Annotated in this window: 91 protein-coding genes and 2 rRNA genes (2 of these 93 only partly in view); 29 read left to right on the top strand and 64 right to left on the bottom strand. The window is 45.5% G+C overall.

Going from position 1 to position 115,343, the window contains the following annotated elements; genetic code table 11:
- Both ACZ45G_RS09905 and ACZ45G_RS09900 read right to left on the bottom strand, forming a co-directional pair.
- Positions 1–539: the 5' portion of a response regulator gene (locus ACZ45G_RS09905; RefSeq protein WP_464177562.1), read on the bottom strand. The gene continues 229 nt to the left of window position 1, outside the view; only the first 539 of its 768 coding nucleotides appear in the window; it begins with the start codon at positions 537–539; its stop codon lies off the left edge, out of view.
- Positions 540–1,067: 528 nt separating this feature from the next.
- Positions 1,068–1,919: a pyruvate, water dikinase regulatory protein gene (locus tag ACZ45G_RS09900; RefSeq protein ID WP_464177560.1), complete on the bottom strand. Its 852-nt coding sequence runs from the start codon at positions 1,917–1,919 to the stop codon at positions 1,068–1,070.
- An 82-nt stretch (positions 1,920–2,001) separates the two neighbouring features.
- On the opposite strand from ACZ45G_RS09900, the gene ACZ45G_RS09895 reads away from it, so the two are divergent.
- Positions 2,002–2,433 carry a hypothetical protein gene (locus ACZ45G_RS09895; protein ID WP_464177558.1) on the top strand — a complete coding sequence of 144 codons (432 nt, stop codon included), beginning with the start codon at positions 2,002–2,004 and terminating at the stop codon, positions 2,431–2,433.
- On the opposite strand, the gene ACZ45G_RS09890 is transcribed toward ACZ45G_RS09895, so the two are convergent.
- Positions 2,405–2,803, bottom strand: coding sequence for a peptide chain release factor family protein (locus tag ACZ45G_RS09890; protein WP_464177556.1), 399 nt, complete (start codon positions 2,801–2,803; stop codon positions 2,405–2,407). The genes ACZ45G_RS09895 and ACZ45G_RS09890 overlap by 29 nt on opposite strands.
- 141 nt (positions 2,804–2,944) lie before the next feature.
- Between ACZ45G_RS09890 and ACZ45G_RS09885 the strand changes: the two genes are divergently transcribed.
- Entirely contained in the window at positions 2,945–4,159 is a 1,215-nt protein-coding gene (locus tag ACZ45G_RS09885; RefSeq protein WP_464177554.1) for an MFS transporter, read from the top strand.
- A gap of 69 nt (positions 4,160–4,228) precedes the next feature.
- Here the strand turns inward: ACZ45G_RS09885 and ACZ45G_RS09880 are convergent, their stop codons facing one another.
- From ACZ45G_RS09880 to ACZ45G_RS09845, 8 genes are all read right to left on the bottom strand, one after another.
- Complete coding sequence (locus tag ACZ45G_RS09880) at positions 4,229–4,891, bottom strand: CAAX prenyl protease-related protein (RefSeq protein ID WP_464177552.1); 663 nt, start codon at positions 4,889–4,891, stop codon at positions 4,229–4,231.
- A 131-nt stretch (positions 4,892–5,022) separates the two neighbouring features.
- Positions 5,023–5,364 carry a hypothetical protein gene (locus ACZ45G_RS09875; protein WP_464177550.1) on the bottom strand — a complete coding sequence of 114 codons (342 nt, stop codon included), beginning with the start codon at positions 5,362–5,364 and terminating at the stop codon, positions 5,023–5,025.
- A gap of 166 nt (positions 5,365–5,530) precedes the next feature.
- Positions 5,531–6,127 carry a hypothetical protein gene (locus ACZ45G_RS09870; protein ID WP_464177548.1) on the bottom strand — a complete coding sequence of 199 codons (597 nt, stop codon included), beginning with the start codon at positions 6,125–6,127 and terminating at the stop codon, positions 5,531–5,533.
- The gene (locus ACZ45G_RS09865) at positions 6,117–11,156 is read right to left on the bottom strand and encodes a PilC/PilY family type IV pilus protein (RefSeq protein ID WP_464177546.1); all 5,040 of its coding nucleotides are present in this window, start codon (positions 11,154–11,156) and stop codon (positions 6,117–6,119) included. The genes ACZ45G_RS09870 and ACZ45G_RS09865 overlap by 11 nt, the downstream gene beginning before the upstream one ends.
- A gap of 35 nt (positions 11,157–11,191) precedes the next feature.
- Complete coding sequence (locus ACZ45G_RS09860; RefSeq protein WP_464177544.1) at positions 11,192–11,701, bottom strand: pilus assembly PilX family protein; 510 nt, start codon at positions 11,699–11,701, stop codon at positions 11,192–11,194.
- 57 nt (positions 11,702–11,758) lie between these two features.
- The gene (locus tag ACZ45G_RS09855; RefSeq protein WP_464177542.1) at positions 11,759–12,169 is read right to left on the bottom strand and encodes a type IV pilus modification PilV family protein; all 411 of its coding nucleotides are present in this window, start codon (positions 12,167–12,169) and stop codon (positions 11,759–11,761) included.
- Positions 12,170–12,790, bottom strand: coding sequence for a PilW family protein (locus tag ACZ45G_RS09850; RefSeq protein ID WP_464177539.1), 621 nt, complete (start codon positions 12,788–12,790; stop codon positions 12,170–12,172).
- Positions 12,787–13,347 (bottom strand): pilus assembly FimT family protein, encoded by a 561-nt coding sequence (locus ACZ45G_RS09845; RefSeq protein ID WP_464177537.1) that lies wholly within the window; start codon positions 13,345–13,347, stop codon positions 12,787–12,789. Before ACZ45G_RS09845 ends, ACZ45G_RS09850 begins: the two co-directional genes overlap by 4 nt.
- A gap of 453 nt (positions 13,348–13,800) precedes the next feature.
- Here ACZ45G_RS09845 and ACZ45G_RS09840 point away from each other — a divergent pair, with 453 nt between their 5' ends.
- Positions 13,801–14,283 carry a DUF3124 domain-containing protein gene (locus tag ACZ45G_RS09840; RefSeq protein ID WP_464177534.1) on the top strand — a complete coding sequence of 161 codons (483 nt, stop codon included), beginning with the start codon at positions 13,801–13,803 and terminating at the stop codon, positions 14,281–14,283.
- A 73-nt stretch (positions 14,284–14,356) separates the two neighbouring features.
- Here ACZ45G_RS09840 and ACZ45G_RS09835 read toward each other — a convergent pair whose 3' ends face one another.
- From ACZ45G_RS09835 to ACZ45G_RS09735, 21 genes are all read right to left on the bottom strand, one after another.
- Positions 14,357–15,289: a DUF2156 domain-containing protein gene (locus ACZ45G_RS09835; protein ID WP_464177532.1), complete on the bottom strand. Its 933-nt coding sequence runs from the start codon at positions 15,287–15,289 to the stop codon at positions 14,357–14,359.
- Positions 15,286–15,729, bottom strand: a complete 444-nt coding sequence (locus ACZ45G_RS09830) for a GNAT family N-acetyltransferase (protein ID WP_464177530.1) — start codon at positions 15,727–15,729, stop codon at positions 15,286–15,288. The genes ACZ45G_RS09835 and ACZ45G_RS09830 overlap by 4 nt, the downstream gene beginning before the upstream one ends.
- A 45-nt stretch (positions 15,730–15,774) precedes the next feature.
- A complete protein-coding gene (speD, locus tag ACZ45G_RS09825; protein ID WP_464177528.1) occupies positions 15,775–16,626 on the bottom strand; it encodes an adenosylmethionine decarboxylase in 852 nt (283 codons plus the stop codon).
- 133 nt (positions 16,627–16,759) lie between these two features.
- Entirely contained in the window at positions 16,760–17,473 is a 714-nt protein-coding gene (locus tag ACZ45G_RS09820) for an MBL fold metallo-hydrolase (RefSeq protein ID WP_464177526.1), read from the bottom strand.
- A 3-nt stretch (positions 17,474–17,476) separates the two neighbouring features.
- Positions 17,477–17,833, bottom strand: a complete 357-nt coding sequence (gene divK / locus ACZ45G_RS09815; protein ID WP_464177524.1) for a DVU0259 family response regulator domain-containing protein — start codon at positions 17,831–17,833, stop codon at positions 17,477–17,479.
- Positions 17,834–17,839: 6 nt separating this feature from the next.
- Positions 17,840–18,241, bottom strand: a complete 402-nt coding sequence (gene tmcA, locus ACZ45G_RS09810) for an acidic tetraheme cytochrome c3 TmcA (RefSeq protein ID WP_464177522.1) — start codon at positions 18,239–18,241, stop codon at positions 17,840–17,842.
- 1 nt (position 18,242) lies between these two features.
- Positions 18,243–19,583, bottom strand: coding sequence for an electron transfer complex ferredoxin TmcB (gene tmcB, locus ACZ45G_RS09805; RefSeq protein WP_464177520.1), 1,341 nt, complete (start codon positions 19,581–19,583; stop codon positions 18,243–18,245).
- A 19-nt stretch (positions 19,584–19,602) separates the two neighbouring features.
- Positions 19,603–20,262 carry a TmcC family electron transfer complex membrane anchor subunit gene (tmcC, locus tag ACZ45G_RS09800; protein WP_464177518.1) on the bottom strand — a complete coding sequence of 220 codons (660 nt, stop codon included), beginning with the start codon at positions 20,260–20,262 and terminating at the stop codon, positions 19,603–19,605.
- Positions 20,263–20,301: 39 nt separating this feature from the next.
- Entirely contained in the window at positions 20,302–21,567 is a 1,266-nt protein-coding gene (gene tmcD / locus ACZ45G_RS09795; RefSeq protein ID WP_464177515.1) for an electron transfer complex subunit TmcD, read from the bottom strand.
- 359 nt (positions 21,568–21,926) lie between these two features.
- A complete protein-coding gene (locus tag ACZ45G_RS09790) occupies positions 21,927–23,075 on the bottom strand; it encodes a sensor histidine kinase (RefSeq protein ID WP_464177513.1) in 1,149 nt (382 codons plus the stop codon).
- Between the two features lie 11 nt (positions 23,076–23,086).
- Positions 23,087–25,405: a PAS domain S-box protein gene (locus tag ACZ45G_RS09785; RefSeq protein ID WP_464177511.1), complete on the bottom strand. Its 2,319-nt coding sequence runs from the start codon at positions 25,403–25,405 to the stop codon at positions 23,087–23,089.
- A complete protein-coding gene (locus ACZ45G_RS09780; RefSeq protein WP_464177508.1) occupies positions 25,402–26,268 on the bottom strand; it encodes a CoB--CoM heterodisulfide reductase iron-sulfur subunit B family protein in 867 nt (288 codons plus the stop codon). The genes ACZ45G_RS09785 and ACZ45G_RS09780 overlap by 4 nt, the downstream gene beginning before the upstream one ends.
- A gap of 1 nt (position 26,269) precedes the next feature.
- On the bottom strand, positions 26,270–26,821 hold the full coding sequence (locus ACZ45G_RS09775; RefSeq protein ID WP_464177506.1) for a 4Fe-4S dicluster domain-containing protein: 552 nt from the start codon (positions 26,819–26,821) through the stop codon (positions 26,270–26,272).
- A gap of 46 nt (positions 26,822–26,867) precedes the next feature.
- On the bottom strand, positions 26,868–30,410 hold the full coding sequence (locus ACZ45G_RS09770; protein ID WP_464177504.1) for a response regulator: 3,543 nt from the start codon (positions 30,408–30,410) through the stop codon (positions 26,868–26,870).
- A 63-nt stretch (positions 30,411–30,473) separates the two neighbouring features.
- Positions 30,474–31,658 carry a 4Fe-4S dicluster domain-containing protein gene (locus tag ACZ45G_RS09765; protein WP_464177502.1) on the bottom strand — a complete coding sequence of 395 codons (1,185 nt, stop codon included), beginning with the start codon at positions 31,656–31,658 and terminating at the stop codon, positions 30,474–30,476.
- Between the two features lie 14 nt (positions 31,659–31,672).
- Positions 31,673–32,095: a hydrogenase iron-sulfur subunit gene (locus tag ACZ45G_RS09760; RefSeq protein WP_464177499.1), complete on the bottom strand. Its 423-nt coding sequence runs from the start codon at positions 32,093–32,095 to the stop codon at positions 31,673–31,675.
- A 10-nt stretch (positions 32,096–32,105) separates the two neighbouring features.
- Positions 32,106–35,546 (bottom strand): FAD-dependent oxidoreductase, encoded by a 3,441-nt coding sequence (locus tag ACZ45G_RS09755; protein ID WP_464177497.1) that lies wholly within the window; start codon positions 35,544–35,546, stop codon positions 32,106–32,108.
- 47 nt (positions 35,547–35,593) lie between these two features.
- Positions 35,594–37,198 (bottom strand): ATP-binding response regulator, encoded by a 1,605-nt coding sequence (locus ACZ45G_RS09750; RefSeq protein WP_464177495.1) that lies wholly within the window; start codon positions 37,196–37,198, stop codon positions 35,594–35,596.
- Positions 37,199–37,373: 175 nt separating this feature from the next.
- On the bottom strand, positions 37,374–37,913 hold the full coding sequence (locus ACZ45G_RS09745) for a NifB/NifX family molybdenum-iron cluster-binding protein (RefSeq protein ID WP_464177492.1): 540 nt from the start codon (positions 37,911–37,913) through the stop codon (positions 37,374–37,376).
- A 338-nt stretch (positions 37,914–38,251) separates the two neighbouring features.
- Complete coding sequence (locus tag ACZ45G_RS09740; RefSeq protein WP_464177490.1) at positions 38,252–38,635, bottom strand: iron-sulfur cluster assembly scaffold protein; 384 nt, start codon at positions 38,633–38,635, stop codon at positions 38,252–38,254.
- An 83-nt stretch (positions 38,636–38,718) separates the two neighbouring features.
- Positions 38,719–39,366: a YiaD family glycine zipper/OmpA-like lipoprotein gene (locus tag ACZ45G_RS09735; protein ID WP_464177486.1), complete on the bottom strand. Its 648-nt coding sequence runs from the start codon at positions 39,364–39,366 to the stop codon at positions 38,719–38,721.
- A 552-nt stretch (positions 39,367–39,918) separates the two neighbouring features.
- Here ACZ45G_RS09735 and ACZ45G_RS09730 point away from each other — a divergent pair.
- Positions 39,919–40,284: a cupin domain-containing protein gene (locus ACZ45G_RS09730; RefSeq protein ID WP_464177484.1), complete on the top strand. Its 366-nt coding sequence runs from the start codon at positions 39,919–39,921 to the stop codon at positions 40,282–40,284.
- A gap of 55 nt (positions 40,285–40,339) precedes the next feature.
- On the opposite strand, the gene ACZ45G_RS09725 is transcribed toward ACZ45G_RS09730, so the two are convergent.
- The 17 genes from ACZ45G_RS09725 to ACZ45G_RS09645 all read right to left on the bottom strand — a co-directional run bounded on the left by ACZ45G_RS09725 (position 40,340) and on the right by ACZ45G_RS09645 (position 61,335).
- Positions 40,340–41,872, bottom strand: coding sequence for a response regulator (locus tag ACZ45G_RS09725; protein WP_464177482.1), 1,533 nt, complete (start codon positions 41,870–41,872; stop codon positions 40,340–40,342).
- A 71-nt stretch (positions 41,873–41,943) separates the two neighbouring features.
- Entirely contained in the window at positions 41,944–43,461 is a 1,518-nt protein-coding gene (locus ACZ45G_RS09720) for a PAS domain-containing sensor histidine kinase (RefSeq protein WP_464177480.1), read from the bottom strand.
- The gene (locus tag ACZ45G_RS09715) at positions 43,458–44,522 is read right to left on the bottom strand and encodes a hypothetical protein (protein ID WP_464177477.1); all 1,065 of its coding nucleotides are present in this window, start codon (positions 44,520–44,522) and stop codon (positions 43,458–43,460) included. The genes ACZ45G_RS09720 and ACZ45G_RS09715 overlap by 4 nt, the downstream gene beginning before the upstream one ends.
- A gap of 98 nt (positions 44,523–44,620) precedes the next feature.
- Positions 44,621–45,007 carry a response regulator transcription factor gene (locus ACZ45G_RS09710; protein ID WP_464177475.1) on the bottom strand — a complete coding sequence of 129 codons (387 nt, stop codon included), beginning with the start codon at positions 45,005–45,007 and terminating at the stop codon, positions 44,621–44,623.
- Positions 45,008–45,100: 93 nt separating this feature from the next.
- A complete protein-coding gene (locus tag ACZ45G_RS09705; protein WP_464177473.1) occupies positions 45,101–46,024 on the bottom strand; it encodes a methylenetetrahydrofolate reductase in 924 nt (307 codons plus the stop codon).
- Positions 46,021–46,689 (bottom strand): methylenetetrahydrofolate reductase C-terminal domain-containing protein, encoded by a 669-nt coding sequence (locus ACZ45G_RS09700; RefSeq protein WP_464177471.1) that lies wholly within the window; start codon positions 46,687–46,689, stop codon positions 46,021–46,023. Before ACZ45G_RS09700 ends, ACZ45G_RS09705 begins: the two co-directional genes overlap by 4 nt.
- A 24-nt stretch (positions 46,690–46,713) precedes the next feature.
- A complete protein-coding gene (locus tag ACZ45G_RS09695) occupies positions 46,714–47,151 on the bottom strand; it encodes a hydrogenase iron-sulfur subunit (RefSeq protein ID WP_464177469.1) in 438 nt (145 codons plus the stop codon).
- Positions 47,151–50,201 (bottom strand): FAD-dependent oxidoreductase, encoded by a 3,051-nt coding sequence (locus ACZ45G_RS09690; protein WP_464177467.1) that lies wholly within the window; start codon positions 50,199–50,201, stop codon positions 47,151–47,153. Before ACZ45G_RS09690 ends, ACZ45G_RS09695 begins: the two co-directional genes overlap by 1 nt.
- 87 nt (positions 50,202–50,288) lie before the next feature.
- Positions 50,289–51,161, bottom strand: coding sequence for a methylenetetrahydrofolate reductase (locus tag ACZ45G_RS09685; protein WP_464177465.1), 873 nt, complete (start codon positions 51,159–51,161; stop codon positions 50,289–50,291).
- A 322-nt stretch (positions 51,162–51,483) separates the two neighbouring features.
- Positions 51,484–51,843, bottom strand: coding sequence for a hypothetical protein (locus ACZ45G_RS09680; protein ID WP_464177463.1), 360 nt, complete (start codon positions 51,841–51,843; stop codon positions 51,484–51,486).
- 81 nt (positions 51,844–51,924) lie between these two features.
- A complete protein-coding gene (locus tag ACZ45G_RS09675) occupies positions 51,925–52,578 on the bottom strand; it encodes a LexA family transcriptional regulator (protein ID WP_464177461.1) in 654 nt (217 codons plus the stop codon).
- Positions 52,579–52,686: 108 nt separating this feature from the next.
- The gene (locus ACZ45G_RS09670) at positions 52,687–53,217 is read right to left on the bottom strand and encodes a hydrogenase-4 component G (RefSeq protein ID WP_464177459.1); all 531 of its coding nucleotides are present in this window, start codon (positions 53,215–53,217) and stop codon (positions 52,687–52,689) included.
- 327 nt (positions 53,218–53,544) lie between these two features.
- Positions 53,545–54,033, bottom strand: a complete 489-nt coding sequence (locus ACZ45G_RS09665; protein WP_464177457.1) for a hypothetical protein — start codon at positions 54,031–54,033, stop codon at positions 53,545–53,547.
- Positions 54,034–54,248: 215 nt separating this feature from the next.
- The gene (locus ACZ45G_RS09660) at positions 54,249–58,418 is read right to left on the bottom strand and encodes a hypothetical protein (RefSeq protein WP_464177455.1); all 4,170 of its coding nucleotides are present in this window, start codon (positions 58,416–58,418) and stop codon (positions 54,249–54,251) included.
- Between the two features lie 214 nt (positions 58,419–58,632).
- The gene (locus tag ACZ45G_RS09655; protein WP_464177452.1) at positions 58,633–58,812 is read right to left on the bottom strand and encodes a hypothetical protein; all 180 of its coding nucleotides are present in this window, start codon (positions 58,810–58,812) and stop codon (positions 58,633–58,635) included.
- Positions 58,813–59,074: 262 nt separating this feature from the next.
- Positions 59,075–59,509 carry an IS200/IS605 family transposase gene (gene tnpA / locus ACZ45G_RS09650; protein ID WP_464177064.1) on the bottom strand — a complete coding sequence of 145 codons (435 nt, stop codon included), beginning with the start codon at positions 59,507–59,509 and terminating at the stop codon, positions 59,075–59,077.
- Between the two features lie 419 nt (positions 59,510–59,928).
- Complete coding sequence (locus ACZ45G_RS09645; protein WP_464177450.1) at positions 59,929–61,335, bottom strand: PAS domain-containing protein; 1,407 nt, start codon at positions 61,333–61,335, stop codon at positions 59,929–59,931.
- A 901-nt stretch (positions 61,336–62,236) separates the two neighbouring features.
- Between ACZ45G_RS09645 and fdnG the strand changes: the two genes are divergently transcribed.
- The 8 genes from fdnG to ACZ45G_RS09605 all read left to right on the top strand — a co-directional run bounded on the left by fdnG (position 62,237) and on the right by ACZ45G_RS09605 (position 71,487).
- Positions 62,237–65,329, top strand: coding sequence for a formate dehydrogenase-N subunit alpha (gene fdnG / locus ACZ45G_RS09640; RefSeq protein ID WP_464177448.1), 3,093 nt, complete (start codon positions 62,237–62,239; stop codon positions 65,327–65,329).
- A gap of 15 nt (positions 65,330–65,344) precedes the next feature.
- Positions 65,345–66,058 carry a 4Fe-4S dicluster domain-containing protein gene (locus ACZ45G_RS09635; protein ID WP_464177446.1) on the top strand — a complete coding sequence of 238 codons (714 nt, stop codon included), beginning with the start codon at positions 65,345–65,347 and terminating at the stop codon, positions 66,056–66,058.
- Positions 66,059–66,135: 77 nt separating this feature from the next.
- Positions 66,136–67,017 (top strand): formate dehydrogenase accessory protein FdhE, encoded by an 882-nt coding sequence (locus tag ACZ45G_RS09630; protein WP_464177444.1) that lies wholly within the window; start codon positions 66,136–66,138, stop codon positions 67,015–67,017.
- 31 nt (positions 67,018–67,048) lie between these two features.
- Positions 67,049–67,606 (top strand): peroxiredoxin family protein, encoded by a 558-nt coding sequence (locus ACZ45G_RS09625; RefSeq protein WP_464177442.1) that lies wholly within the window; start codon positions 67,049–67,051, stop codon positions 67,604–67,606.
- Between the two features lie 40 nt (positions 67,607–67,646).
- Entirely contained in the window at positions 67,647–68,237 is a 591-nt protein-coding gene (locus tag ACZ45G_RS09620) for a peroxiredoxin (RefSeq protein WP_464177440.1), read from the top strand.
- A gap of 136 nt (positions 68,238–68,373) precedes the next feature.
- Entirely contained in the window at positions 68,374–69,510 is a 1,137-nt protein-coding gene (locus ACZ45G_RS09615) for a sensor histidine kinase (protein ID WP_464177438.1), read from the top strand.
- A 124-nt stretch (positions 69,511–69,634) separates the two neighbouring features.
- Positions 69,635–70,162: a TRAP transporter small permease subunit gene (locus ACZ45G_RS09610; protein WP_464177436.1), complete on the top strand. Its 528-nt coding sequence runs from the start codon at positions 69,635–69,637 to the stop codon at positions 70,160–70,162.
- A complete protein-coding gene (locus tag ACZ45G_RS09605; protein WP_464177434.1) occupies positions 70,162–71,487 on the top strand; it encodes a TRAP transporter large permease in 1,326 nt (441 codons plus the stop codon). Before ACZ45G_RS09610 ends, ACZ45G_RS09605 begins: the two co-directional genes overlap by 1 nt.
- Before the next feature lie 88 nt (positions 71,488–71,575).
- Here the strand turns inward: ACZ45G_RS09605 and ACZ45G_RS09600 are convergent, their stop codons facing one another.
- From ACZ45G_RS09600 to ACZ45G_RS09560, 9 genes are all read right to left on the bottom strand, one after another.
- A complete protein-coding gene (locus ACZ45G_RS09600) occupies positions 71,576–72,679 on the bottom strand; it encodes a TRAP transporter substrate-binding protein (protein WP_464177431.1) in 1,104 nt (367 codons plus the stop codon).
- A 191-nt stretch (positions 72,680–72,870) separates the two neighbouring features.
- Entirely contained in the window at positions 72,871–73,770 is a 900-nt protein-coding gene (locus ACZ45G_RS09595) for a DMT family transporter (protein WP_464177428.1), read from the bottom strand.
- A gap of 2 nt (positions 73,771–73,772) precedes the next feature.
- Positions 73,773–74,615 (bottom strand): menaquinone biosynthetic enzyme MqnA/MqnD family protein, encoded by an 843-nt coding sequence (locus ACZ45G_RS09590; protein WP_464177426.1) that lies wholly within the window; start codon positions 74,613–74,615, stop codon positions 73,773–73,775.
- The gene (locus ACZ45G_RS09585; protein ID WP_464177423.1) at positions 74,605–75,843 is read right to left on the bottom strand and encodes an amidohydrolase family protein; all 1,239 of its coding nucleotides are present in this window, start codon (positions 75,841–75,843) and stop codon (positions 74,605–74,607) included. Before ACZ45G_RS09585 ends, ACZ45G_RS09590 begins: the two co-directional genes overlap by 11 nt.
- Positions 75,840–76,892, bottom strand: coding sequence for a cyclic dehypoxanthinyl futalosine synthase (gene mqnC / locus ACZ45G_RS09580; RefSeq protein WP_464177421.1), 1,053 nt, complete (start codon positions 76,890–76,892; stop codon positions 75,840–75,842). Before mqnC ends, ACZ45G_RS09585 begins: the two co-directional genes overlap by 4 nt.
- A gap of 25 nt (positions 76,893–76,917) precedes the next feature.
- Positions 76,918–78,009: an aminofutalosine synthase MqnE gene (gene mqnE, locus ACZ45G_RS09575; protein ID WP_464177418.1), complete on the bottom strand. Its 1,092-nt coding sequence runs from the start codon at positions 78,007–78,009 to the stop codon at positions 76,918–76,920.
- Positions 78,009–79,475, bottom strand: coding sequence for a DNA topoisomerase I (locus ACZ45G_RS09570; protein ID WP_464177416.1), 1,467 nt, complete (start codon positions 79,473–79,475; stop codon positions 78,009–78,011). The genes mqnE and ACZ45G_RS09570 overlap by 1 nt, the downstream gene beginning before the upstream one ends.
- Complete coding sequence (locus tag ACZ45G_RS09565) at positions 79,475–79,900, bottom strand: hypothetical protein (RefSeq protein ID WP_464177414.1); 426 nt, start codon at positions 79,898–79,900, stop codon at positions 79,475–79,477. The genes ACZ45G_RS09570 and ACZ45G_RS09565 overlap by 1 nt, the downstream gene beginning before the upstream one ends.
- 8 nt (positions 79,901–79,908) lie before the next feature.
- Positions 79,909–80,685, bottom strand: coding sequence for a ParA family protein (locus ACZ45G_RS09560; protein WP_464177412.1), 777 nt, complete (start codon positions 80,683–80,685; stop codon positions 79,909–79,911).
- A 184-nt stretch (positions 80,686–80,869) separates the two neighbouring features.
- Here ACZ45G_RS09560 and ACZ45G_RS09555 point away from each other — a divergent pair, with 184 nt between their 5' ends.
- The 11 genes from ACZ45G_RS09555 to ACZ45G_RS09505 all read left to right on the top strand — a co-directional run bounded on the left by ACZ45G_RS09555 (position 80,870) and on the right by ACZ45G_RS09505 (position 99,501).
- On the top strand, positions 80,870–83,008 hold the full coding sequence (locus ACZ45G_RS09555; RefSeq protein ID WP_464177410.1) for a formylglycine-generating enzyme family protein: 2,139 nt from the start codon (positions 80,870–80,872) through the stop codon (positions 83,006–83,008).
- A complete protein-coding gene (gene xerD / locus ACZ45G_RS09550) occupies positions 83,005–83,919 on the top strand; it encodes a site-specific tyrosine recombinase XerD (RefSeq protein ID WP_464177408.1) in 915 nt (304 codons plus the stop codon). The genes ACZ45G_RS09555 and xerD overlap by 4 nt, the downstream gene beginning before the upstream one ends.
- A 283-nt stretch (positions 83,920–84,202) precedes the next feature.
- Positions 84,203–85,795 (top strand): PfaD family polyunsaturated fatty acid/polyketide biosynthesis protein, encoded by a 1,593-nt coding sequence (locus tag ACZ45G_RS09545; protein WP_464177406.1) that lies wholly within the window; start codon positions 84,203–84,205, stop codon positions 85,793–85,795.
- 114 nt (positions 85,796–85,909) lie between these two features.
- Positions 85,910–93,637, top strand: coding sequence for an SDR family NAD(P)-dependent oxidoreductase (locus ACZ45G_RS09540; RefSeq protein ID WP_464177404.1), 7,728 nt, complete (start codon positions 85,910–85,912; stop codon positions 93,635–93,637).
- 200 nt (positions 93,638–93,837) lie between these two features.
- Complete coding sequence (gene rpsF, locus ACZ45G_RS09535) at positions 93,838–94,359, top strand: 30S ribosomal protein S6 (RefSeq protein WP_464177402.1); 522 nt, start codon at positions 93,838–93,840, stop codon at positions 94,357–94,359.
- A 16-nt stretch (positions 94,360–94,375) separates the two neighbouring features.
- Positions 94,376–94,651 (top strand): 30S ribosomal protein S18, encoded by a 276-nt coding sequence (gene rpsR, locus ACZ45G_RS09530; protein WP_464177399.1) that lies wholly within the window; start codon positions 94,376–94,378, stop codon positions 94,649–94,651.
- 28 nt (positions 94,652–94,679) lie between these two features.
- Complete coding sequence (locus ACZ45G_RS09525) at positions 94,680–95,609, top strand: DUF2232 domain-containing protein (RefSeq protein ID WP_464177397.1); 930 nt, start codon at positions 94,680–94,682, stop codon at positions 95,607–95,609.
- A gap of 62 nt (positions 95,610–95,671) precedes the next feature.
- Entirely contained in the window at positions 95,672–96,127 is a 456-nt protein-coding gene (gene rplI, locus ACZ45G_RS09520) for a 50S ribosomal protein L9 (protein WP_464177395.1), read from the top strand.
- 78 nt (positions 96,128–96,205) lie between these two features.
- Positions 96,206–97,585, top strand: a complete 1,380-nt coding sequence (gene dnaB, locus ACZ45G_RS09515) for a replicative DNA helicase (protein WP_464177393.1) — start codon at positions 96,206–96,208, stop codon at positions 97,583–97,585.
- Positions 97,582–99,204, top strand: a complete 1,623-nt coding sequence (gene hflX / locus ACZ45G_RS09510) for a GTPase HflX (RefSeq protein WP_464177390.1) — start codon at positions 97,582–97,584, stop codon at positions 99,202–99,204. Before dnaB ends, hflX begins: the two co-directional genes overlap by 4 nt.
- A 75-nt stretch (positions 99,205–99,279) precedes the next feature.
- Positions 99,280–99,501: a hypothetical protein gene (locus ACZ45G_RS09505; protein ID WP_464177388.1), complete on the top strand. Its 222-nt coding sequence runs from the start codon at positions 99,280–99,282 to the stop codon at positions 99,499–99,501.
- A 50-nt stretch (positions 99,502–99,551) separates the two neighbouring features.
- On the opposite strand, the gene ACZ45G_RS09500 is transcribed toward ACZ45G_RS09505, so the two are convergent.
- Together ACZ45G_RS09500 and dnaA are read right to left on the bottom strand one after the other, a co-directional pair.
- Positions 99,552–100,931: an FAD-binding oxidoreductase gene (locus tag ACZ45G_RS09500; protein ID WP_464177385.1), complete on the bottom strand. Its 1,380-nt coding sequence runs from the start codon at positions 100,929–100,931 to the stop codon at positions 99,552–99,554.
- Positions 100,932–102,383 (bottom strand): chromosomal replication initiator protein DnaA, encoded by a 1,452-nt coding sequence (gene dnaA, locus ACZ45G_RS09495; protein WP_464177383.1) that lies wholly within the window; start codon positions 102,381–102,383, stop codon positions 100,932–100,934.
- 510 nt (positions 102,384–102,893) lie between these two features.
- Here dnaA and pdxA point away from each other — a divergent pair.
- Positions 102,894–103,958, top strand: coding sequence for a 4-hydroxythreonine-4-phosphate dehydrogenase PdxA (gene pdxA, locus ACZ45G_RS09490; RefSeq protein WP_464177381.1), 1,065 nt, complete (start codon positions 102,894–102,896; stop codon positions 103,956–103,958).
- Position 103,959: 1 nt separating this feature from the next.
- Positions 103,960–106,806, top strand: a complete 2,847-nt coding sequence (uvrA, locus tag ACZ45G_RS09485; protein WP_464177379.1) for an excinuclease ABC subunit UvrA — start codon at positions 103,960–103,962, stop codon at positions 106,804–106,806.
- Between the two features lie 33 nt (positions 106,807–106,839).
- On the opposite strand, the gene ACZ45G_RS09480 is transcribed toward uvrA, so the two are convergent.
- Entirely contained in the window at positions 106,840–107,406 is a 567-nt protein-coding gene (locus tag ACZ45G_RS09480; RefSeq protein WP_464177377.1) for a type I restriction enzyme HsdR N-terminal domain-containing protein, read from the bottom strand.
- A gap of 177 nt (positions 107,407–107,583) precedes the next feature.
- Positions 107,584–107,739, bottom strand: a complete 156-nt coding sequence (locus ACZ45G_RS09475; protein ID WP_464177375.1) for a hypothetical protein — start codon at positions 107,737–107,739, stop codon at positions 107,584–107,586.
- 755 nt (positions 107,740–108,494) lie between these two features.
- Here ACZ45G_RS09475 and ACZ45G_RS09470 point away from each other — a divergent pair.
- The 4 genes from ACZ45G_RS09470 (at position 108,495) to ACZ45G_RS09455 (ending at position 114,755) form a co-directional block, all read left to right on the top strand.
- Complete coding sequence (locus ACZ45G_RS09470) at positions 108,495–112,220, top strand: autotransporter domain-containing protein (protein ID WP_464177373.1); 3,726 nt, start codon at positions 108,495–108,497, stop codon at positions 112,218–112,220.
- An 86-nt stretch (positions 112,221–112,306) separates the two neighbouring features.
- The gene (locus tag ACZ45G_RS09465) at positions 112,307–113,074 is read left to right on the top strand and encodes an alpha/beta fold hydrolase (protein WP_464177371.1); all 768 of its coding nucleotides are present in this window, start codon (positions 112,307–112,309) and stop codon (positions 113,072–113,074) included.
- Positions 113,071–114,519 (top strand): TIGR03032 family protein, encoded by a 1,449-nt coding sequence (locus ACZ45G_RS09460; RefSeq protein ID WP_464177369.1) that lies wholly within the window; start codon positions 113,071–113,073, stop codon positions 114,517–114,519. Before ACZ45G_RS09465 ends, ACZ45G_RS09460 begins: the two co-directional genes overlap by 4 nt.
- A gap of 32 nt (positions 114,520–114,551) precedes the next feature.
- On the top strand, positions 114,552–114,755 hold the full coding sequence (locus tag ACZ45G_RS09455) for a hypothetical protein (protein WP_464177367.1): 204 nt from the start codon (positions 114,552–114,554) through the stop codon (positions 114,753–114,755).
- Positions 114,756–115,083: 328 nt separating this feature from the next.
- Here ACZ45G_RS09455 and rrf read toward each other — a convergent pair.
- Together rrf and ACZ45G_RS09445 are read right to left on the bottom strand one after the other, a co-directional pair.
- A 5S ribosomal RNA gene (gene rrf / locus ACZ45G_RS09450) occupies positions 115,084–115,200 on the bottom strand.
- 130 nt (positions 115,201–115,330) lie between these two features.
- A 23S ribosomal RNA gene (locus ACZ45G_RS09445) occupies positions 115,331–115,343 on the bottom strand (it continues 2,990 nt past the right edge of the window).

The following is a 115,343-nucleotide window of genomic DNA, read 5'->3' as shown; positions in this document are numbered from 1 at the left end:
ATTTTAAATTTTTCAGGTTGTATCCTGAAGGTCTTGAGTGCCTCGGCACCATTTTGAAAAACCATTGCCCTATATCCCATATTGCGGATCACCGTTGAGATCAGTTGGCTTCTTTTCCCATTGGCATCAATGACCAGGATATAGGTGTTTCCTTCCAAAGCTGCAACATCACTGGTGGGGATGTCCGATATCCAGCGTTTACCATTAACAGGATGGATATTGGTGACATCTATCTCATAGGCTTTAGAAGAGATAAAGAGATCATTTTCCGTCTCCGGGACCTTGGTGATTAATTCTTTATTGGCCGCGATATACTGTCTAAGCCATTTGCGGTATTCAAGATTATCACCCGTAAGAATCAGCAGCTTGGGGCCGGCCTGGGAATTGACCTGAATGGAATGGTAGATAAGCGGCTCATTGGAATATGCTTTTGTGGTTTCCTTATAATTCTCTTCAACAAATTCAACCATAAAATCCCTTGCATGGCAGAGAGAAGAAAGGAGTAAACTTGTTAAAATAAACAAAACTATTTTTTTCATGGATCTCCAGCTTATACATCAAGTTTAAAGTTATCATAAAACAAATTATGGTAAAGGTATCGACAATTCCTTGTAAATCCTTGATCCTTATATACGCGTCACATATGTAAAGAAGAGGACAAGATACAAAAACCCAAGAAGAATTAAATGTTTTTTATAATCTGTTTGCCTCCTGGCCCGAAAACGACTCAATCCAAGCCCGAGAATACTGACAATCGATCCAAGGATGATGCTATATACAAGGTATTGAACAAAGGCCATATCCCAGCTGGTTCTGAGATCCAAACGATAAAATCTATCAAAAAAAGTTTCAAATTCCGGCTGGGCCCGGTGAAACACCAGAAGTGACACAAAAAGGACCCCCCAAGCACACAAACTGATCAAAATAAAAAGATATGTCCAGAAGTCTCTGTGTTTTCGTCTTTCAAAGGGCGTCCCTGTTCGTTTAATAACGATACTCCCTGTCTCGTTTTGTTTACATTTCTCTGGATACTATATTATTTTTTTTCAATGAATTCCATTAAAACTTCAGGTGTCCAGATGCGCATTTGCCATAAATCGCCGGGTAATCATTTCAATGATTTCCTCAGCACTGGTTTCAATGGGTTTATTGCTCACGTTAATCATTGAGAATCCCCGTGTAATATAATATTTCTGGGCATTTTGTATTTCATCTTCAATATCTTGTTTTGAAACATATGAATAGATATCAGCAGTTCCCAGGCTTTCTTGTCTCATCTTCCGGTGGGAGGAAAGCTGCTCCACGTTAATATTCAAAGCAATCACCCGTCTTCTGTCCACTGCATCAAGGATTCTTGGCATGGGAACCCCCGGAACATACGGAATATTAGCCACCTTCCATCCCATGACCGCCATGTACATGGACAAGGGTGTTTTCCCGGCACGGGACAATCCAAGAAGGACAATTTCTGAACCCATCAATGTGTCTGGATTTAATCCGTCATCATGGGCAAGGGCAAAATCAATGGCAGATACCTGTTTTAGATCTATATGGTGAATTTCCCTGTAAAGACCCGGTTTTTCAAGGGGATCCTTGTTTAAAAATGCCTGAATCTCAGACAGGATGGGTCCCATTAAATCAATGGTGACAATATGATGTTCAATCCCTTTCCGGGTCAGGTATTGTCGAAGCTTAAAATTTACCATGGTATGAACGATAAGGCTTTCAATATCTTTTACCTTGTCAATGAGTTCATCCACCTGACTTTCGGAACGGATATGCCCCACTTTTACAACAGAAATCTCACTGTCGGGAAACTGAACCAGGGTGGATTCAACGAGGTTAAAGGCATTAATGCCCTCCCCGCAGGAGGCAATGTAAATCATTTGAAAATCATTGGAGGCAATTTTATCTATCATAAAAATTATATCCTTTTCCCTTCATTTAGGTTATAAAAGGAGTCTATCGTAACCCTTACGCAGAGTCAAACAGGAAGGCACCATGGCACATACGGACAGAGGACATTACGCAAATAAACACCGGGAGGAAATGATCGATGAAGCCATTTCCAAAAAAATCCATTCCCTGGCAAAAAATGGCAGTGTACCCTGTGCGACTGCACACAGAATTGCCAAAGATTTTGGGGTTTTACCCTTGGAAATCGGGGTCCAGATAGATCTTTTGGAATATCGGATTTCCCAGTGTCAGAATGGACTTTTTGGATATACTCCTAAAACAAAAAAAATCAATCCGGATATTGAGGTGTCAAAGGAACTAAAGGATGCATTGGATGAGGCAAATACGGATAACCGGATTTCCTGCGCTGGGTGCTGGAAAATTGCCGCCACCTTGAAAATCAAAAAAGTTGCGGTAGCGTCTGCCTGTGAAAAAATGGACATCAAGATTAAACCTTGTCAACTTGGCGCCTTTTAAGGTTCATCTGGTTCCTTTTTTTCCGTTTTTGTTTCTGTTTTCGAATTTTCTCAACTTGTTGTGTTTCCAGATCATTTTTACCCGTCATTTTGGCTTCAATTTTTTCAACAAGACTTCTTAAGGCAAGAAATCGGTTTAAATGCTGGGACCTGTGTTTACCAGACTTTACACTAAGCCCTGTTTTTTCATGGCTGACAAAAACGGCAGACGAGGTTTTATTTACTTTTTGTCCCCCCCTGCCCGAGGCTTTGATAAATTTTTCTTTGATGTCTTCCCGGTGAATCCCTAATTCTTTCATCTTTGCTTCCAGGGCCTCAATCTTTTTTTTATCCGGTCCCATTATCTCCTCTGGCATAGGTTCTTTTTCCATTGAATCTATCTTTTCCCCATATGCTACATATATACAAGGCGCCATAAAAATTATCCAGTGACAAACTCAAATAAACCCTTTAAAAAGAAGATTCATTTACAATAACCTTAAACCCACAACTAGCCGGAGATATTTTTCCATATGAACACCAATTGCCTTCCCAATGGATCCCACCATGTGGAAAATGGTAACCGGTCTTCTTCAGGTATTCTCTTTTTACTTTCCGTCTCCGTCGGAGTGGCAATGATCGGCCTGGGAATCATTTGGCCTATTATACCGGTATATGCCGTGGAGCTTGGGGCCGGCGGCTTTTTAGTCGGGCTCATTATTGCCTCTTTTAATATTTCCAGAACCCTGTTCAATCCCCTGGCCGGGCGCCTTTCCGACAAATTGGGACGCAAAAACTTTATTGCGACAGGACTTTTGCTCTATGCCCTTATTTCAGTATTCTATGTATTGCCGACCCGGGCCGAAGCCCTGATACTGATTCGATTTTTCCATGGCATGACCTCTGTACTTGTTGTTCCCATTGCCATGGCCCTTGCCGCTGATATTGCGCCCAAACAAAAATTAGGCCTGTATATGGGCACCTTGAACATGTCTGTGATGCTGGGCCTTGGCATAGGACCTGTGCTTGGTGGGATGATTCGTGATCATTTCGGGATGAATGCTGCCTTTTATGCGATGGGAGGGTTGGCCCTGTTAACGAGTGTATTGGTAATGATCTTTATACCCCCTGAAAAAAAAGGTCATTCCGGGCAAAATTCTGGAAGGGTTTCCTTCAGGAAAATGCTGCAGCACCGGGTTGTTCTGGGCATTTTCTTAACACGGTTTTTCACGGCCTCGGGTCAGGGGGCGGTGTATACCTTTTTACCAATTCTTGCACTTGAACTCAACCTGACAAGTTCCCAAGTGGGCATCATTTTAGGAGCCAACATATTTCTCATTGCATTTCTTCAGCGTTTCATGGGAACGCTTGCAGATCGGATTAATCCCAAATATTTTATAATTTCGGGCACCTTTGCCTCGGGGCTGATCGTGTTGTGGATGCCATTTGTCGAAGGTTTCACCATGATCCTTTTCCTGAATATTCTCATGGGCATGGCCAACGGCCTGGCCCTGCCCGGAGGCCTTGTCATCACAGGCCAACTGGGCCGCACCATGGGCATGGCAGCACTTATGGGCATCACCGATGCTGCCTGGAGCCTGGGCATGATTGTCTCCCCCATTCTTTCGGGGATTATCCTGGATCTTTTTGGCCTTTCCCAGGTGTTCATCACTGGAAGCTGTTTAATATTAACGGGAAGTGTGGCCGTTACTTTTTTCCTCAAGGATTATCAGCCTGACAAGGCATAATTATTTAGTAGACATTCTGCGCAAATAATTTCCCCTTGGCCAAGGACCCAAACAATTGATCTATGAGGGTTACCAGAATCCCCATTCATTGTTTACAATGACATAAACACCCAAAAGACCGTTGAAAACCCCATGGGCAAGAATGGGGGAAAACAAATTTTTTTTCTGATAGAGAAGCAGGGCATAGATGAGACCGGAAAATATTCCCGGCAGCCACCTATGGTGTTCCAGCCCAAAGGCAATGGAAACAAAAACATATGAAAACCAGGTAAATGTACCAAGGGCGTATCGTGTAAAATTGATATTAATGAGAAATCGCAGGGCAAAAGATCGCCAGAACAATTCCTCCACCACAGGGACTACCAAAACAGCACCAAAGAGATGGCTTGCCAAGAGGATATATACATAGGGCCCCTGGGCCAACTCAAAGGGGTTAAAACCAGATTCAAATCCGATTTTAGGATAATAATTTTCAAGCCCCATCCAGAAAATAAAAACGGCAATACCTGCCATCACTGCATTTAAATCAAGGCAAACCTTAATTTCATGTTTGATCCTGGGCCAATAAAAAAATAACAATGCTGTCACCGACAACGTTTTGGCAGGGAATACCAAGGCTTTGGAGAGGCTGAATACCGGTCCAAGATAGGTAAAACCGACAAAAACAAAAAAAGGCGCCACATAGGGAAGGAATTGGGAAAACCGGGTTTTAGGCCCAGATGAATCCGGCATAAGATATTCTTCCTGGGTTGAGTTGTATTGGACTATTTTCTAAATATCTATTTTCTAAATATCTATTGGCAAAACGCTGTTGGCGATAAGCCTATTTTAAATGAACCTAATAAAATCAATTCGTATCTGGGTTATTCAAGGATCAAAAGCCCTACCACCAGATGACCCTGGTAGGTGCCAGACTCTGGCTCTGAGATGTGTTTTATTTCGGTTTGATGGGTTACAGGATCGCTCTTGGTCCTATTCGAATGATACACCATGGTAAGAACATTCCCTGGTTTGATATGCTTAAGCACCTTGGAATCCTTACGCACCAGGATGCCAAATCCCTCCGAGGAAAAGTCTTTTAGTTTGAAATGATGAACCAGTTCATTCTCCCCTGGTTTAAATTCAACACTGGTATTTTTGAGGCTTTTCGTCCTGGCTTCGCCCCTCAAATTAATCCATTTAATTTCTTGAGTATCCTTTTCCACTGCTATATAGATTCCTTTTAAAAAAATAATATCCCTGAATTTAATGATACTTTTTTCCGAATAAATCAATCTTTTATTTGTTGAACGCTTATTTTTATCGCTCCAGTCCTGTCTTTTTGCTTGTTTTTATTTCCATGGGGAAAGACCCGGACAGATACATCCCATATCAATGGGTCATTTTATAGGGAGCGGATTCCAATTTTAAATTGTATGTTTCAACTCTTTTGAAATAGGCCTGCTGTTTTTCTTTATATTTTAACGTATCTTGGTTTAATGCATTGATTTCTTGATTATATGCTTTGATTTCCCTGGCATTCATTTTTCTTTTTCCTTCTGGAATCAACACATCTTGCCTTTTTTTGAGAGTGATAAATTCATCACCAAGATCTTTTTTTACCGTCCCAAGTTGTTTAAATTCCATATCAAGGTCTAATTTTTCGCCTGTCTCATTAGGAACGGCTTGGCTCGGTGATGATGTTTTGACAGCATCTGATTTTATGACAACATCTGGGACAGGTTGAAAATCAACAATCTGTTTTGTTTGAATTTCATGAATGGTTTCAAGCGCTTGCCTCTGATCTGCCGGTACCACGGAAAGGTCATCCGTAAAACAAAGGGTGCCGTTTTGATTATAATATTTATATAATTCGGCAGATAACATACCCGGGAACCCAAAAATAAAGCTGCATAGAATGAATATAATTAATTTCATGTTCGGTCCTTGTCCTTTTGTAACGCTGATTTTAAAAATTTTATCCTTCATTTTCCTTCCAGGAACCCAGCCTTACTTTAAGGGCTGGCAGATTCACCTTTATTGCTTCCACCCCGCCAACAGGGGTCGTGATGAACAAAGTGTTGCCGGGACCCAGTACCGGTTTAGACCCCGGCCCTCCCTCAATGGAAACCCCGGCCGGGATATAGGGGTTATCCGGATCATCTGGATTTGGTATTGTATCATTTTCATCAAACAAACCGTCACCATTCAGATCAAACACAGGATTTGTCGATGCACAACCGGAATTGTAATCCACGGCAAAAATCCATGTTTTCCCTTGTCCGCTGCAAACATCAGAATCGGGAATATAGGTTGTAAAAAATACAACTCCCCCCACTGCCAGAGGCTGCACTATAACGCGCTCACTTCCCAATACAACGGGGCCGTTGTATTGGGCCTGACCATTGTAGAGCTTAATGAGCCAGGACTGATTTTCAGTACAACCCCCGTCAATATAGCGGACTTGTTTTTCCTCTGTCACCCCTTCCTCACTGGTCACATTTTTGCTTATAAATTTTGCCGCAAGTGCCACAAGATCACCGCATATAATTGGATCTTCAGGATTTGGAGACTCCCCTGTAAAGGGGTATAGATAGCAGCGAGGCAGGTCCCGATTCTCCTTGAGGCCAAAAAAATACTGCAAATTTGTGTTCATTTTGTCTGCCTGCAGTTTATACTCTCCGGTTCCAAAATAAATCCATATGGGATAATTTTGGGTTTCGGTTTTAATTCCATGGGCATAGGTTGCCTTTGCACTAATTGGAGTAAGGCTGGCCGATGAACTGGAAGGATTAAAATCAAACAATGTGGTTATCTCAGGGTCCTCAGTCCTGCCAATATTTGAAACCCGGTACATGGTTCCATAACGGTTTCCCACATAGATCAAATCTGAAATATAATCCCCTTCAAAATCAGCCGTCAAGACCGGAGACGCTACATCATTGGGCAATTGAGAATTAGATAATTTTATCCGGTTGATATCAAGCCCATCCCTTTGCCATAAAGGCGTTTTATCATTTGCAGCAATACCATACAAATAAGCCTGCTTATTTTCCTGATGGGTTGAAGCGTATCCTGAACCAAAGAAAACGCCCCAACTTTCATTATCTTCTCCATCTGCAATTCTGTCAATACTGACCTTTGCCCCTGTTTCACCCAGCTGACTATTGGCTTCATCTGCTTCATCAATGGTACCGTCTGAATCATTATCCACCTCATCCAGAAGATAGGACAAATTGTCATCATCTCTGAACTGCCATAAATATTGTCCCGGAGCGTCTGATTCATTAAAAACACCCGAAGTAATATCCAGAGCAAAATAGGCATCTCCCCCCTCCCCCTCACCACAGACCAGTATGGTTTTCCAACTTGAACCGTCATAGATATCTGCGGCCTGGGGAGATCCGTCAACAAAAAACTGATGGCAGTAATCTTCTCCGCACATATTAAATTCCGGCTCATTTGCCCGGTTCAATTTATCCTGGAGGTTAAGGGGTACAAAGGCCCACTTCTCTTCCCCGGTTGAAAGGGAGAACCCATGGAGAGCACCATCATTTGAACCGATATACACCATGGGATCCCGTACCGGGTTAAAGGCACCGTAATCGTCAAAATCATAATGGAAAGAAGGATCTCCCACTATTACGGGGATTGAATGAATAAAATCCCCCAGGGGGTTACAAAAATATCCATCACTAAAGGAATCAAAATAATTATCATTGCTCAGATCAAGATCTGAATAGGCAATTACCTCCAGGCTGTCAGGGTCAATGGTATACACTTTTCTTGAAAAAGGAAGCACCTCACTTGCACGCCAAAGCACATGGGTCCAATCTCCCGTATCCGGATCAGGCGTTAAGGCCGAAAGTTCACCCGACCAATTGTCAGCATTAAAACTTGCAATAATCACAAGATCTCCCTGGTTAACCGAAGTTGCCGGTGCCGGGGCAGACCCATGGAATATACGTGCTTTGATGCTTTCCCCAAGGGTTGAGAGGGTGTTAACAAGTTCTTCCCTGTTGCCAGCGAGAAATGGCTGCCCAACACCGTCCGTGTCATTGTGCAGTGAATACAACGCCGGGGATGCATCTCCGCGTTCATTACTTATTCTTGCCATCGCTTCAATTTGAACGGCATTATCAATTCCAAACCCCACTGCAATTGGGGTTACATTGATATCGCAAAGTGCATTTGTATGGGTAACAACTTGTGCCAGAGTTCCATTTCCCAGGCCATCGGTTATATCAATCAAAAACTTTGGCTGACAATCGACCCGATTATAGGGGTCACCTGCCCCGTCCCCATCCTTTTTATTCCCCAGAAAATATTGTCTTGCCGCTTTTATGGAAGAATCAAATGGTGTTCCAAAATGGGCAACCGTATCTGCAATCGCTGCCTGGAGTTCAGCCTGGTGGATATCATCATTAAATTTGCACCCCACATGGATTTTGGTATAATCAATATCTGGCGTATATCCGTCAGCAATTTTAGAACACCAGGTTCCAAAACCCCAGGCGATGCTTCGATCCTTCACAAGTTCACGGATGACATCCTTTCCAATATCAATCCGGCGCATTTGAGCACCTGCTTCCCATGGTTCAATAACATTCCAGGCAACTGCACTTGACGTCATGGTCCGGGCTGAAATATTATGGTTTTCCGTCGTAAATTCTGCCGGACTGTCATGGGCTTGACCCTGAATCCATAAATTTGTATCTTCACTTTGTTGTTCATCAATTTCAAATTCCAGGTAGGCAGCTTCAATGGCAGCATTTTGGGGAATGGCAACATCTTGGAACCGAATTCCCAGAATCTGAACAGTCGCTTCAGATACGATCTCCAGATCAGAGCTTTCAATATCCACACTGCCTGAACTGCTTTCCTCGGCATCATCACTTCCCTGGGATACCCTGATATTAATTTCCCGGACACTGCCGTCGTTATATTGCACATGGAGCAGTGGCGCAGATCCGCTGTTCCCATCATAGGAACTTGCGGTTCTATGTCCTGTGCCCGAGATAATAAACGTCATTGAATTTTCATACCGCCATCCATCTCGATTTACAATTTCCTGGACAATACTGGATAGATCAGGCGTATGGGGATTTATAACAGGGCTGACATTCATCATGCGGTCCATACTGCCGGAGACATCCAGTAATACCAGGATTGCCGGGCTTGTCAGGTTCTGGGTATAAATCGGAACGCTGCCGCAATTTGCGGAGCCGGGAAGGGCAAAAACTGTCAAGGTAACATCAATTTCACAGGGACTATTGGGCGTATCTATGCCGGTGATGGTAATGATAGCGTTATAATTGCCCGGGTCAAGGTTTGAATTTGCGTAGGTTATGGTATGTTCAGCAGTCTCTCCCGGATTTAACACACCAATGCTGCCTGAGGCTGAAACCGCCAGCCAGGAATCATGGTCCGGTGTTTCCAAAACCATTTGATAGGTCAGTGCGTCATCTCCTGTATTGGTTATTAAAATGCTGTCTTCAACTGCATCACTGCCTTCATGGCATATGGCCCCGATATTATTTCTATCAATGGAAATATTAGGGAAATGACCTTCTTGATACTCTATGTGCAGCAGCGGCGGCACCCCCATGCCGTCATGGGAATTTGCAATCCGCTCTCCAGACCCCTGGATCATGAAAACCATTGCATTTCCGCTGGACCATCCTGCTCTTCCGACGATCGCCTGAACCACACTCCTTAAATCAGGGGTCTTATGCTGTTCTCCCATATGCCAATCCAAAAGAGTGTTCCATCCTAGGAACTGATCTGTCTTGACCCTGTCTGAAATATTATGGGATGTGGCTGAAAAAGCAGCTGGATTATCCGAAGCTTCGCCAAATATATGAAGGTCAACAGGATTCATATTAACATCTTGTTCAACATCAAATTGAATATAGGCTTTTTTTATCAATGCGCCCTTTGGAACCACAACATTTTGAAATCTGATGCCCACTATCTGATCTGTTGTTTCATGACCTAGGCCTAAATCAGAACTTAAAAGATTCATTGTTCCGGCTTCACTCTCCTCGGCATCATCACTTGATGCGGACACAATAATTTCCAGAGTGGGCACCTGAAGTTCCAGGGTGATGTTGATCTCCACAGGACTATTGGGAACCAGGGAGGATCCTGTACCCTCTATGGTAATAAGGGCATTATAGGAACCAGGATCCAATAAGGATACCGTATACCCAACGCTAATAACAGTGGTTGATCCGGCAGACAACACCCCGCTGCTGGAAGAAAGACTGACCCAGTCCTGATCATGGGCGAGGCTATAATTCAAATCGGCAGTACCCGAGTTTGTAATGGTAAAAGTATCTGAGGCAGGATTATTCCCAAATAGACAGGAAGGCGCCAAAAATGTTTGATTCACCTGAATATAGGGTACTGCTGTTTCCGTGTATTCTGTATGCAGCAACGGTGCATCTTCATGGGACCCATCATAGGCGACCCCCCTTCTTAGGCCCGAACCCGTGATTACAAAAGCCATATCATTACCCGGAACCCATCCTCCCCTGCCGATGATTTCCTGGACCAGGGATGTAAGATCAGGGGTTTCATAGATTGAATTGCTGTTCCAGGGCGGTACATGCCAGTTTACAAACCCATTGTTTAAAGCTCGGTTGGTGATGTCACCGTTGTCAACCGTAAACCGACCGGCATCGTCGCTGTCCTCTGCTCGAATAACAAGATCAGTGGCATCCGTTTCATCCCCCGCTGCTTTAAATACCATATAAGCATTGGTGATCACGGCCTTAGAAGGGATGGCAATATCGAGAAAACGAATACCGATTGCCTGGTCATCCCCTTCACAGGTCATTTCAAGATCCACATTGGTAAGGTAAATATCACCTGTGCTAATGTTTTCCTGGGCATCATCATCCCCATGGGATACCCGAACTTCAATCTGGTCTCCAAACACTGAAAAAGGCAGAACAACCATAAAACAGATCCATAAAAGTAACCGGATGCTGTTAATTTTATGGCATCTATCCATTGTGACTGCCTCCTGGAAATTTATGTCTGGCCTGCCTAATAACCGATCTTATATATTTTTTTTAACCTTACCTCAATTTCATGTTCTTTGTTTGCATTGGATTTAACAATGTAGATAAATTCTCGATACGTTTTGCCGCTACCGGCAACTATTTGATCCTGGCTATATTGAATATTATACCAATAAGGGATGGAATCAATGGTATCATCTTCAGAGCTATCAGGAAAATCGTCATTCAGGACATTTGCGGCCCCATCACCAAAGTTCCTGACAATTTTGAGCTCATCCTCACTAAGGGAGGGGTTTACATTTATTTTAGACGGAGCCTCGCTTTTACCCTCAAGCCAACAGGCGCCGTCTTTCCATCCACTGTCGGCAACATAAAAACATCGCTGATACATTCGTTCATTGCGTACAATTTTCAACTCAATGCAGGTTGTGTCAATGGAGGAGATTCCAAGCAGGGTAACAAGAGCAAGGGCAAGTAAGGCAATAATGATGGCGGAACCCTGTTCATTTTCTATAATACAAACATCTTTAACCAAAATCACACCTCCCTGACGGGACACAGACAGAACACCTAAATATCCCTGCTGGTGGGCTTAAAAGTCCGCTGCTTTTTTAAACCTAAGATCCGCCCTTTTTTTTCCACAAGGGTCATTTACAATCACCTGTACTTCCATGATATCCGTATCTCCATCCCCATCCATATCTTGTTGATTCACGATGACACATTGAAGCGTATAACCATCCGCCGTTAAAACTATTTGATCAGCGACATTTGCATAGGGCATGGCCATAAGCGCCTCAATCTGCCCCTGGGCGATTTCAGATGCCTCTGAACATTTTCTGGCATTTGTATTGCCTTTTGTCGCTTGGATCTGCAAGGTTGCGACCGCCAGGATACCGATGGCAAAAATTGCCAATGAAATCATCACCTCTATTATCGAATACCCGGCCTGCTGATCAGCAAGATGCCTGACAGAAGACTTGATCCAATTTAAATGCTTCATTTATAATCCCATATTTCGCAAATATACACTTGTGTTTAAGGTCCGGGTGTTGTTATTTGCTGTCCGGGCCAACTCATTCACATCGGTTGTTGTGGTAATTGTTATTTGTACGGATTTAATATCAGCAAGAGAACCAGGGCTCCCCCCGTTTGCATCGTAATAGGAAAAATTAAGGTTCAGTATGTTCTCTGCAATCACCTGGGCGCCGGCACCATTGTAACTTACGGTCATATCATCCCCATCCCCTTCCGGGTCTAAGAATGCATAGGCGATCGTTTCCAATTCCCGATATTCATCTACCTGTCCATCCCCATCATTATCCTTGCCGTCATCGCCAGCACCAATGCTGAAAGATAGATTGTTCGCCTCGGCAATAATGATGCCGGCCCCATTATCCTGCATAAAAGGGTCAAACCCGGCCATCCTGATTTCTCTTTTTATCAAAAACATGACAGTCCTGACACTCTGCTGCATCTCAACTGCCTGCAATTGACTTATATGCTGACCCTGTTGTTCCAATTTGGATGAGATAATACCCGCAACAACAAGGCTGAAGATAGACATTCCCACCAACAGCTCTACAAGGGTAATCCCCTTGGCGGTTCCAAGAATATTCATCATCTCCACCCACCGTTTGACCACCGTCTGATTCTGACGACCCCCGTACTGAGGGTGCCCACCGCATATGACGCATCGCCGTAAAAAAGGTAAACATATCCTGAAGAACAAGTTCCCCGCGAGTTAAAGGTCAACACATTGGAATTATAGCTAACACCGTCACCAAAAGCACCGCCACTCATTGATGAATCTGCAATGCCACTTCCAAATTGGACACCGGCACCATAATTTGTAAAACTGACGGTTTTTTCAATGGTATTACTGGCAAGTATGGTGGACCAGACATTGTCAGACCCTCGATCGGAGCAGATATAATAGGTGCTGGCTGCAGGAATAAATACAATGGCCCAGTCCTGATCCTTCTTAATGGCAGAGATCCTTGTCATCTGCATATCCCCCATCAGTTCTCTTGCAACCTTCCTGGCCCTGGGTTCAGCCTTAATCAGCATGGTTATACTGGTGGCTGCCATTATTCCCATAATGGCGATGACCGTCATTACTTCCACCAAGGTGAATCCCCATGACGGTTTTAAAAAAACATCTTGTCGATTCCATTTCATTTGCTTTCCTCTTGATTGAATATCATCAAAGGAATGGAAGAACTGTTTAATAGATGGCTCTTACAGAAACGATTCTGAGGGGAACTTTGCTTTCCGATGCAGTGTCAATTGCTGTCATTGGGGACTAAATAAGAATTGGAGGCTGAATAAGAATTGGGGGTAATTGAAATCTAACACATTATTTGCTTCCTGGGAAGGTGCATAAAAACTTAAATATTGCCCAGTCCCAAATATTTTTTACCAGGATCTTATCGAAGTATAGATTACAATCTCTAATTTGAAAAGTTTTTTTTTACTCAAACAAAAAAAGGGACGAGACACAGCCCATTAAGCCCGAAGGAGAGATAAAAATACTGGTGTTAATCTAACAGACCTGTTAAGATTTTTTATTGACGATATCAATCACTATCAATAGAAGGGGCCCCCCCTCCACTAAAATCCAGGAGCAATCCAATGAAAAAGAAACATATTTGGCGTGCGTTGACCCTTTTTTTTGTTTTCGGCCTTGCCTTTCAGGTTCAGGCAAAAGACTGTTACGAGCTTTCAAAAGGTCAAACCCTATACGTACCGGCCTATTCCCATATTTACATCGGCAACAGGGCCAATCTCTATCAACTCACCGTCACCCTGAGTATTCGGAACATTGACCCCCAAACCCCCATCACCCTCACTGCCGTCGATTATTATGGATCCAAAGGAGAATTGATCAAACACTATCTGGACAGCCCCCTGGTCCTGCCTGCCTTAAATTCCACCCGATACATTATCTTATCAAGGGACAAGGAAGGCGGATCCGGAGCAAATTTTATCGTAGAATGGTCATCAAAAAGACAGGCGAATCCACCCATTGCCGAGTCGATAATGATCGGAACTCAGTCCCAGCAAGGGATCTCTTTTACCTCCAGAGGACAGGTAATTGTCCAGACAACCCCCTAGGAGGGTCTTTCACCCCGGGAAAGAGAAAAAATATAATGGGCTACCGGGCCACCCCATTATCAAATTTTAAATATCAGGTTTTAAAGATCAGGGTATGGGGAACAATGAGTCGTTCCGGCTCATAGGATAGCTTTGCCTGGCGCAGGCCCTTGATACCCAGGTCCTGCTCCCTGTTTACATACACACATTTGTTTTGCAGAAATTTTGCAGTTTCCTGGTTAATAACCTGGGCAGCCCCTTTAAAGGCCAGATCGGATTTTTCAAACTGAACATTATAGGTATCATGAGTTAGACGGCTGAAAACGCAAAAGGCCACCAGTTTATCGTTTACCCAAAGCGCAATCCCTTCAAACCCCAGGCTCTCAAAATTATCAAAGGCGCGTTCAATGGCCTTGAATTCATCTTCAAGGTCTTGGGATACTTTTTCCCGGGTTTCAATTATATGACGGACAAAATTCCGGGCAATGGGGAAATCATCAGCCTTCAAGGGCCTAACCGAATAATCCGGATTGCGCCGTTTAAACTGAGAAATAAGGTTTCTTTTTTTGTGAAGTTTAGTCCCGGTCAATTCTGCCAGACTGTCAACCCGGTAAATATATTCAGCATGATCCCGTTCTTCCCGGATGGTGTAGAACCTTTCAATATCAGGATATGCATCCACATACTCCCTGGGAAAAATACTGATATCCGGCTCAAATCCCATGCAGATCAAATGGTGTGACAGCTCCTTCAATTCATCGGGCGAGAACGCCTCCCCCAACGGCATGAATCCACAGTTATTGACCCCCTCATAGATGACCAGTCTCCCCTTAAAGATGAACCATGAATAATCATAGATTTCCTGCCAGCAAAAAAGATTTGAAAAATTAAATTCACAGGACTCAGGATGGAACCGATCGATATAAGATCGAACCAATGGCTGATCTTCCAGCTTAAAACGAGATGGTGTCGGAAAGGTTATTAATTGCCCTGGGTCACACTCAACTTTGTCACATCTGGCTTTCATTCTTTTTTGTCCTTTAGTTTTAGCGGGACATGTCCTTCAAGCTGCTCGAACCCTAAATTTTCATAGAAACCGGTGGTTCCGGGTTGTGCTATCAGACCGATCCAGTCCACACCCCAGGCGTTTAACCCGGCGATCAGTATTTGGATAATTTTTTTTCCAATGCCCCTGCCCTGAAATTCTTTTAAGACAGCGACATCTTGAATATAAGCATCACTTGCCTGATCGGAAAGGGCTCTTCCCATACCGATCATCTTATTATTTTCAAAAGCGCCTGCAAAAAGGGCAGAACCCGCCACAATCCCCTCTAAAAATTCAGGGGATTCCCCATAGCTATCCTTCCACCATCCCGCATCTTTGTAAAGAGACACAATCTCATCTAAACAAGCGGTTTTAATCAATTTTATCTCTATTTTTCCTGGCAGGGCTTCCTGGGTGTTCATTATAAACTCACGACGCTTTCAACAAAAACAGCGTTATTTTTTTGATTATTGCCGCAGGGCAATTTGCATTTTATAGTGATCGCCCTTGAAAAATGACATGGCAAAATGAGCCACATCCCGGGGCTCATAAAATTTGCAGGAAAAAATATCCAGATACGCCGTATTAGTTGCGTTGGCAAAATGACCGGAAATAAGGGAAGTTTCAATGAGTTGGGTCATGGAAAAACCTTCAATTTTTTCATCCTCTCCAAAATGGACCACCTGGCAATTGCCAAAGGGTTTCATCTCGATGGTTTCACAAAGATCCTTCACAAATTTGCCTATCATTTTGGCATCCCGAATGATGTCCGGCCCACAGCCATAGATATCCAGCGAAGTTAATACCCCCCAAGGATCCTGCTTACCATAGGCTTTTTTCCAGGAGATGGGCAGGGTGTTTCGGTCTTTTATTGTATCTAAAACAGTCTTTGATTTTGAATCCAACTTTAAGCGAGCAGGAGGGGAGATAAGACCCCGATTCTGATCCGATGAAATCACCACCCGACCAGCGCCAAAGGATTCCTCCATGGAATGGATGGCAACATCCAGATCAATGTTATCGCCGCAGGTAAATATATCAACGGCAGCATAATCATGTTCCGGCCAGGCATGCACCGTAAAATGAGATTCCGCAATAATCACGACCCCGCTCACTCCCTGGGGCTCAAACTTATGGAAAGAGGAACTGATAATGGTGGCACCACTGTCATTGGCACCTTTGAGCAATGCTTTTTCCACGGCATCTTTGCTGAGCAGAAGATCCTGGCCGCAGTTGTAGTATTCAATGGTAAGCTGTCTGCCCAGGGCAAAGACAGGATCCTGGGAATCAGTTGAAGGTTTAATATTTTTATCAAGCATTAACACTATCTCCAAAAATCTATAAAATATCTTAACGCCCTCCTGCCAGTGGCAGCAGGATACGCCGAAGACATAAATTTCCTAATTAAGGTAAGACCCATTAAAAATTAATCAATGGTTCCCAAAGGAGAATTTAATATATTTCCATGATGGAAAAAAATCGTTGTTCCTCTGTAGCAAGAGGCATTTTTCTTTTTTTCAACCGCGTCATCATGCCGGGGGCATTAAACCTAAGATAGGGATTCACCCGCAACTCATCTTCCAGGGTTGAAACAACCAACCTGGGGTCATATTTTTGAAGATAGGCCTCAATATCTGGATTATCTTCTTCTATGCTTGCGGCCATTTTCATGGATTCTTGAACATAATCATGGCCGGCATAAATTTTTGTTTCCATGGGAAAGGCCATCAGGGTTTTCAAGGAGGTAAAAAAGCTGCCAAAATCTCCTGAAAAACAATTTCCAACGGTCCCATTGAAAAGGGTATCCCCGGTCACCAGAAAATCATCAGCCTTAAAACAAACATCATTCTGCGTATGGCCCGGGGTCAAAAAAATCTCAAGAATTTCACCACTCAGGTCAATCACCTGTCCCGCCCTGATTCTTCGGCAATCAATAAACCGGGCCTTAGGATTTTTTTCAAGCAGACCTGTATTCCCGCAGGTATGGTCCTGGTGATAATGGGTATTGGTAACATATTTTATATCAATACCCCGGACCAAGGAAAAATCAACAATATCATCTGGGTTTCCACCGTCAATGACAACACCCTGGGCAATCCCCTGGGTGTCTGAAAAAACGATATACCCCAAATTATCCCTTGAGTATCTAAATTGTTTTATAAACATTTTTTACCCGGTCAGAACATTTTTTACCGTCTTGAGCAACTCGTCGGCATCAAAGGGCTTTGCAAAAAAAGCTTCGGCTTTTGGAATGGAATGTTTACGCCCTGAAAGGCCGGAAATAACAATCACCGGCGTATTAAAGCCCGCAATCTTGGATATTTTCCTGAAAAACCGTGGCCCCCATTCCTCGGGCATCTCAAGATCCAGAGTAATCAGATCCGGGGCGTTTTCCTTAAACACATCCATGGCTTTTTTACCGTCGTCGGCAACACAGGTCTCATATCCATTGTCTGTAAACAATGCATCCAGGTATCGGGTGATAGCAGGATCATCGTCCACGATCATAATTTTTTTTGTCATCATGCCTCCTTATTCTTTAATATGGCATTCCCCACAAAGCACAGGCCCTTTTCCCGATTCAAAATGGCAGTCCCTGCACCGTTTATGAAATGCCACGGAAAGCGAAAACCGATTGTCAGGTTCAGGTACGAGTGCATGACATTCTGAACAGGGGCTGTCTTCACTGGATTCGTCTGCCACAAGTATCCCTTTCTCATACACATGGTGGCAGACAGCACAATCGTCAAGACCGGCCTTTTCATTGTGATCATCATGGGAAAAAACGGCACCAGGTCTTCGGGTTTTGTGAAACACCGAATTGTCCAGCCTTTCTAATTTTTGGGTATCACTGGGTTGCTCCTGCCCGGAAAAAGCACCCCATACCGGTATCAACAGCAGGATCAGGGTTAAAATCAAGAATTTATATTTCATCTTATTCTCCTGGCCTATAAATTTTCTTTTCCATGGTTTCAAAAATAATATCCCCCAAAAACTTCACTTCCATGTCCAGTTTATAGTGATGAACAATATCTTCCAACCCGCTGTGACAATTGTGACACGGTGCAATTAATACCTGTGCTCCGGTGGCCGCAAGCTGCTCGGCCTTAACCCGATTGTTGACCATGCGCTCGGTTTTGTATGGAGGACCACAATTGACCACACCACCCCCGGCTCCACAGCAATAATTGTGTTCTCTGTTGGGTACCATGTCGACAAAATCATCACAGGTCATTCTCACAACTTCCCGGGCCATGTCATGGAGCCCCCTGCCCCGGGATACATTGCAAGGATCGTGGAGGGTGACCTTTTTTTTATATTTTTCCCCTATGGTAATCCGGCCCTGGGTCAAAAGTTCATGGTAAAATTCCAGGGCATGAACAATTTCAAAGGGCGGCATTGCCCAGGAAATCCAGCGATTGCCCACATCATATATGGACCGGAAAGCATGGCCGCATTCCCCCATGACAATGCGCTTAACATTAAGCTTTGCAGCTGTTTCGTAAAAGGTCCGGGCGATTCTGCCCGAAATCTCGCTGTCCCCTGTAAACATGGCCATGTTGGAGTTGTCCCAACCCGGACCCGACGGCATGGTCCAGTTGATCCCGGCCGCATGCATTATCGTAGCTGCCTGGTAAATAAGGCCTGCCTGGAACTTTGGTTCCGGAGCGATCACGGAATACATGATATCGGCCCCGTGCTTGTCCAGGGGGATTCTTAAATTATCAAACTCTTCCCTGGCATCTTCCTCCTGCCACTGAAGCGTGTCGATCCATTCATCCTCCTTGACCCACATCTGGTTCATGGTAACAGAATGGGAATTGACCGTGTCCTGAATATATTGGGGGGTTATTTCCAGCTTATGACAGATCCGCCTGACTAAAAGCATCATATAGGCGATATCAATCCCAAATGGGCAATACATGGAACATCGCCGGCAGACATTGCACTCTATATGGGCAATATGAACGGCCCTTCGCATAAAATCCTTGGAAACTTTGCCCTTTTTTGCAATCATTTCCCAAATGGTCTGCTTAACCTTGGCGGCCGGGGAAAATTCAGGATTTCTGTCATTGGATAAAAAATAACTACAGGCATCGGAACAAAGACCGCACCGCATACAGGTCTCTACATAAGCCTTTAACCTAGGCCCCGTTTCCTTTTGCAACACCTGATTTATGGTTTCAGTAATTTTCTCAGGGGTCAGCCTGGCAAGGCCATCTTCAATTGCCGAATCGGTATTTCTTTTAATTTTTGAGGGTGATTGGTCCTGCATTTTCATCTCCTTTAACTTCCTACCAGTCTCTTGCATGCCTGACATTACCAAATTCAGACCCGGTATAGGCACGGGTCAGGGGAGCTGTGAGCATATGGGAAAACCGTGAAAAGGGTATCACAATGAGCAGCAACTCGCCGGATAATATGTGGGCAATCATTATCCACTTGTATAAAAAAATCTGGTGATATGCCAAAAAACCCGTCAAAAAGGGCAGCATAACAAGGATGAGCAATATATAATCCATCGCTGAGGTTAAAAATTTTACTTCCGGCACCACAACCCTTCGAACCCCGAAAAAAACCAGGGCCAATATGACCAGGAGGGTAAATATGTCAGCAACGCCATCGGGCAATGCAGGCCAGGAAATCTGGAAGGCTTGATCCAGCAAAATAATATGGGACGCAAGAAACAGGGGAGCGGCAAATAAAAAGACATGGAACAAATAGGAGATCCCCCAAAAGACCGGATGTAGTTTCGTACTTTCCGGATAAAAAGGAATCAGCCAGGCCCCGATGGAGCGCAAACTATACTTTAGCGACATATAGGAAAAAATAAAATTTTCTTTTTCCCTGATCTCCAGGATAATTTTAACCAGTTTAAACACGAGTCCGAATAGAAAAACCAGTGCCGATATCCAGACCATGGGTCCCATGATAAAATTGATAAAGGCATTCATTGTTGTCTCCTTAATCTTTTTGTTATGAAATCTACCATATTAACCCATCGCCCCCAAAATACTGCCAAGGGCGATGACCCGGCGTTTGTATATCCCGTTTTCAATTCCCTTGACCAGTATTTTTTGGGCATCGGAACTTATGACCGGGGCTGCCATAAACGTGTGGGGCCCTGTGATCACCTGATTGTTTACCGCCATGAAACAGGCGCCATTACGTTCAATAACCACGGCCACAATCGCTCCGTCCGGGCTGATGCACGGGGTAAAGATTTTGTCCGCAGACAGATCCCAAAACTTCCCATTCACAGCCAAGGTCCAGGCACCCTTATTTTTAACAACCGCTGCCAGACAGGACCCATCTTCGGAATAATAGATATCGCGAATCATGGTATCAATGGATATGGGCCAGACACGATCATCCTGGGCCACTGTCCATTTGCCGTAGGTCGGGGCAACAATGGCGGCAATCCGATTATTTACACCCGATACAGCGACCCGCCATAGTTGTTCATAACCCGTCTTCCAGAACGGTTTGTCATCCTTGAACAATTTCCATTTTCCCCCTTGCCGCACAGGGGCCACAATGGAATTTCCCTGGTCTACAAACTCAGGTTTCCAAACCGTTTGAAAAGTATTCTCCCAGGGGATGCCATTCACAACAATGGTATACGCTTCCCTTGTAAGCCGGGCGCTCCAGGCCAAATTTTGATTTTGATCAAGGCTGATGTCCCAGACATTGAGAAACCTTTGCTCAAAGGCTTTACCATTGAGGGCAACGGAAAAAATGCCTCGTTTAAAAGCCTCCACATCTGCGGCAGCCATGGATTCCACCTGAACAACGGCAGCAGAGGTGCCCTGGTTTCCCAACACCATCCCGCTCATGTTTGCGTATAGCGTATCCCAGGGAGTGTCATCAACGACCATGCCGTATTCCCCATCCGTCTGAAACGCCAGGCCGATGTGGGACCCATCTTTCGTGATCTGAAGATCCCAGATAAAATCAAACCGATTTGACCATTCTTTGCCGTTAACGGCAAGTGTCCATTCCTCATCCTGGCAAATACAGGCAACAAATTGGTTATTTGGAAGGGCCTTCAATTTCCATGCTTTTTCATATTCCCCTTCCCAAACCTCCCCGTTCACACAAACACCGAAAACCATGTCGTCTACATTGACAATGCTGGCGATTTGTTCTCCGTCAGGGCTGATACAGGGTTCTTCCACCCAGTTAAACCGGGCCTCCCATTCTTTGACGGGTATTTCTTTTAAATCTGTGTCCCAATCCAATGATTGTTTTTCTTCCATGTTTATCTCCGAATCTGTTTAGAAAAATTGGCCGTTTTCAATTCGTTAATAATGGTATCTAAAATAGCGACAGTGAGTGGTTTTTCAATGAAGCTATCAATACCGTACCTGGCTATTTCCTGTTCAAGGTCATCATTTGAAAAGGTTGCCATTAAAATTCTTGTAATATTTGGATGGTGTTTCTTCACCGATAACCATGCCAGGCAATATCATAATATTTTTATATTGTAAACACAATCGGTTATGAACAATCCTTGTTTTTTATTGTCCCATGATCCATCACCACATCGAAAATATTCAAAAAAAGATTAGAAGGCTTTCAAAATTTAGAAAAATTGTACCCCTCTTATAAATCTGGTTTATGAATCTGCTTTAGACATGGGTAGGCAAATTTTAAAATCACTCCCTTTGCCTTTTATGGAGCTCACATGAATAGTCCCCCCATGCTGTTTGATAATGGAATTAGAAATATAAAGCCCGAACCCTGTTCCCTTGGTACCTTTTGAAGAAAAGAAGAGGTTAAATATTTTTTCTTTTGTTTTAGTGTCCATGCCGCAGCCATTGTCATGGATACAGATCACAAGAGAATCTGTTTCCCGTGAAATTTCAAACCCGATTTCATGGTCCTTGTTTTGGGTATCCGCCATACAGGCGTCTATTGCATTGTCTAAAAAATTAATCAGGGCGGCCATTAAAAAGGCTTCATCCGCATAAAATGTATCAGGGAATTCAGGTGCTTTGCATTTAAAAGCGATCTTGGTTCCTTTTAATTTTAATTCAATGATGCCTTTAATTTTCTCAACAAATGCCTTTGAATGAATGGCATCTTTTTTCAAAGCACGTTCCTTGGAATACAACAAGACATCCATGATCATTTTTTTTATCCGGTCCACTGCCTGATCAAGCAATCCGATGCCTTCTTCCATGGTTTTATTATCAGATTTTTTCAGCCCTGATTTTACCACATACAGTCCACCGTCAAGATTGGTCAATAACCCTTTGATATTATGGGATATGCTTCCGATCATCACCCCTAAAGAAGACAAATGATCTGCAAGCTTTGATTTCTCAAGGATGAGAAGTTCCAGTTTTTGGGTATATTCCACTAGCTTTTGCCTTGCGATTATTTTTTCAACCGCTTTTTCAATGGCAATTTCAAGAATATCCACATTAACAGGTTTGGTAATAAAATCCGTGGCTTCATTTTTGAGGCTTCGAATGGTCAGATCCATGTCCCCATGGCCCGTGATCATCAACACTTCTGTTTCTGGATTTTCCCGTTTAATCTGCCGTAATAGTTCAATCCCATCCATAACCGGCATTTTAATATCTGTAATAACGATATCCGGCTGTTTTGATTTAAATATCCCAAAGGCTTTTTCTCCATTTTCAGCAAGAAATACCTGATAGCCTGCATCTTTTAATGCAATTTCAAGCACATCCCGGATATCTTCTTCATCATCTACAATCAAAATGGATATTTGGTTTTTACCCATCATATCTCCCATTATATCCCCCATTATACAGGATTCTCATACGTCAGATCCTTTTCAAGGTCAGTCGGCACTGGAAAAGAGATTCGGGCAATGGTTCCGCCTGATTCCCTTGGTTCCATCTTGATTTCCCCAGAACATTCCTTGATAATGCCATAGCTGATGGACAGCCCAAGACCTGTCCCCTTACCCACCTCTTTTGTGGTAAAAAACGGTTCAAACAGCTTGTCGGCCGTCTCCTCTTTAATACCAATACCCGTGTCATGTATTTCAATGAAAACTTTGTCCCGGGTTGGCCGGGTGATAATGATAATCTGGTCATCGCCTCCCTGGTTTTCCACCTGGCGCGTCCCTTGTTTTTCCCATTTTTCTTCTATGGCATCCTTTGCATTAATGACAAGGTTGATAAATACCTGTTCAAGCCTGTCAGGATCTGCCAGTATTTTGGGTAAGTCTTCATTTTTATTCCACACCACATCGATTCCGTGAATTTTAAGTTGCTGGTTAAACATTTCAAATGTTTTTTTAAGAACCGTGTTAACATTTGTAAGTACCAGGTTAATCTCAGATTTTCTTGCAAATTGTCGCATATGATAGATAATTTTCTCAGCCCGATCCACATTACTGTCAATTTTGGAAATAAGTTTTTCAAAAATCTCTTTTTCAATTTGTTCATTTTTTCGCATTTTTTTCATACAAAAGCTGGAGGATGATTTGATAACAGACAAGGGTTGGTTCAATTCATGGGCAATACCGCTTGACATTTCACCCAGGGTCGCCATTTTACCGGCGTGAATCAAAAGCTGTTCTGTTTCAAGGCGCCTTGTAATGTCATTGATGGTCACAAGCAGCACCACCTTGTTTAAATAGGTGGAGGGGGATACCCACATATCCACAAAAATAGACCGACCATTTTGAACAAGGTGTTGTACCTTGTTGATCTCCTGGTCACACTTCATTCGTTCAATCAGTTGTGTTTTTTCTCTTTGGATAAAAAATTCAGAAAATACTTTCCCTAACAAAATTTCTTTTGAATATCCGTACACCTCAATTGCCTTGTTATTGCAGTCACGAATCTCAAATGTTTCCCTCTCCACCACAAACACGGGGTTTGAGATATTATTAAAGATGGCATGATACTTTTCCTCTGATTGTTGAAGTTCTTTTTCAAGTCGACGTCTCTGGGTGATATCAATACTCATCTCCATGGCTGCCACAACGTTTCCATGGCTGTCTGTTACAGGAGAGGTAATAAACATCCAGTGATTTTTTTCACCGTCCTTGCCCATTCCTTCTGCTTCCCCATAATGGGATTTTCCATCGGCAAATGTTTTTTCAACCGGACAATCACTACATTTTTCTTCCAACCCCTTGTAGGCATGGTAACAATGGGACCCGGGCTCTGGATCAAATCTGTCGCTAAATACCCTATTCCATCTTAAAAGCCGATACTGCTTATCTTGAACCGTAATCATGCAGGGAGCCATTTCAAAAAGCGCCTGGTATTCATTCTTTTGTTTTTTGAGTTCTGCCTGGTTAAGACCGATCTGGGTCCCCATTTTTTTTATGGCAATGCCAAGCAGCCCAATTTCATAATCATTGCCAATATCAATATCTTCGTTGTAATTGCCTTCGGCAATCTTCCTTGTCCCATCAATCAGCTTGACAATGGGTTTTTTTACAAATTTTAAAATTGAAAAAAAGAGGATCACGGCGGTAATTAAAATAGTCCAAAGGGCAAACTTTATAATTCCTCGTTCAATTGTAAGTATCTGGCGGTCTGTGGGTTCAAGGGAAACAACCACGTCAAGGGAGCCCAATATGGTTTGATGTTCCGGATGAAAATGGCAGTCCATGGCACAGCCGGGCTCATTGCAGATGGGCTGGACAATTCCGAGAAGCCTGTGGCCTTGTTCGGAACGAAAAAACCGCATCCGTTGGTCAAGTCCTATCTGAACCGGCGGTGGGTCTTGTCTGTGGCAGATATCACAGGCCACCTCCTTTATATCAACAACTTTATCAATTTCTGCTTTATGGTTGGTAAATTTAATCTGACCTTCCTTGTTGTAGATCCGGATATTTTCTATTCCCGGCTGGGTGGCAATATTATCAATAATCTGTGTAATATCATCCCTTGAATTGAGCATCATGGCATAATGGGTGCCAAGCTTGATGGAATTTGACAACTGTTCGGTACTGGAAATAACATTTTTTATGATCTGGGTCTTGATATTATTGATATTAAAGTAAGCCCAGGCCGATATGGAAAGAATAACAGTGCACCCGATAATAATGCTCAGTTTTGAAACAAGGCTGTGTTTTAAATATTTGGTAAAATCACTCATGTTACCTTGGCCGTAATCTCCCTAGTATCTGTCAAATTTTTATCCAGTCCCAAATCCCTTGGGGCCTTTCCCATGGCAAGACCCAAAAATTGGGGAAGATAAAGAATGGGAATTTCAAGATCACCCCCCAGTTCATGGGATATCTTTTTCTGGTTGCTTTCAAGGTTCATCTGGCACATGGGACATACCGTCACAATGGCATCGGCTCCTCGTGCAGCATTCAAAATTCTTCCCACAAGGGCCATGCCAGCGGCAGGCTTTGTGGTGGTGTTGGAAGCACCGCAGCACTGGCCGCCGGCCTCCCAATTAAATACCCTGGCCCCGGTGGCTTGTATCAATGCCTCCATGGAACGGGGTTCTTCAGGATCATCAAAAACGGTAAAGGGCCGCAGGCACTGGCACCCATAATAGGGTGCGACGGTAAACCGAGCCATCTTATTTTGGGACACTTCTTTGATTTTCCCAATATCCACCTCAGTTGACAAAACATCCAAAAGGTGTCGGACACTCACATCTCCTCTAAAAACAAGATTTTCTTCGGCAAGGGCCTTGTTAATTTTTACCAGCAAAGGCTTGTCTCGTTTCACCGCTTCTTCGGTTTTTTTAAGATTAAGATAACAGGCACTGCAGGGAACCAGTATCTGCTCTGGTCCCTTCATTTTTTCGGCAAGGGCAAGAGTTCTTGCACACAGCACATGGGATAATAGATTGCTGTAGGCCTCTGCAGCACTTGCCCCGCAACAGTTCCAATCGTCAATTTCCTGAATGTGAACATCCAGGGTTTCCAATAACAGACGGGTTGAAATATCATATTCAGCTGCGGTTCCTTCCAGTGAACAGCCCGGATAGTATAAATAGTTCATCTCATTCCTCCAGCTCTGCAACTTTTTTGAATATGGCCTCTAATTTTCCCTTACCCTTACCTATTGATGAAAATTCAGGCCGAATCTTTCCCTTGGCCAAAAGTTTAAGCCCTAAAGATGCATAACCAAAAGGAATAATAGGATTTTTCATTGAAATAAAATAATGGGTCATAAATTCCATCTCTCTCACCCTTCCATGTTTTTCCACACTGTCCAAAAAAGCTTTATAGAAAAGGGAAGACCGCTTAAATTTCTTCAATTTCAATCGGGATGCGGCCTGTTTCAAAAGTCCCATGGTTTGGGTTAACTCAAGTCCCCTTGGACATCTCAGGGTACAAAAATAACAAGAGGAACACATGGTAAAGGATTTGCTGGAAAAAAGGGCTTGGACATGATCGGTCAGCAGCAACCGCCACATATGCCGGGGCGTAATATCCATAAAATCAAGGTTGGGGCAGGAAGCCGTACAGGTACCGCATTGAATACATGTTTGTACCATCTCTTTGGCTTGTTTGACCTCTGCCAGCAACCGTTCTTCACTTAGCAACCCCATAAGCTTTCCCCTTTTATATTTTTTTTCAATCTTTTTTTTGTAGATATCATGACATCGCCATATCGATTGCATCCAACATCCCTCGCCCGTCAAAGCCCTCTAAAAAAGCCGAATTACTGGGGCATACTGCCCCACAAACCCCACACCCCTGACAGGCGGCAGGGTCCACAATTATTTTTCCTTCAAGATAGTCCACAAACCTGGCACCATAGGGACAGGTTTCAACGCACATTTCACACAGACTGCAGGTTGCGCTCCGGGTGGCAGCAACTGTTTTCCCGGATTTGAGCCGTTCATGGGATAAAATTTGTACGGCACGGATGGCAGAGGCCTCGGCTGAAGCGACCGCCTCCTGAATGGTGCACGGCTTCAAGGACAACCCGCAGCCAAACACCCGATAGTTCATACTGTCAACCGGGCGAAATTTTGAATCAGCCTCCTTAAAAAAATGAAACTGATCCAAAGCGGCCCCATACTGAGCGACAAGGTCTTGTGAAAGATCCGGCAAAATCCCGGTGGCATGGACAACGCAATCGGCCTCAATCTCCACCGGCATATCCAACAAAAGATCACGGGTTTTAACAAAACACCGGCCGTCCTTTATCCGGGTCACGGGTTTATCAGCAGGATCATATTGGAAAAAAAGTACCCCAAGATTTTTGGCTTTAGTGTAGTAGTCTTCAAAAAATCCATAACTCATCATGTCCCGGTAAAGAACATAAACCTGGGTGTCAGGGTTCTTTTCTTTGAGAAAAATCGCATTTTTCAAGGCCCTGATACAACAGACCCTGGAACAATAATTCATCTTTTCATCCCGTGTGCCCGAGCACTGGATCATGACGACACTGGTCAATTTTTCAGGATCAATGGACTGGTCTTGAAGGGCAATTTCAAATCCTTTCTGGGTCAGTTCTATTTTCTGCGAATCGTCTCCATTCAATTCAAGCGGGGCCTGACTTCCCCCCGTGGCCAGAATGGTCACTCCGTGCTGAACCGTTGTTGGCAAATTTTCCATCGTTTTTAAAACTGTGGCAAATTCCCCGGGACGTTTAGCCACGCTTTCCACCCGTGTTTGGGTATGAAGGGTAACCCGTTTATGGGCGGCAAGTTGTTTGATTTTATCTGCCAGATAATCCTGAATATCTAAATCATCAATGGTTTTGTCCATCCATCGCAAATTTCCGCCAAGGGTCTCTTCCTTTTCAACAAGGTCCACGTGAAACCCGCAGTCTGCAATTGACAAAGCAGCCGTAATCCCGGCAATGCCGCTGCCAATGACCAGGGCATTCTGATTGGCATCAATCCATTCATCGGGAATAGGATTTTTAAACCGGGCCCTGGATATCAAAATTTTTAACGCCCGTTCAATGGCCCCGGTGGCTTCAAGAGATTGTGAATCTTGATTCTGTGAATCTGGATTCTGTAAATCTGGATATTGTTTTAGAACCGAAATCATATCCAGAGTCTCCACAAGGCTTGAAGGAAATTTTGAGTCAACTGCCAGTTCTTGTATCCATTTTTTTTGGATGCAGGGCAGGCAGGCTCCCAAAACGAGCCGGTTGAACGATTTGGTGGAAAGCATCTCAATCAAGGCCTCCCTTCCTTGGGCCATGCACAGCTTATCGAGAACCTCAACGGATTCATTTTCCGGATTTTTGCCCAACCGAATTTTCAGGTTTTCAAGATCAACTCGTTGATCGAGCATATCACCGCAACGGCACAACACCGTTAAAACCTTAGGTGTTTGTCTTGCAAAAAGGGTTGGGTCCTGCCCATCATCTGTCACAATCGCCGTTGTTGTGTGCTTTCCGGCCTGGTGCATTATTTTGCAGGTCTCAAGCGCAGCTGCTGACGCGCAGATAACCGAATCGCTGATATCCTTGAAACCTGAAACAGAGCCTCCGGATAATATCCCGGGCCTTGATGTCTCGACCATTGAAAAGGGTGTGGTTTGGATAAATCCCCATGGGTTGATGGCAATATCATGTTTCACCCCAAAGGCTGTCATCTGCCGGTTGGGTTTCTGACCGGTTGCCAAAACCACCATGTCAAAATTCTCTTCATGAATTTTCCCCTGAAGATCGGCGTATCTTGCCACAAGAGGGGTATTTTCCTGCATGAGGTCTTCTGGTGTGCCGTCTTCTTGTTTGGCGCCTTCTTGTTTGGCAACCTGGGATAGAGAATGAATTCTGGCTCTCACAAACCGGACCTGATGCTCATTTTGGGCTTTGATTTTATAGTCTTCAAAATATTTGCCTATGGTTCTCATATCCATATAAAAAATGGTGGCTTCAATGTCCGGACTAAATTTTTCCCTGGCAAGAACGGCCTCTTTTATGGACATCATACAGCAAACCGTTGAACAAAATGGCGTATCTGTCTGGGTATCCCGGGACCCCACGCATTGAATCCAGGCAATTTTTTTCACAGGCTTGCCCGTCACAGGGTGCACAAGTTTTTTCTTACCGCCCCCATTACCGGCCCCATTACCGGGACCGCTCCCAGGACCCGTACCACTGATGAGCCGCTCGAACTCCATCCCGGTGATAACACCTGGCAGGACACCATAACCATAGGGGTTTTTCCCCAGGTTCGGCTTGAAAAACTCCACCCCCCCGGCAAGAATCAGGGCATCCACCTGTTCGACCCGCCCCTGGGCAATTTCAAATTCATGGTATACTTTAAGCACCATGGCAACCAGCATATCCGGATCAAAGGGTTTGGTCAGATAATCAAGTGCCCCCTGCTTCATGGCATCCACAGCTGAATCAACCGCTGCATAGGCAGTCATCATGATAACACATAACACCGGGTTGATCTGTTTTGCCTTTGCCAGCAATTCAACACCATCCATACCCGGCATCTTGATATCGGTGAGCATCATATTAAACGGCTGATCCGCCATCAAATCAAGGGCCCTTTGTCCTGAATCGGCTGTTGTTACACAAAACCCCTCTTCTTTGAGCCATTCTTTTGTGGATTCTCGAACAATTTTTTCATCATCCACCACCAGGATCTTAAATTTCCCCCTGTCCTGATCGATCAATTTAATGGCCCCGGTGGGGCAAATTTTTTCGCAATCGCCACACCGAGTACAGGCGGCGTAATCAATGGTATAGGTATTGGAAAAAGACTGGGGGCTTGGCAGATAAATCGCTTTTCTTTTTATCAATCCTTCATTGAAAGGATCATCAGAAAACACCTGACAGACCTTCTCACATTCCCCGCACCCCGTGCACAGGTCCGAATCAATCAGGGAAGAATTTTGCTTGAGGGTTGCGGTAAAATTTCCGGGTTCCCCTTCAATGGAGATCAGTTCCGTTGACAAAAGAATCTCAATATTTTCATGGACCAACCCTTTTCTCAGACAATGCTGGGAAGACGCATCCCTGTCAAACATGGGCAGCATTCTGCAATACCCGCATTTGGATGTGGGAAACTGGTAATCCAGCTGACTTAACAGCCCCCCCACATGGTCTGATGTGTCAATAAGAAGAACTTTATATCCGGTTTGTGCCAGGTCCAGTGCAGATCTGATACCGCTTAACCCAGCCCCGGCAACCAATGCCTTACCAATTGCCTTGTTCATTTTACCCCCGACTGCCATTCAAACTTGGCAGTGTTATACGTTGGCTGTTTATTTATGAAGTCATTATTCCCTTGTAATACCAACCGTACCCTCAAATTCATGTTCACAGAACACAGACAAGGGAGGCGGTTGATTTTCATCGGTCCCAGGAAAATATTCAAAGGCGGCCTGGGTCGTTTGTGCCACACTCTTAAACAATTGAAAAACATCAATGTCACGGGGACATGCAGTTGAGCACTGGCCGCACCCGACACAGGCATGACTCATATGGGCCATGCGGGTGAGATGATAAAACACGGTATCTGTGGGCATCTTGATAGCCCCTTTTTTTTCTGCCCACTGATGGTATTGAACCGGCTGATGATTGAACACATCGGTATTAAAAACACACTCTTTACAATAGCAGACCGGACACACATTCCGGCAATTATAACAATTGATGCACCGGTCAAAAAAAGCATTGAGTTTTACGATACTGTCTGTCCTTTCTTCAATATCCGTCACCATTGCCTGGTTTGCCTTAAAATTGACCTCTTTTATCTGCATCACTCTCTCATCCCGGGCCTCGGGTTTGACGGCTTCGGGTAACGCCAGTCGTTCCAGAAAATTGACGCCCAGATCGCTTCCTGATTCCACCATCATGCCCCTTGAAAGATCTACCCCCTGCAGAAGAATATTGATATCCGCATTCATGGGAAATGGATTCTCACAGGTACGACAGGCAGGGCTGAAATCAAATCCATTGAGGGTTTCGCTACTGGTTTGGGAAAATACCGTTTGAATATAGGCATCCCAATCCAAAGGGTTATTATCCAAAGGGGGTGTGTCCAGGGGGGGCCTATCAGAATTAGGGTTCATATAGGCAGTATAATCAGAGGGTATAAGGGCCTTCGGGCAATCCATGCCAATCAGAATCAACTCCTGTCTGGACCCTTGTTTAAGCTTTATCAATTCGATAAAAGCCCGCATTTCACAGGGCCTTAACACCACCGCTGTTTTTCTTCCTGATGCCTTATATGAAAGACGGGATACCATCCTGGCCGAATTGATGGGAAAGGCCGGGCTCAAGGGTACGGCATGGTCCAATTGTGCCGGATCTGTCACAAGACTAGGCATAATGGAGGTTGAGTTTTTTAACCGCACCGGCAGAAAAAGGGCATCAATCTCCTGAGTTTCCAACAGGTGTTTAAAAAACAGCTGCAACCCTTTGGCCAGACTATTATCTTCACGTTCTATTATTCGTATCATGGCAAAGATTTCCTTTATATGGCCACATTCATTCTTGTCTGGGAAGGCCCCATTTCAATTATTTGATCATTGAGCTGAGTCATTACTTGGGCAAATTCAATACCATCGCTGGCCCCGATCCAGGTCAGACGCAACCGCTCTTGTTCAATTCCAAACCGTGGAAGGATTTCTTTTAACAGCTTGATCCTCCGTCTTGCCTTATAATTGCCATTTATATAGTGACAGTCCCCCGGATGACATCCACTGATCAGCACCCCATCTGCGCCTTCCAAGAATGCCTTGATCACATATTGCGGATCGACCATTCCCGTGCACATCACCCGGATCAGACGGATATTGGTGGGATAGGACAACCGGGATGTCCCGGCAAGGTCTGCCGCCGTATAGGTACACCAGTTACAGACAAAAGCTATTATGACCGGTTCAAATGGTTCCATGTTTATCTCCTTAAAATATACCGCTGATTTCAGCGAAAACCTGTTTCTTGGTAAAATGACGGCTCTGGGCAGCCCCGCTTGGACAAAAACCAGAACAGCTTCCGCAGCCCTTGCAAACCGCTTCATTGACAATCGATACCTGCCGTCTGTCATCAAATTCAATGGCTGAATAGGGACAAAGGTCGATGCAGGTTTTACACCCCACACAAATATCGGGATCGATGAAAGAAATGGTGGGTGAAATATCAACCCGGCCTTTCACAGCAAGGGAGAGTGATTTTACCGCCGCACCCGATGCCTGGGAAACGGTGTCGGGAATATCCATGGGTTTTTGACAACACCCGCAAAGGAAAACCCCTTCAGTGGCGGTATTCAAGGGCCCCAATTTGGGATGCTCTTCAAGGAAAAACCCGTCCGCCCCCTGGTTGACCCCAAATATTCTTCCCACATCCACGGCATCTTCTCTTGCCTGGATGGCCGAACAAAGCACCACCATGTCCACAGGTACCCGAACCAACTGGCCCAGAAGGGTGTCTTCTGCAATGGCAATCAGCTTTCCTTGTTCCAAAGGCGTTTGGGCCTGGTCGGTTATCTGGGCCACTTTCCCCCGGATAAAAATGGTTCCCTCTTCCTGGCACCGTTGATAAAACTCTTCATACCCCTCCCCAAAACACCGCATGTCGATATAAAAATCATAGACCTTTGTGTCATGGCCCACTTTCTCCTTGATCAAATGGGTATATTTCAGGGCATACATGCAGCAGACCCGGGAGCAGTATTCATGGTAATTTACATCCCGGCTCCCGACACAATGGACAATGGCAACACTTTTGGGTGATCGGGTAAATTCATTGTTTTCATCCCTGATCAGAATTTGGCCGCCGGTGGGACCGGTGGCATTGCTGAGTCGTTCAAATTCAAAGGCTGAAAATACATTGGAAAATTTGCCATATCCGAATTGTTTCATGGGGGTGGGATCAAGGGGTTCATATCCCGTTGCAAGAATAATGCTGCCGGCGTTTATTTGAATGTTCTCATCTCGCATAAAATGATCAATGGCATTTGCCTCACAGGCGGTGACACATTCCATGCACTCACAGCAGGTGGCACAATTTAAGCATCGGTTGGCTTCCTTGATGGCCTGCTCTTCTGTCAGGGTCGCTTCAACTTCCCTAAAAGAGAGAACCCTTTGCTCAGGATCAACCGATTCAACACAAACCCTTTCTTCCACCTCAATATTTAAGGGGATATCTGAATAATTTTCCTCCCCCTGGCTCGGCACATTGTCATGGACCGGGGCAATCGTATCCAAGTCCATTTCAACCGCGTTGAGATAGGTGTCAATCCCAAGAGCAGCCTTTCTTCCCTGGGCAATGGCTTCAATAACCGTTGCAGGTCCTGTGACCATGTCTCCCCCTGCAAAAACAGCTTCAAGGCTTGTCTGCAGGGTATCAGGATTGACCTTTATCCGGTTATATTCTGTAATTTCAAGACCGGGCATGGTATGCGCCCAGGATAGATCGCAGATTTGTCCGATGGCCGGGATAAGGGTGTCACACTCAACGATAAATTCAGAATCAGGAATCATTACGGGTCGCCGTCGCCCGGATGCGTCCATTTCGCCCAATTGGTTCTTCGTACACGCAAGCCCCACAATCTTGCCATCTCGTGTGATGATTCGGGTGGGTGTTGTCAGGGGCATAATATTGATTTTCTCTTCAAGGGCACCGACGATTTCTTCCCCATAGGCCGGCATTTCCTGTCTTGATCGCCGATAAAGGATGGAAACCTCGCAATCGCCAGCCCTTTTGGCACACCGTGCCGCATCAATTGCCACATTACCGCCCCCAACGATGATAACGCGGTTTCCACAATCTGTTTTACGGCCCAGATTCACATCCCGCAAAAATGAAATGGCATCTATCACGCCACGACTTGTCTCTTCCCCGGCAAGGCCCAGGGTAAGCGTTTTATGGGCACCCGAACTTAAAAACAACACCCCGAAACCCTCCTGGCGTAAACTTTCAAAGGTAATATCAGACCCAAATGCCCTAGAGGTCTCAAGGGTTATCCCATGGGCCAGGATATAATTAATTTCCCGATCAAGAACGTCTGAAGGCAACCGATAGTCCGGGATGCCGGTTTTCAGCATACCGCCGGGAACAGATGATCGTTCAAAAACAGTCACCTGATATCCTTTAAGTCGCAAAAAATAAGCAGCGGTCAGGCCTGCGGGTCCGGCGCCGATCACAGCGATTTTTTCTTTGCGATCCAAAATTTTGGGAATGTCCTCCGGGTCAAGATTTGCCCTGTCTGCTGCAAACCGTTTCAACTCTTTGATGGCAATGGGGCTGTCCACAAGTTTGCGCCGACATTCCGTCTCACAGGGGTGGGGGCAGACCCTTCCCAGAACCCCTGGAAAGGGCGCTTTTTCCATAATTAACCGCACGGCCTTATCATATTTTTTCTGGCCGATCAATTGAACATATCCCTGGACATTAATCCCAGCCGGACACGTTAATCTACAGGGTGCCCTGTCTCGTTTTTCAATATTAAAGGTAATGGGAATTGCCTGGGGAAATGACCTGCCGATGGCCTTTCTGGATGCCAACCCCACATCCCAGGGATTGGGGATCGAAACAGGACAAACCTTTGCGCATTCGCCACATCCGGTGCAAAGGGATTCATTGATGAACCGGGATTTCCTCTTTACATCCAGGATGAAGTTGCCCACAAACCCCGACACATGCGTCACTTCACTGAAACTGAGCAACTCAATATTAGAATTTTGACCGACTTCCACCATTTTAGGTGTGCCGATACAGGCGGCACAGTCCAGGGTGGGAAAGGTTTTATCAAATTGAAGCATATGCCCGCCAATGGTGGTATCCTTTTCAATGAGATATGCTTTATGACCCGAATTACCGATATCAATGGCTGCCTGCATGCCGGCAATGCCACCGCCAATGATCACCACATCCGGATGAACCCGGGATGTCTTTGTTTCAAGATGATGATGAAATTGGACCCGGTCAATGGCTGCCTTTACCAGATGTTTTGCTTTTTGTGTGGCAAGGTCTGGATCCTCGGTGACCCAGGAAACCTGTTCCCTCACAGAACACATTTGGAAATAATAGGGATTAAGACCTGCCCGCCGGCAGGTTTCCATGAATGTTTTACCGTGTAGTCTCGGGGAACAGGAAGCCACCACGATACGGTTTAAATTCAGTTCCCGGATATCCCTTTCAATCATTGCCTGGCCAGGTTCCGAGCACATGAATTTATAGTCCCTTGATATCTGTATTCCTTCAAGGGGCGCCACATAGTCCCTGACAGATTCAACGTCTACCTTGGCGGCAATATTCAACCCGCAATGACAAATATAAAACCCAATTCTGGGAGATTGAAATTTTAAATCAACAAACTTTCCAGGTGCAAACTTTCCGGACATGGATACCTCCGATCTAGTTTATATTATTCTCAACCGTTCATTTTTTTCTAAACTGCTTTTCCAGAGGGAAGTTTAATGATAAATTGAGATCCCACATTGGGCATACTTTCCACAACAATCGTTCCTTTATGTCGTTCAATAATTCCATAGGTCGTCGACAGCCCGAGTCCTACCCCATACCCCTGTTTTTTTGTGGTAAAAAACGGTTCAAAAATAAAGGGTTGATCTTCTTTAGAAATGCCCTTTCCATTGTCTTTAATCGTGATACAAACAAGGTTTTCTTCCACTAACCCTGCCCGGATTTCCAGGATGCCCCCACCGGCACCTCTTGTACCAGGAACAGCACCAGTCTCAATGGCGTCAATGGCATTAAAAATCAAATTAATAAGACATTGTTCAAGTTGATTAAAATCGCCATTAACCGTCGGAAGGTCAGAATCACATTCTTGTTTCAATACAATATTACTCAATTCAAGCTTATGGTTGCACAGCAACAGGCTGTGTTGAATCAAATGGACCACATTAATCTGGGTTTGTTCCAGTTTTGTTTTCCTTGAAAATTTCAACAGCCCGGAAACAAGATCAGAACATCTCTGGGTTTCAGATTCAATAATTAAAAGATAGGATTTGAACTTTTTGACCCGATTTTGTATTTGATCCACGGTTTTATTCGAGGAGACATCCTCCCCTTTTTCAAGGACACGGATCATCAATTTTATATAGTTCAAGATCCCGGACAAGGGATTATTAATCTCGTGAACCATGCTGGCCGCAAGTCGCCCCAAAGATATCATTTTTTCCCGGTGAAGCAATTTTGCTTGAACCGTCACTTCCTTTTCCAAAGTTCTCAGCGTTCTTAAATCACTGATGAAAAATACCATATAATTTTGCACCCTGTCCTCGGAAAGAACAAATCCAGACATCTGAACCGGGATATTTTTTTTCCCCATTGAAAGCAGGGTGGTTTCGTAAACAAACAACCGGTTTTGACCACCGAAATCGCTGCCAAACAAATCGGTCTTAAATTGTAAAAACCGGTCAGGGCTAAAAAAATCATCCACTTTCATTTGTTTCAATACCAGGGCTTTGGGATACCCCAAAAGCATTTCCATACTTTTGTTGTAAGTTACAATGATATCGTTTTCGTCACACCCGAGGATGCCATCCATTGAATTTTCGATGAGGCTGCTTTGGAAATTTACATTTTTTACCAGCTCGGAGCTGGTTTTAAGATTTTCATTCTCAAGAAGAGCGGTGTAATCAGACAATTGTTTTTTGTCAGTATAGCGTTGCATAGCACGGCGCAATGCCATGTGAAGCGCGTCATCATCAATGGGTTTTGAAATAAAATCAGAGGCATCGTACTGCAGGGCTTTGACCGCATGTTTAATATCTGCAAACCCTGTGGTAACAATGACTTCTGTTGCGGGTTTTATTCGTTTAATTTTTTCAAGAACATCAAGGCCACTCATGCCGGGCATTTTAATATCAGTGATGACGATCTGGGGGGAGTGGCTTTTGGCAAGCAAGATACCCGTTTGCCCGTCCGGGGCACAGATAACCGAATATCCGGCATCTTTAAGGGTGATTGTCATGACATCCAAAATATCCGGGTCATCATCTATCACAAGTATCTTCCAGGTTACAGGCACGGGCCGAAGAACCTCCTCAATTTATTGTTTATTGTCAATAAAACAAGCAAAAGAGCAAAAGAACAACTGAATCATGCAATATTTTCGTCCAATAATCAATAAATAGCTATAAAAAAATGCTCCGGCAAAAAGCAACAAATCGCAAATTTGCCGGGGATGGTTTTTCTGGGTAATGTTAAGACTGTCTTCCACCCATGCCACCGCCACCGCCACCGCCCATGCCGCGTCCACCGCCGGCAATGCCGCGTCCACGTCCGCCACCGCCCATGCCGCGTCCGCCACCGCCAATACCGCGTCCGCCGCCGCACATACCGCCTGCCTGGCCTTGTGGGGCAGTGTTACCGGCGACATCGGACAGGCCTGCTTTATCACCAACCGTCGGATCAACAGACGCAACCAATTCACCCTTTTTAAACCTATCTACCACATCCTTGATTGCCCCTGCCTGGCCGGTAAAGGCCTTAATTGAATTTTCACTAAAAACTTTCATCGCATTTGGGCCGCAATTACCTGTCAAAACTGCCGTCGCCCCTTTAGAGTGGACAAAACCTGCAGCCTGGATACCGGCACCCCCTCCAAGGGATTTAAATTCATTTTCAAACACCTCAATGCCCATATCATCTGTCTGAATAATCATAAAATAAGCGCATCTGCCAAATCGCGGGTCTATTTGGGAAGACAGATCTTTGCCTGTTGAACTGATACATATTTTCATCCTAATTCTCCATTCTTAAATATTTTATTCTTGATCCAATGGTTTTACTTTGGATTTACCACTTTTTTAATTAAGCTTAAATTAAACTTAAATAAACTTAATTTAAGCTACCGCAAGGACCATGCCAACTTTCAGCTTTATTTTCAATAAAAGAATTAAGACTATAATTTTAGATATTTATAAAAATTGACCAGAAAATAAATTTTCCACTGAGATTATAAAACAGCAAAACTGCCACCCTATGGAGACTTAAAATTGCAGTAGCAATAGATCAAACCCCCTATATTATTTCCACAAATTTTCACAAGAGCATGCGCGCTTAAATTTTTTTTATTTTCTTATTTTTCAGAATAATCTGAAAGGGCAAGATAGAAACTGCCGAGGGAAAGTTCAGCACAATGGTAGTGGTCTTCGGGCAGCGTTTGTAAAAAATTTATCACATGGTCGGGTAATATATTCCAGGCATTTTCAATTGTGTTTCCACCTGCCAGGTGCACGATGGTATTGCAGCAGGCATTGGTGTTCATACAGCCCTGGACCCTAAATGAAATCTGATCTAAAATACCCTCGTTCACCATAATAAAAAACTCAGCCGTATCCCCGCATTCGCCTGTTCTTTTGCCATAGCCATCCGGGTGGTGAATAATTTCCCCATTGCTGGTATCAAAAGCCATTTCAAGATATTGCAGGGAATGGGTATTCCAAAAATCTGTATCCTTCATTTTACCCCTCCTTTTCCACAAGGCAATTGGCAAAAAATATGCCAGTCACCTGATAAATACTATTTTTTCCTGGATCTTTTAAACTATCCTTGTCGAATGGGGGCAATAATAATTTCAACCCGGCGGTTCATTGCATGGTCTGAAGATATGGGGCGCGATTCTCCATATCCAACCGTCTCCATTCTTTCAGGTGCCACCCCATTTTTTATTAAGGCATCTCGTACAGAATCAGCTCTTTTTACTGAAAGCGTTTGGTTATATTCTGCCGTCCCGGTGGTATCTGTGTGGCCGCCGATCTCTATTGTTGTCTGGGGATATTTATTTAAAACCTGGGCCACCCGTTCAAGCTCAGCATATCCACCGGGTTTAAGGGCTGTCGAATTCAAATCAAAAAATGCTTCACCTTTGAAGGTGGCTCTTAAAACATCCTGCTCCCTTCTTATACTGGCCGCCTCGTTCGCTGCCAAGGCATTCCTTAATTCCTGCTCCTGCAAATCCATGTAGCGGCCAATCTGATTGCCAGCCACACCGCCAAGGGCCGCCCCGATTCCTGCACCAATGAGGGTGGCTTGTGTATTCCTGCCAATGGCCTGGCCCAGTATGGCTCCAACCCCTGCCCCGACCCCGGCCCCCACGGCAGTCCCTTTTTCCTGCTGGGTCTGCATGGTGGCGCAGGAAAAAAGACCCCCGAACAATAACAGGCACAAGGCTAAGCTGATACTCTTTTTCATTTAAGCTCTCTCCTTTTATTCTTTAAAAAATACTTTCTCATCTGTATTTACTCTATTTTTGATCTATCAGATAACAACACCATAAATTCAAAAAAATTCATTTTTTTTTATCTAACCGTTTCATTTGTTCACCCAGCCCCTTGCGGATAAAAAACAAGATTAAAATTCCAGGCTCATACGCTTATGATACAAGTTCTCTTTAACCCTGTAAATGCATTATTGAAGAGAAAACTTAAATCAATTTGATATCGCCTTGCGACAGGGCAAAAATTTAGTTTAATTTATAATCTTGTCCTGGTTTTGGAAACCAATGGGCGGTCAGACTTTTTAATTTTTCATATTGACGAATATGTATCTGTGTATATCTTATCCATACTATTTTTTAGGCACGACTAACTTTTAAACTCATTCGTCTGTTTTCATAGAAAAGGAATAAAACCCAGCCCACAAAAACAAATCGGGCAAATTGATTCAGGTCAATTCAATTGTCAATTTTTTAATATAAAATCCAAAACAGATAAACGAGCGAACCCAATCCAAGGAGACATTAAAATGACAGATAAAAAAGAATTAATTAAAAACATACCCTTTGCCCAGGCAGTTAATATCAATGAACTGGTGGATTATGAAGAAGGGCGGGTGGTCAGCCGGACTCTTTCCAGCAAATCCCATGTTAATATAACCCTGTTTGCCTTTGACAAGGGAGAAGAAATTTCCGCCCATACCTCCCCCGGGGATGCCATGGTCCAGGTGCTCGACGGACAGGCCCGGATCAATATTGACGGAGAGATAATCAATGCCACTGCAGGACAAGTGGTGGTCATGCCGGCCAATGTGGCCCATTCGGTCCTTGCCGCCACCCGGTTTAAGATGCTGCTCACAGTGGTCAAGCAACCGGTTGTGATCAAGGGGCTCTGAGAAGAAGTTTAATTTTTGGACATTTTTTTCCACCGGTATCGAAAGTTTTGGTATATTAAATTTTATAGGCGGTCTTGGGAAGGCTGATGGTAAACTCGGTCCCCTGGTCCACCACCGAGTCCACGTGGATAGTTCCATGGTGGGATTCCACAATACTTTTAACAATGGCAAGCCCCAGTCCTGTTCCGTTGATATACCGGGTTTTTTCGTTTTTCACCCGATAAAATCGATCAAAAATATCTCCCAGTGCATCGGCGGGAATTCCCAGGCCGTTATCTGCCACATGAATCCTTATGCAGTCACTGGCTTTATCGGCCCAGACCTCAATTTTTCCCCCGGCAGGCGTATACCGTATGGCATTGGAAATCAGGTTGGACAAGACCTCTTCTATATTGAGCCGATTTCCCATGATAAAAAGGTCCTTTTCACAAGGACGGCCTGTCAAACAAATGGATTTTTCATCTGCCTCGCCCCGGTAAAGGCTTACATGCTCCTTGATCAATTCTTCCAGGTTCAATTCTTCGCGTTCCTGATTAATCAATCCTGATTCAATTTTAGAAAGATCTAAAAGCTCTGTTGCCAATTCGGTCAGGGACTTGATTTTAGCGGAACTTCGGGTGAGAATTTCTTTTTGTTTCTCGCTAACTTCCCCTGCCAGCCCGTCCATGACCACATTCAACTGCATGAGAACTGAATTTAAAGGACTTTTAATTTCATGGGCCACCATGGAAACAAAATCCGATTTGAGCTGGTCCTCTTTTTTAAGGGCCGTGATATCATGAAAAACGGTCACCGTACCCAGGTTTCGATGCAACCGGTCCCGAAAAGGAATGCACCGGACACCGATGATGAGATCCTCTCCCCCGTTTCCCATGGGCACACAAATCTCTTCGGTGATTTCTGAAAACATCTCCTTGGGCTGTGCAATGGCCTTGTCAATCATACCAAGGACAGTGGGTTCATCAAAGATGTCGGACACAAGATTTCCCAGGACCGATTGTTTATGACACCCCAACATTTTTAAGCAGGCCGGATTGGCAAGGGCAATCCGTTTCTGGTGGTCGGTTGTTAAGACACCATCCCTGATGGTATTTATCATCACCCGCATCCGGGATTTTTCCGTGGTAATGTCCTGGAGATTCCGGATAAATTCAATGGCCTTGGAAATCACCATCCGAAGTTCCTGGGGAGCAAAGGGTTTTGATAAAAAATCAAATGCCCCTTTTTTCATGGTTTCTATGGAATGCTCCAGGGTGGCATATCCGGTGATAATAATAACCACTGTATCCGGATGCCGTGATTTAAGATCGGAAAGAACATCCAACCCGGACATTCCTGGCATCATCAGGTCCAAAAGCACAATGTCATAGTGCCGTTCCTCAATCATCTTAAGCCCCTGAATTCCGTTCTGGGCGACATCTACCTCACAGCCCTCTTGGGAGAGCAACCGCTGACACGCCTTTTGAATCCGTTCTTCGTCATCCACCACCAGCACACGGGGCTGAAAAAAAACATCTTTAACAATCTGCTTCAAAGAGACACCAGGTACCCTATTTTCAGATTCAGCTTCTATATTTTTAGATTCCACTATTTTTCCAATCCTTGGGCCCTAGGGCAATTTTAATCCAATGATACCCACTTTACCATATTCCCATTTTATTAGCGAGGTCCGCACAATGCCAGCCCTTCTTCTTCCGGGACAAACAAGGGAAACTCCAGGACAAAAGTGGTTCCCTTGCCTCCTGTTTTTTTAACACTGATTTTGCCGCCATGCTCTTCTATAATACCGTAAACAATGCTCAAGCCCAACCCCGTACTTTTCCCCACTTCCTTTGTGGTAAAAAACGGATCAAAGATCTTGGATAAATTTTCCCTCTCAATTCCTCCCCCGGTGTCCTTGACTTCCAGAAAAACCTTTTTATGGAGCTTGTCTCTATAGGTATTGAGGGTAATTTTTCCGCTCCCCTTCATGGCATCGGCGGCATTGATAATAAGATTTATAACCACCTGGTTGAGCTTATTGGTATCGGCATTGATCAGCATCATTCCATCTGCTAAATACCGGATAATTTTAATATTCCGAAATTTTTTCTGATCTCGAATCAGTATCAAACTCTGTTCCACAATTTCATTAATCTGGACAATATTTTTGTTGGAATCTGCACTGCGACTGTATACCAGAAGACTTTTAACAATATTTTTACATCGATTTGCATCTTCCACAATATAGCCAAGGTCTTCTCTTGCCCCCTCATCTAAATCCTGTCTTTCCAACAAGAGACTGGCATAGAACAACACGCCTGTGAGGGGATTATTAATTTCATGGGCAACACCTGCGGCCAGCTGACCCAGGGATGCCATTTTTTCTGATTGTGCCAATTGCTTCTGGGTATACTTGAGCTCTCGTTCAACCTTGATTTTGTCTTTCAGGTCATTGTAAATGGCCATGGTGGCAGATTCTTCACCCGTATCATCATAGATAATGGCTGCAGACATTTCCACCTCAATCTCTTCACCCCTGGCGTTGACAATGGTGGTCCTGGGGATAAGCAGCTTTCCCTTACCCCCGATTTTTTCATTCCGGAGCATTTGCATGATTTCCTTGGCTTTCCCCGGCGGGTAGAGCTGCTCCGTATGTTTGATCTTGCCCTCCCCCCCGTTATAATCCCCAAACAATTCCTTTGCCACCGAATTCATCAATTCAATGTTGCCTTGGCGGTCAGCCGCCACAATAGCGGAAGCAGAGGAATAAATTACCCGGCTGATGAACTCTTTTACCCCGATAAGCTGATTCTCAAGGGATTTGGTCCGGGTAATATCCCGGATACTGAAGATAACAAAGGCCACCTCCCCCTCATCATCAAAAATCGGTGAAAAAACCCGTTCTTCCCATTTGTATTGGTGTTTAACCGTATAGGAGTACATGGCCTTATTTTCAAGAACCTTTGAAATTGAGCAGTCCTTGGAGTCACAGGGGGTATCCTTGTACAAAAAAGAATGGAAACACTTTTTGCCGATAAGGTCTTCATTGGAAAGGTGATAGGTATCATAAAACTTCTTATTGGCGCCCACCAGGCTTTTATCCGGAGCAATCACCACACTGGGATAGGAAAGGGAATCAAAAATACGGGCCCGCCAAAAAAGTTCTTCCGGTTCAAATCTGGGATCAGATGTCATGGGTTTTCAAATCCTTCAGCCAGTGCAGGTAAGGCCTTTTGCCCCAAAGAATCCGGCAGGGCCATGAAAATGCTGGAACCGGTGCAACCGGCCAGCAAAACAGGAATACTAGCAGCATTTAAACACGACATGGCGGTGTTAAAGATGCCAAACCGATCCCCGAAATGGGGACCATGAAAACTGATAAGATCAACAGAAACCGATGAACAAACAGCGAGCCCCCGGGTCACCTTGTCCCGGGAAAAAAAGGATTGCCTATCCTGGAAAGCCAGGGGGTCGGTCAGGCAATACAGATGCGCCATATCACTGTTTTGTGTCATGACAGCGGTAAAATAAAATTTTTCCCCGGACCTGCCCAACTGCTGCAACCCATTGCCGCAGACCTCCAGATGGTTCTTAACCTTTGGGTTAAAAGAGATTTCAAACATTTCCAGCCCGGCATCCAATTTTATCCCATAGGTTTTTATCCTTTGCTCAACATAGGTGGCACGGGTTTCCGGATATCGTTTTTTGACAAATTCAGTGTTCTCATTTTCAAATTGCCCAAAGGGGATATGGGTCGGGGGAAGATCAAATTCCTGCTCAAGAAATGTTAAAACGCGTTCCTGGTCGGATCTGTTGATGATAAAAGAAATCATGGCATGGGAAGATACCATCTGTTGAAATGAAACCCCATATTTTCCAAACAGCCCCATTAAAAGCCCCAGGGTATTTAAACTTGCATTGTGCGGATAGACCGACACCGTGCAGACATTGGAAACAATACAAAACTGTGGTTCTGTACTGCCCAGGGCGACTTCTTTTCTTATATCAGATTTACACTCAAATTTACAACCAGACGGTAAGTCGTGACAACAAAATATAGATGTTCCAGAAGCATCGGTCCGAAGCCCTAAGGATACGATATTGATCCGGTCCTGTGCCAGGAGTTTATAAAACGGCGAGATAATGGGACTGGCCTCTCCATCAACAGAGGTTTGAATGACCTGATTCAGCCTGGAACCCAGACGAATCCCATTAATTCTTATTTGAGGAAGGCTCATGGGAAATGATATAAACACACCTCTAGTATCCTAGGATACAATAGTAGGGGAAGGCGGTTTAGGCCTTCCCCTATTTATTTCCAACCGGGCTCACCAAGTTGTTCAAACAAAAGGCCTTAACTACAGTGATCCCCCACGATCTCCATGAGTTCATCCAAATCGATGGGTTTGGGGACATAATCATCGGCGAGGGTGGTTTTCCCGTCATGATGGGTATAGCTGGTTGTTTTTACAGAATCTGCAACAGCGGTCAGCAAAACCACTGCAATGTCTTTGAGCTCCTTGCTATTTTTAATCTCATCACAGACTTCCCACCCATTTTTCCGGGGCATCATGACGTCAAGAATCACAACAGCTGGTTTTTCTAATTTTATCTTATCCATGGCTTCCACACCGTCATAGGCTTTTTCAACCCGGTAGGACTTGGCTTCAAGTTTCATGGATACGGCTTCCACCAGATCCGGATCATCATCAACAACTAGAATGAGTTTTTTCTCGCTCATATTAATGTCTCCTTTTGTTGTAGTAAAACAGGGACTTAAATTCACCTATTCTTTAAACCTGATTTTTTAACCTGATCTTTTAAACCTGATCTTTTAAACCTGGGGCCTTGGGTACATTCCTGCTTTTTCAACGATCTCGGCCACCCGCTCTTCCCATTCAATGGCCATAATATGAAATCCGTGGACCCCCTTTCTTTCCTTGAGTCTCTCCATGGATTCCACAGCAATTTTGATCCCTTCTTCAGGCTGCTGTTCCTTGCTGACCCCAGCCATCCGTTTAATCACGTCATCAGGCACATCCATACCCGGAACCCTGTTTTTCATATACCGTGCCATGCCAACTGATTTCATGGGGGTGATACCAGCAAGAATATGAACCTGATCATCCAGTCCCCTCTCTTCCACACCATCCATCCATGTTTCAAATTTATCAAGGTTAAAAATACACTGGGTCTGGACAAAGTCAACACCGGCTTTCACTTTTTTAGCCAGCCGCATGACCCTAAGTTCAAAGGGATCGGCAAAGGGATTGGCAGCAGCCCCTATGAACATTTGTGGACTTCCTTTCATTTCGGCTCCGCCCTGGAACTTTCCTTCATCCCGCATTTTTTTCACGCACTGGATCAACTGAATCGAATCAATATCATAAACGCCCTTGGCCTGGGCGTGATCCCCAAATTTGGGATGATCTCCGGAAAGACAAAGCATGGTATCAATGCCAAAAGCGGCCGCACCAATAATTTCACTCTGACAGGCCAGACGGTTTCGATCCCTTGTAACCATCTGAATAATGGGATCAAGCCCCATCTGTTTGATGATAACTCCGGCAGCCATGGAGGACATTCTGACCATGGCGGTCTGGTTGTCAGTGACATTAATGCCGTCCACATGGTCTTTGATCATATTTGCCTTGGTTCTTACAATCTCAGCATTAACGCCCCTTGGGGGTCCCACCTCGGAAGTAACTGCCATTGCCCCAGATGTCAATACTTTTTCCAGTCTGCTTTCCGTTTTCATAATGCCAAATCCTCTCTGATAATTTTTCTGGGTCCGGCACCGCCGGCAGGTCTCCAGTCTTTTGCCTCAACCAATTCCTCATACCGATCCTGAAGGCCAAGCTCCTTGAGGCGCTCCCAGATCAGACACCAGGCGCAATCGGTGTCCTCCCCGATTTCGCACTTACCATTTGACGACCCGCCACAGGGACCATTTAAAAGGCTTTTTGAGCATCGAGAAATAGGACAGATCCCTGCGGTGATTCCCAACATGCAATCGCCACAGCCCTGACATCTTTCCGCCCAAACCCCCTGGCTAAGAGATGCCCCCATAAATTTGGTGTTGACCGCAGGATAAACATGGGCCTTTTTGTAACGTTCGGCAATGGTCTGAACGCCGCACCCGCAGGCCATGGACAAAACCGCATCGGCGTCATCGATATAGGCGTTCAATTCTTCAACATACTCGGGATCACATTGCCTTTCCAGGGTAATTTCTTTTATATCAATCGTCCGGCCCTCTTTGAGACTGTTGAGATGAAGGGCAGAGGCCAACAACCCCACCTCTTTTCTCCCACCGGCAGCACAGACAGTGACACATTCATTACACCCAATCAAAAGAATTTTTTTGTATGGCGCCATATACCGGATTATTTCCTGCATTGGTTTTTGTTCTGCTGTTATCATTTTTTCTCTCCAAATATTTTATATTTAACTGACAGCCTGGGGTTCAGGTTTCCTTTGTTTTGCGGGACTCGGGCCCATATTCCTTATTTTTTCGGTAAATTCAAGGGCTGTCTGAGCAAAACGTTCTCCCATTCCGGCGGACATATTAATCATGGCCACCCGGTCCGTTTCCCATCCCAGGTCTTCCAAAATTTTTTGGACCTGGATCACCCGATGACTGGCCCGGGTATTACCGGTTTTAAAATGACAGTCTCCTTCAAGACATCCTGCCACGTATACCCCGTCAGCCCCTTTTTCCAGGGCTTTCATTATATGAATCGCATCCACCTTGCCTGTGCAGGGCACCCGGATGATTTTTACATTGGGCGGATATGATATTCTTTTGCTTCCGGCCATATCTGCTGCAGTGTATGCACAATAGTGACAACAAAATGCAACAATTTCCGGTTCAAAATTTTCCATTAATTAACCCTCTCAAATAAGCCATCTAATTTCGCCAAAATCTGATCATCTTCATAGGCCATCAGCTGAATCGCTTTGGCCGGACACTCTGCCGCACAGATACCGCATCCCTGGCATTTGTCGGGATCTATCTGTGAATACCCGTCGGCATTGATAAAGGGAATACCAAAGGGACATGCCCTTACACAGATCAGACAGGAAGCACATTTATTGGTGTCCACATGGGCAACAGCCGCTCCCAAATTGATTTCCTTTTTAGACAAAAGGGTCTGGGCGCGCCCTGCAGCAGCCAGGGCCTGGGTAATACTTTCGCGTATGGTCTTGGGGGAATGGATGGTACCGGCAATAAAGAATCCCCTGACCGCCATGTCAATCGGCCGTAATTTCACATGATCTTCCAAAAAATAATGATCCTCGGTTCTTGGCAGATGAAAAATCATGGCAAGATCTTCCGTTGTTTCATCATCGGCGACAAGCCCTGTACTCAAGGCCAGACAATCGGCCTCTATCTCAATGGTCTGCCCCAGAATAAAATCATGGACGCTGACATACAGTTTGCCGTCTTCCTCCCTGACAACCGGTTTTGTTTTCAATGAAAACCGGATAAACTTCACCCCGAGATCCCGGGCTTTTCTATAATAATCTTCCTGGAATCCATAGGTTCTGATATCCCGGTACAACACAAAAATATCTGTTTCAGGATTGATTTCCTTGATCCGAAGGGCATTTTTAATAGCAGCCTGGCAGCAAATCCTGGAACAATTAGGATTGCTCTCTTCCCTTGAGCCCACACATTGAATCATGACCACCTGTTCCATGGCAGCAATTTTATCTGTATCAGCGTCCAGAAGAGAATCCAGTTCCAGCTGGGTGACAACCCCGTTTAAGCTGTCCAGACCATATTCCTTTGGCCGGTTGGCAAGGGCACCGGTTGCCAGAATGGTAACCCCATGGTCAATCTGCATATAAGTCATGCGAACCCCGGTATGAATACCGGTTTTAAACAAACCCGGCATTCCGCTGTGATCCACAATGATGGAGCGTGTCATCACATGAATATTTTCATGTGCCGTCACCCGTTCAACCAAATCGGTGATAAAAGCACCCACATCATCGCCTTCAATGGTTTTACTGATGGATTGGGCAAGCCCCCCAAGGGCGGGTGCCCGTTCTATCAAATAGGTTCGAACCCCCTGCTCTGCCAGCTTCAAAGCCGCCGTCATACCGGTAACACCGCCACCGACTACCAGGGCATTTTGACTCATGGGCAGGGTATTGTCCATGAGCGGATGATTTTTACGAACACCGCTGATACCCATCTGGAGAAGCTTATAAGCTTTTTCCTGGGCAAGTTCCGGTTGCCCTCTATGGGGCCAGGTATTCTGATCCCGCAGATTAACAATTTCCACCAGATATCGGTTCAGACCCACCCGCCTTAAAAGATCCTGGAATTTACTTTCATGGGTTCTTGGGGAACAGCCACCAATGACCACCCGGTTAAGCCCATGTTCTAAAATCAAGGATTCAATTTGGACCATGGATTCGGCGGAACAACCGTAGCCGACCGCTTTGGCAACGGCTACATCGGAATTTGTCTTTGCATACTCAATTACCTTGCCGACATCCACCACCCCGCCTATATCAACACCACAATCACAGACAAAAACCCCAATTTTTACGGCTTCTGCCGAAACATCCCGTTCCAGAGGAAATAAATCATCCACCCGGTCTTCGGCCAGAATTGTGGGCAGATCGGCAGACGCCATGGCGGCAGCAGCACTTGCCTGGACAATGGTTTCAGGAATATCTTTGGGACTTTCATAGACACCGCAGACATAAACGCCGGGTCTGGATGTTTTGACAGAATTGAAATGATCGGTTTGGGCAAAGTTATGTTCATTGAGCTCTATTCCCAGCTTATTCGCCAGGTCAATGGTAGCATCCCCGACCCGAAAGCCGGTCGAAAGGACCACCATATCAAACTCTTCAGTTGTCTGTAACGCCTCTTCCTCCAAAGCATAAGTGAGGGAAAGATCGTGGGTCTTTGTATTTTCAATAATGGAATGGGGCCGGGAACGGATCATGCGGACATTGTATTCATCTTTTGCCCGGTTGAAATAGCGTTCATAATCTTTTCCGTAGGTCCGCATGTCCATGTAGAAAATAGTTGTTTCAATCTCTTCCTCAAAGCGTTCCTTGGTAACGATCGCCTCTTTCAGAGCATACATACAGCAGACGCCTGAACAATAAGTCACATCACCCTTGTTAATCCCCCGGGACCCCACACATTGGATCCAGGCAATTTTTTTGGGCCGTTTACGATCCGATACCCGGGCAAGACTTCCCTGGAAAGGACCGGAAGCCGACATGATCCGCTCATATTCAAGACCGGTCACCACATTGGGATACTTCCCGCCGCCATAATTGTCCAGAACATCAGGATTAAAAAGGTCTGCCCCCACGCTCAATACCACTGATCCCACTTTAATATCCGTTTGGGTTGTTTTATCCTCGGCAAGAATGGCGTTGGCCTTGCACACTTTTTGAAGTTCAGCAATATCCTCTACCTTGTCCATGTCAATGGAAAAGGCATAGGGCGTTGCCTGGGGATACCTCATGCAAGTAGGTGCTCTTGGGTCAAGGCCAGGGGTAAACCTCACTGCCTCGGGAAATTTTTGGGCACACTCCCCACAACCCGTACATTTATCGATATCAATAAAGCGGGGCTCTGTGACCAGAGTTGCCGTAAAATCCCCTGCAACCCCTGTGAGTCGTTCAACCCGGGTCATGGGTTTCACTTCCAAATAACGGTCCCTGCCGCTGGCAGATAAATCTGGTGCCACCGTACAAAGATCACAATTATTGGTGGGAAAAGTGCGGTCCAGCTGTGTCATTAAACCGCCAATACTATACGACTTGTCAATGAGCAGTACATCACGCCGGGATTCGGCCAGATCAAGTGCTGCCCGAATGCCTCCGACACCGCCGCCGATAACAAGCACACGGTCTTTGTCGGACTGCTTATCGTCTTTTTTATCAAGATTTTGCATGTGTAACCTATAATTTAATTATGGATATCCGTCACTTGTATGACCCCATACAAATAGCAAACGGAAAATGGGTTAATTTTTGTTTTCCTAAAGACCGGCACGATCCAGGATGGCCGGTAACCGGTCTTCCCAACCAAGAGCTGAAATCTTTATTCCCTGTGCTGCTCCCTTTACAGAACGGATAATTTCACCTGCAATGTCAATGCATTCATTCTCGCGGTCTTTTGAACCTCGAATGCGGCGGATAGTATCCTCTGAAAGTCGGGAATTGGGGTCATTAATGGAAATGTAACGGGCCATACCCACATTTTTCAAAAGAAAAACAGAGGCGATCACCGGGACACTTAAAGAGTTGAATGCATCGATCATCTGGGTGTAAAAGTTCATATCAAACACAGGCGGCAACATTATATACTGGGCACCTGCATCGATTTTTTTCTGTGCAGCGGCCACCTCTCGCTTGAGTTGTGCATCGTCTGCAATGGGTGCAATGGCACACCCGATGGTAAATTTAGGAATTCCCTTGAGTTCAAACCCGGCCATGTCCGTTCCCCGGGTCAGGGAACTAATCATCTGGAGCAAAGCGATTTCATTCAGGTCATTGACCTCCGTTGCATCCTGGTGATCCCCATTGGCCATATCCTCGCCCTGAACGACCAGAAGGTTATGGATCCCAAGAATATGAGCAGCCAAAAGGTCACCCTGGAGAGCCATTCTGTTACGATCTCGGCCATAAACATGGATAAGGGGCTCAACCCCCTGTTGACGGATAAGCGCCCCTCCGCCCAATGCACTCATGTGCATGACGCCATTGTCCATATCCGGGATTGCGATGGCATCAACTCTTGATTTCAAATATCTTACATTGGTAATCAGATCAGCGATGTCGATTCCCTTGGGGGTATCCATTTCTGCGAGTACGGCAAATTCCCCGGAGGAAAGCTTGGCTTGAAAACTCATATATTGTTCCCCTTAAATTGTTTTAACGCCGTCCTGTTCAAAAAAAGGACAGCTTGTTACATAACAAACTGCACACTCAATCACATAAACAAAACAAATAAAACACGGTTTACTTGTAGCAGAATGTATACCTATTGTAAACTGGATACTTATTCATTTAGGAAAACATGTGTTTTCTGAAATTTTGCGAAAATTTTAAGGGGTATACTTCAAAAAATTATATTAATTTTTCATATATATTATGGAATCAATTATAATAATTACAAATTTTAATCCTGGCCGTTTGCATATTGCCGTTATGAAACCATTTTCGTATAAAAAATCACACCGTACTCCACCCGCCGGTATAACGGGTATTAACTCGGGAATTTTGTTTTTGCACAAAACGGGAATTTTGTTTTTTCACAAAAGTTGTTGCAAGACCCTTTGTCCTCACTGACACGGGAGACGAAACAACCCTATTGGATGCCTCAAGATTGGATGCCTCAAGATTGGATGCCTCAAGCCCGGGAAGCGTCCGGCCAAGCCAAAGACTTGCCAACAAAAAAATAATGGCGCCCACAACATTCAACCAGGGCATATATATACTGTCACTTCCGGCAGCAAGCAACCCAAAAACCCAAATCAGAGCAGTCAACCCCATGGCACACCTATTGTATATATTTTTTTTTGTCAGTTGCATAACATCTCCTTTTTGTTTAAAAAATTCATCTCTTGTTGAAAAAACTAAACACACCCGTCAAAAAAAATCTAACACAAAAAACTATCTGTATTCCCTGGAACTCCAGATCACTCTGCCCAATATCCGGACCTTTGACAACATATCGGCTTCCAAATAAATAGGTTCAAAATCTTTATTATCGCTGGACAAAACAAGTTTGTCCGGATGTTTTTCCAACCGTTTGACCAAAATGGTATCCTCCACCCCCACGGCATAGATAGCCCCTGCCATTATGGCTTTCTGTGACTGGTCAATGAGAACGGTATCACCTTCCCGAATAACCGGTTCCATGCTGTTCCCAAAGACTTCCATGGCCACCATACTGGCGGCAGGCCCCTTTCTGGCAAGCCAGGCGGCCTGAAAAGACAAATATTGTGTAATTTCCTCACCGCATTCAAAGGAGCCGGTCCCGGCTGACAGCCGAGCCGCCACCTTGGGTATCTGTTTATAGGCGATGTCATTGGTGGGCTTAGTATTTAGAAAAACCGGCCCCACGCCGGTTTCTATCCACTCAGGATTAAACTTAAACCTTCGGTAGAGCTTAACAATCCATTTTTCCGGAATATTGTTTTTATTTCTTGCGTGGGTGATGCCGGATCGGTTGATACCAAGTTCTTTTGCAAGTTCTGCCTGGGAACTGATCCCGGTTGCGTTCAAAATTCTTTTAAGCAAAATGTCAATTTTATTTTCTACCATGCATCATCGTCCTAGTTACCCGATATTTACTCAACGATCTTTTTCCTAACACGATTATTTATCTGACATGTCTGTTTAAAAAATGCAACACTTTTTTAAGAAAATAATTCAGGCCGTTATTTTCGCAGGGTCTCCACCCAGCTCAGCGATTCGGTCGTCCAGGGCTTTTATGGATTTTTCTATCGTTTTATAACTTATATCCGGAAGATCTCCTCCCCAGGCCTTACCCGCCTCACTAAACCCTCTCAGGACGCCTTCTCTTCCAGCCTTTAACCTCTCGATATCATTTCCGGCACCCTTTATCACAAAATCGATAATCCGCTGGGAGGTTTTATCAATTCCAAAATAACCATCCTCTTGAACAAGCGCAGTGGCTTCATCGGAAGAGAGTTCTGAAATAGGCGTATTCTTATAAAATAATGAAGATTTATCCGCTGTGTTCAGCTGATTAAAATGAAGGATGGCGCTCTGATCCCTTAAGTTTTGCCAGGTATCTGTTTTAATTTGAGAGCTAAACTGAAAAATTTCATTTTGGGTTGCTTTCAATTTAGTGTTTTTATTTACAGCCGGGCTGGATGTCTGAAAAGAACCGTCCCTGATGGCAGATAAAACAGATAGGTTTGTTTGCACGGAAACCATGGTATATCCCCCTTTTTTTTTATTTCCTATCAGATCGGTGCTTTAGGTTCAAAACTTAACCAAATATGCAAATAAAACGAAAGGGAATGTTTAGAATCCATGGCCCGTTTTTCAATCAGAAACGCTGCTATAGATGCGATACAATCAAATAACCAAAAAGAATGCTGTCTAAAAGAATCGTTACCGTCACCGAAGCCATGATTAAGATTGAAATCATCCTCTCTGACTGGGTTAAGTATATCATCATGCGTCGGACGTCTCCTATTAAGAACTGCGTAAAAAAGTCAGGAAAGACGCTGCCATTTCCCGGAAAAATACCAAACACCATCAAATATTCATGGTGAACAGAACCGCCCCGCTGAAATTCGAAGGGGTTGACTCAAACTCAAAAGATATCTTTTGATCCTTGGGGCGACCGGGGGTTACTAATTCTGGTTCCCCTTGTCCTGTATAGGTCGGACTATCAACATTTATATATTGGAGGAGGAATGCCCCGATCTCGCGTATGCGGCTATTTAAGGTATTGGGCTCTGAAAGGTCAACCAATGGATTGGCCGGAATTACGCGTTCCTGGGAGGCCATCCCAGCCGAATTAATACTTGGTGATTTCCCGCGACCCGCAAGCCCATTGTAAGAAAAAGACATCTGTTCCAGACTGAAGTTTTCCGGGATGGAAAATATTTGAATACTGAATTTTAAATTTTTCCAAGACTCAGCTTCGGAAGCCCAGCCAAAGGAAGGAAATGCCAACCCTAACAAAATACCTGACACACAGCAACATCTCAAAAAATTTTTCAAATAGTCTCTTTTTTCCATCACAGGCCTCCTTAAACTTTAAAATTTTTCATTCAAAAAGTAGAATAGCAAAAACCGTGCAACCCCAAAAAAACCGTGGCCTTAAAAGAAAAATATATGATAAGAAATGCTTGGTGACAGGCTTTATTTGACAATATTTATTTTTATATTTTTTTCTAACCACCTCCATGAAAACCATCAGCAATCGATATATAACCACCGCCATTCATATTTAATCATGGTAATTTGTCAGACGCACCGGAAGGATCTGTCCTTTCCGTTTGGGGTGATTCTTTTTTAGCCGTTTTCTTAATTCTGGGCGGCAAACGGTACCAAAGCGTTGGCAGCATAAATTGTTGCCACCCCCATTTTAAAATCCCCACAAGCCAGAAGGATAACCAAAGGGCCCAGGCCAGCATTGCAATTCGATACGCCAGCATGGGGATTGAAAACACCCAGGCCTCCGGGAGTATGGGGCCACTCACATCCTGGTACCATCTTAAAAGTGAACTGTTGGATCCATTGCCCATGATATTCATATCCGGATGGCCCAGCAATCCATTGGAAATGGCAAAAACCAGGGACCCCAGAGCCGCAAGGGTCAAAAGTGCCAGGCCGGTTTGTACCAGGTTAAACCCAAGGCCCTCAAGGTGAATCACTTTATTTTTCCGATCCAGGGCAATCAACCACCCCACAACAATAAGACAGGCCATAAGATTGCTCATGGACATACCGATGCCCAGTAAAAACCAATGATAAAATTTTAGGCCTGCCCATCCGGTTTTTGACAGGCCCAACGCCCCCAGAAAAATAATGATGATAACAGACCAGAAAAGAACGGCAGGGCCCACCAATTGCTCCCCACCCACAAACAAGGGCCAGCGGTTGGCCGGAAGATAAATGTCCACGCTGGCATTCACACTGGCAGCCCCCAGATCAACACGGGAACTTTGGTATAGGGATGTCATCGACTTTGATTCAATCCATTTTAGGGCAATATTTTGCTGACCGGGAATGATGGGAAGCATCACCTGCTGGCCGTCTTGTCTTATGGGGACACGTTTTCCCTTGATCCTGATTTCTTGCAATTGGGCCGTGGCCGGCAGTGTAAGAAGATGTTGCCCGCCCTGGCTGCTCTTGATGGATAGGGCCAAGGATGCCGCCGTGGTTTTCCGGCCCGGATGTAATTCAAGATGGCTCGTTTCAATGGTCAATGTTTGCCCCTCAATTCCGGCTGGCCGGCTGATTTTCAGGGTGACCGTCTCCTTGGGCAATGGATGCCAGGTGGGATACCAGCGGGTTCCAATTTTATGGAGGATAACCGGAATCCCCTCATATGCCAGATGAAATATGGGGCTGACATCCACCTTCCAGACTTCCGTCCAAGCGGAGGTTTGTTTGTGGACAAGCCGGATCTGATCCGTAGGTTCTAAAAAAGACTCCCAGCCAAGATCTGTCTGATCAGCCCCCAGGGTGATCTTGGCAACCCCTTGTGAAACCCGAATCCCCTGTGTTGTTATCGACTCTCCCACGATAAGGGGAATATCCAGAACAACGCCTGAACCAACAGGGCTGATGCGGTGTATCCTTGTTTGAACTTTCCAGACAAGCCCCAAAAGAAGGGTTCGCTCCACCCGTACAAAGGGGGGGAGGATGCCGGTTTCCAATATTTCCTGACGGGGATTATCCTGTTTTGCGATCCGTTTAAACTGCAATTGGGCGTCCACCTTGCCGTCGGGATGCACCCCCTCCACGGACCAGCCCACAGCCTTGATACTCACCCTGTGGGGCTTTAAGGGGAACGGCAGCTGCAGCAAATTTTGTTTGCGGATAGCTCCTTCCAGGGTCAAAAGATGCTTGCCCTTTGGCACCGTCACCCACAAATTTTGTCCCAGGCGCAAAAGGCCCTGGGCAGGAATACCGTCCATGGAGACCTTGCTGGGCAACCAGTAATCTGTATGGGATGGGATGGGGATGGCCGAAGAAAGAGCTGCGTCTATTTGAACCGATAGGGAAAGCAGATCCGGGTCAATGCGGATATGAATATCTGAAATATCGGCGCAATTTGGAAAACAATCCGCTCGTTCAAGCAGCCGATCTGCCAATTCATCCAATAATTGCGAAGACGGAATTTCAGTGGTTTGTGCCAGGGCGGGGCTCAATAAAAAAAGCGCCAGAAACGAAAATATCTTTAATGATTTCATCCCGGAGAAGCCAAGGCCTTTTTTAGGCCTGTAGGAGATACCCAACATGCCCAGGGCCAGCAGCAAAATAAGCGACACCCGCACAAAGGCCAACACCAAATTTAGCGTCGGGCCAATCAGGGTAAACGAGACAAACTGATCCCTTGTAACCGGTCCTGACCAGCTAAAGTTGATTGTATCAAAGGCAAGCCACCGGGGCAAACCCGGCCCTGTCTGGGTAAGGGCTTTGGGATCATGCTGCATCACCTGGGAACCATAATAGCCGGCTTCTTTATCGGACAATTGAGAGTTTAAAGCTGCCTGCTTCTTTTGGTTTGCAAAGTTAGAAAGCCTGGCCACTGACTTGGATAGCTGGGGCTGGGCAGCCATTTCCTGCACCATATCCATCTGCCCGGGCAAGACTTGTGCCCTGCGGCCAGCGATTTCGCCCATGGAGGTCCAGGGTCTTTCCAGCTGGGGATACATACCGATCCGCAGGGCATCAACGGTATAGGGAACCACAATAGAAATAAGGCAAATCATGGTCACTCCCTGATAAAATTTAACCGCTGTTTTAAATTTTCCATCGGGCAGGTATTTGAGCAGGGCAAAACCGATCAATAGCGCCAGCCAGACATATAGCGGTGCCCCTGGTTCATGATAGGTCAAGACCAGGGTGACAAAGGCAACTCCGGCCAGGGGGGTAGAAAAAAGTTTGGCCAGGGCAATGGTAAAAATAAGCACAATGAAAAAATCCAGCAGAGTCCATTGTTTAATCCAGGTGCGGGGGATATTGTCGATGCCGGCAGCATTTAATAATTTCCAGCCCGGCGGCAAAAACAATCGGCCTTTTACCTGTTGAAAATCATGGTCCCAGCCCGTGGCGGGAAGGGCGGATATAGCGCCCTGGTAAAGACTGTCGGCCACAAGATTTACCCTCCCATTGCGAAGTTCTACCCCTGCCCTTTCTGACCCCTTTCGCCGGGTAATCAATTGTTCGCTTCCATCCACAGCCACCCGGCCAAGGGTCATGCCCGGATCCATTTCCAATCGCCAATTGGTATTTTTCTGACCCTTGATGGTATCCTGAATCGTATACCCGGATCCATCAAACCGAAGCCAGAGGTTTCGGTTCAATGTCAGTTGATCCGGTGCCGGATGCGGATCCCCCCGTTTAATCTGTTGAAATTCCATGGATTCACCCGGGGCGAGCCGGTAGGCAGGATATTGATGCCAGTCCCTGGGCATGGATGTCTGGAGGGGGTCCACCGGGGAAACCCCATGGATCTCAACCAGCCGTAAATCCGGCCGGGCCGCAAATGACCAGATTTCCTGCCCGGGCCAATTCCCATCTTCAGGGGGATGAAAGGCAAGCTTGTTTAACACCCCCATATGCCGCAGACCCAATTGTATCTGAAACTTGCCCGGCCGCACCTGAATACGCAGTCTGCCGTCCTGTTCAAGCTTAGCAGGCAAAGGGCTTTTTAATGAAAGGGGAGTAAAGCTCTCCTGTGGGTACAAAGGCCCCATGGTAATTTCCCGGGCAACACCTGCCACATTAAGGGTAAAATGCAGCAGAACCTCACAGGGGATGGTATCTTTTATCAGCCTGAAACTCTCAATTTTCAACCGGTTCTCAATTTTTTCTTCTGCCTGAACTTGTTTGAGCCATAATCGGCCGGACAGATCAAGATTGGGGAATTGAATTTTCTGATCGTTGACCCTCACCGAGACAAGGCCGGATTCTGGTGGGATCTGAAGATTCTCGGGCAGTTTTAGCCAGGTAAAACTGCCGGTTACCCGATGGTTTCCCAAAGGAAGTTCAATTCCCGGCCGCTGGTTCTTCTGAACGACAATCCAGGGGGTTCCGTCAACCTGAACCTTTCCCGGCCATTGGCTGCTATTGCCGGGCAGTGCCACCCAGCTTTCGCTGTGCACACGCCAGGACTGCCCAAAACTTCCCCCCTGGTTATTCAACACCAGGTTCAACTCCGAGGGCCAGGCACACAGAACCATATCACCATTGTTATACTGGGGAACGCATTCCACTTGTTCTCGTTTGTCATGGAGTACCCAGTCAACCCAGGGAGCAAGCAATTCAGGAATATAGACGCCCTCCTTTGCATGGCAGGGCGGCATAAGAGCAAGGGTAAAAACAAGAATTAACACCCCTTGATAAACAGATTGATATGCTGCGTGGAAAAAACAATTGATTGCTCTCAACTTTACTCTCCTAAAAAAAAGTGGCCGGCCGATATGAAATATAAGAATTAAATCATGGTCAAATTATCTGAAATTGGGTTCCAATGCAACAAAGCAATCTAAAAAAAATACCAGATCTGGGGCTCCCATTAATTTATCTCGAATGAGTCCTGGGAATACCAGTAAACGCAATTAGTTTTAAGCCCATGGGGGCCAAGGACATTGTGATATGAAATCACCCCACCCGGCGATTGATGCCTTTGATTAAATGAATCTGCTTATACCTTCTGTCCAATCCGTTACGACGTTTCAAGCCTGTCCGCCTTTCCTGTGTTTTCTTTGCAGTCACCAGGAATCTCCGGTCCTTGATTAGCCGTCGATCACCTTTATTGAACATCTTTTTAATTTGTGTCATCACATTCTCCTTTTTTATGCTGCAATAACCTATCCGAAAGTTATCTAAGGATCGCACATGAAATAAGACATTAAAAAATATAGATTATAAACTCAAAAAAGAGATAGGGACAATCGACCCTTTTACAAACTGCCTTTCGTATAAATCTATGTTTATATTAGTAAATATCCTGGCCCAGAGGGCCAGGCCTTGGGCTACCCCTAAAAGGGGTTTAGTATGCCTTGCCCCCTGAGGGGGCAAGGGAAGCTATCCCGAATTAATTTCAGCTGAACAGGTCTCGTTGCTCTGCCCGTTTTTCTTTTTGTTCTTGATACTTCACATACTTTCGTATCATCTCAGAGTCCAAACCAACCGTATCAACACAGTATCCGCGGGCCCAAAACTTGTTACCCCAATAGGGTTTGCATTTTAAATGTTTGAACTTGTTGAACACTCTGATTGCGGTACGCCCTTTTATAATCCCCATAAAATCTGAGATTGAAATCTTTGGGGGCACCTTAACAAGCAAGTGGACATGATCAATTTGAACATTCAGTTCAACAATTTTGCACTTTTTTTGCTCTGAAAATGCCCTGATACAGCTGGCAACCTCTCTCGCCACGTCACCGTTCAAAATCCTGAAGCGGTATTTGGGAACCCAGACAATATGGTATTGGCAACACCATAATGTCTGTGATAACTTTTGGAATCGGCTCATTTGTTACTCCTTACTCGTTTGTTGTGGGGACAACTTCGAATATTGAGTAACATTGAGTCGTACAGATGGCAAAGCCACTGCACTCTGACCTGGCCCAGAGGGCCAGGGTTTCTACATCAGACTAAAGCGGCATAAAAATGGCAACCCCCTGAAAGAGGTGCTCTGCTATAGTGCAGTGATTTTTCAGAATATGATGATTACCTGATTTTGCGGAAGGCCACGCCAAGGCAGTAATGTATTAAGGTTCCCCTCCGGTCTCTATTGGCGATTTTCCCCAACCCCAAAATGTTGTGTCGGGCTTTGATTCGAAAATGCCAAGACTTTTAATAATAGTCCGGGGTTTGAAATCCGTTATTTACCCGTAACATAAATAGGCAAAATACTCACTTTTTATTTTGAAAAAAATTTAATTAAACGACTTATTCATCCTTTTCCTCGTTGTTTTGATTCATATCAATATACCAATCCTCTTTACCATATAATTCATCGGAACATTCAGGGCAGATACCATGACTAAATGATGCGTCGGAATGTTTTTGAATATACGATTCCAAGTTATTCCAATACCCCGCATCATCTCGGATTTTTTTACAATTTGAGCAAATTGGAACAATCCCCTTTAAAGTTTTTATTTCGGCAAAGGCACTCTGCAATTCATCAATTAACTTTTCGCGCTCCTTTTCTATCTGCTTGCGCTCAGTGATGTCAGTCAAAACCATTCTAAAACCAATAATTTGATCTGTTTTGTAAATTGGAGAAGCGTTGAAAAATACCCAGCAACTTTCATTGTCTTTTTTCATCACTCTGTATTCCGTTGCTGTGATAGTCTTTTTTGCTAACTGATCTGTAACTCTTTTCAGGGCCTTTACCCTGTCATCGGGATGAATCAAATCCAAACCATTCAAGCCTGCCGCGACATCTGTCTCACTATAACCGAACAGTTTCAATCCTTGCCGGTTCACATAGGTGACTGTTAGATCGGCATCGGTCTCTACAATCGCTCCGGGAAGAAGGTCGGCCATGTCTCTAAACCGTTTCTCACTTTGCTTCAAGGCTTTTTCCATTCGCTTACGCTCGGTGATATCTAATACCGTTCCAATCAAGCCAATAACCTTGCCTTTGTTGTCTGTGTAAACCGATTTATCAAAAATCACATCCCGCATTTTATCAGTATCAATTTTAACCTTTGACTCGTAATGCTGGATTCCCCCAGAGTCTAAAAGTTCCTTATCCTTAGCATAGTATATCGGTGCAAGCTCCTTTGGACTGATATCGAATACGCTTTTTCCAATCAATTGATCTCTGTTTTTTCCCATAAAAGCTTCATAGGCTTCATTAAATCCCTGGTAGATGCCTTCTCTGTCTTTATAAAAAACAGGAATAGGTATTGCATTAAGCAATGAGGTCAGAAATATTTCTTTTTCAGCTATGACTTTTTCAGCCTGTTTGCGCTCGGTGATGTCATGAAAGATACAGTGGGTCTGCTGAAAATTGCCTTTTTGATCTCTGCTTATTTTACCGGTCAAAGAAACCAGAATGAGATCCCCATTTTTTTTGACCATTTCGAATTCAGCCCCTAGTATTTCACCAATAGACTTGAATCGGGGAAAATTTTCTTTAAAATGATACCGCCAGTCAGGATGTATAAAATCTGCAAAAGATTTGCCAATGACCTCTTCTTTGGTGTATCCGAGGGTATCCTGCCAGTTTTGGTTGACAGTAATATAATGTCCATTTTCATCCAGTGATTGATAACCGAGGGAGGCTTTTTCGTAAACCCGCAACATTTTCCTGGAAAATTCGAGTTCGGATTCAATTTTTTCCAATTCCTGAATCCGTCTTTCCAGTTCTTCATAGGAAGGCTTTGCTGTCATATAAGGCCCTTTTTAAATGTCCAAGGAATGCATTTTTTCGATATACCTGATATTTCTGGCTAAAAACACAGCTCTTTATTTCACCCAAGCTTACTCTGAGATAAAATATCTTTTTCAAAAATCAACATAATTGCAACCATAATAGATTCAGTTCAGACTCAACCTTACTTACAGCAGCCATAATAGTTTAAAAGTTTTACAATTCAAATTGTATCTGCAAAAATTATCTTAATGAAAGTTATATTAAAAATATTGTACATTACAAAATTGTACATTACAAATTTTTTGTATGATTTTAGCAGTTTTCCTCCTGAGTATTGATGGTATAAAAGCTGACGAATAAAAATTCAAATTGGGTGAGGACTACCAAAACAAATATTGGGGGTTATGCTTCAAGGCGTGGGTGGGAACTATAACGTGTAGGGTTCTCTTTCCTCAAAAAATATGCTCCACAAGATGTAGGCTTTTTGATTTTTTCTTTCAGCCATGAAATTTATTTTCGAATTTTGGATAAGAATTTGATTTTGCCAGGCTGCAATTTTTTTATGGTGAGGACTACCTGTAAGGTGAGTTCAGTTTTTTTTACAAAATACCTACCCAAGACTTTCTGTAATTGGTCGACTATTCTTGACAATTCATGGGTCCAAAACGCAACCAGATCCCCCCTTGTAACTTTTTTGTAACCCCAGCTGTGCTATGAAAATAAATATTAAAAAAAATTGATCTGCCAGAAGTCCTTATCGACCTAATTGTATGGGTCTATGGGTCGGGCACCTCCTAAGTAACAAAGGACTTCTGGCACCCCAAACCAAAGAAACAACAACCTTTTAATTGTCAAGGAGGCTTTATTTAGATGGAACTCAACAGAAGAGATTTTATCAAAATTTCCGGGGCCACGGCAGCCGGAGTTGCCGTCAGCGGTCTTGGATTTGACTTAAAACCCGTCAAATCCCACGCCCAGATGCTCAAAACCCAGTATGCCAAGGAAACTACCACCATCTGCTGCTATTGCGCAGTGGGGTGCGGCGCCATTGTCCATACCAGCAAACGCGGGGATGGCCGGGTCATCAATATTGAAGGCGACCCGGATCATGTCATCAACCGGGGGGCGCTGTGTCCCAAGGGCGCATCCATCAAACAGCTGGTTGAAAACGAAAAACGGCTCACCGAACCCATGTACCGGGCCCCCTATTCAGACAAATGGGAAACCGTGTCCTGGGACTGGGCCATGAAAACCATTGCCAAACGTACCAAGGAAACCCGAGACAAAGGGTTTACCGCTAAAAATGACAAGGGGCAGGTTGTCAACAGGGTTACGAACATGGCCTCCATTGGATCGGCTGCCATGGACAATGAAGAGTGCTGGATCTACCAGACTCTGATGCGATCTTTGGGGTTGGTCTACATTGAACACCAGGCCAGGATCTGACATAGCGCAACTGTAGCGGCTCTGGCAGAGTCGTTTGGACGCGGTGCAATGACAAATCACTGGATTGATCTTAAAAACAGCAATTGTATTCTTATCATGGGCAGCAACGCTGCCGCAAACCATCCCATTTCATTCAAGTATGTGACCCAGGCCATGGAAAAAGGAGCCAAGCTCATCTCCGTGGATCCCCGTTTCACACAAACATCCGCCAAGGCAGACATTTATGCTTCCCTTAGATCAGGTACCGATATTGCCTTTTTGGGCGGGATGATCAAATATATTCTGGACAATGACCTGTACAATAAGGAATATACGGCTGCCTATACCAATGCCCCTTTTATTGTGGGCAAGGATTTCTCTTTTGAAGACGGCCTTTTTTCCGGGTATACAGCGGCCACCGATGAAGGGCCATCCACCGGTAGTTACGACAAATCCAAGTGGGCCTTTGAAATGGACGAAAAAGGGGTCCCCAAAATGGACCGGGGCATGACCCATGAGCGATCTGTTTTCCAACTCATGAAAACCCATTATAAGCGCTATGATCTGGACAAGGTTTCCAGCGTCACCGGAACCCCCAAGGAAGATCTTCTGAAGGTTTATAAAACCTATGCAGCCAGCGGTGCCAAGGGAAAGGCAGGCACCATCATGTATGCCATGGGCTGGACCCAGCACACCGTGGGCACCCAGATGATCCGCACCATGGCCATGATTCAGCTGATGCTGGGCAACATGGGCGTTGCCGGCGGCGGAGTCAACGCCCTTCGCGGCGAATCCAATGTTCAGGGGTCCACGGACCATTGCCTGTTATGGCATATCTGGCCGGGTTATTTGAAAACCCCCAGAGCCTCCAATACCAGCCTTGCGGCATACAACAGCAAGTGGACCCCCCATAGCAATGATCCCCTGTCTGCCAACTGGTGGCAAAATTACCCCAAATATTCAGTCAGTCTGCTCAAAGCCTTTTTCGGAGAAAAGGGTACCAAGGCCAACCAGTTTGGTTACAACTGGCTGCCAAAAGTAGATGACGGTAAGGTTTATTCCTGGTTTGACCTCTTTGATGCCATGTACAAGGATAAAATCAACGGGTTCTTTGCCTGGGGCCAGAATCCTGCCTGCTCCGGCGCCAATGCCGGTAAAATCAGAAAATCACTGGAAAAACTGGACTGGATGGTCAATGTCAACCTGTTTGACAATGAGACCGGGTCCTTCTGGCATGGTCCCGGGGTGGATCCCTCAAAGGTCAAGACCGAAGTGTTCATGCTACCGGCCTGTGTTTCCGTTGAAAAAGAAGGCAGCATCACCAACTCAGGCCGGTGGATGCAATGGCGATACCAGGGTCCCAAACCCCTGGGCAACAGTCGTCCCGACGGGGACATCATCATGCACCTGGGACATTTGATCAAGGAAGAATACAAACATGGTGGCAAATTTTCTGACCCCATTGCCAACCTGAAATGGGATTATGAAACCAACGGTGTATATGATCCCCACAAGACGGCCAAGCAAATCAACGGTTATTTTGTTAAAGATACCGAGATCAAGGGAAAAGTTTATAAAAAAGGCACCCTGGTCCCCAGCTTTGCATTTCTCCAGGCGGACGGGTCCACCTCGTCTGGTAATTGGCTCTATTGCAATTCCTATACGGAAAAAGGCAATATGTCGGCCCGGCGCTCCCACAAGGACGCGTCCAACAAAATAGGTCTTTATCCTGAATTTGCCTGGTGCTGGCCGGTCAACCGCCGCATCCTCTATAACCGCGCCTCTGTGGATCCCCAGGGACAACCCTGGGATGATAAAAACTGGGTGGTTCGGTTTGAGGGCGATGTCAAAGACGGCAAGTATGTGTCCAAAAAATGGACCGGAGATGTACCCGACGGCGGATGGTACCCATTGGAAAATCCCGACGGATCCAAACGGACCGACTCCAAATCGCCTTTTATCATGCGGAAACACGGCTATGGCCAGATCTTTGGACCGGGCCGGGCAGATGGTCCTTTCCCCGAGCATTATGAACCCCTTGAATGCCCGGTTGAAAAAAACCTTTTCTCCTCCCAGATGATCAACCCAACCGCGGTGGTTTATTCCACCAAGGATGACAAGCACGCCACCTGTGATCCCCGCTTCCCCTTTGTGGGCACCACCTATCGGGTAACAGAGCACTGGCAGACAGGTCTTATGACCCGTCCCCAGGACTGGCTCATGGAACTTCAGCCCAATGTATTTGTGGAAATGAGTGAGGAACTGGCAAAGCTTCGGGGCATTGAAAAAGGTGAACGGGTGAGGGTCAGTTCTGCCCGAGGCAGTCTCGACTGTATTGCAGTGGTGACCAAACGGTTCAAACCCTTTAAAATAGGATATGCCACGGTTCACCAGGTGGGAATTCCCTGGCATTACGGATGGCGTTGGCCTGCAACAGGCATGGAAGAAAGTGCCAACCTTCTGACACCATCGGCCGGAGATCCCAATACCCGGATTCCTGAAACCAAGGCATTCATGGTCAATGTCGCAAAGATTTAAAGGAGGCGAACCCAGATGACAAAATCATTTTTTATCGATACACCCCTTTGTACTGCCTGCAGAGCCTGCCAGGTGGCCTGCAAGCAATGGCACGACCTACCGGCGGAAGCAACGGTTAACAGAGGCAATTATCAAAATCCTGAGGACCTGTCCTACCTCACCTATAAACTGGTAAGAATGAACGAAGAAATAATAGACAAGAAACTGCACTGGCTGTTTTTCCCGGACCAGTGTCGGCATTGCATTGATGCCCCCTGTCTTGAAACCGCCATGGATGAGGATGCCATTTACCGGGATCCTGACACCGGCGCCATCCTGTACACGGCCAAAACCAAGGAGCTGGATGCCGATGAAATAATTGCCTCCTGTCCCTATAATATTCCGAGAAAAGGACCCGACGGCACGCTTTTCAAATGCGACATGTGCAACGACAGGGTTCACAACGGGCTCAAACCCGCCTGCGTCACCACCTGCCCCACCGGCACCATGAACTTTGGAGACCGGGACGAAATGATGGCTCTGGCCCAGGAACGGCTCAAAATAACCCAGAAGAAACACCCTAAAGCCATGCTGCTGGATCCCGATGACGTCAATGTAATTTATTTGGTGGCCCAGGACCCCTCCCTTTATGCCGAGTATGCAGTGGCAAGCGCGGACAGGGGCGGTATGAGCCGAAGTGTTGCCATCCGTAAAATGATGGGACCCTTTGCCAGGCTGATGAAAGTATAAATTGGCCATGTAAATTTATCCAAACCTTATACCCGGGGGAAACCGATTTCCCCCGGGTTTTTCCAAGGAAAAACCCCATGCCCCAGACAACCAGACCAGAACTGACAAAAGAAGAGATCATCAAAACAGCCGGCATCATTCAACGATCAAGACCTGCCTATGGCGCCTTGATTGATTTCTATGGACAAGTATTCGCAGCCCAGGCCCAAAGCCGGGCCCATATCATTTTGGATCCCATTATCATAGACCCTGCCCTTCTGGCCTTAAAACAAGAAAATGGGATGCCCCTGATTGATCCTTCACAGTTTTTAATTGATCCGGCACAGGCAGGCATTCTCCTGGAAAAACTGTGTGATCTGGCAGCGGCCCATGCCCCCAAGCTGGCCAAAACAGGAGAAAAAATTTCCTCAGCTCTCAGGAACGGCAACCTTGACCTTGCGCCTGTTTTTTTGGCCCTGCTCAATAACAAGGAGATCCAAAAGACAGCAACCCTGCTGGATGTTCCATTGGAGGAGCTGACCTTTTTTGTCTTCAGTGCCATGGCACCTTCCATCCAGTCCTGCGCAGTTCAGCTGGCCGCCTATCTCAAAGATGCGCCCCAATTAAAAAAAGGATATTGTCCCATCTGCGGCAGTCATCCCGATGTCGCATTTTTGGATCAAGATGGAACAAAATTTCTCCTGTGCAGTCTGTGTGCCCATGAATGGAAAACCCGCCGCATGGGATGTGTCTTTTGCGATTCCATGGAAAAAGAGGATCAACATTATTTTTTTTCCAGCGAAGAAAAAGAATACCGGGTTTATCTGTGCGACAATTGCCATAATTATCTAAAACTGATAGATTTAAGAGAACTGGATCGATCATTTTTCCCAAAGTTAGAACAAATTTCCACCCTGCACCTGGATTATAAGGCACAGGAAAAAGGATATAAAACCCCAAACCAAACTCCCAAGGAATAGCACCACCCTTGGCGTAAATAAGGAGATCACCATGCGAAAATGCCTTGCCCTTCTATTATGTTTAGGGTTCCTGATGCCAGGGGCGACAGGCCTGTGTGAACCCCGGAAAATGGACCTTGATTTCAGCCTGACTGCCCCCAAGGAGGCCTCCCATAGAAGCTATCTCGGGCTTGAGACACAAGATCCCTTTCTTTTGAATCAGATCCAGACAAAAATTTTAATCATTGAGATCTTTTCCATGTACTGCCCCATTTGCCAGCGGGAAGCCGCGGACGTAAACAAAGTGTTTGAACTGATTCAAAAAGATCCCAAGCTTAAAAACAAAATAAGGCTCATCGGGATTGGTGCGGGCAATTCCGCCTATGAAGTAAATTTTTTCAAGGAAACCTACCAGGTTGAATTCCCCCTGTTCAGTGACACAAAATTTATCATCCACAAAAAAATCGGTGAAGTTGGCACCCCCTATTTTATCGGGTTAAAACCAAACAAAGAACAGGGACTTGAAATATTTTATTCCCAATCCGGAGAGATCACTGATCCTGAAAAATTTATAGAGACTCTGGTTGATGCCTCGGGCCTGAAACTTTAAAACCGGAGGACGCAGCACCGGATGTTCTAAAGGAGAGCAGATGCAAAAGTTTATTCTATGGATACTTATTTTTTCCACGGTCCTTCCCGGGACAGCCATGGCCGCTTCTTTTGCCTATGGTGATAAAATATTTGACCCGGGCCAGCTTGCCCCGATTGACAGCAAACTGTTGGTCAGGATCAACCAAAAAGCACCGGATTTTACCCTGCCGGCGGTGTCGGGAAAATCCATCACCCTGAGCCAGTTCAAAGGGAAAAAAAATGTATTGATCACCTTTATCCCGGCTGCCTGGACCCCGGTCTGTTCTGACCAATGGCCTGGATACAATATTGCAAAGCCCCTGTTTGAAGCCCATGACACTATTTTGCTGGGCGTCAGTGTCGACAATATCCCTACCCTGTTTGCCTGGACCCATGAGATGGGGTCTCTCTGGTTTGATGTGCTCTCAGATTTCTGGCCCCATGGTCAAGTTGCAAAAACCTATGGGATTTTGCGATCAAATGGTACCGCAGAAAGGGCATTGATCCTTGTTGATAAGCAAGGAATCATTCGGTTTCTCCATGTATCGGATATCAATATCCGACCGGATCTTGGTATAATCATGAAGGCAATAGAAAACCTTACCGAATAGACAAGAGTCAACTTGCTGAAATAATTAAATAAAAATAGGCTCTTGATTTTCGATATGTTATACTCATCTGGTATACAAAAAAAGAAAATCATCGGATGGTCAAAAATCCGCCACAACCTGAATCAAGGGATGGATAATGGATACCTATTTTGCGCCTGCAACAAGAACCCAAACACATAAACTTAAAAAGCAAATTGATGATGTCATTGACAATCCCATCATGGACGCCCTGCTGAAAACAGCAGCAGGCCTCTTGGTGGTGTTAAATGAAGACCGGCAGATCGTCGCCATGAACCATACCTTTATAGACGTGCTTGGTATTAAAAATGCTCAAGATGCCCTGGGCCTTCGCCTTGGCGAAAGCCTGGGTTGCATCCACGCCTTTCAAGGACCAGGCGGTTGCGGCACCACTGAATATTGTGTTTCCTGCGGTGCAGCCATCGCCACGATGTCAGCCCAGGATGGCCAAACAAGCGAACAAATCTGCGCCCTGGTATCTGACAGGGATGGAACCACGTCGGACAGATGTCTTCGGGTAAAAGCCGAGCCCATTGAATTTGAAAATTCCCGGTGGATTCTTTTTTATGCCCAGGATATCACCCAGCAGCAATTCTGGGTCAACCTGGACCGTATCTTTTTCCATGATATCAACAATACCCTGACCGCATTATACGGAAATGTGCAACTGCTTGAACTGAGCGACCCAGACAATGAGAAGATTGAGCCCATCAGAAAAGAGGTTGAAAGACTGATAAATGAAGTGGCCATCCAGAAAAAATTTTCCCGGCACAAGGACGCCACCTATACGCCTGCCAAATCAGCAATTTGTTTGAATGACATCAAACAAGAGTTGGGCAGGATCATCAGCGGCCATAAAGCCTCCTCCCAAAAAAGAATATTTGAGGACTGGCCCAAAGAAAATGTGATGCTGGAAACCGATCCCCTTCTACTGTCCAGGCTTCTTGGCAATATGGTCATTAATGCATTGGAAGCCACCCAGAAAGGTGGTGCCATCCGCGTCATCGTCACGGCAACCAGGGAAACGGTCTCCTGGAACGTCTGGAACAAAACCATTATCCCCAAACCCATACAAAAACGGATTTTCCAGCGTTATTTCAGTTCAAAATCCGGCGATAGCCGGGGGCTTGGCACCTATTCAATGAAATTGTTCGGAGAAACCTATCTTAAGGGGAAAATATCCTTCCAATCCACATTGGATCAGGGGACCACTTTTACATATCGCCTTCCCCGGCAAAAGCATGGAAGTCTTTAAAAAGCTTGATAAGTACACTGTTTATATATAGTTATAGAGAATTCATTTTTTGTTGTGCCACAAAATAACTAAATCCTAATTTAGTAACTATAATCTATTCGTATCAGAAGGGAGCTGTTGATCTATGCAAATGCTTGAAAATTTTGTTAACTTTGTTGACAGCCTGAGTGATAAAATCGGGCATCTTGTCGGGTGGATGACAACATTGATGGTCCTGGTCGTATTTTATGATACGGTAATGAGATATGCATTCAATGAAGGGAATGTTGCCCTGCAGGAATTGGAATGGCATCTTTTTGCCATTGTTTTTTTAATAGGTGCCGCCTATACCCTTAAAGACGGAGGTCATGTCCGTGTGGATATCCTCTATGTCAGTCTATCGAAAAAAACCAAAGCCTGGATTGACTTTTTAGGGGTTTTTGTTTTTCTGATCCCCTTTTGCGTGATGGTCATTCTCTCCACCAGGGGATTTATCATGAATTCCTGGGCAATCCGAGAAATCTCACCTGATCCCGGAGGCCTTCCGGCACGGTATATTTTAAAAACCATGATTCCCCTGGGGTTTTCCCTTCTCATTGTACAGGGTTTATCCGAAGCCGCTAAAAATTTTATGATCATCATGGGATACAAACGACAGGGGGATGGCTCATAATGGAATTTATCACTGAGTTTTTACCCCTGATTATGTTCGCTGTTGTTTTTGCGCTCTTGCTCCTCGGATTTCCGGTTGCCTTTACCATTGGCGGCGTTGCCATGGCCTTTGGTCTTTATGGGTTTGGCCCGGGGTTCTTTAACCTGCTGCCCTTACGAATATGGGGGACCATGGAAAGCTTTTCCCTCATGGCCGTGCCCCTGTTTATTTACATGGGGGTGATGCTGGAAAAATCAGGCCTGGCTGAAGAATTATTGGAAGCCATGGCCCTTGTTTTCGGCAGGATCAAAGGCGGCCTTGCGGTTTCCGTTATTTTTGTGGGAGCCCTCATGGGAGCATCCACAGGCATTGTCGGGGCTACCGTTGTTACCATGGGGCTTCTTTCCGTCCCCACCATGCTTCGAAGTGGCTATAGTAAGAGCCTTACAACAGGAACAGTGGCGGCTTCCGGAACATTGGGGCAGATCATCCCTCCCAGTATTGTCCTTGTTCTGCTGGGGGAGATCATGAATGTTTCGGTAGGAGAACTCTTTCTTGCTGCCATTATCCCGGGATTAATCCTTGTGAGTCTGTATATGCTCTATATACTGATTATCGCCCAGATAAAACCGGAATGGGCCCCGCCCATTAAACAAGAAATCCTTGATGCCATGACAGGAAGGCAGCTTTTGGGAAAAGTATTCAAAGCCCTTATCCCGCCCCTGGCACTTATGATGGCTGTTCTAGGTTCTATTTTCGCCGGGATTGCCTCTCCCACCGAAGCGGCATCCGTGGGTGCCGTCGGCGCTACTCTTTTAACAGTCATGCACAAAAGATTCAATTATCAGATTGTAAAAGACGTCATGAATACGACCACCAAGCTGACCTGCATGGTCTTTATCATCCTGGTAGGCGCCTCCACCCTGGGACTTGTTTTCAGAGGATTAGGAGGGGATGCGCTACTCAGAGGCTTGATCTTAGGTCTTCCCTTTGGAAAATGGGGAATTCTCTTTATTGTCATGTCCATTATCTTCATTGCCGGGTTTTTCCTGGATTTTATTGAGATTACCTTTATCCATGTCCCGGTGCTGGCGCCCATCATGATTCACCTGGGGGTAGATCCCATCTGGCTGGCCATCCTTATTGCGGTCAACCTTCAGACCTCTTTTCTGACGCCGCCCTTCGGGTTTTCACTCTTTTATCTAAAAGGGGTAACCCCGCCTGAAATTTCAACCATGGACATTTATAGAGGAATCATCCCCTTTGTCATTATCCAAATTATCGGACTTTTAATTATCTGCCTGATACCCGAGACGGTTACCTGGCTCCCCCGGGTTCTTTCCTAAAGATATCCCATGGCCGTTAAAATAACAAAAGGAGCTGAAAAATTTTTTCCAGCCCCTTTTGTCCTAGTTTATTTTACCAACCTTATATTTAAAGCTCTTTCAATTTCTGATACGGTTCTTCTGATAATTTATTCCATCCATAAATATCTTTCTGGAATACAAGGAAGGCATCATACACCTTTTTAAATACTGGATCAGAAGCGGCCTGCTCCTCCAATACTTCCTGGGATAATTTTCTAAGCGCTTTAATAACGGGTTTCGGGAATTCCTTGAGCTGAACCTTATGGACATCAACAAGTTCCCTCAGGGCGGCATTATTCTTTGCTTCAAATTCAGACAACATCCATATATTGCTCTTGTAAGTTGCGGCTTCAACAATGGCCTTAAGATCATCGGGCAATGAATTCCATGCATCCTTGTTTATCATACACTCAAACGCGGTTCCAAACTCATGCCAACCAGGATAATAATAATATTTTGCGGCTTTGTAAAAGCCCAGTTTCAGATCATGAAAGGGACCCACCCATTCGGTTGCATCGATAACACCCCTCTCAAGGTTTGTATAGATATCACCGCCAGCCATGAGGATGGAGCTACCCCCTGCTTTTGCAAGGACTTTGCCCCCCAGACCCGGAATCCTCATTTTAAGCCCTTTAAAATCCTCCATGGAGTTGATCTCTTTATTAAACCAGCCACCCATTTGAGCACCTGTATTTCCGGCCAGGAATGGTTTTATGTTGAATTTCGCATAAACTTCTTCCCAGAGTTCCATTCCACCGCCGGATAAGATCCAGGCATTGATAGATTGGGCATTGAATCCAAAGGGCACGGCCGCAAAGAACTGGGCTGCGGGAACTTTTCCTGCCCAGTAATAGGAAGCCGCATGGCCCATTTCAACAGTTCCCTGGCTGACAGCATCAAAGGTACCCATGGCCGGCACAAGCTCTCCACCGCCATAAACACTTATTTTCAATCTCCCGCCGCTCATTTCATCTACCCATTGGGCGATTTTATCCGCACTTTCCCCCAGCATGGGGAAATGGGGCGGCCAGGTGGTGACCATTTTCCATCTATAGGTTTTTTGTTTTTCCTTTGCCATTGCCGGAACAGCAGTGGCTGCAAGTCCGGCACCTATGGCAGCAGCTCCGATGCCAACATTCTTGATAAATTTACGCCTGTTGTTGTCTTCCATGCAAAATCTCCTTTGTAGTTTACCGTTACCCAAGTATGACAAGGCCGGATGAATCGTACCTTTACCGCAAATTTAATAAAACCACATGGGGTTTAACAAATGAAACTCATTAATTTACTAAATCCGTTTTAGTCAAAAATATCGCACCAAGTCAAGTGATATTCTGGAAAAGACGATGAAAACTTCACAGCTCACTGTCGGGATGACAGCACCAGGCCGCAAAAGACAAGAAGCCCCCCTGCCAGATGGTAGGCGAAAAGGTGTTCTCCTAAAAAGAAATAAGCAATGATGGAAGTAAATACGGGGATCAGGTACATAAATACCGAGGCGGTTCCTGGCCCAACTATTTTAACACCATAATTCCAGCAGATATAAGAGAGGATCGAGGGGCAAATTCCCAGATAGACAAACATCCAGACAATAGCCCAATTCACTTCAAACCCTTTGTAAAGACTATACTCCCATGCATAAAAAGGCAGGATACACAGAGTTCCAAAAATGATGGTCATGGTCAAAAAAGAAATAGGGGATATGGGGATCACCCTTTTTCTCAGCAACACGGAATAAAGGGCCCAGGACGCCATGGACACCAGGATCAAAAGGTCTCCCGGATTGAAACGAAAACCGACAAACAGGGCAACGGAACCCTTGGAAATAATGACCATGACCCCGCCCAGGGAAATCAAAATGCCCAGAGCCTGGAGCACCGTAGGCCGTTGGCGGCTAAGCAGCCAGGCAAATCCCAGGGTCATTGCCGGCATGGCTGAGGCAAACAGGGCAATATTGGTGGCAGTGGTATACTGGGCACCCATGTACAGCACTGAATTAAAAACTGCCACGCTGGGAATGGATAAAGCAAAAATAAACCCCAGATTCTGCCGGATGGGAATTATATCTCGTTTAAGTCCTTTGAATGCAAAGGGGAAAATAAAGATAAAGGCTGCAAGCCACCTGAAAAATGACAATGCCATGGGGTTAACCTGGGCAATCACCCCCTTGGCAACCACGGCGTTAATGGCCCAGAAAAGCACGGCAAACCCAAGTCCAAAAAAGGCCAGCGCCTTATTTTTATGGTCGGATATAGGGTTCACTTTTATTTTACCGAAGATGGATTAAAAAAACGGACCTTTGCCGGGGTATCCAAAATATCTTGTTCATAAAGGGACTCAAAAAATATTTTCATGGCCTTGATTTTCAAAGGGTCCAGGTCACAAATCAAAAGATCATAGTAACGTTTGATAAGGGAATGGCTTAACTTCAACTTTTGGGTGCCGGCAAAAATGACGTCTTCAATATGGGCATATCCTTGTTTTTTTGAGGCATGCAAAAGATCCAACACCTGTCCCACCTGTTCAGGATAGCGTTTTGCAAACGCTTCTCGAACCACCCAAACCGCAAAAACAAAGGGCAATCCGGTCATCTCATACCAGATACCGCCCAGATCAAAACAATGGACATATCGTTCCTGCCAGGGCTGGGTCAGGGCAGTGTCCCCAATAACCATGACCGCATCCACCCCCGAAGGGATAAGATTAATATCTCCCACCGGTCCCACCTTGAAATCAGGATAAACCTGTCTCTGGGAAAAAATCATCTTTAAAAAAGAGGCTGCTGAAGCAGATTCCTGGGAAAACATCACGGTTTTTTGATCCAGGTCATCCAACGCGTAATTGCTGGCACACAGGACGCTTAGGACATTGCCATGGCAGGAGATGGAAAGATCCGGCAGCAGCAAAAGCTTTTCATGGTTCATGGCATAAAATGCCGCTGATATGGGGCTGATCTCAATCTGGCCGGTAATAATCTGATGATTCAGGGCCGACGGGACATCGGGAACCATGGTAAGCCAGTCCGGCAGCAACCCATTATCAAGACCATAGTAAACAGGAGAGGCATTAATATAAGATATTTTTCCCAAAGATATTTTAGGTTTCATGGGTGGTAACCCTTTCAATAAGATCTGTTTTGTTGCGCACATTTAAATCCAGATATATAAACGCTGATTTTTTCCCTTTGTCAAGGGTGCCGGCACGGTGCAAAAGCCCCAAGGCCCTGGCCCCGTTAAGGGTTGCCATGGACAAAACCTGGGCGGGATCAATGCTTGGATATTTTTGTCGTATAAATGCCATCTCGTCAAAGATACTCAATGAATCACAGGAGGCAAGACTGTCGGACCCAAGAGCCGGGGCCAGGTTTTTTTCAAGCATCCTGCTTATATCGGGTAATCGGTTGTGAAGATTCAAATTGCTCCGGGGACAAAGGCAAATTTGAGTTTGGGTTTCAACAAGGATGTCCAAATCCCGGGACTCGATATTGAGCAGATGAACCGCAAGCGTTGATGAATCCAAAACACCCAGATCCGCCAGATATTGAACCGGGCTTTTTGAACCAATGGGCCAGGCGGAGGTATCGATTCCCCGTGACATCAAAAAGTCTGTCCATTCTCCCTTTTGGCCGGATATAAATTTTGATTCCGCATCTGACTCGGCCAGGTGGATGGAGAATGGCAGGTTCCGGACAATTGTCTCGTTCTTGGCTGCCTGTAACAATAAAGGATCGGTTGTATGGGGGGCATGGCCGGCCAGGGAAAAGGAGAGGGAATTTGTTTTTCCAAGCCTTGTTTTTTCAATTATCGTGTCCGGACGGTCAGAGCCTAAAAATTCCTGGAACCAGACACCGGAAAGGTTCAGGGACTGAACAATTGCCCGGGTGATGCCCAGGGTTGAAATTTCCCCGATATAGCCCACTCCCTCGTCAACAAGCTGTTTGGCCGCCTTTTGGGCAGCGCTTACCAAAACAGCCGTTCCTGCTGCTTCTCTTTTTCCCAACAATTGCTGAACCCAGGCTGCAAATCCCTTGTCAAAGGAAAGGGCATTTTTCAATGCAGACAACTCCAGGTGGAGGTGGGCATTGACCAGACAAGGCATCAACACCCCGGGTCCGTGGTCGATGGTGTGTTGGCCCCTGTTTTTGCCCATTGTATTTTTTCCGGGAAAAGCCCTGTAAACATCTTTTATCAGGCCGTTTTCGACTTCAACACATCCATTTTCAATCACCTGGTTAGGGCTTATGATGACCCACCCTGCCCGATGAACGGCGTGGGTCTCCAGGGAATTTTCCCCTGGGGAATTTATATATCGAACCTTTGAAAAATCCTGGTTCATAAAAGATTATAATAACAGTCCCGTTGCCGGGGCTCAAAGCCAGCCGTTGTGATCAAGCGCTTCAACTCAGGTTCCGGCAGCATGAAATTCACACCGGCAGATGCCACGACGTTTTCCTCTATCATGGTGCTACCCATGTCATTGGCCCCAAAAAACAGGGCCGTCTGACCAATCTTGTCCCCCTGGGTAACCCATGACGCCTGGATATTATCAATATTATCCAGAAAAATCCGGCTAACCGCCAACACTTTGAGATATTCAACGCTGGTTTTCTTTTTTACATTAATCTTTGTATTCCCGGGCTGGAAGGTCCAGGGGATAAAGGCGGTAAACCCACGGGTTTCATCCTGGAGGGCTCTAATCTTCTCCAGGTGAGCCATAATATGAAAATCTTGTTCAAGGTGGCCAAACATCATGGTGGCACTGGATCGCATCCCGGCAAGATGGGCCTGGCGCATCACCTCAAGCCATTCTTCGGACGAACATTTATTGGGTGAAACCCTTTGCCGGACATCATCATCAAGAATTTCAGCACCGCCACCGGGTATGGAATCAAGGCCGGCTTTTTTAAGAATGGAAATGGTTTTTGCCACGGACAGATGTGATTTTTTTGCGATAAAATCAATTTCCGGGGGGGAAAACCCATGGATATGGATATCAAAGCGTTCCTTGATGGAGGTCAGCATGTCCACATAAAAATCTATTTCAAGATCCGGGTGCATCCCACCCTGGAGCAAGATCTGGGTACCCCCGAGATCTATGGTTTCCTGAATTTTTTCGGCCAATTCCTGTTTTGAAAGGATATACCCTCGTTCAACGGATCGATAAAAGGCGCAAAACCTGCACCCGGATACGCAGATATTGGTATAGTTGATATTGCGGTCCACCACATAGGTGACAACCTTTTCCGGATGAAGCAAAAACCGTTTTTTGTTGGCAAGACTGCCAAGGGTCAAAAGATCCGCATTCCGGTAGAGATCCAGGGCCTCTCGGCTGTCAATTCTTTGATTTTCTTCAATTTTCTTAATGATCGTATCGATGTGGCTCATATGCATACCATTTTTCTATTCAATTCTATTTTGAAACACGATTATAAAAAGAATCTCGCAGGACGGGTTCAAACCCGGCGGAACGAATCATCCCTTCCATCTGAGCCTGGGTAAGACCCTTAGCAGATTTGGCCCCTGCCGTGTGGGTGATCCGTTCCTCAATGATGGTCCCGTCCAGATCATCGGCCCCAAAATTTAAGGCCACCTGGGCAAGGGATTCTCCAATCATGACCCAATAGGCCTTAATGTGGGGAAAATTGTCCAGCATCAAACGGGCAGCAGCCACATTCTTCAAATCATCCATGGCAGTTGTCGGGGGAAGATGGGACAGCTGTGTATTCTGGGAATGAAAAGCCAAGGGAATAAAGGCTGAAAACCCATGGGTTTCATCCTGAAGTTCCCGCAGGGAGATAAGATGGTCCACCCGTTCCTCCAGGGTTTCAATATGGCCATAGAGCATGGTGGCGTTGGTCTTTATCCCGGCTTTGTGAACGGTTCTGACGATTTCAAACCAGCGGTCATGACCGATTTTTTTGGGGAAGAGTGCATCATGGACCCTTGTATTCAAGACCTCTGCTCCGCCACCGGGCATCATGTCAAGCCCTGCCGCCTTGAGCTGCCGGACGGTTTCTTCCAAGGAAAGGCCGGATAAATTGGACAAATAATCGATTTCCACGCAGGTGAATGCTTTGATACTGGCCTTTGGCCGTATCCTTTTGACGGTTTTCAAAAGGTCAATAAAATAGTCAAAGTTTAGATTTTCATTGAGACCGCCCACAATGTGCAACTCAGCCACAGGCTCATCAATGCGTTCCATGAGTCGTTTTTCAATCTCTGCCATGGACCAGACATAAGAACCTTTTTCCCCATCGTCCTTGGCATAGGCACAAAACCGGCATCGATTCTTGCAGATATTGGTATAATTCAAATGCTGGTTATAGACATAAAAGGCCTTTTTACCATGCAGGTTACAACGGACATGGTTGGCAATTATACCAAGCCCTATAAGATCAGGGGTCCCATAAATACACATCCCATCTTCTTTTGAAAGACGGGAGCCTTGTTTGACTTTTGAGTAGATACTTTCAAGCCGTTCATCTAAAAACGATATCTTCATTAGCGCCTCTTTCTTCTCACAACCCTTCTTTTCTTTTTCGGTTTAAGATCGGCCGCTTCAGCGGCCATATTCTGTTTGGGATCCAATAGGTTCTTCTGGGTATAGGAACAGCTTGCTCTTGGGCATTTAAGACCCTTTGTATCAGTGCTTATCTGCAGTTCAATTAAAAACGGATTTTTACACAGGGGACATTCAAAATGGTAGGGTTTATCCCAGCTCACAAACCGGCAGTCTGGTTTTGAACAGGAAAAAAACTGTTTGCCTTTTTCTGTTGTTTTTTCCTCAATTTCGCCCTTGCCACATAGGGGGCAAGGCATGGCAAGTTCACTTTCAAATGCCGCGATCCGGGATTCAATATCCTCTTCCGATGTTATGCTTGTTTCCTGGGCCTTTGCTTCTTGGATTTTGGATTCTTGGATTTTGGATTCTTTTTCCTGGCGGGCGTGCGCATCTTCTTTTTGCCTGATCCGCTCTTCCATGGCGTTAAGCTGGGCTTCTTTTTCCACCATTTGCGCCTCTCTTGCGGCAAGCGCTTCCGCTTTTTCCTGGGCCGCGTTCAAGGCCAACTCTTTTTCTTCCAATTCCTTAAGCTGCTGTGCAATTTTTTTTGCTGCGCCCTCTGCTTGTTTTATCCGTTCATCTTTTTGAGCCAGTTGCAGTTCAACCTCAGCCTCTTTTCTGGCAAGCGCTTCGGTTTTTTCTATTTCGGCTTTCTGAGCAGCAATCTCTTCTATAGAAGGCCCTTTATCAAATACATCCGTGACCTGAATCTTTTGTGTATATTCATCTGACCTTTTTTTCCGGGTCTTCATCAATGTTGACAACCGGTCTATATTTTCTTTCTTTCGTTTCTTGAGTTTTGCTGAAATCTCTTTTGTCTGACCAGGCGTCTTTTGATCACCGGAAGCCATCTCAGAGGCACGCTTTTGTGCGTGATCCCGTGACACTGAAACCCCACGGCTTTTCAATGTGGATTCAAAGCTCTGCTTGGCAAGCTCAATGGTTTTTCGGCCCGAAATCACCTCATCGTTCATCTGAAGAACAAAGGCAATCAAATTCATTCCCTGCATACCCGGAAACATGCTGTCTAAAAATCCAGCCATCATAAAAGAAGGCATTTCAGCCTTGAATTCACCCTTTTCATTCTCACTGATATAACCGCTTTTCAGGGAAGAGCGAATGGCTGTTTCAAGGTAGGCATCCTTTTCAAGTCCGATGTCCACCAATTCACTGGTAAAACTTTCAAGTTGATACCGCTCAGGAGGAAAGTCTGCATATTGCCGTATTTCTCTCTCCCGCTCAACTATAATGGTGATGCAGGATATGGTCGATAGATTAAAGGAAATCATTGCTTCATCTGAATCCACATCAATAAAAGAAGTGATTTCTCTGGCAAGGATTTCATCTAATTGTGTATTAACAAAAGAAGGCGTGATTTCCTTACCCGATTTAAAATCTTTCTCCATTATTCATCTCCCCGATTAATCTCAGAAATCATATCTGCAATATCGGATGCCATTTGTCCAACTTTATCGCTGTTGAGCGTCTTTGCCGGGGCATATTTTGTCACATGGGGTTCATCATTTTTATCAGAAGAAAGCGTGTCCTCATCCTCCCCCTCATCATCCCTCACGGTTGAAATTTCAAGGCATTCTCCCTGTCTGTTAAAAATCACCGACAGGGGAACTTTAATTTCAAAATCAAACTTATAGGCAATTTGATTGTTATGAACAATCAAATTGCCCTCCTTGTAATCAACTTCATCCTGGATTGCAAATTTGTGTTTTTCCAGCAATAATTTTTCTATGGTGTCCCAATCAAGTTCTGCGTTTATTGTATCAATAAATTCTTTTTCACTCTCCTGGATTGTCTCTGGATTTGTAAGCTTCACAGGTCCCCTCAATTTTGTTTAAATACCAATACCATTTCCTTTGCAAAACTCAAGTATGCCGATGATGCTGGACTTTTTACATCGTAAAGTGCAAGGGGCATTTTTTTTTCAATGGCTCGTTTAACGGTTTCGTCTTCCGGAATAAAGGTGTGAGCTACCAAGTCTCGTGTTTCTGACAGGCTTTGATCTGCTAAAAATTGATTAATTTGCATATTTGATCTACACCGATTAAACAAAATATTGGCAATTTTCAAGGTTGTTTCATGGGTATCCCGAATATATTTTATCAATTGAAGCAAACAACGAAAGTCTTCAAAACCATTGTACCGGGGGCACATGGCAATGATTAGCCAGTCGGCTGCAGTAAGGGCTGCAACACTTAAAAACCCATATGAAGAAGGGGCATCAATGATGATATAATCGTAATCAGCCTCAATATCTTCCAGAAAAAGGCGTAATATCTTTTCGTTTGCAACCGTTCTGCCCAATTTTGATGCAACAGGGAAAAGATTAAATCCAGCGGGTAATATATCCAGACAATTAAATTGGGTATTCACAATAGCTTCAATAATCGTCGCCTTGCCACTTAAAACAGAAGACAGATCAAATGGATACCCCACAGCATTAATACCGGACCATTGAGTAACAGAGCCCTGGGGATCACAGTCCACAAGGAGTATTTTTTTTTTGTATAATGCAAGGGAAACCGCAAGGTTCAGCGCTGTCACGCTTTTACCAGAACCGCCCTTCTGTCCTGAAATTGTCAGTACATTGCCCATAACCATATATTTACGCACAATTTAAAAAAATATCAATCCCATAGTTTTATAAACCGCCATTTATAGCATATTTACACTGTCGACAACCAAGAATATCTATCCAAGATTTTGTCCTCTCCGGTTGAAATAATTAGATAGATATACCATAATGCCCAATCAAATTAACCTTTGTAAAAGGAGACCCCACCCCTTGGCCAATATAGCCATCTCACTTGAAGGCATTGAACAGGCAATTGAAAACCTGAAATACCGACCGGGTTCAATAAAACAAAAAGCGCTTTTAGCCATTCGAGCGTTCTATAATTCAGACGATGCGGTCAAGATGCTCAACCTCATTGACACAGATACCCTGATAAAAAATATCTGGGAGGTGGGAGATGATTTATCTAAAATCAAATCAAAAAGAAGAAATTTTTTCAGTCTTAAATCCTCCATCAACTCAGACTTGAAAAAACTGTCAAAAAAAGATCTAAATCCGGAAAACATCATTATTACCGATGCCAATATTTTTGATATGTCGGAAGCGGCAAAAAGCGACCTTTTAAACAGCTTTACAAATGCAGTAAAAACCGGTGATATTGACCTTGAACAGGCCACAGGGATCCTCAAAGCAGTTACCGATTTCCTTGAAACATTTCAAATGGATACCGCAAACGATAAATCTCTGGACATCATAAAAGAGATTAAAAAGATTCTTAACAAAATTTCCCATGAAGTTTTGCCGGATGAAGAACTCGAAGAAATCCAGGAAGAGGATTCCATAGAAGATGACATCATTGAGGAACTGGACGATGACACCGAACTGGTTGATGATGAAGACCCCATCGAGCTGGCCGAGGATGAGGAACTCAAAGAAATCCAGGAAGAAGAGTCCATAGAAGATGACATCATTGAGGAACTGGAAGATGACACAGAACTGGTTGATGATGAAGACCCCATCGAGCTGGCCGAGGACGAGGAACTCGAAGAAATCCAGGAAGAAGAGTCCATAGAAGATGACATCATTGAGGAACTGGAAGATGACACAGAACTGGTTGATGATGAAGACCCCATCGAGCTGGCCGAGGACGAGGAACTCGAAGAAATCCAGGAAGAAGAGTCCATAGAAGATGACATCGTTGAGGAACTGGACGATGACACAGACCTGGTTGATGATGAAGACCCCATCGAGCTGGCCGAGGACGAGGAACTCGAAGAAATCCAGGAAGAAGAGTCCATAGAAGATGATATCATTGAGGAACTGGAAGATGACACAGAACTGGTTGATGATGAAGACCCCATCGAGCTGGCCGAGGATGAAGAACTCGAAGAAGTCCAGGAAGAAGAGTCCATAGAAGATGACATCGTTGAGGAACTGGACGATGACACAGACCTGGTTGATGATGAAGACCCCATCGAGCTGGCCGAGGACGAGGAACTCGAAGAAATTGAACTTCCCGAGGGTGAAGACCTTGAAATGGTTGATGGACTTGATAAGGAGGAGCTCAAGGCACTTGATGACTTCAGAGAACAACGGGAACTTGCGCAACACTTTGATGACACCCTTGGGGAAAGAGAAAAGAAATTTAATGTCTATATAACAGTTCCCAAGGGGAACTATACCATTGGGACCCAAAAAAGTCTCAAAACCAGCCTGGAACTCCAACTATTTGAAATGCCGGAAGTCCATATCGGAAAATATCCGGTCACCAATTCACTTTTCGAAATTTTTGTTGACCAGACCGGCTATGTCACCACGGCTGAAAAAAAAGAATTTGGTATTGTTTACCATGCCAGATACAAGAAAACGGGCAAGACAGCTTCCTGGAGTAAGAGTGCTGGGTCTGAAAATGTAAAAGGTGCCTGCTGGCACCAACCATCAGGCCCTGGATCCAACCTCCACGGAAAGCGAAACCACCCGGTGGTTCAGGTCAGCATAGAAGATGCCCTTGCCTATGCCGCCTGGATCGGCAGGCGGATCCCCACTGAAGCGGAGTGGGAATCTGCCGCCAGAACCGATTTGGGATATAAATATCCCTGGGGAAATGAATTCAAACCGACAGCCCTCAACATCGAACAAAGCGGGATCTGTGATACCTGCCCCGTGGATGAATATGACGATGACGCCAATGAATTCAAAATCGTGGATATACTGGGCAATATCATGGAATGGACCTCTGATATGGAAGCCCCCCCGTTTAAGACAAAAAAAGACACCCGATACTGTATCGCAAAGGGAGGCGCATGGAATGCACTCCCCACTGTAACCATCAGTTCCCGGGCATTGTTTAAAGCCCAATTTTCCTCTAACACCATTGGTTTCAGATGCCTGTCTGAAATATTTCTATGAGCATTTCAAATTCCATAAATATTTTAATGGATGATTTGATCGAACAATATATAGATTTTCTAATAATTGAAAAAGGATTGTCCCACAACAGCATTGAATCCTATTCAACTGACCTGGCAGGCTATGGTGATTTCCTTGAAAAAAATCACATTATTGACATGGCCCAGGCAGATACCACTGTCATCCTGGCCTGGCTCATCCACCTGTCCAAAAAAGGTCTGTCTTCAAAATCCAGGGCCAGACACCTGATAACCATCCGGGGATTTTATAAATATCTTATCAGTGAAAAGCTTCTACGCAGCAATCCGGTAAAAGAGGTGGATATCCCCAAAATTGGCCAGGCACTTCCTAAAATCCTGTCCATTGCAGAAGTTGAAACACTGTTGGCAATAGGGGACGTGAGCACACCCAAGGGCGTTCGGAACCTTGCCATGATGGAAATCATGTACGGCGCAGGCCTCAGGGTGTCAGAATTAATTTTTCTTAAACTTCAGGACGTAAACCTTGATGCGGGTCTCTTACGGGTCATGGGAAAAGGGTCCAAGGAAAGAATTGTTCCCATTGGCAGCAAAGCAAAATCCATCACCCGAGAATGGATTGACACGCGTCCCCTGGTTCTAAAAAACATCCCAAGCCAATACCTCTTCATTGCCAGGGCTGGACGTCCCATGACACGCCAGGCATTTTGGAAAATCATAAAAAAAAATGCACTTCTGGCCGGTATTTCCAAAAATGTCACCCCCCATACCCTTCGTCACTCCTTTGCCACCCATCTGCTGGAAGGCGGGGCAGACCTGAGATCCGTCCAGACCATGCTGGGCCACTCAGATATTTCCACCACCCAGATTTATACCCATATTTCAAGGGAATACCTGATAAAAATGCACCAAAAATTTCACCCGAGAAATTAACCGCTCCAAAAAAACGACAACCCCAAAAAAATACAATTGGAAGAATCGCAATTAGAACGCTGAACGACGTACCCACAGGCTGATGTTAATAAACTTTCAAAAACCCCTGTAAAACTGGGCATTTACCCAAAAAAAGCCCAAAGCAACCATTGATTATTGACCCGCTTGTATGCTAAAAGGTATCCTTGTTTCAGCCATTGACCCAAAAATTGACCCAACCATTGAGCGGGAACGATGTCTGATACCCCTTAACCCAAGAACCTTAAGATTGATGATACCCTCTATGGATAATGCAATTGCTTTAAAAAACCAACTACTGCAGATATCGACACCTGCTTATATAACACAAACCAATGGCCAGCTCTCTTTTTCAACCAGGGAAGAGGCCCTGTTGTCTTCACCGGAAAGGAACATCTCCTCTCCAGGTAAGATTGCTTTTTTACCGGCCATTGGCCTGGAAAATCTTGGGGATAAAGCCTTTAAACGAAGACATGGCTTGACCTACCCCTATATTGCAGGGGCCATGGCAAATGGAATTTCCTCGGCCCAAATGGTTAAAACCATGGCAGAAAACGGCATGGTGGGATTCCTGGGTGCTGGCGGCCTTTCCCTGGAAAAAATAGAAGAAAATATCATTGACCTAAAACACAGCCTCAAGGAAAAACCCTTTGGTTTCAACCTGATCCACAGCTTAGGAGATCCGGACCATGAAATGGCCACGGTAAAACTCTACCTGAAACATCAAATCCGCTTGATCTCTGCGGCAGCATTCATGCGGATGACCCTTCCCCTTGTCTACTACCGGGTCAAAGGGATTTTCCGGGATAATACCCAAGAAATCATAACCCCCAACCGCATTATTGCCAAAGTATCCAGAATTGAAATAGCCCGACAATTTTTTGCCCCGCCGCCTGAAAAAATGGTGGCTCAATTGCTGGCCTCGAGCCTGATCACAAGGGAAGAAGCCGAGCTGTCCCAAGAGATCCCCATGGCCCATGATTTAACCGCAGAAGCGGATTCAGGCGGCCACACCGATAACAGACCGGCACTTACCCTTTTGCCCACCATGATTGGGTTAAGAAACCAATTCATGGAGATCTATCACTATACAACGCCCTTGTGCGTGGGAATGGCCGGTGGTATCGCCACCCCGGAATCAGCAGCCGCCGCATTCGGCATGGGGGCCGCCTATATTTTGACTGGCTCCATTAACCAATCCTGCGTGGAGGCCAACGTTTGTGAGGATGTCAAACGCCTGCTCTGCCAGGCAGAACAGGCAGATGTGGCAATGGCACCGGCAGCAGATATGTTTGAAATTGGTGCCAGGGTGCAGGTATTAAAACGAGGGACTCTGTTTCCGGTCCGGGCAGAAAAACTCTACCAGCTTTACAAAACCCATGCCTGTTTTGAAGAAATCAATGAACGCTCCCGGCAAGAGATTGAAGAAAAATTCCTCCTGACCGGGTTTGAACAGGCCTGGCAGTCCACCCGGCAGTTTTTTGAAAACCAGGGCAACCCCAAAGAAATCCAAAGGGCGCAAACAGACCCCAAATATAAAATGGCACTGGTCTTCCGATCCTACCTGGGCCAGTCCTCAAGGTGGGCTATCGATGGCATTCCCCAAAGGAAAATGGATTATCAGATCTGGTGCGGCCCCTCCATTGGCGCTTTTAACCAATGGGTCAAAGGCAGTTTCCTTGAGAGCCATGCAAACAGGAAAACCGCTGAACTGGCATTAAACCTCTTATTTGGGGCCTGCCTGTGCACACGGGCATCTTTTCTCAGAGCCCAGGGGATTGAACTGCCCCTGGAACTTACCACCTTTAAACCCTTACCAAAAAAAGAACTGCTGTCCCTTATTTCCATGCGCTCCTGATTGTAAAACTTTTGTCAAAAGCCTTGCCAATGGATGATTTACCCCTTTTCAAATAGTATATTGCCCATTATTTTTCACCCCTAACTTTACCCTAACGGTTGATAGATTATATTCATGGATAAGACTGACAAATCGGATAAATTTTCAAATAAAGACGCCATTGCCATCATTGGAATGGGGTGTATCTTCCCAAAATCCAGCAATCTAAAGGAATACTGGCATCTTTTATTCAATGGAATTGATGCCATCGAAGATATCCCGGACACCCATTGGAAAATAAAGGATTATTTTGACCAGGATCCCGGAAGCCAGGATCATGTCTATTGCAATCGGGGCGGATTTATCCCCAGCATTGCCTTTGATCCCTTAAGCTACGGCATTCCCCCCAATAACCTTTCAGCAACAGATACTTCCCAACTGCTGGGACTGGAAGTTGCAAAAATGGCGCTTGAGGATGCGGGTTATCCCATCAACCATCCCTATCTTGAAAAAAAAATTGTCAATGTGATACTAGGCGTCACCGGCACCCAGGAACTTGTGATTCCCTTGGGAGCAAGACTGGGCCACCCCATCTGGAAAAAAGCCCTGGAAGACTCGGGCATTGATCCTGAAAAAAAAGAAGAAATTATCCAGCGGATTCAAAGCGCCTATGTCCCCTGGCAGGAAAACTCTTTCCCAGGTCTTCTGGGCAATGTTGTGGCCGGCAGAATTGCCAATCGACTGAACCTGTTCGGCACCAATACGGTCAGTGACTCCGCCTGTGCCAGTTCCCTTTCCGCCATTCATACGGCTATCATGGAATTGTCATCCCACAGATGTGACATGTCCATCACCGGCGGGGTGGACACCCTGAACGATATTTTCATGCACATGTGTTTTTCAAAAACAGGGGTGCTGTCCCATAGCAGTGATATCAAACCCTTTTCAAAGGATGCCGATGGCACGGTATTGGGTGAAGGCATCGGCATGCTGGTTCTCAAACGGCTTGAAGATGCGAAACGAGATAACGACAGAATCTATGCCCTGATCAAGGGCATGGGAACCTCCAGTGACGGGAAAACCTCCGCCATTTATGCCCCCGAAGCAAAGGGACAGATACTGGCCTTAAAGCAAGCCTATAATCTTGCCAAAATTCATCCTTCCACCGTGGAATTAATTGAAGCCCACGGTACCGGCACCCGGGTTGGGGATAAGGTGGAATTTACAGCATTAAAAGCATTTTTTGACGATTCGAATTCAAGTGCTGCCAACGACAAAGCAACGACCAAAAGAAAGACAGCGACCAAGAACAAGACAGCAATTGGGTCGGTCAAATCCATGATCGGACACACAAAGGCTGCAGCAGGTGCTGCCGGTATCATTAAAACAGCTCTGGCCTTGTATAATAAAGTGATTCCCCCCACATTAAAAGCCGACACCCCGGACCCGGAACTGGATATCAACAATTCGTCCTTTTACCTAAATGGCCTCTCCAAGCCCTGGATGGCCAAGGCAGACGGCAGTCACCCAAGACGATCCGGTATCAGTGCCTTTGGTTTTGGCGGCAGTAATTTCCATGCAGTTTTGGAAGAATATGATCCGGTAAAATCCCATGTATCCTGGGACGGATCCGTCCAGATCCTTGCCTTTTCTTCCAACACCCGAAAGGATCTTTCGCTCAAGGTCAATGGGATCAAAAAACAGCTCAAGGCCTATACCGGTTCAGATTCAGGAGAAAAAAATCTGGCAATTGCCTGGCAGGCCTTTGAATCCAGACAAAAATTTTCCTGTGATGACGAATTCAGGCTTCTGATTGTCTTGAACAAAACAGATGACCTCTTTGAGTTAATTGAACGAGCCCTTCTTGCCATTACCCAGGAAACAATTTTAGATGGACCTGTATTTTTTGCCCAGGGCAAGCCGGTCGGAAAATTAGGGTTCTTATTCCCCGGCCAGGGCAGCCAATACACACAGATGGGCAAAACCCTGACGTCCGTATTTCCCGAAGCCATGGAAGCTCTTTCCCTTGCCCAGTACTGTTTTCAAGAGGAGAACAACACCCAGGACAAGGCTCTGGTGGACTATATTTTTTCCCCTCCCATACATTTAGAGACAAAAACTATGTCCGAAGACGCCTTGAGGCAAACCGATATTGCCCAGCCAGCCCTTGGGGCAATCTGCCTTGGTATGGCACAGATACTAAAACGATTCAGGGTCGAACCCGCCATGACCTGCGGCCACAGTTTCGGAGAATTATCCGCCCTTTATGCTGCCGGATGGATAGACAAAAAGAGTTTCTTAACACTTGCCGCTGCAAGGGGAAAATACATGGCAGCGGCTGGGGAAAAGACCACGGATTCCGGCAGCATGCTGGCCGTCCAAGCCCCTATCGAGGATATTGAAGCGCTGATTGCAGATGAATCCCTTGACCTTGTCCTTGCCAACAAAAACAGCCACATCCAGGGAGTGCTTTCCGGCAGTACCCGGGAAATAGACAGGGCTAAAGCCCTCTGTAAACAAAAAAAGATGAGGGCCATCAAGCTTCCTGTGGCAGCTGCATTCCATAGCTCCTTGGTTGAAAAAGCCGCCACCCCTTTTAAACGTTATATAGCCGACAAACACATAAGTCCCACCCAAATTGATGTGTTGTCCAATACAACCGGGTCTGAATATCCCCATGAGCCAGACCAGGTCAAGGATATCCTTGGCAACCACCTCATGCACCCGGTCAATTTTATCGACAATATAGAACAAATGAGCAAAAATGGGGTTTCCACATTTGTCGAAATAGGCCCCAAAGCCATCCTGACAGGACTTGTAAAATCTATATTAAAAGAAAAAACGTTCACTGCCCTTTCCCTGGATGCCTCGGGCGGTAAACGATCAGGCCTGGAAGATCTTGCACAGGTACTTTGTACCATTGCGGCCAAGGGTTTTTTGGTTGACCTGACCCAATGGGAAGAAAGAGTGGAAAAACCCGTGGCCAAAAAGATGAGGGTAATGCTCTCCGGGGCAAATCCCAAACCTGTAAGTAAACCGAATCCACTTCCCCCGAAGACACTTCAAAAAATAAATGAGCCTCCAAGGGCAGAACAGACCCGGCCTGAATCAGGCAGACCTGAACCAGGCAAACCTAAATCAGGCAAGTCTGAACCAGACAGACCCAAATCATACAGACCTGGCTTAAAAGGATCAGATATGCGATCACCCAGCGCTTTAAAAGAAAATCAGTCAACCGCTCCCACAGCCCCTTCTTTAGAAGCCATACACCTGGTTCAAAAGGGACTTGAGGCCATGCAGCAACTTCAGTCACAAACTGCCCAGGCCCATGAAAAGTTTTTGGAAACCCAGACCCAGGCCAGCAAGACCCTGGCCAGCATGATGGAACAGACCAGAGATTTTTTTACCAATGTTCCTACAGAAAGGCGGGCCCCAATTGCTGTGCCCCCGATGTCTCAACCCGAACCCGTGGCTTTGTCAACGGCGCCCATACCGTTTCAACCCCGGGTGCAAGAGACGCCCCCCCTTGAACAAACTGAACCCGCTACATATAAAGCGCCGGTGGCAATGACATCCGGTCCAATTTCGACCGATCCAATTTCAGCCGATCCAATTTCATCTTTACCAATTCAACAAATCCTGTTTGAAATCGTGGGTCGGTTGACCGGATTTCCAGTGGAGATGCTGGAACCAGACATGGATATTGAATCAGACCTGGGCATCGATTCCATAAAAAAAGTAGAAATTATTTCAGAGCTTGAACGGCAAATTCCCAATGGGGACGGCCTGTCCACCGACCATATGGGATCGGTAAAAACCCTGGCAGATATCTGCCGTGCCATTGCACCGCAAATGCCTGCCCCTACAGCAGATATACCTGCTCCCACAGCAGATATGCCTGCCCCCAAAGCAGATATTCCAACCCCCGCGGCATATCCCGATTCGACTGATTCCGATTCGACCGATTCCAATTCTTTGGGCACTGGAAAGATTTTCACCGTTCTTGTGGAGGCTATTAGCGAATTGACAGGCTTCCCTGTGGAGATGCTCGAACCGGAAATGAATCTTGAATCTGATCTTGGCATTGATTCCATCAAACGGGTGGAAATTCTTTCAAAACTGGAACAGGAACTGGATGATATCAATGCCATCTCCTCGGAAGACATGGCCAGCCTGAAAAACATCCAGGACATTGTCGAGTTTCTTACCCCGGACAATTCTGTTGTTTTAACTATAGTTGATGAAAAAGATAGCAGTAAAAAAAAAACTTCAGTCACTGACAATGATGAAAAATTAACCCATTCCCACACGAAATCTTTGCAAAAACCCCTTTTGAGACAGGAAATTGTCCTAAAAGAATACCCCACCAGCCAGATTCGGTTTTACAATGGTGCAAAAATTGAACTGCCACCCCAAAAAAAAGTTTATTTAACCCGTGACAACTCAGGGATAGCAGAACACTTTAAACAAGAATTTGAACGACAGCAAATACCAGCCGCTCTGATTGATATCAGCATTGACAACATTCCAGACCTTGTCGATGCCGCCGGAATTGTGATTATATCTGATTCATTTAAACACCCGGATTCTAAAACCGCAAAAACTTTTTTAAAAACGGCCTTTTGCCTGGCACAAAAGAATGCCCCCCATTTGATAGCTTCTGCCACCCAAAAAGGAGCATTCCTTGCCACCATAAGTTTTATGGGGGGCGGTTTTGGATTCAATCCCCCCTCATTTTCAGCCAGCCCGGTTTATGGCGGACTTGCCGGACTTACAAAAACAGCCGCTCTTGAATGGAAAAATGTATTGTGCCGGGCGCTTGACATGCCTGATTCTGTTGAACGCTGCACGGCCAATTCAGAAGCCGCCGTCTCTTTAATGATGACCCATGGTGCGGTTGAAATGGGGTTGGATGAAAACAGTTGTAATATTCCAACCCTTGAAAACAAAGCGCTACAAGAAGGGGCTGTTGATTTAGGTCCGGAGGATGTGGTTGTTATTACAGGCGGCGCCAAAGGCGTCACCGCAGAGTGTGCGGTTCAGCTTGCCCGGGCCTGTTCTCCCACCATCATCCTTGTGGGACGATCCGTGGAACCCTTTATAGAACCTGAATGGATACAGGGGTTTACCGATCCTACCAATATGAAAAAACAAATTTTATCCCATGGATTCCCAGACCAGAAACCAAAGCCTAGGGAGATTGAAAAACGATACCAGGAGTTTTTATCCAATCGAGAAATCCAAACCAATATAGACCGCATCAAAGCCTTTGGTTCCCGGGTAAAATACTTCCCCGCCGATATTCAGAACCCTGCCGCCATTGATGCAGTTTTCGCCCGGGTCCGCAAAGAATTCACGCAAATTTCTGCCATCATCCACGGCGCAGGCGTATTGGAAGACAAGCTTATCGCTGACAAACGCCTTGATCAGTTTAACCGGGTTTTCAATACCAAGGTGGAAGGTCTTGATGCCCTGGTAAAAGCAAGCCAATCTGATCCCCTTAAATATTTTGTTTTGTTTTCCTCCATTGCCGCCAGAACCGGCAATATGGGTCAGTGCGACTATGCCATGGCCAATGAAGTGCTCAACAAAACTGCCCAGCGACTGGCCATTGCCCGCCCAGACTGCCAAATTCTTTCCATGAACTGGGGACCCTGGGCCGGCGGTATGGTGAATGACGGTTTAAAACGAGAATTTTCAAAAAAAGGCATTGACCTGATCCCTTTAGATCAAGGTGCCCTGCAATTGCTCAAGGAAATGGGAAATCCAGATAAACGACCAATTGAGATTGTCATTGGTGCCCAGTCCGGCAAGACCCCATCAAAAGAGCCGGTTTTAAAAACGGTATTGAACCAATCCTTTGGGATTGATGCCTCTCCCATAATTGAATCCCACAAGATCGCCCGGGAACCTGTAGTTCCCTTTGCGGTGTTGATAGAACTTTTGGCCCATGCCGCTGAAAAAAACAATCCAGGTCTGGTATTTACCGGCATGGATGACATGCGTCTTTTAAAAGGCATATCACCCCGAAAAGAGGACATCAAAGTTCAGGTTAATCTTGGCAAATGTTGTCCCATGGAATCAGGATTCACCCTTCAGGGCAATATTACTTCCCAGGACCTTAATTCCAAGGATAATGCCAATCTCAATTTGAACCATGCCACCAGTGTCATCCACCTAAAAAACAGTCTGCCCCACCCCCCGTCGCTTTCAAAAGCGGTATTCATGGATCTTAAACCCTCTAAAATATCTGTTAAAAAAGCCTATGAAGATATCTTATTCCATGGAAAAGAACTCCAGTGCATCCGTTCCATCAACGGAATCTCTGCCAGGGGAATTGAAGTGGTCACCACACTGGCCCCCCACCCTTCTCAATGGTTTAAATGCCCCCACAGCAAGAACTGGGCAATTGATCCCATGATGCTGGATGCGGCTTTCCAGGCCGCCATTTTATGGTCCCATGAAATAAAAGGTCAGGTCTGTCTTCCCAGTTTTCTGGCAAGCCTTCGCCTTTATTCTTCCCATAAAAAACTCAAAGGAAACGTTCGTATTCTCTTCACGGTCAACGAAGAAACCCACCATAAAATCAAGGGATATTTCACTTTTCTGGATGAAACCCAGACGGTGGTTGCCAGCATCACCGGGTTTGAAGCCATCATGGACCCCTCGTTGCAAGAAAAATTTAAAAACAAACCTCTCTTTTCAAAGGAGAGCATCCTGGCCTTTGCCCAAGGGAACCCTTCAGAAGCCTTTGGTGAACGCTACAAAGTTTTTGATACCCAAAGGCAGATTGCACGACTGCCGCGCCCCCCCTACTTTTTTATGGATCGGGTGATGAAGGCAGATCATCCCCAGTGGAAAATGCAACCCGGTGGCTGGGTCACGGTCCAATATGATATACCCGAGGATGCCTGGTATTTTGCGGCAAACAGAACCCAGACCATGCCCTTTTGTATCCTCCTTGAAATAGCACTCCAGCCCTGCGGTTGGCTTGCTGCCTTTGCAGGCTCTGCCCTGGAAAGTGATGAACGCCTCCATTTTAGAAATCTTGGGGGGACTGCCAAGGTGTACGAACCCATATCCAATAATTCAGGAACCCTTACCATTCGAAGCCGAATGACGGATGTTTCCAAGGCCGGCGGCATGATTATCCAGAATTTTGAAATGCAGGTAAAAAACGGTGACCACAAGGTTTACCAGGGGACAACCAATTTTGGTTTTTTCACAGGCGCATCCTTGTCCAACCAGGTGGGTATCCGGGACAGTGAGTTTAATCGCAATGTCATGTCTCAAGCGGATGCCCCCCCCACTGTCTTTGCCGATGATGCCCCCATCACTCCGGATGACAAACAAACAAGCCAAAATTCCGGTATGCCGGCCAAGGCCCTAAGGATGATTGACCAAATTGAACAAATGGATCCTGATGCCGGCCTTTATAAAAAGGGCTATATCAAGGCGATTAAAAGAGTTGATCCCAAGGAATGGTTCTTTGATGCCCATTTTTACCAGGATCCGGTCTGCCCCGGATCCCTTGGGGTAGAATCTTTTTTACAACTGCTCCGTTTTTTTCTATTAAGAAAATTTGATATCCCGGCAGATGCGTACACCTCACAGATGACCCCTGACCACACCCATGAATGGATATATAGAGGCCAGATCATTCCATCAAATAATATCATTGAGGTCCATGCCCATATCAAAGAGATATCTATGGTTTCAAACAGATACACCATCACCGCCGACGGATGCCTGACCGTTGACAATATCTGTATCTATGAAATGAAAAATTTTTGTATGGAATTTGTTCCTGTAACACAAACGACGGAACCGCATTTATTAAAACAAATCCCGGAACAAAAATAAATTCATTCTCCTATTCAGATGAGGTATAATTCTCATCTACCCCCAATGGCAGATATCCAGACGGCAAGATTCACCTTGACCCGAAACAGGTTTAATGATATACAGAATGGTTTTACAAACACTTGAATGGCAGGTGTTTTTTTTAACATTAATCCTTGCTCCGGTAAGATGCCGGGGCTTTATATCCGTAAGGAGACAAAATGAGGAAGTATGAAACCGTATTTATTTCTGACCCTGATCTTCAGGACCAAGCACGCTTAGACCTGTATGACAAAGTCAAAAATATCATTACCAAGGAAAATGGTATTCTTTTAAATTTTGATGAATGGGGCAATAAAAAAATGGCCTATGAAATCAAAAAAAAATTACGGGGCAACTATGTATGTGTAACATACGGTGGCACCGGAGACCTTGTAAATGAGCTTGAAAGAAATTTTCGTCTTACCGATGATATTTTAAAGTTCATGACAATCCTTCTTTCCGATGATGTAACTGTCGAATCCCTTGAAAAAGAAGTTGCAGAGGCCCAGGAAGCGGCAGAAGCAGCAGAGGCAGCAGTTGAGGAACGGGCAAAGGCAGAAGCAGTCAAAACTGAAGCCAAAGAAGCTGCGGCTAAAGAAGCTGAAGCCAAAGAAGCTGCGGCTAAAGAAACTGAAGCCAAAGAAGTTGCGGCTCCAGAAGAGACCGAAGCGGCCGAAGAAACCAAAGAAGTCAAGGACTGATTGAAGGAGAAATATTATGTATAGAAATCAAAGTCAAGGTCAAGATCAAAGAGGTGGCGGTAAAAATCGATTTTATCAACGAAAAAAAATCTGTCGATTCTGTGTAGACAATGGTCTTGAGCTCAACTACAAAAACCCGAAAGCCTTGAGGCAATTCATCACTGAACGGGGAAAAATCATGCCCAGAAGAATCACAGGAACCTGCGCCAAACACCAGCGCAAACTGTCTCTTGCGATCAAACAAGCCCGTCAGATAGCACTGCTGCCGTTTGTCGGCCGCCCCATGCATTAATAAAAGACAATTAGCTGGAGTATTGCAGGTGACCCGTATCATAACACCCCCCCTTGTTGTAAAAGAAATCATCATGGGGATCTCTTTGTGCATTTTGATTTTTACAATCATTTTTGCATTTCCCCTGTTGGGGGTGTTTGCACTGCTGTTCCTTCCCCTGCCGGTTCTATTTTACAGGCTGAAATTAGGAAGAAACAGCAGCTATGTCATTGTGGGCATAAGCTTTATTGTGCTTCTCATTATGACACAGGGACTTGCATTTGACATACTCTATTTTGGATCGCTTCTGATGACGGGCTTTTTCCTCGGGGAATGTATTGAACGGCATTTTGGCATTGAAAGAACCATGATTCTCACAGGTTTGTGCGTTGTGGGATCTGCCTTTGCTGCCTTTATACTTTACACGATTTTTCAGGGTCAGACCATGACCGCAATCGTCTCCGATTACCTAACCCGCTATTTTGCTCTGACGGCCCAGCTATACACGGACATGGGAATCGAACAAAGCCAGGTAGAAACGCTGAACTCAGCATTTCTCATTGTTCTGCCCGGAATGTTTTGTGTATCCTTTGTGGCAACCATGTGGATGAATATCCTGATTATCAAACGTCTGTTGTTGAGAAAAGGAATCCAGCTCAAAAACCTGGACAACCTGAATCAATATAGAGCACCGGACACCCTTGTCTGGGGAGTAATTGTCCTCGGGTTGATCTTGTTTTTGCCCATGGAAGCACCCAAATATGTCAGCATCAATTGTCTGATCGTTTTAATGCTTGTTTATTTTTTTCAAGGAATTGCTGTTGTATCATTTTTTTTTCAAACAAAACGATCCCCCACTGCACTAAGGATGTTCTGTTACAGCCTGATTGCAGTTCAGTTATACTTTTTAATCCTGGTCATTGGCCTGGGTTTTTTTGACAACTGGATCAATTTTAGAAAACTTGGTACACACGAGTGATAAAAGAAAACTAAAAGTCAGCCTATATTAACCATAGGGGCTGATCCTTTTTGGAGGTTTAAATGAAAGTTATATTAAAAGAAACCATTGATACACTTGGTATCGCCGGATCAGAGTGGGAAGTTGCAGCAGGATACGGCCGCAACTATCTTCTGCCCCAGGGGAAAGCTGTTCTAGCCACAGCCCAGAACAGAAAAGTCATGGAACAGACAAGGGCAAAACTTGAGCTGCAGATTGCCAAGGAAAGAAAGCTTGCCGAAGAAATGGCAGACAGAATCAAGGACGTTGTATGTACAATTAAAGCCAAGGTCCATGAAGATGTTCGCCTTTACGGTTCTGTTACAACCCATGACATCAAAGAGTCACTGAACCGCCAGGATGTGATGGTGGAACGTAGGGCCATCCTCCTTGCCGAGCCCATTAAGGAACTCGGTGAATACAAGGTTCCCATTCGACTGTACAAAGATGTCGAGCCTGAAATTACCGTCAAGGTAGTTGCCGAAGAGAAAGAAAAATAAAGTAAAATAAGATAAACCCCCAGCAAACTGCCCGGTTGTTGCCGGGCAGTTTGCTGACCTAAAGTTTCCAAGTGAACTGTGCCCAAAAAAGATACCCTAAAAACCGATCCGCTGTTAAATCGAACCCCGCCCCATGACATAGATGCGGAAGAATCTCTTCTAAGCGCTATTTTTATCAATAACAATAGCCTGTTGGATGTCACTGAAATTTTAACGCCCGAGGATTTTTACAAGGGCGCCCATAAAAAAATATTTCGGGCCATCCTTGAATTGGCATCCAGGGAAGAAGCCGCCGATCTTGTCACGGTTGCCAATGCACTCAATGAAAAAGACGAACTGGAAAGCATTGGTGGGGCCGCCTATCTGGCATCCATTTCCGATGCTGCCCCGGTGGCAGTCAATGCCCTTCTTTACGCAAAAATCATCCGGGGCAAAGCAGCCCTGCGAGAACTCATAGATTCCTCTTCTAATATCATTGAACGCTGCCTTGAAGACAAGGGAGATTTCAAAGACATCATTGATTTTGCAGAATCTTCCATCTTTAATATTTCCGAAAGAAAACAAAAGGGATCCTTCCAGAGCCTGGGCGACCTCATCAATTTAAATATTGATCATTTAGAGGAACAACAGGGTAAAGACGGGGGACTGTCCGGTCTTGATACGGGTTATCCGCGGTTAAACACTATTACATCAGGTCTCCAGGGGTCGGATCTTATCATTCTTGCGGCCCGGCCCAGTATGGGAAAAACAGCCTTTGCCCTGAACCTTGCCAGAAATGTGGCATTGATAGAAAGAAAGCCCGTGGCTGTTTTTTCCCTTGAAATGTCAAATGAACAACTTTCCATGCGGCTTCTGACCTCGGAAGCGCGGATAGATTCAAACCGGCTTCGCACAGGATTTATCAGTCAGGATGACTGGCAAAATGCCACGGATGCCGCAGGAATCCTCAATGAGATGCCCATATTCATTGATGACTCCCCCAATATCACGGTCATGGATGTCCGGGCCAAGGTGAGAAAACTCTACCAGAAACATGGAGAACTTGGCCTTGTCATCATCGATTATCTCCAGCTGATGAAAGCCCCCTTTCGCTCCGACCGAAGGGACCTTGAGATTGCCGAAATATCGAGATCCCTCAAAGCCCTTGCAAAGGAGTTGAACATTCCGGTCCTTGCCCTGTCCCAACTGAACCGTATGCTGGAACAACGGGCGGATAAACGACCGATGATGTCTGATCTTAGAGAATCTGGCGCCCTTGAACAGGATGCAGATATCATCGCCTTTATCTATCGGGATGAGGTTTACAACAAGGAACCGGATAATCCCAAAAAAGGAACCGCCGAGATCATTGTTGCCAAAAACAGGAACGGCGCCACAGGCGTGGCAATGATGACGTTCATAGGCCAATTCACCCGATTTGAAGAATTGGCACCGGACTCATACCAGGAATTTGAATGAAAAAAATAGTTTACGGCAGCACCGCAGGCCTGAAGAATACACAGATCAAACGCATTGAAAACCTCTACGCCTTAAAATCTCCCCCTGAATTCATCATCACCCCTGAAATTGCCACCCAATTGGTTGAAATAAGCCATGAAATCCGTCGGCAGATCGGCCTGATGGTTGACCGGAACGGACGAATCATCTGCGTCATTGCAGGCGATCCCCAAAAAATTGTGATCCCGGTCATTTCAGACTATGTGGCCGGCCCCGGTCGCCTCAAGGGGCTGCGCTGTATCCATACACACCTTTCGGAAGAAGCGCTGACCCGGGATGATTTAACCGATCTTGCCCTGTTGCGCCTTGATTATATCTCTGCCATCTGCATCAGGCCCGATGGAAATCCCGGCAATGTTTATTCCGCCCATGTCCTGCCCGATGAGACAAAAGATCCCTACCAGGTGTTGCCCAAAATCTCCATCCTTGAGTTGGAAATTGACTGCCAGGCACAAATCCATGCCCTGGAACTGGAGCTGAGCCAAAAAAGTGCCCTGCACAGACCCGAAACCGGCCAGGAAAATGCCTTTTTAATCAACGCCACCACGACAAACCCCAAGGAGGCCTATGCCTCATTTGAGGAATTAAAAGAGCTGTGCAAGACAAGCCGAATTCGTGTGATTGGAGCGGCTATCCAGCGCAGACAACAGATCGATGCCAAATTTGTCGTGGGAAAGGGCAAACTGTCAAGCCTTGTCATCAAAGCCATCCAGAACCATGCCACCCTGCTGGTCTTTGACAGGGAGCTGACCCCGTCCCAGATCCGATCGATTACCGATTTTGTTGAGATGAAGGTCATTGACAGAACCCAGTTGATCCTGGATATTTTTGCCAAACAGGCAAAATCAAGGGATGGTAAGTTCCAGGTGGAGCTGGCCCAGATGGAATACCTACTACCAAGACTTATCACCCGAAATACGGCCATGTCACGCCTGACAGGTGGCATCGGCGGCAGGGGGCCTGGAGAAACCAAACTTGAAATCAACCGCCGAAGGGTCAGGGATCGAATTACCCGGTTGAAAAAAGAGATTCTTAAAATAAGAAAACAACGAACCCAGCAGAAATCAAGGCGAAAACGAAAAGACCTGCCCGTCATCTCCATCGTCGGCTATACAAATGCCGGCAAATCAACCTTGCTCAACACCTTGACCCAAAGCAATATTATTGCAGCCAACCGCCTTTTTGCCACCCTGGACCCCTCTTCCAGGCGGCTGCGTTTCCCCAGGGATACGGAAGTCATTATCACAGATACGGTGGGGTTCATCCAGAACCTGCCCAAAGAGCTCATGGAAGCATTCCATGCCACCTTGGAAGAATTATCCGAGGCCGATATCATCCTCCATGTAATTGATGTCTCCAACCCCCGGTATGAACAACAAAAAAAATCGGTTGAAAAGATTCTGACCGAATTGGATCTTGATAAAATACCCACCCTCTATGTGTTTAACAAACTGGATCAGGTTGATCTGGAGACCTTTGATAATCGATGGCTCCTGAATCAAGGGGTTATGATATCGGCAACCCAAAAACAGACCCTGATCCCCCTGGTTGAAAAGCTGGAATCAATGGTTCACATTTAATAATACGCTCGATCAAGTCTTATAACAAAATAAATATGGCAACAAAATAAATAGGGCATTAAATATGGAAATATTATGGAAATAAAACAATTGGGCAAGCTTCTCATGACAAGGACGGGTAAAAAAGACTCGATCGATACACCCGATTGTTATGGTGAATATAACAAACATAACAAACTATGTTCAACCTATTGTTCGATTTCAATACGGTGTTGTGTCATGCGGGCCAATCATCCGAAAATCGATATTCTTGAAAATTTATTGCTTCAAAATGATTATGCGGTCAAACCCAACTAATAATTCCACCCCATTAAATGAAACTCATGTAAATTCGGTATATTTTGGTATCAAGAAAATATTTTTCCGGGATTTAAGATATTGTCCGGATCAAACACCCGTTTAATTCCCTTCATGATTTCAAGCTCCAGGGGACCTATTTCACGGGCGAGATATTTCATTTTGGTGATGCCCACCCCGTGTTCACCCGTGATGGTACCCCCTAAGGCAAGGGTGGCGGTAAAGAGATCATCCACTGCTTGTTCAGCCCTTTTTGTCTGATCCTTATCCTTTTTATCATACATGATATTGCAGTGGATATTGCCATCGCCGGCGTGGCCGAAGCTGACCACGGTCAGGCCGGATTCGCGTTGAATTTTCCGGGTAATCTCAACCATTTCAGGAATTTTGGAAATTGGCACCACAATATCTTCATTGATTTTATTCGGGGCAATTTTATAGAGAACCGGAGACAATGCTTTTCTTGCCTCCCACAATTTCTGGGCCCCGGCCTGATCCTTTGCAACAAGAACCTCAATGGCCCCAGCTCCTTTGCAAAAGGCTTTGATTTGTGCTGATTCCCGTTCAACCTGATCTTCATCACCATCCAATTCAAGTATCAACAATGCCCGGGTGGTTTCCGGCAGTTCAAAGGAAAGCAAACCGCGAACAAGATTGATTGAAGCTTCATCCAGGTATTCCACACACCGGGGTATAATGGCCATTTTCATAACATTGGACACAGTTTTAGCCGCTGTATCCATGCTGTCAAACGAGACGGCCAATGTTTTTACGGCCCTGGGTTTTGGCAACAACTTTAAAATGATTTGAGTGACCACGGCCAATGTTCCTTCAGAGCCCACAATCAGCCGGGTAAGATCGTAACCCGCGACGCCCTTGGCCGTTACCACCCCGGTTTTTATGATATCTCCCGACGGCATGACAGCCGTAAGCCCCAGAACATAATCCCTTGTGACCCCGTATTTAACGGCCCGGGGTCCTCCGGCACATTCACCGATATTTCCGCCAATGGTGCAGACAGCAGAACTTGCAGGATCCGGCGGATAAAAAAGACCCCGGGCTTCGCAGGCACTATGGAGACTTGCAACAACCACCCCTGGCTCAACCCTGGCAATAAAATTTTCTTCATCTATTTCAAGAATCTTGTTCATGCGGCTGGTCACCAGGACCACCCCTCCTTTAACCGGTATCGATCCTCCGGTCATGCCGGATCCGCTGCCCCTGGGAATAATGAAAATTTTTTTTTGGGAGGCCAGTTCAAATATTCTGGAAATTTGATCCTGATTTTCAGGGAAGATAACCGCATCGGGTAAAAAAGAGGTGCCGGTCGCATCATAGGAGTGGCAGAAGCGTTCTTCTTTTTGGCTACTTAGATATTTTTTCCCAACTATCTTTTCAAGGTCACGGTAGCTAGAGGGAGACAGGCCCATTTAAAACTTTCCTGCTTCAATTTTCTTGGAAATATAATTAATCTGCTCACACAAAACCCCCCGTTGTTTAATTTCCTTTTCAATGGCATTTACAGAATAGATAGCAGTGGCATGGTATTTTTTAAAACTGGAGCCAATTTTTTTGATAGGCTGATCCGTATATTTTTTTGCAAGGAACATGGCGACCTGTCTGGGTTTAACAATAATTCGTTTCCTGGATTTTGACATAATGTCTTGTTCAGAAATGGAAAATTCAGTGCACACCAGTTGTTTAATCAAATCAATACTGATCCGCTTTCGGTTTTTGGTGATATTGTCCAGAACGCTTTTGGCAAGCTCAATATCAATATTGCGGCCCATAATCTGTCCCTTTGCCACCACGCCGAAGAGACCGCTTTCCAATTGCCTGACATCGTCACACAATTCCTGAGCTATATATTCGTTCACCATCATGGGAACCTTACACCCAAGGGTATTAGATTTCTTTTTGAGTATCCTAAGCCGGGTTTTGTAATCAGGTGCCTCAATCTCAGTCACCAGTCCCATACTCAACCGTGATTTTAGCTGATCATTGAGTTTGGGTATTTCATCGGGCAGTTCACATCCGGAAAAAATAATTTTTTTGTCCGCATCCAGCAGGTAGTCCAGAGTGATGGCAAGCTCTTTTTGGGTGGCCATTTTCCCGGACAAAAAATGGATATCCTCTAGAATCAATACATCACATTTTCTTCGATATTTTTCCTTGAACCTCTCAATGGTATGGTTTCTCAGGGAAAAAATCATTTCATTGGTAAAATCCTCGGCTGTCACATAATATACCCTGTTGGATATTTTATTGGCCATCATATGATGCCCGACGGCCTGGGACAAATGACTTTTTCCCAGCCCTGTTTTTCCCAGTAAATAAAGAATCCCAGCCCCGCTTTTCTTTCCCTGGGCTAGAGAAAGGGAAGCGGAATAGGCAAAATTGGAGTTGTCGCCCACAACGAAATCATCAAAGGTATATCCTTTTTTCAGCATCCGACCGCCATTAAAAGAAGCATCAAGGCCTGGCAGCGTTGCCTGTTCCGGTTTTTTCCATTGCGGCCTGACCGCAAGGGCCGGATAGGCGCTGCCGAACTTGTTTTTGATTAGGCCACTGGCCGGGTCTTTTATCTGGCTTTTTTTCTGGCCCTTTTTCCGATTCGCTACCTTTTTTGGACCTTTGGTATCTTTTTTCCCATTTACTTGAAACTCAATATTGATGGTGTGACCAAGATTTAAAAATTCTCTTTTAAATATATTCAGATAGTTTTCTTTTATTCGCTTGATAAAATAGTCGTTTGGCGTGCCCAGCGTTATACCGGCGGCATCACACTCAAGGAGCGCAAGTGGCTCTATCCACATCCGATAACTATGTTCAGGTATCGATTTTTTAATTTGAAACTTAGCTTTTTCCCAGGATAGTTCCATTTGTTGACAAAGATACCTTTCTTTCTAAAATTAAAGTTGGTTATTCGTTCTGTTTAGCGGAATTAAACAATTAAAGTGAATCTAACGGACAATCTAAAAAGTATATGTTTTTCTATTCGAATATGAATTTCGGGTCAACTCGGATAAACACCGTTAGCAACAGATCAGGTTTTGGCTTGGCATATAATCTTAACATACTGAATTTAAAATGTATTTTCTGTGAAACAAAAAAATTTCTTTAAATTACAGCCACTTCGACAACTAGCTCTTTTTCAACGGGATTTTTACAATGCAAGGATTTATTCAAGACAGCGATAAAAAAAAATACTATTATTTGCGCTCATTATCTCTATTTTACTCTGAATTTAATTAATTTCGATCTTATTTCGCAAACCTGAATTTCATAAGGGTTTCACAATTTATCCATTCAATTTTATTTACACTTTCCCTTTCAAAGGGTATATTTAAATCTATTTAACAATAACCCTTTTTAAAATTAGTGATAAAACTATGAAATCAATCTTGAACCGCCCTGTTATCGGAATTTCCATGGGAGACCCCGCTGGCATCGGACCGGAAATCATTGTAAAAGCCCTGAACACCCCAAAAATTCATGCAGTGTGCCAACCCATTGTCATTGGTGATACCACTATTCTTAAACGAGCCTTAAAATTTTTACCCGTTCCCCTTAATATTATTCCTGTGGATCACCCGGCAAATGCCATTGACGATTCAAAAACCATCTCCATTATAAATAGGTCTAATCTTGATGAGACAGTAATCGGATTGTCTTGCCCCACCATGGAAACAGGGAAGGCCATGGAAGAATACATCATCACCGGCGTAAATCTGGCCCGAAATAAGGAGATTGATGGTCTGGTTACCTGCCCCATCACCAAAACAGGACTGAAAATTGCAGGCTCCAGGTTCCATGGACACACAGAACTCATTGCAGACCAGACAGGCACCCGTGAATTTGCCATGATGCTGGCGGGCGATCGCCTGAAAGTCGTCCTTGTGACCATCCATATCCCCATTTGCCAAGTGCCAAAAAGCCTGACCATCCAAAACATTCTCCAGACCATTGGTCTGACCCAGGAATCTTTGGTCAACCGGTTTGGCATTCCTTTTCCAAAACTTGTCGTGGCTGGTCTGAATCCCCATGCCGGAGAAGATGGCATGTTCGGTGATGAAGAGGAAAAAATCATTATGCCTGCCGTGGACCAGGCCCGGAAACAAGGGCTTAATATTGATGGCCCCCTGCCGCCGGATACGGTTTTTTTCCATGCCGTGAACGGAAAATATGATGCCGTGATCTGCATGTACCATGACCAGGGACTGATCCCTTTTAAACTGGTTCACTTCAAGGATGGGGTCAACACCACCCTGGGGCTGCCCATCATCAGGACTTCCGTGGACCATGGAACGGCCTATGACATTGCCTGGAAGGGTATTGCAGATCCGACAAGTCTTGTGGAAGCCATTTATATGGCCGCTTTCCAGGCCAATAACCAGGCCAATAACCAGGATAGTAGCCGGGCCAGTAGCCGGGCAAAAAATCGGACCACCACATAATATGGACACTGATAAAATTGTTATCCTGGGAGCAAGGGAACACAACCTTAAAAACATTGATGTTCAAATTCCCAGAAACAGCCTGACGGTTATCACAGGGTTATCCGGATCGGGCAAATCAACCCTTGCCTTTGACACCCTGTATGCCGAAGGACAGCGCCGGTATGTTGAATCCCTGTCCACCTATGCCAGACAATTTTTAGGGCAGATGGATAAACCCGACGTGGATGCCATTATCGGTCTTTCCCCGGCCATTTCAATTGAGCAGAAAACGGCCAGCCATAACCCCAGGTCCACCGTGGGAACCGTGACAGAAATATATGATTATCTTCGCCTTCTTTTTGCAAGAGTAGGCCGCCCCCATTGTTATAAATGTAAAAAACCCATTTCTGCCATGTCCATTGATCAGATTACCGACAGGATACTTGTGCCAAAACGGGTCAATGCCTCTCTGGAAAAATCAAAAATCATGATCCTGGCCCCCCTGGTAATCGGCCAGAAAGGCAGCCATGAAATTCTGTTGGCCAGGATGAAACAAGAGGGCTTTGCCAGGGTCCGGGTCAATAAAGAAATATTTTTGATCGAAGAGGTACCAAAACTGGATAAAAACAAACGACACACCATTGATGTGGTGGTGGACCGTTTAATCCTAAAACCCACGATTGAAAAACGGCTCACAGATTCCCTTGAGATGGCCCTTACCCTGTCAGAGGGCCTGGTAATACTCGTCGATCTCACCCATGATACAGAAGAGTTGTTCAGTGAAAAGGCCTCCTGCATCCCCTGCGGCGTCAGTTATCCGGAATTTACACCGGCCAGTTTTTCATTTAACTCTCCCCAGGGAGCCTGCTCCCTTTGTGACGGATTGGGTGCCATTACCCAATTTGATCCGGATCTCATTGTGCCGGACCACAATATTTCCCTGCGCCAGGGGGCTGTTCTTCCCTGGGCAAATAAAGATTCTGTTCAATTCATGGAGTTTTTAGACGCCCTGGTCTCCCATTATAAGGAAGATATTTACAAACCCTTTAAGGCCTTGTCCGCCAAATTTCAACGGGCAATTCTCTACGGAACCAAGAAAGAAGAAATCTCTTTTTATGTGGAACGGGCCGGAAAAAAAATCATTTATAAAAAAGTCTTCGAAGGGGTGATCCCCAATTTGAAACGCAGGTTTGATGAAACCGCTTCGGTTTCTGTCCGGGAAGATATCAAACGCTTTATGAGTTTTAAATCCTGTTCACGCTGCCATGGAACACGGCTCAACGCGGCAGGAAGATCGGTGATGGTCGGTGGGAAACCAATTTGGGAAATTACCGCTCTTTCTATTCAAGATGCAGTCCGGTTTATGTCAGATCTTGCCCTTGGGGGAAAAGAGCAGCTCATCGCAGACAGTATTATAAAAGAACTGATCCAACGGCTGGTTTTTTTGGAGAATGTGGGTCTTGAATACCTGAGTCTGGACCGGTCTGCCGCCACCCTGTCCGGCGGGGAAAGCCAGAGGATCCGGCTGGCCACACAAATTGGGTCAAAACTGACCGGTGTGCTCTATGTATTGGATGAACCCAGTATCGGTCTGCACCAGCGGGACAATGCCAGGCTGCTCAACACTCTGATGGGTCTAAAAGCCTTAGGTAATACCGTTCTGGTGGTAGAACATGATGAAGAAACCATTTTGGCGTCTGATTATGTGATTGATATAGGTCCCGGTGCCGGCATCCACGGCGGCAATGTCGTTTTTTCAGGAACCCCTGAGCAACTGCTCCTTGATGAGACCTCCTTAACCGGCCTTTATCTTTCCGGCAAAAAACAGATCCAAATCCCCGACAACAGAAGAACGGGAAACGGTAAAAGCCTGACCATCCTCGGAGCTAATGCCAATAATTTAAAGAAAATTGATATTTCCTTTCCCCTGGGCTGTTTTACCTGTGTCACAGGGGTATCAGGATCCGGCAAATCTACCCTGGTATTGTCCACCCTATACCAAGCCCTGTCTAACCAGATAAACCGGACAAGAAAGCCCGTGGGAAGCCACCAGGAAATAAAGGGCATTGAATACCTGGACAAAGTAATCCACATTGATCAGTCCCCCATTGGCAGAACCCCGAGATCCAATCCCGGTACCTATACCCAGGTGTTGAACCATATCAGAGAATTGTTTGCTAAAACAAAGGAAGCCAAGGCAAAGGGCTATAAACCTGGACGTTTCAGTTTTAATATGAAAGGAGGCCGGTGCGAGGCCTGTTCCGGGGACGGCATCGTTAAAATAGAAATGCATTTTCTGCCCGATGTCTATGTGGCCTGTGATATCTGCAAAGGAAAGCGATATAACAGGGAAACCCTGGACATTAAATACAAGGGGAAAAATATTGCCCAGGTTCTGGACATGACCATTAACCAGTCGGTCCGGTTTTTCGACAAAATAACGGCCGTTCGAAACACCCTTGCAACCCTTGTGGAAGTGGGGCTTGGCTATATCAAACTGGGTCAGTCCGCCACCACCCTTTCTGGAGGAGAAGCCCAGCGGATAAAACTTGCCAAAGAATTATCAAAACGAAACACCGGAAAAACCATCTATATATTAGACGAGCCCACCACAGGACTCCATTCCGATGATATCAACAAATTGTTATCAGTGCTGGACAAACTGGTGGCGGCCGATAATACAGTGGTGGTCATTGAGCACAACCTGGATGTCATCAAATGTGCGGATCATATCATTGATCTGGGTCCGGAAGGCGGAGAAAAGGGAGGATACATCGTGGCCCAAGGGACACCGGAACAGGTGGCAGCCCATAAAAAATCCTATACCGGGTATTATCTGGGCAAACTTCTCAACGCTGCAACCTAAAAATAGGGAACCTCCATTTTATAAACCCTTGGTTTATTTAGATTGAATAAGGCACACATCGGTATCACAGGGGCAGGCACCATCCACCTCACAGGCATAGGCAATTCTGGAGGCTTTTTCATGCAGACGCTCTGATATGGTGGGAAAAGAAACAGCGGTATCTAATTTTTCTAACTTTATTTTTGATGGAATCGAATCAACCCCTTGACCTATTACCTTACCGTTCAACCCATTGATAATTTCTGCATCCTCCCCATTGGTGGTCACAATAATAGGAATCTGGTAGGGATGGATGACCCTGGAAAGGGCCAGGTTGGATAGCCTTCTTGTTACAAGGGAACCGGGCGCATATTTAATCAGCATACAGGTTTTATCCGCCTGGTTGATCAGAAAATCGATCTTTATACTAGCGCATTGATCACCAGCCGCGATGGCCAATACGATATTCTGTCGAATATCTTCTTTTGAATATCCCAGGGTTTGAACCAGGTGTTTTGAAATTTTCTGGCGATACCGTTCATCATGGGTATCTATTCGCCGCTCACCCGTTAAAAAATCTAATAACTCGCCCAAAACCAAATGATGGGGATTTTTTTCCATTTTTTTCCTCCAGCATCATACGATAAAAAATTTTATGGCTTTCATTCCATGATGTCCAAATATTTCATACCCTTTATTCTAATACCGAAATCAAAATTATCAATTCCCTAAAATAATGCGCTGCCCTGGTATCCAATGGACACCCCATTAAAAAACCTATTAATTTTGGGGGTTGAATCAAGACATAATCAGATCCACAAAACCAGGCGCCTGGCCGTCCATCATTTCCACCAATCCCCGGTTGGAAAGATAAAGTTCGCCAAGAACCACAAGCCCCAGAAGGCTCATGGTCATTTCAAATGCTTCATGGGGACAGTCAATCTTTTGAAGCACCTTTCCCCCGAATCAATCAGGGTATTGGCAGCCAGCACCATGGCGTCATCATCCTTCCATTGATCACAGGCATTTGAACCTCGGTTGACAGGGTATGCACCCGACCCGGTATCAGTTGAATCACCCGGGCCCTTACCGTATCCGTACCGGGTGCTGAAATATGAAAATCCGAGAACTTCCAATTATGAGGAAACTCTTTGCATTGGAGAGGTTTGCCCTGCTGGATTGCACACCCCTCATCCGTGAGGAAGATACAGGCCCCGTCGGGCTGTTTTACCAGTGACAGGCCAGGCCTGTCACTGGTCAGACGGATAAATTTGTCTAAGAATTCTGCAATTGCATCGGATATTACTGATTTTTCTCATCCGCTGCATACCTTCGCTGTATCCCTTTATTGGCAATGCTTTTGAACTTTCGTAAGCATAGGTGGTCTAACGGGAGATCGTACTATCCTTAATCCATCGTCAAAACCTCTAATTTCCACATATTTTCATCACAATTATCACTCAATTACTATCTATTGTCATTATAACTACTAAAATTTAGTAATAGCCAGTTAGGTTTTGCGGGCATGGTACTTTTTCTGCAAAAACCTAACCAGACACCACGGAATTATTTTACTTATTGAAGGTCTATTTATAGGAGAATCTGTGTACAGGAGAACCTTTTTGTAACGTTCATTTCGTTCATCTTTTCAGGTTGTAACGTTCATTTTATAGTTAACTCATTTCATTCATTCTTTCAGGAGGTATAAGTTGATCGAAAAACGCGGGAACCATACTTGGTACAAATCTGTAAAATCTTATTTCAAATTGGCAAAAAAGGGTCGGGTGGTCCATGTTGTGGCTAGCATGGTCGCCTGCCTGACGTTTGGGGTCAGCTCCCCGGTCATGTCTGCGACCGTTGAAACGGCCAAGACAGAGACCGTTGTAATTTCCGACGCTGCATCCAATCTGACTGTCACGGAAACCGGGAGCATCACGGTGACCAATGCGTCGGCCATTGAAGCTATTATGGATCCGTTTTACGGAACCGTCATTAACAACGGCTCTATTTCCTGTGCAGTAACATCAGAAGATGATGAAGCTGCTCTCAATTTTGATGGTTTGAACGCAGCACTAATAACCAATTCCGGTACCATTGATCTTAGCATGGCCGTTCAAAATAATACCGAAAATGGTTATTTTGCTGCTATCTTTGCAACCGCTGTTGATAACTACAGCAGCATAACCAATTCCGGCACCATTGGTCTTAACCTGACCGTTGGAGATAATGCTGCAAATGGTTATTATGCTGCCGGTATCTATGCAAGTTCTGTTGATAACGGCAGCAGCATAACCAATTTGGGCACCATTGATCTTACCACGACCCTTGGAGATTCTGCCGATAATGTCAATGTTTGGGGTCTCGATGTGGGCCCTGTTGATAACGCCAGCAGCATAATCAATTCCGGCACCATAAATTTTACCACGACAGGTGGAGATGATAGCTTTTCCTCTGCTCAAGGCATCAGTGTGGCTGGCAATATTGATAACGGAAGCAGCATAATCAATTCCGGCATAATGAATTTTACCACGACCCTGGGAGATAGCTATGCCTATGTTTCTGGCATCAGGGTGGAGGACAATATATATAACGGAAGCAGCATAACCAATTCCGGCACCATGAATCTTACCACGACCGTTGGAGATGATGACGGTGCCTCTGTTTCTGGCATCAGAGTGGAGGACAATATTGATAATGGCAACAGCCTGACCAATTCCGGCACCATGAATTTTAGCACGACCGTTGGAAATTATAGCTATGCCTATGTTTCTGGCATCAGGGTGGAGGACAATATTGATAACGGCAGCAGCATAACCAATTCGGGCACCATGGATCTTACCACGACCGTTGGAGATAATGGCGGTGCCTATGTTTCTGGCATCAGGGTGGAGGACAATATAGATAACACCAGCAGCATAACCAATTCGGAAACCATGAATCTTACCACGACCGTTGGAGATGATAGCTTTGTCTCTGTTTCTGGCATCAGGGTGGATGACAATATAGATAACACCAGCAGCATAATCAATTCGGGCACCATGGATCTTACCACGACCGTTGAAGATAATGGCGGTGCCTCTGTTTCTGGCATCAGGGTGAATGGCAATATTGATTACGGCAGCAGCATAATCAATTCGGGCACCATTGATCTTACCACGACCGTTGGAGATGATAGTTATGCCTATGTTTCTGGCATCAGGGTGAGGGGCAATCTTGATAACACCAGCAGCATAACCAATTCCGATACCATGAATTTCACCACGACCGTTGGAAATTATTTTGGAGCTTCTGTTTCTGGCATCAGGGTGGATGACAATATAGATAACACCAGCAGCATAACCAATTCCGGCACCATGGATTTTACCACGACCGCTGGCGATTATAGCTGGGCCACTGTTTCTGGCATCAGGGTAAATGGCAATATTTATGACGGCAGCAGCATAACCAATTCGGGCACCATGAATCTTACCACGACCGTTGGAGATAATAGCGATGCCTATGTTTCTGGCATCAGGGTGGATGGAATTATGACGGATAGCACCATAGAGAATTCAGGTGCCATAAACATCACCACGACCTTTGGTGATAGTGCCTCATTTTCTTCTTACGGCATTATTGCATCCTCAAGTGGGAGCGATAGTGAAATAATAAACTCAGGTACCATGGAATTGGCTGTTCATGGGACGGACGCGGATAATGCGTTGGTGGTGGGTATTCAATCCTACGACACCCTGGTGACCAACAGCGGCACCATCACAGCGACCGCGGATTCCGATGAAAATACCTACGGTTATGGTATCTATAACGTGTTCGGGGATGTGGTCAATTCAGGTACGGTGACGGCGTCTTTAAGCAGCGGGGAGCTCAGTGACAATTTTTTTGCCGTATATACCGGCGGTTCCCTGACCAACTCCGGGACCCTGAATGGCCGGCTCTATACCGGGGGGGATACACAGAACAGCGGCACCATTATGCTTTCTACGGGCGAATCCTCTATTTCCGGTGATTTTACCCAGACGACGGACGGCACCCTGGGCATTACCATAAATACGAATGATTCGGACAATATCGAATATTCAGTTTTGTCAGTAGATGGCACCGCCTCTTTAGCAGATGGGTCCGGGCTGTATGTGGATATAACAACCTCGAGTGCAGATCTTTATGATCAGACGGTCACAGGGGTGGTAATAAGTGATACTGCCATTGACGTCGACATTGATGCACTGGATGTCACGGATAATTCTGCGTTGCTGGATGTGGTGGCTTCGCTATCTTCAAACGATACCGCCATAGACCTTACCTTGGAACAGAGCATGACCATATATGATGCGGTCAGCCAGAGCGGGAGTCTGGTTGGCGCCGATGTCGGCGCTGTCCTTGATGATATCCTTATGAATAGTGATAATGACGACATAGACTCAGATATCGAAACCTTTATCAGTCAACTGAATTCCCAGGCCACAACTGAGCAGGTTGCCCAGATGGTGGCTCAGTTGGTACCTGTGGGGTCGACCCAGACGCCTGCCATGACAAAGCAGGTGATCAGCACCATTGGCGGAGTGATCCAGGCCCGCCAGGGCGGAGGCAACTCCGGTGATCCCATGTTCAGCGATAAAAATATGTGGGTCAAGCCCTTTGCCATCTTCACAGATCAGGACGACGATAATGGCATGCCCGGGTTCAGCGCCGACACCTACGGGTTTGGCATGGGTCTGGACGGGGAACTTTTATCCGGCAGTACCCTGGGATTTGCCATGTTTTACTCCAGCGTTGATGCTGAGACCAACAACATGCCCCAGAGCACACAAATGGATGTGATCAACCTTATGGCTTACGGGTCAAAGCCTTTGACTTCGACAAAGGATTTCACTTTGCACTGGCAGGTCGGTGGCGGATTCCAGGACACCGAGACCAGTCGGTATATTACCGACACCGGCACCGCCGAAGCCGATTACACCGGCACGAACCTGTTTGCTCAGGTTCGGGGTGTCAAGACATTTAACCTAAGGCCGGATCTTATGCTCACAGGCGGGGCCGTGGCATCTTACACCTGGCTGTACACGCCATCATACGCTGAAACCGGGGTCGGTGGTTTAGATCTGGATGTGGAGAGCAATGATAGCCACTCCCTGGTGCCTGGACTTGAAGGCGGCGTTTCCTGGTTCCCGGCTGCTGGTGTGTCGGTTAAAGCCAATGTGTTCGTGGGATACGATGTGATTAACGATGATGTGGCCGTGACATCCCGGTTCCAGGGGGGAGGCGCATCCTTTATCACCGAGGGTATCGACAATTCTCCCTTTGTTTATTCCGCGGGCGTAAGCTTAGGTAAACAGTTCACCGATACGTTTTCCCTGGTGGCTGGATACGATTTTGAAGGCCAGGGCAACGATTTGATGACCCATATGGCCTCATGCAAATTCTCGGTCAAATTTTAAGCCAAGCCAAATCAGGACCGGGCATTGTTAGTTGCCTGGTTCTGATTTTATTTGTGCTCCCGGGTTGTGTGTCAAGGGCGCCGGGTTTGGAGCAGCGGCTGGCCCTGGCCCAGCATCAGGCCCAAGCCGTTCAGGGGGGTGAACAGGTAATATTTGACAGCCGCCCCTTTGATCTGTTTGGTTTTCAGCCGGTTGAGTTGCGGTGCCGGGGCCAAAAGGTTCATATCTATATTGAAGGTGACGGTCTGGCCTGGCTGACCCGGTCCATTATTTCCGATGATCCCACGCCCCTGAATCCTTTGGCTCTCAAACTGTGGGCCCAGGACCCCCACCTCTGCAAGGTTTATCTGGCCCGGCCCTGCCAGTACATGTCCGGGCCGGGATGCAGTAAAACGCTGTGGACGAATGGCCGGTTTTCCAGGGACGTAATTCAAAGTTATCACGGTGTTTTGGATCAGATATCCCAACGCTTTGCCCCGGCATCTTTTGTGCTGTTCGGGTATTCCGGCGGCGGCGCTGTGGCAACGATCCTGGCGGCTGAACGCAGGGACATTTCAAAACTGGTGACAGTTGCCGGAAATCTCGATACAGCGTTCTGGGTCTCAAAACACCACATGTTCCCCTTGACCGGTTCTTTGAATCCAGCAGATTTTGCATCGTCCCTGGAACAGGTGGAACAATACCATTTCATCGGAAGTCGGGACACAAACATAGACCCATCAATATTTTTTTCGTTTGCCGAGAAATTTACAAACAGGGAAAAACTACACTATAAGATATGGAATCTTTTTGACCATGTCTGCTGCTGGGAGGATGCGTGGCAGACCATACTTGAACAAATTGGAGAAAAATGAGCAAAAAAGCCCCCTTGGAACAAGTTCCCAAAACCATCTCATTCAATTACCCCGACAGCCTGGTGAAGATGCTGGGCCAGTTCGGGATAACCCTTGTAATCAGTACTTATCAGTCCGGAAAGATCCTGCTTGTGGGGCAGGATGACAATAAACTGGATATCCGGTATAAAGATTTTTTGCGGCCCATGGGCATGGCCACCCACGGCAGCAATCTGTGGGCCGGTTTGGGCCACGGTATATGGCATTTTCAGAATTTGGCCACGGCAGCACCCCTGGTGGATAAGAAAAAAAAGTTCACGGCCTGCTATCTGCCCTTTAATATCCATTTTACCGGGGATGTCGACATTCATGAAATGGCCTTTTCCGACCAGCTCTATTTCATTAACACCAAATTTTCCTGCCTGTGCGTCAATGACAAAGTAAACAGTTTTGTACCGGTATGGAAACCGCCGTTTATCACCGATCTTTCCCCGGTGGACAAGTGCCATCTCAACGGTCTGGGTATGCGTGACGAGCGCCCAAGATATGTCACCATGCTGGGTAAAACCGATGCCCCTTTAGGGTGGCGGGAACATAAGGCTGACGGTGGCATGATCATGGATATTGACACCAATGAGATCCTGGTCGACGGGTTGAGTATGCCCCATTCTCCTCGATGGCATAAAGATGCAATCTGGTTTCTGGAATCCGGTAAGGGGGCTGTGTGCCGGCTGGATCCGGAGACAGGAGAGGTGGTGGAAAAGGCCCGGGTGCCCGGTTTTACACGTGGGTTTCAGCTTGTCAATGATATCGCCTTTGTGGGGGTCTCCAAGGTCCGGGAAAGCGCCACCTTCAGCGGACTGCCTGTCACCCGTTTGTCCCGGCGGGTCTGCGGGGTCTGGGTGGTGGATATCAACACCGGTAAAGAGTTGACGTATATTGAGTTCACCGGCGGAGTGGATGAGATCTTCAGTGTCTGCGTGCTTCCCCATAAGATGATGGAACTGGCCGATTTCCAAAGTCCTTTGACCCGGGGTAATTACCAGGTCCCCGATACTGAGTTTGGGCCGGTCAGGATGCCTGAAACCCCGCCTGAAATGGCCGCCCCTCATTTTGAACAGGGCAATGATTTGTTCAACCAGGGCAAAAAGGAAGCCGCCATTGAGGAATTTCAAAAGGCCCTTGATATCCAGCCCGATCTTTTGCCGGCTACCTTTAACATGGCTGTGGCCCTGGGCGATTTAGGACGATTTAACCAGGCCGAAAAGATTCTTCTAGACGTAGTGGAAAAAGATGCCGCCATTGTGGAAGCATACAACTCCCTGGGGTACGTCTATTATAAGAAGGGCGATTTTGCCAAAGCCAGAACCAGTTTTGAACAGACCCTGGACCTGAACCCCGAATATTGGCAGGCTAGAAATTCTCTGGATGCCCTTAAAAAGGAGATGGCAGAATCCCAGGAGTAAAAATTTCCATCGAATCAATGGTCTGATATAATTTGATATTTTTACATTATATCTCTTCAAGCACTGAGATGGGCATCCATTCCATTACCTATTATGAAATGGAAACCCATAGGCTCCCCGAAGGTCTTGTCGCCATTGGGGAGAGCATGTCCGAATATTTCGGCGTGCCCGGGTATACCTATGACATCAAACCCTATTTCGAACTGGAAGAAGGCTTGGGCATTCTGGGCATGTGATTTTGGCCTGAAACTTCCTCTTTTCCATAGTGGAGTTCCTCCTCACTTTTTTTCAACTGCTTTTTGCAGATTGGTATCATAAACATATCACCGATTAAGATCGGATGGTTCTAATTGCGGGGGAGCTTCACCTTTTATAATAAAAATCATTCTGTACTCAATTTAAAATATACTGGAAAAATGAAACTGTTATTCAAAAATAATGAGTGGACAAAAATCTGTTGGAAATTCGATTATTCAAAAATTCCCTGGGTGTATCAGTTTACCGGAGATAAAACGCAAAAAGCCCTGACCGTTTATACAAACGATCAGGGCTTTTTGAAGAATAATCTGGCGGCGTTCTACTCTCCCACACAGTCTCCCATGCAGTACCATCGACGCTAAAGAGCTTAACTTCCGTGTTCGAGATGGGAACGGGTGTGACCTCTTTGCCATTACCACCAGATTAAGATGGTTCGGATCCGGAACTTTTGAATGGTAGTACTTCTTGTGTCCCCTAAATCCTAAACTTGTTGTTGTAAATTTGCGTATTAAATATGTTGGCATTAAAGCGTTCAAACTTAATTGTGGAGGAAGTGGCTAAGCCTC

This window comes from Desulfoconvexum algidum (assembly GCF_055382125.1).
Note: the sequence above shows the minus strand (reverse complement) of the source record. Positions and strands in the feature narration are given on the sequence as shown.

Coding starts and splice junctions, on each gene's coding strand:
- ACZ45G_RS09790 (WP_464177513.1), bottom strand. CDS start 23,075: ATGGGAGATATGATGGGTAAAAACCAAATATCCATTTTGATTGTAGAT.
- hflX (WP_464177390.1), top strand. CDS start 97,582: ATGAAAAAAATAGTTTACGGCAGCACCGCAGGCCTGAAGAATACACAG.
- ACZ45G_RS09890 (WP_464177556.1), bottom strand. CDS start 2,803: ATGGAAAAAGAACCTATGCCAGAGGAGATAATGGGACCGGATAAAAAA.
- ACZ45G_RS09830 (WP_464177530.1), bottom strand. CDS start 15,729: ATGAACACCCAGGAAGCCCTGCCAGGAAAAATAGAGATAAAATTGATT.
- ACZ45G_RS09755 (WP_464177497.1), bottom strand. CDS start 35,546: ATGTCCGGAAAGTTTGCACCTGGAAAGTTTGTTGATTTAAAATTTCAA.
- ACZ45G_RS09770 (WP_464177504.1), bottom strand. CDS start 30,410: ATGAACAAGGCAATTGGTAAGGCATTGGTTGCCGGGGCTGGGTTAAGC.
- uvrA (WP_464177379.1), top strand. CDS start 103,960: ATGGACACTGATAAAATTGTTATCCTGGGAGCAAGGGAACACAACCTT.
- ACZ45G_RS09635 (WP_464177446.1), top strand. CDS start 65,345: ATGACAAAATCATTTTTTATCGATACACCCCTTTGTACTGCCTGCAGA.
- ACZ45G_RS09605 (WP_464177434.1), top strand. CDS start 70,162: ATGGAATTTATCACTGAGTTTTTACCCCTGATTATGTTCGCTGTTGTT.
- ACZ45G_RS09630 (WP_464177444.1), top strand. CDS start 66,136: ATGCCCCAGACAACCAGACCAGAACTGACAAAAGAAGAGATCATCAAA.
- mqnC (WP_464177421.1), bottom strand. CDS start 76,892: ATGAGCCACATCGATACGATCATTAAGAAAATTGAAGAAAATCAAAGA.
- dnaA (WP_464177383.1), bottom strand. CDS start 102,383: ATGGAACTATCCTGGGAAAAAGCTAAGTTTCAAATTAAAAAATCGATA.
- ACZ45G_RS09620 (WP_464177440.1), top strand. CDS start 67,647: ATGCAAAAGTTTATTCTATGGATACTTATTTTTTCCACGGTCCTTCCC.
- ACZ45G_RS09840 (WP_464177534.1), top strand. CDS start 13,801: ATGAAAAAGAAACATATTTGGCGTGCGTTGACCCTTTTTTTTGTTTTC.
- ACZ45G_RS09590 (WP_464177426.1), bottom strand. CDS start 74,615: ATGAAACCTAAAATATCTTTGGGAAAAATATCTTATATTAATGCCTCT.
- ACZ45G_RS09785 (WP_464177511.1), bottom strand. CDS start 25,405: ATGAGTGATTTTACCAAATATTTAAAACACAGCCTTGTTTCAAAACTG.
- ACZ45G_RS09845 (WP_464177537.1), bottom strand. CDS start 13,347: ATGAAATGGAATCGACAAGATGTTTTTTTAAAACCGTCATGGGGATTC.
- ACZ45G_RS09690 (WP_464177467.1), bottom strand. CDS start 50,201: ATGCAAAATCTTGATAAAAAAGACGATAAGCAGTCCGACAAAGACCGT.
- ACZ45G_RS09665 (WP_464177457.1), bottom strand. CDS start 54,033: ATGGAAAAAAGAGACTATTTGAAAAATTTTTTGAGATGTTGCTGTGTG.
- ACZ45G_RS09895 (WP_464177558.1), top strand. CDS start 2,002: ATGGCACATACGGACAGAGGACATTACGCAAATAAACACCGGGAGGAA.
- speD (WP_464177528.1), bottom strand. CDS start 16,626: ATGCTTGATAAAAATATTAAACCTTCAACTGATTCCCAGGATCCTGTC.
- tmcC (WP_464177518.1), bottom strand. CDS start 20,262: ATGAATGCCTTTATCAATTTTATCATGGGACCCATGGTCTGGATATCG.
- ACZ45G_RS09625 (WP_464177442.1), top strand. CDS start 67,049: ATGCGAAAATGCCTTGCCCTTCTATTATGTTTAGGGTTCCTGATGCCA.
- ACZ45G_RS09850 (WP_464177539.1), bottom strand. CDS start 12,790: ATGATGAATATTCTTGGAACCGCCAAGGGGATTACCCTTGTAGAGCTG.
- xerD (WP_464177408.1), top strand. CDS start 83,005: ATGAGCATTTCAAATTCCATAAATATTTTAATGGATGATTTGATCGAA.
- ACZ45G_RS09900 (WP_464177560.1), bottom strand. CDS start 1,919: ATGATAGATAAAATTGCCTCCAATGATTTTCAAATGATTTACATTGCC.
- ACZ45G_RS09655 (WP_464177452.1), bottom strand. CDS start 58,812: ATGACACAAATTAAAAAGATGTTCAATAAAGGTGATCGACGGCTAATC.
- ACZ45G_RS09560 (WP_464177412.1), bottom strand. CDS start 80,685: ATGGTTATGGGCAATGTACTGACAATTTCAGGACAGAAGGGCGGTTCT.
- ACZ45G_RS09480 (WP_464177377.1), bottom strand. CDS start 107,406: ATGGAAAAAAATCCCCATCATTTGGTTTTGGGCGAGTTATTAGATTTT.
- ACZ45G_RS09765 (WP_464177502.1), bottom strand. CDS start 31,658: ATGATACGAATAATAGAACGTGAAGATAATAGTCTGGCCAAAGGGTTG.
- ACZ45G_RS09705 (WP_464177473.1), bottom strand. CDS start 46,024: ATGAAAACGGAAAGCAGACTGGAAAAAGTATTGACATCTGGGGCAATG.
- ACZ45G_RS09570 (WP_464177416.1), bottom strand. CDS start 79,475: ATGGAGAAAGATTTTAAATCGGGTAAGGAAATCACGCCTTCTTTTGTT.
- ACZ45G_RS09710 (WP_464177475.1), bottom strand. CDS start 45,007: ATGAGCGAGAAAAAACTCATTCTAGTTGTTGATGATGATCCGGATCTG.
- ACZ45G_RS09585 (WP_464177423.1), bottom strand. CDS start 75,843: ATGAACCAGGATTTTTCAAAGGTTCGATATATAAATTCCCCAGGGGAA.
- ACZ45G_RS09820 (WP_464177526.1), bottom strand. CDS start 17,473: ATGTTTATAAAACAATTTAGATACTCAAGGGATAATTTGGGGTATATC.
- ACZ45G_RS09680 (WP_464177463.1), bottom strand. CDS start 51,843: ATGCAACTGACAAAAAAAAATATATACAATAGGTGTGCCATGGGGTTG.
- ACZ45G_RS09835 (WP_464177532.1), bottom strand. CDS start 15,289: ATGAAAGCCAGATGTGACAAAGTTGAGTGTGACCCAGGGCAATTAATA.
- tnpA (WP_464177064.1), bottom strand. CDS start 59,509: ATGAGCCGATTCCAAAAGTTATCACAGACATTATGGTGTTGCCAATAC.
- mqnE (WP_464177418.1), bottom strand. CDS start 78,009: ATGAAGATATCGTTTTTAGATGAACGGCTTGAAAGTATCTACTCAAAA.
- ACZ45G_RS09870 (WP_464177548.1), bottom strand. CDS start 6,127: ATGAAGGATAAAATTTTTAAAATCAGCGTTACAAAAGGACAAGGACCG.
- tmcD (WP_464177515.1), bottom strand. CDS start 21,567: ATGGAAGAAAAACAATCATTGGATTGGGACACAGATTTAAAAGAAATA.
- pdxA (WP_464177381.1), top strand. CDS start 102,894: ATGAAATCAATCTTGAACCGCCCTGTTATCGGAATTTCCATGGGAGAC.
- ACZ45G_RS09730 (WP_464177484.1), top strand. CDS start 39,919: ATGACAGATAAAAAAGAATTAATTAAAAACATACCCTTTGCCCAGGCA.
- ACZ45G_RS09775 (WP_464177506.1), bottom strand. CDS start 26,821: ATGGGGTTGCTAAGTGAAGAACGGTTGCTGGCAGAGGTCAAACAAGCC.
- ACZ45G_RS09695 (WP_464177469.1), bottom strand. CDS start 47,151: ATGGAAAATTTTGAACCGGAAATTGTTGCATTTTGTTGTCACTATTGT.
- ACZ45G_RS09700 (WP_464177471.1), bottom strand. CDS start 46,689: ATGATAACAGCAGAACAAAAACCAATGCAGGAAATAATCCGGTATATG.
- ACZ45G_RS09685 (WP_464177465.1), bottom strand. CDS start 51,161: ATGAGTTTTCAAGCCAAGCTTTCCTCCGGGGAATTTGCCGTACTCGCA.
- rpsR (WP_464177399.1), top strand. CDS start 94,376: ATGTATAGAAATCAAAGTCAAGGTCAAGATCAAAGAGGTGGCGGTAAA.
- ACZ45G_RS09500 (WP_464177385.1), bottom strand. CDS start 100,931: ATGGGCCTGTCTCCCTCTAGCTACCGTGACCTTGAAAAGATAGTTGGG.
- ACZ45G_RS09880 (WP_464177552.1), bottom strand. CDS start 4,891: ATGCCGGATTCATCTGGGCCTAAAACCCGGTTTTCCCAATTCCTTCCC.
- ACZ45G_RS09720 (WP_464177480.1), bottom strand. CDS start 43,461: ATGACATCTGATCCCAGATTTGAACCGGAAGAACTTTTTTGGCGGGCC.
- ACZ45G_RS09615 (WP_464177438.1), top strand. CDS start 68,374: ATGGATACCTATTTTGCGCCTGCAACAAGAACCCAAACACATAAACTT.
- rplI (WP_464177395.1), top strand. CDS start 95,672: ATGAAAGTTATATTAAAAGAAACCATTGATACACTTGGTATCGCCGGA.
- ACZ45G_RS09740 (WP_464177490.1), bottom strand. CDS start 38,635: ATGAAGGATACAGATTTTTGGAATACCCATTCCCTGCAATATCTTGAA.
- ACZ45G_RS09780 (WP_464177508.1), bottom strand. CDS start 26,268: ATGAACTATTTATACTATCCGGGCTGTTCACTGGAAGGAACCGCAGCT.
- ACZ45G_RS09545 (WP_464177406.1), top strand. CDS start 84,203: ATGGATAATGCAATTGCTTTAAAAAACCAACTACTGCAGATATCGACA.
- tmcA (WP_464177522.1), bottom strand. CDS start 18,241: ATGAAATATAAATTCTTGATTTTAACCCTGATCCTGCTGTTGATACCG.
- ACZ45G_RS09745 (WP_464177492.1), bottom strand. CDS start 37,913: ATGAAAATATGTATCAGTTCAACAGGCAAAGATCTGTCTTCCCAAATA.
- ACZ45G_RS09675 (WP_464177461.1), bottom strand. CDS start 52,578: ATGGTAGAAAATAAAATTGACATTTTGCTTAAAAGAATTTTGAACGCA.
- ACZ45G_RS09505 (WP_464177388.1), top strand. CDS start 99,280: ATGGAAATAAAACAATTGGGCAAGCTTCTCATGACAAGGACGGGTAAA.
- tmcB (WP_464177520.1), bottom strand. CDS start 19,583: ATGCAGGACCAATCACCCTCAAAAATTAAAAGAAATACCGATTCGGCA.
- ACZ45G_RS09460 (WP_464177369.1), top strand. CDS start 113,071: ATGAGCAAAAAAGCCCCCTTGGAACAAGTTCCCAAAACCATCTCATTC.
- ACZ45G_RS09735 (WP_464177486.1), bottom strand. CDS start 39,366: ATGAAAAAGAGTATCAGCTTAGCCTTGTGCCTGTTATTGTTCGGGGGT.
- ACZ45G_RS09610 (WP_464177436.1), top strand. CDS start 69,635: ATGCAAATGCTTGAAAATTTTGTTAACTTTGTTGACAGCCTGAGTGAT.
- ACZ45G_RS09855 (WP_464177542.1), bottom strand. CDS start 12,169: ATGAAGCATTTAAATTGGATCAAGTCTTCTGTCAGGCATCTTGCTGAT.
- ACZ45G_RS09540 (WP_464177404.1), top strand. CDS start 85,910: ATGGATAAGACTGACAAATCGGATAAATTTTCAAATAAAGACGCCATT.
- ACZ45G_RS09885 (WP_464177554.1), top strand. CDS start 2,945: ATGAACACCAATTGCCTTCCCAATGGATCCCACCATGTGGAAAATGGT.
- ACZ45G_RS09865 (WP_464177546.1), bottom strand. CDS start 11,156: ATGGATAGATGCCATAAAATTAACAGCATCCGGTTACTTTTATGGATC.
- ACZ45G_RS09760 (WP_464177499.1), bottom strand. CDS start 32,095: ATGGAACCATTTGAACCGGTCATAATAGCTTTTGTCTGTAACTGGTGT.
- ACZ45G_RS09600 (WP_464177431.1), bottom strand. CDS start 72,679: ATGGAAGACAACAACAGGCGTAAATTTATCAAGAATGTTGGCATCGGA.
- rpsF (WP_464177402.1), top strand. CDS start 93,838: ATGAGGAAGTATGAAACCGTATTTATTTCTGACCCTGATCTTCAGGAC.
- divK (WP_464177524.1), bottom strand. CDS start 17,833: ATGATGACAAAAAAAATTATGATCGTGGACGATGATCCTGCTATCACC.
- ACZ45G_RS09670 (WP_464177459.1), bottom strand. CDS start 53,217: ATGGTTTCCGTGCAAACAAACCTATCTGTTTTATCTGCCATCAGGGAC.